At 63.8% G+C, this 110,046-nt stretch carries 114 protein-coding genes (2 of these 114 cut by a window edge); 60 read left to right on the top strand and 54 right to left on the bottom strand.

Annotated elements, in window-relative coordinates; all coding sequences use genetic code 11:
• From ACCO56_RS21565 to ACCO56_RS21580, 4 genes are all read right to left on the bottom strand, one after another.
• A protein-coding gene (locus ACCO56_RS21565; RefSeq protein ID WP_433642912.1) for an adenylate/guanylate cyclase domain-containing protein crosses the window boundary here: on the bottom strand, positions 1-997 show its start. Its footprint begins 2,279 nt before the window's first position; the window shows 997 of its 3,276 coding nt (coding positions 1-997); the start codon lies at positions 995-997; its stop codon lies off the left edge, out of view.
• A 124-nt stretch (positions 998-1,121) separates the two neighbouring features.
• A complete protein-coding gene (locus ACCO56_RS21570; RefSeq protein ID WP_433642913.1) occupies positions 1,122-2,543 on the bottom strand; it encodes an MATE family efflux transporter in 1,422 nt (473 codons plus the stop codon).
• Between the two features lie 274 nt (positions 2,544-2,817).
• Positions 2,818-3,255 (bottom strand): type II toxin-antitoxin system VapC family toxin, encoded by a 438-nt coding sequence (locus ACCO56_RS21575; protein WP_433642914.1) that lies wholly within the window; start codon positions 3,253-3,255, stop codon positions 2,818-2,820.
• A complete protein-coding gene (locus tag ACCO56_RS21580) occupies positions 3,252-3,506 on the bottom strand; it encodes a type II toxin-antitoxin system Phd/YefM family antitoxin (RefSeq protein ID WP_433642915.1) in 255 nt (84 codons plus the stop codon). Before ACCO56_RS21580 ends, ACCO56_RS21575 begins: the two co-directional genes overlap by 4 nt.
• Positions 3,507-3,789: 283 nt before the next feature.
• Here ACCO56_RS21580 and ACCO56_RS21585 point away from each other — a divergent pair, with 283 nt between their 5' ends.
• Positions 3,790-4,893, top strand: coding sequence for a glycosyltransferase family 4 protein (locus ACCO56_RS21585; RefSeq protein WP_433642916.1), 1,104 nt, complete (start codon positions 3,790-3,792; stop codon positions 4,891-4,893).
• A gap of 186 nt (positions 4,894-5,079) precedes the next feature.
• Here the strand turns inward: ACCO56_RS21585 and galE are convergent, their stop codons facing one another.
• Together galE and ACCO56_RS21595 are read right to left on the bottom strand one after the other, a co-directional pair.
• Positions 5,080-6,090: a UDP-glucose 4-epimerase GalE gene (galE, locus tag ACCO56_RS21590; protein WP_433642917.1), complete on the bottom strand. Its 1,011-nt coding sequence runs from the start codon at positions 6,088-6,090 to the stop codon at positions 5,080-5,082.
• Between the two features lie 224 nt (positions 6,091-6,314).
• Positions 6,315-6,500, bottom strand: a complete 186-nt coding sequence (locus ACCO56_RS21595) for a hypothetical protein (protein ID WP_433642918.1) — start codon at positions 6,498-6,500, stop codon at positions 6,315-6,317.
• A gap of 84 nt (positions 6,501-6,584) precedes the next feature.
• Here ACCO56_RS21595 and ACCO56_RS21600 point away from each other — a divergent pair, with 84 nt between their 5' ends.
• On the top strand, positions 6,585-7,025 hold the full coding sequence (locus ACCO56_RS21600) for a hypothetical protein (protein WP_433642919.1): 441 nt from the start codon (positions 6,585-6,587) through the stop codon (positions 7,023-7,025).
• Between the two features lie 210 nt (positions 7,026-7,235).
• Here the strand turns inward: ACCO56_RS21600 and araD1 are convergent, their stop codons facing one another.
• From araD1 to chvE, 4 genes are all read right to left on the bottom strand, one after another.
• A complete protein-coding gene (gene araD1 / locus ACCO56_RS21605) occupies positions 7,236-8,228 on the bottom strand; it encodes an AraD1 family protein (protein WP_433642920.1) in 993 nt (330 codons plus the stop codon).
• 88 nt (positions 8,229-8,316) lie between these two features.
• On the bottom strand, positions 8,317-9,531 hold the full coding sequence (gene mmsB / locus ACCO56_RS21610; protein WP_433642921.1) for a multiple monosaccharide ABC transporter permease: 1,215 nt from the start codon (positions 9,529-9,531) through the stop codon (positions 8,317-8,319).
• Entirely contained in the window at positions 9,528-11,063 is a 1,536-nt protein-coding gene (gene mmsA / locus ACCO56_RS21615; RefSeq protein ID WP_433642922.1) for a multiple monosaccharide ABC transporter ATP-binding protein, read from the bottom strand. Before mmsA ends, mmsB begins: the two co-directional genes overlap by 4 nt.
• A 56-nt stretch (positions 11,064-11,119) precedes the next feature.
• The gene (chvE, locus tag ACCO56_RS21620; RefSeq protein WP_433643039.1) at positions 11,120-12,136 is read right to left on the bottom strand and encodes a multiple monosaccharide ABC transporter substrate-binding protein; all 1,017 of its coding nucleotides are present in this window, start codon (positions 12,134-12,136) and stop codon (positions 11,120-11,122) included.
• 350 nt (positions 12,137-12,486) lie between these two features.
• Here chvE and ACCO56_RS21625 point away from each other — a divergent pair, with 350 nt between their 5' ends.
• Entirely contained in the window at positions 12,487-13,479 is a 993-nt protein-coding gene (locus tag ACCO56_RS21625) for a LysR family transcriptional regulator (RefSeq protein ID WP_433643040.1), read from the top strand.
• A gap of 27 nt (positions 13,480-13,506) precedes the next feature.
• On the opposite strand, the gene purU is transcribed toward ACCO56_RS21625, so the two are convergent.
• A complete protein-coding gene (purU, locus tag ACCO56_RS21630; RefSeq protein ID WP_433642923.1) occupies positions 13,507-14,361 on the bottom strand; it encodes a formyltetrahydrofolate deformylase in 855 nt (284 codons plus the stop codon).
• A gap of 259 nt (positions 14,362-14,620) precedes the next feature.
• Positions 14,621-14,911: a hypothetical protein gene (locus ACCO56_RS21635; RefSeq protein ID WP_433642924.1), complete on the bottom strand. Its 291-nt coding sequence runs from the start codon at positions 14,909-14,911 to the stop codon at positions 14,621-14,623.
• 142 nt (positions 14,912-15,053) lie between these two features.
• On the opposite strand from ACCO56_RS21635, the gene ACCO56_RS21640 reads away from it, so the two are divergent.
• From ACCO56_RS21640 to ACCO56_RS21680, 9 genes are all read left to right on the top strand, one after another.
• The gene (locus tag ACCO56_RS21640) at positions 15,054-15,410 is read left to right on the top strand and encodes a nuclear transport factor 2 family protein (RefSeq protein WP_433642925.1); all 357 of its coding nucleotides are present in this window, start codon (positions 15,054-15,056) and stop codon (positions 15,408-15,410) included.
• A 201-nt stretch (positions 15,411-15,611) separates the two neighbouring features.
• A complete protein-coding gene (locus ACCO56_RS21645) occupies positions 15,612-16,523 on the top strand; it encodes a LysR family transcriptional regulator (protein ID WP_433642926.1) in 912 nt (303 codons plus the stop codon).
• A 122-nt stretch (positions 16,524-16,645) separates the two neighbouring features.
• Complete coding sequence (locus tag ACCO56_RS21650) at positions 16,646-17,518, top strand: shikimate dehydrogenase family protein (protein WP_433642927.1); 873 nt, start codon at positions 16,646-16,648, stop codon at positions 17,516-17,518.
• A gap of 74 nt (positions 17,519-17,592) precedes the next feature.
• Positions 17,593-18,729, top strand: coding sequence for an ABC transporter substrate-binding protein (locus tag ACCO56_RS21655; RefSeq protein ID WP_433642928.1), 1,137 nt, complete (start codon positions 17,593-17,595; stop codon positions 18,727-18,729).
• Positions 18,730-18,785: 56 nt separating this feature from the next.
• Complete coding sequence (locus ACCO56_RS21660) at positions 18,786-19,664, top strand: branched-chain amino acid ABC transporter permease (RefSeq protein WP_433642929.1); 879 nt, start codon at positions 18,786-18,788, stop codon at positions 19,662-19,664.
• Complete coding sequence (locus ACCO56_RS21665; protein WP_433642930.1) at positions 19,664-20,641, top strand: branched-chain amino acid ABC transporter permease; 978 nt, start codon at positions 19,664-19,666, stop codon at positions 20,639-20,641. Before ACCO56_RS21660 ends, ACCO56_RS21665 begins: the two co-directional genes overlap by 1 nt.
• Positions 20,638-21,384, top strand: a complete 747-nt coding sequence (locus ACCO56_RS21670; protein WP_433642931.1) for an ABC transporter ATP-binding protein — start codon at positions 20,638-20,640, stop codon at positions 21,382-21,384. Before ACCO56_RS21665 ends, ACCO56_RS21670 begins: the two co-directional genes overlap by 4 nt.
• 2 nt (positions 21,385-21,386) lie before the next feature.
• Entirely contained in the window at positions 21,387-22,115 is a 729-nt protein-coding gene (locus tag ACCO56_RS21675) for an ABC transporter ATP-binding protein (protein ID WP_433642932.1), read from the top strand.
• A 187-nt stretch (positions 22,116-22,302) separates the two neighbouring features.
• Positions 22,303-24,195, top strand: coding sequence for a bifunctional sugar phosphate isomerase/epimerase/4-hydroxyphenylpyruvate dioxygenase family protein (locus tag ACCO56_RS21680; RefSeq protein ID WP_433642933.1), 1,893 nt, complete (start codon positions 22,303-22,305; stop codon positions 24,193-24,195).
• 190 nt (positions 24,196-24,385) lie between these two features.
• On the opposite strand, the gene ACCO56_RS21685 is transcribed toward ACCO56_RS21680, so the two are convergent.
• From ACCO56_RS21685 to ACCO56_RS21725, 9 genes are all read right to left on the bottom strand, one after another.
• Positions 24,386-24,844 (bottom strand): SRPBCC family protein, encoded by a 459-nt coding sequence (locus ACCO56_RS21685; RefSeq protein ID WP_433642934.1) that lies wholly within the window; start codon positions 24,842-24,844, stop codon positions 24,386-24,388.
• A gap of 114 nt (positions 24,845-24,958) precedes the next feature.
• A complete protein-coding gene (locus tag ACCO56_RS21690) occupies positions 24,959-27,382 on the bottom strand; it encodes a xanthine dehydrogenase family protein molybdopterin-binding subunit (RefSeq protein ID WP_433642935.1) in 2,424 nt (807 codons plus the stop codon).
• Positions 27,379-27,864 carry a (2Fe-2S)-binding protein gene (locus ACCO56_RS21695; RefSeq protein ID WP_433642936.1) on the bottom strand — a complete coding sequence of 162 codons (486 nt, stop codon included), beginning with the start codon at positions 27,862-27,864 and terminating at the stop codon, positions 27,379-27,381. Before ACCO56_RS21695 ends, ACCO56_RS21690 begins: the two co-directional genes overlap by 4 nt.
• Positions 27,861-28,739, bottom strand: a complete 879-nt coding sequence (locus ACCO56_RS21700) for an FAD binding domain-containing protein (protein ID WP_433642937.1) — start codon at positions 28,737-28,739, stop codon at positions 27,861-27,863. The genes ACCO56_RS21695 and ACCO56_RS21700 overlap by 4 nt, the downstream gene beginning before the upstream one ends.
• Positions 28,736-29,302: a cupin domain-containing protein gene (locus ACCO56_RS21705; RefSeq protein ID WP_433642938.1), complete on the bottom strand. Its 567-nt coding sequence runs from the start codon at positions 29,300-29,302 to the stop codon at positions 28,736-28,738. Before ACCO56_RS21705 ends, ACCO56_RS21700 begins: the two co-directional genes overlap by 4 nt.
• Positions 29,303-29,311: 9 nt before the next feature.
• On the bottom strand, positions 29,312-30,124 hold the full coding sequence (locus ACCO56_RS21710) for an acetoacetate decarboxylase family protein (protein WP_433642939.1): 813 nt from the start codon (positions 30,122-30,124) through the stop codon (positions 29,312-29,314).
• Between the two features lie 2 nt (positions 30,125-30,126).
• Entirely contained in the window at positions 30,127-31,158 is a 1,032-nt protein-coding gene (locus tag ACCO56_RS21715) for a fumarylacetoacetate hydrolase family protein (protein ID WP_433642940.1), read from the bottom strand.
• A complete protein-coding gene (locus ACCO56_RS21720) occupies positions 31,155-32,564 on the bottom strand; it encodes an amidohydrolase family protein (protein ID WP_433642941.1) in 1,410 nt (469 codons plus the stop codon). The genes ACCO56_RS21715 and ACCO56_RS21720 overlap by 4 nt, the downstream gene beginning before the upstream one ends.
• 25 nt (positions 32,565-32,589) lie before the next feature.
• Positions 32,590-33,243, bottom strand: a complete 654-nt coding sequence (locus tag ACCO56_RS21725) for a TetR/AcrR family transcriptional regulator (RefSeq protein ID WP_433642942.1) — start codon at positions 33,241-33,243, stop codon at positions 32,590-32,592.
• Positions 33,244-33,352: 109 nt separating this feature from the next.
• On the opposite strand from ACCO56_RS21725, the gene ACCO56_RS21730 reads away from it, so the two are divergent.
• The 5 genes from ACCO56_RS21730 to ACCO56_RS21750 all read left to right on the top strand — a co-directional run bounded on the left by ACCO56_RS21730 (position 33,353) and on the right by ACCO56_RS21750 (position 38,677).
• Positions 33,353-34,471, top strand: coding sequence for an ABC transporter substrate-binding protein (locus ACCO56_RS21730; protein WP_433642943.1), 1,119 nt, complete (start codon positions 33,353-33,355; stop codon positions 34,469-34,471).
• Positions 34,472-34,544: 73 nt separating this feature from the next.
• The gene (locus ACCO56_RS21735) at positions 34,545-35,414 is read left to right on the top strand and encodes a branched-chain amino acid ABC transporter permease (protein ID WP_433642944.1); all 870 of its coding nucleotides are present in this window, start codon (positions 34,545-34,547) and stop codon (positions 35,412-35,414) included.
• The gene (locus tag ACCO56_RS21740) at positions 35,411-37,168 is read left to right on the top strand and encodes a branched-chain amino acid ABC transporter ATP-binding protein/permease (protein WP_433642945.1); all 1,758 of its coding nucleotides are present in this window, start codon (positions 35,411-35,413) and stop codon (positions 37,166-37,168) included. The genes ACCO56_RS21735 and ACCO56_RS21740 overlap by 4 nt, the downstream gene beginning before the upstream one ends.
• Positions 37,161-37,853, top strand: coding sequence for an ABC transporter ATP-binding protein (locus tag ACCO56_RS21745; RefSeq protein ID WP_433642946.1), 693 nt, complete (start codon positions 37,161-37,163; stop codon positions 37,851-37,853). The genes ACCO56_RS21740 and ACCO56_RS21745 overlap by 8 nt, the downstream gene beginning before the upstream one ends.
• Before the next feature lie 41 nt (positions 37,854-37,894).
• On the top strand, positions 37,895-38,677 hold the full coding sequence (locus tag ACCO56_RS21750; protein WP_433642947.1) for a cyclase family protein: 783 nt from the start codon (positions 37,895-37,897) through the stop codon (positions 38,675-38,677).
• Positions 38,678-38,858: 181 nt separating this feature from the next.
• Here ACCO56_RS21750 and ACCO56_RS21755 read toward each other — a convergent pair whose 3' ends face one another.
• From ACCO56_RS21755 to ACCO56_RS21765, 3 genes are read right to left on the bottom strand one after another with little or no spacing between them, the layout of a single operon-like run.
• The gene (locus ACCO56_RS21755) at positions 38,859-39,926 is read right to left on the bottom strand and encodes an HlyD family secretion protein (RefSeq protein ID WP_433642948.1); all 1,068 of its coding nucleotides are present in this window, start codon (positions 39,924-39,926) and stop codon (positions 38,859-38,861) included.
• An 18-nt stretch (positions 39,927-39,944) separates the two neighbouring features.
• Positions 39,945-41,645, bottom strand: coding sequence for an MFS transporter (locus tag ACCO56_RS21760; protein WP_433642949.1), 1,701 nt, complete (start codon positions 41,643-41,645; stop codon positions 39,945-39,947).
• Between the two features lie 29 nt (positions 41,646-41,674).
• On the bottom strand, positions 41,675-42,127 hold the full coding sequence (locus ACCO56_RS21765; RefSeq protein WP_433643041.1) for a MarR family winged helix-turn-helix transcriptional regulator: 453 nt from the start codon (positions 42,125-42,127) through the stop codon (positions 41,675-41,677).
• A 175-nt stretch (positions 42,128-42,302) separates the two neighbouring features.
• Between ACCO56_RS21765 and ACCO56_RS21770 the strand changes: the two genes are divergently transcribed.
• The 7 genes from ACCO56_RS21770 to ACCO56_RS21800 are packed head-to-tail and all read left to right on the top strand — an operon-like array spanning position 42,303 to position 48,784.
• Positions 42,303-43,307: an AAA family ATPase gene (locus ACCO56_RS21770; protein ID WP_433642950.1), complete on the top strand. Its 1,005-nt coding sequence runs from the start codon at positions 42,303-42,305 to the stop codon at positions 43,305-43,307.
• A gap of 8 nt (positions 43,308-43,315) precedes the next feature.
• The gene (locus ACCO56_RS21775) at positions 43,316-44,224 is read left to right on the top strand and encodes a DUF58 domain-containing protein (protein ID WP_433642951.1); all 909 of its coding nucleotides are present in this window, start codon (positions 43,316-43,318) and stop codon (positions 44,222-44,224) included.
• Positions 44,208-44,672 (top strand): DUF4381 family protein, encoded by a 465-nt coding sequence (locus tag ACCO56_RS21780; protein WP_433642952.1) that lies wholly within the window; start codon positions 44,208-44,210, stop codon positions 44,670-44,672. The genes ACCO56_RS21775 and ACCO56_RS21780 overlap by 17 nt, the downstream gene beginning before the upstream one ends.
• Positions 44,669-45,649: a VWA domain-containing protein gene (locus ACCO56_RS21785; protein WP_433642953.1), complete on the top strand. Its 981-nt coding sequence runs from the start codon at positions 44,669-44,671 to the stop codon at positions 45,647-45,649. The genes ACCO56_RS21780 and ACCO56_RS21785 overlap by 4 nt, the downstream gene beginning before the upstream one ends.
• Entirely contained in the window at positions 45,646-46,575 is a 930-nt protein-coding gene (locus tag ACCO56_RS21790; RefSeq protein WP_433642954.1) for a VWA domain-containing protein, read from the top strand. The genes ACCO56_RS21785 and ACCO56_RS21790 overlap by 4 nt, the downstream gene beginning before the upstream one ends.
• Positions 46,572-47,411, top strand: coding sequence for a tetratricopeptide repeat protein (locus tag ACCO56_RS21795; protein WP_433642955.1), 840 nt, complete (start codon positions 46,572-46,574; stop codon positions 47,409-47,411). Before ACCO56_RS21790 ends, ACCO56_RS21795 begins: the two co-directional genes overlap by 4 nt.
• Positions 47,405-48,784, top strand: a complete 1,380-nt coding sequence (locus tag ACCO56_RS21800; RefSeq protein ID WP_433642956.1) for a hypothetical protein — start codon at positions 47,405-47,407, stop codon at positions 48,782-48,784. The genes ACCO56_RS21795 and ACCO56_RS21800 overlap by 7 nt, the downstream gene beginning before the upstream one ends.
• Here the strand turns inward: ACCO56_RS21800 and ACCO56_RS21805 are convergent, their stop codons facing one another.
• Entirely contained in the window at positions 48,785-49,090 is a 306-nt protein-coding gene (locus tag ACCO56_RS21805) for a ribbon-helix-helix domain-containing protein (RefSeq protein WP_433642957.1), read from the bottom strand.
• A 205-nt stretch (positions 49,091-49,295) separates the two neighbouring features.
• On the opposite strand from ACCO56_RS21805, the gene ACCO56_RS21810 reads away from it, so the two are divergent.
• From ACCO56_RS21810 to ACCO56_RS21820, 3 genes are all read left to right on the top strand, one after another.
• On the top strand, positions 49,296-49,691 hold the full coding sequence (locus ACCO56_RS21810) for a VOC family protein (RefSeq protein WP_433642958.1): 396 nt from the start codon (positions 49,296-49,298) through the stop codon (positions 49,689-49,691).
• Between the two features lie 180 nt (positions 49,692-49,871).
• On the top strand, positions 49,872-50,405 hold the full coding sequence (locus ACCO56_RS21815) for a gluconate 2-dehydrogenase subunit 3 family protein (protein WP_433642959.1): 534 nt from the start codon (positions 49,872-49,874) through the stop codon (positions 50,403-50,405).
• 55 nt (positions 50,406-50,460) lie between these two features.
• Complete coding sequence (locus ACCO56_RS21820; protein ID WP_433642960.1) at positions 50,461-52,032, top strand: GMC family oxidoreductase; 1,572 nt, start codon at positions 50,461-50,463, stop codon at positions 52,030-52,032.
• A gap of 88 nt (positions 52,033-52,120) precedes the next feature.
• Here the strand turns inward: ACCO56_RS21820 and ACCO56_RS21825 are convergent, their stop codons facing one another.
• Both ACCO56_RS21825 and ACCO56_RS21830 read right to left on the bottom strand, forming a co-directional pair.
• Entirely contained in the window at positions 52,121-52,996 is an 876-nt protein-coding gene (locus tag ACCO56_RS21825) for a phosphotransferase family protein (RefSeq protein ID WP_433642961.1), read from the bottom strand.
• 44 nt (positions 52,997-53,040) lie between these two features.
• Positions 53,041-53,184: a hypothetical protein gene (locus ACCO56_RS21830; protein WP_433642962.1), complete on the bottom strand. Its 144-nt coding sequence runs from the start codon at positions 53,182-53,184 to the stop codon at positions 53,041-53,043.
• Between the two features lie 81 nt (positions 53,185-53,265).
• Here ACCO56_RS21830 and ACCO56_RS21835 point away from each other — a divergent pair, with 81 nt between their 5' ends.
• The gene (locus tag ACCO56_RS21835) at positions 53,266-55,128 is read left to right on the top strand and encodes an adenine deaminase (protein WP_433642963.1); all 1,863 of its coding nucleotides are present in this window, start codon (positions 53,266-53,268) and stop codon (positions 55,126-55,128) included.
• A gap of 19 nt (positions 55,129-55,147) precedes the next feature.
• On the opposite strand, the gene ACCO56_RS21840 is transcribed toward ACCO56_RS21835, so the two are convergent.
• Both ACCO56_RS21840 and ACCO56_RS21845 read right to left on the bottom strand, forming a co-directional pair.
• Positions 55,148-56,161: an amino acid ABC transporter substrate-binding protein gene (locus ACCO56_RS21840; RefSeq protein WP_433642964.1), complete on the bottom strand. Its 1,014-nt coding sequence runs from the start codon at positions 56,159-56,161 to the stop codon at positions 55,148-55,150.
• 110 nt (positions 56,162-56,271) lie between these two features.
• Positions 56,272-59,325: an aminotransferase class III-fold pyridoxal phosphate-dependent enzyme gene (locus ACCO56_RS21845; protein ID WP_433642965.1), complete on the bottom strand. Its 3,054-nt coding sequence runs from the start codon at positions 59,323-59,325 to the stop codon at positions 56,272-56,274.
• Between the two features lie 167 nt (positions 59,326-59,492).
• Here ACCO56_RS21845 and ACCO56_RS21850 point away from each other — a divergent pair, with 167 nt between their 5' ends.
• From ACCO56_RS21850 to ACCO56_RS21875, 6 genes are all read left to right on the top strand, one after another.
• Positions 59,493-59,933, top strand: a complete 441-nt coding sequence (locus ACCO56_RS21850) for an Lrp/AsnC family transcriptional regulator (protein WP_433642966.1) — start codon at positions 59,493-59,495, stop codon at positions 59,931-59,933.
• A 240-nt stretch (positions 59,934-60,173) separates the two neighbouring features.
• Positions 60,174-60,767, top strand: coding sequence for a L,D-transpeptidase (locus tag ACCO56_RS21855; RefSeq protein WP_433642967.1), 594 nt, complete (start codon positions 60,174-60,176; stop codon positions 60,765-60,767).
• A gap of 340 nt (positions 60,768-61,107) precedes the next feature.
• On the top strand, positions 61,108-61,242 hold the full coding sequence (locus ACCO56_RS21860; RefSeq protein ID WP_433643042.1) for an ABC transporter: 135 nt from the start codon (positions 61,108-61,110) through the stop codon (positions 61,240-61,242).
• A gap of 78 nt (positions 61,243-61,320) precedes the next feature.
• Positions 61,321-61,953: a hypothetical protein gene (locus ACCO56_RS21865; RefSeq protein WP_433642968.1), complete on the top strand. Its 633-nt coding sequence runs from the start codon at positions 61,321-61,323 to the stop codon at positions 61,951-61,953.
• A gap of 185 nt (positions 61,954-62,138) precedes the next feature.
• Positions 62,139-62,567 carry an OsmC family protein gene (locus ACCO56_RS21870; RefSeq protein WP_433642969.1) on the top strand — a complete coding sequence of 143 codons (429 nt, stop codon included), beginning with the start codon at positions 62,139-62,141 and terminating at the stop codon, positions 62,565-62,567.
• A 203-nt stretch (positions 62,568-62,770) separates the two neighbouring features.
• On the top strand, positions 62,771-63,040 hold the full coding sequence (locus tag ACCO56_RS21875) for a hypothetical protein (protein WP_433642970.1): 270 nt from the start codon (positions 62,771-62,773) through the stop codon (positions 63,038-63,040).
• Positions 63,041-63,365: 325 nt separating this feature from the next.
• Here ACCO56_RS21875 and gyrB read toward each other — a convergent pair whose 3' ends face one another.
• The gene (gene gyrB / locus ACCO56_RS21880; protein ID WP_433642971.1) at positions 63,366-65,813 is read right to left on the bottom strand and encodes a DNA topoisomerase (ATP-hydrolyzing) subunit B; all 2,448 of its coding nucleotides are present in this window, start codon (positions 65,811-65,813) and stop codon (positions 63,366-63,368) included.
• A gap of 138 nt (positions 65,814-65,951) precedes the next feature.
• A complete protein-coding gene (locus ACCO56_RS21885; RefSeq protein WP_433642972.1) occupies positions 65,952-66,938 on the bottom strand; it encodes a LysR substrate-binding domain-containing protein in 987 nt (328 codons plus the stop codon).
• Between the two features lie 46 nt (positions 66,939-66,984).
• On the opposite strand from ACCO56_RS21885, the gene ACCO56_RS21890 reads away from it, so the two are divergent.
• The 3 genes from ACCO56_RS21890 (at position 66,985) to ACCO56_RS21900 (ending at position 70,758) form a co-directional block, all read left to right on the top strand.
• A complete protein-coding gene (locus ACCO56_RS21890; RefSeq protein WP_433642973.1) occupies positions 66,985-67,470 on the top strand; it encodes a (2Fe-2S)-binding protein in 486 nt (161 codons plus the stop codon).
• A 2-nt stretch (positions 67,471-67,472) separates the two neighbouring features.
• Complete coding sequence (locus tag ACCO56_RS21895) at positions 67,473-69,671, top strand: molybdopterin cofactor-binding domain-containing protein (RefSeq protein ID WP_433642974.1); 2,199 nt, start codon at positions 67,473-67,475, stop codon at positions 69,669-69,671.
• Positions 69,672-69,732: 61 nt separating this feature from the next.
• Complete coding sequence (locus tag ACCO56_RS21900; protein ID WP_433642975.1) at positions 69,733-70,758, top strand: Gfo/Idh/MocA family protein; 1,026 nt, start codon at positions 69,733-69,735, stop codon at positions 70,756-70,758.
• 4 nt (positions 70,759-70,762) lie between these two features.
• Here the strand turns inward: ACCO56_RS21900 and ACCO56_RS21905 are convergent, their stop codons facing one another.
• Positions 70,763-71,329: an NADPH-dependent FMN reductase gene (locus ACCO56_RS21905; protein ID WP_433642976.1), complete on the bottom strand. Its 567-nt coding sequence runs from the start codon at positions 71,327-71,329 to the stop codon at positions 70,763-70,765.
• A gap of 170 nt (positions 71,330-71,499) precedes the next feature.
• Here ACCO56_RS21905 and ACCO56_RS21910 point away from each other — a divergent pair, with 170 nt between their 5' ends.
• Complete coding sequence (locus tag ACCO56_RS21910) at positions 71,500-72,870, top strand: cytochrome P450 (protein WP_433643043.1); 1,371 nt, start codon at positions 71,500-71,502, stop codon at positions 72,868-72,870.
• A 7-nt stretch (positions 72,871-72,877) separates the two neighbouring features.
• Here the strand turns inward: ACCO56_RS21910 and ACCO56_RS21915 are convergent, their stop codons facing one another.
• The 3 genes from ACCO56_RS21915 to rsmI all read right to left on the bottom strand — a co-directional run bounded on the left by ACCO56_RS21915 (position 72,878) and on the right by rsmI (position 75,034).
• The gene (locus ACCO56_RS21915; protein WP_433642977.1) at positions 72,878-73,696 is read right to left on the bottom strand and encodes a cyclase family protein; all 819 of its coding nucleotides are present in this window, start codon (positions 73,694-73,696) and stop codon (positions 72,878-72,880) included.
• 77 nt (positions 73,697-73,773) lie between these two features.
• Positions 73,774-74,136, bottom strand: coding sequence for a YraN family protein (locus tag ACCO56_RS21920; protein WP_433642978.1), 363 nt, complete (start codon positions 74,134-74,136; stop codon positions 73,774-73,776).
• The gene (gene rsmI / locus ACCO56_RS21925) at positions 74,129-75,034 is read right to left on the bottom strand and encodes a 16S rRNA (cytidine(1402)-2'-O)-methyltransferase (RefSeq protein ID WP_433642979.1); all 906 of its coding nucleotides are present in this window, start codon (positions 75,032-75,034) and stop codon (positions 74,129-74,131) included. Before rsmI ends, ACCO56_RS21920 begins: the two co-directional genes overlap by 8 nt.
• Positions 75,035-75,129: 95 nt before the next feature.
• Here rsmI and ACCO56_RS21930 point away from each other — a divergent pair, with 95 nt between their 5' ends.
• A complete protein-coding gene (locus ACCO56_RS21930; protein WP_433642980.1) occupies positions 75,130-75,306 on the top strand; it encodes a hypothetical protein in 177 nt (58 codons plus the stop codon).
• A gap of 235 nt (positions 75,307-75,541) precedes the next feature.
• Here the strand turns inward: ACCO56_RS21930 and hemW are convergent, their stop codons facing one another.
• The 4 genes from hemW to rph are packed head-to-tail and all read right to left on the bottom strand — an operon-like array spanning position 75,542 to position 78,517.
• Positions 75,542-76,705 carry a radical SAM family heme chaperone HemW gene (gene hemW, locus ACCO56_RS21935; protein WP_433642981.1) on the bottom strand — a complete coding sequence of 388 codons (1,164 nt, stop codon included), beginning with the start codon at positions 76,703-76,705 and terminating at the stop codon, positions 75,542-75,544.
• Positions 76,702-77,349: an RdgB/HAM1 family non-canonical purine NTP pyrophosphatase gene (gene rdgB, locus ACCO56_RS21940; RefSeq protein WP_433642982.1), complete on the bottom strand. Its 648-nt coding sequence runs from the start codon at positions 77,347-77,349 to the stop codon at positions 76,702-76,704. The genes hemW and rdgB overlap by 4 nt, the downstream gene beginning before the upstream one ends.
• On the bottom strand, positions 77,349-77,777 hold the full coding sequence (locus ACCO56_RS21945; protein WP_433642983.1) for a VOC family protein: 429 nt from the start codon (positions 77,775-77,777) through the stop codon (positions 77,349-77,351). The genes rdgB and ACCO56_RS21945 overlap by 1 nt, the downstream gene beginning before the upstream one ends.
• A 23-nt stretch (positions 77,778-77,800) precedes the next feature.
• Positions 77,801-78,517: a ribonuclease PH gene (rph, locus tag ACCO56_RS21950; RefSeq protein WP_433642984.1), complete on the bottom strand. Its 717-nt coding sequence runs from the start codon at positions 78,515-78,517 to the stop codon at positions 77,801-77,803.
• Positions 78,518-78,657: 140 nt separating this feature from the next.
• Here rph and hrcA point away from each other — a divergent pair, with 140 nt between their 5' ends.
• The 4 genes from hrcA (at position 78,658) to ACCO56_RS21970 (ending at position 81,656) form a co-directional block, all read left to right on the top strand.
• The gene (hrcA, locus tag ACCO56_RS21955; protein ID WP_433642985.1) at positions 78,658-79,728 is read left to right on the top strand and encodes a heat-inducible transcriptional repressor HrcA; all 1,071 of its coding nucleotides are present in this window, start codon (positions 78,658-78,660) and stop codon (positions 79,726-79,728) included.
• A gap of 10 nt (positions 79,729-79,738) precedes the next feature.
• Complete coding sequence (locus tag ACCO56_RS21960; protein ID WP_433642986.1) at positions 79,739-80,032, top strand: putative quinol monooxygenase; 294 nt, start codon at positions 79,739-79,741, stop codon at positions 80,030-80,032.
• A gap of 127 nt (positions 80,033-80,159) precedes the next feature.
• Complete coding sequence (gene grpE / locus ACCO56_RS21965) at positions 80,160-80,798, top strand: nucleotide exchange factor GrpE (protein WP_433642987.1); 639 nt, start codon at positions 80,160-80,162, stop codon at positions 80,796-80,798.
• 222 nt (positions 80,799-81,020) lie between these two features.
• A complete protein-coding gene (locus ACCO56_RS21970) occupies positions 81,021-81,656 on the top strand; it encodes a trimeric intracellular cation channel family protein (protein ID WP_433642988.1) in 636 nt (211 codons plus the stop codon).
• A gap of 9 nt (positions 81,657-81,665) precedes the next feature.
• On the opposite strand, the gene ACCO56_RS21975 is transcribed toward ACCO56_RS21970, so the two are convergent.
• Positions 81,666-82,658, bottom strand: coding sequence for an adenosine kinase (locus tag ACCO56_RS21975; protein WP_433642989.1), 993 nt, complete (start codon positions 82,656-82,658; stop codon positions 81,666-81,668).
• A gap of 292 nt (positions 82,659-82,950) precedes the next feature.
• Here ACCO56_RS21975 and ACCO56_RS21980 point away from each other — a divergent pair, with 292 nt between their 5' ends.
• Positions 82,951-83,691 carry a sulfate transporter family protein gene (locus ACCO56_RS21980; protein WP_433643044.1) on the top strand — a complete coding sequence of 247 codons (741 nt, stop codon included), beginning with the start codon at positions 82,951-82,953 and terminating at the stop codon, positions 83,689-83,691.
• A gap of 10 nt (positions 83,692-83,701) precedes the next feature.
• On the opposite strand, the gene ACCO56_RS21985 is transcribed toward ACCO56_RS21980, so the two are convergent.
• Positions 83,702-83,935 (bottom strand): YdeI/OmpD-associated family protein, encoded by a 234-nt coding sequence (locus ACCO56_RS21985; RefSeq protein WP_433642990.1) that lies wholly within the window; start codon positions 83,933-83,935, stop codon positions 83,702-83,704.
• Positions 83,936-84,082: 147 nt separating this feature from the next.
• On the opposite strand from ACCO56_RS21985, the gene ACCO56_RS21990 reads away from it, so the two are divergent.
• Positions 84,083-84,538, top strand: a complete 456-nt coding sequence (locus ACCO56_RS21990; RefSeq protein ID WP_433642991.1) for a DUF2214 family protein — start codon at positions 84,083-84,085, stop codon at positions 84,536-84,538.
• On the opposite strand, the gene nth is transcribed toward ACCO56_RS21990, so the two are convergent.
• Positions 84,532-85,302, bottom strand: a complete 771-nt coding sequence (nth, locus tag ACCO56_RS21995; RefSeq protein ID WP_433643045.1) for an endonuclease III — start codon at positions 85,300-85,302, stop codon at positions 84,532-84,534. The genes ACCO56_RS21990 and nth overlap by 7 nt on opposite strands.
• 21 nt (positions 85,303-85,323) lie before the next feature.
• Here nth and ACCO56_RS22000 point away from each other — a divergent pair, with 21 nt between their 5' ends.
• The 5 genes from ACCO56_RS22000 to ACCO56_RS22020 all read left to right on the top strand — a co-directional run bounded on the left by ACCO56_RS22000 (position 85,324) and on the right by ACCO56_RS22020 (position 90,230).
• Positions 85,324-85,818 (top strand): DUF2244 domain-containing protein, encoded by a 495-nt coding sequence (locus ACCO56_RS22000; RefSeq protein ID WP_433642992.1) that lies wholly within the window; start codon positions 85,324-85,326, stop codon positions 85,816-85,818.
• An 88-nt stretch (positions 85,819-85,906) separates the two neighbouring features.
• Positions 85,907-86,785 (top strand): methylated-DNA--[protein]-cysteine S-methyltransferase, encoded by an 879-nt coding sequence (locus ACCO56_RS22005; protein WP_433642993.1) that lies wholly within the window; start codon positions 85,907-85,909, stop codon positions 86,783-86,785.
• A gap of 373 nt (positions 86,786-87,158) precedes the next feature.
• Entirely contained in the window at positions 87,159-88,067 is a 909-nt protein-coding gene (locus tag ACCO56_RS22010) for a ribokinase (protein ID WP_433642994.1), read from the top strand.
• 15 nt (positions 88,068-88,082) lie between these two features.
• On the top strand, positions 88,083-89,537 hold the full coding sequence (locus ACCO56_RS22015) for an amidase (RefSeq protein ID WP_433643046.1): 1,455 nt from the start codon (positions 88,083-88,085) through the stop codon (positions 89,535-89,537).
• Between the two features lie 78 nt (positions 89,538-89,615).
• Entirely contained in the window at positions 89,616-90,230 is a 615-nt protein-coding gene (locus tag ACCO56_RS22020) for a LysE family translocator (protein ID WP_433642995.1), read from the top strand.
• Positions 90,231-90,254: 24 nt separating this feature from the next.
• Here ACCO56_RS22020 and ACCO56_RS22025 read toward each other — a convergent pair whose 3' ends face one another.
• Positions 90,255-91,196: a nucleoside hydrolase gene (locus ACCO56_RS22025; protein WP_433642996.1), complete on the bottom strand. Its 942-nt coding sequence runs from the start codon at positions 91,194-91,196 to the stop codon at positions 90,255-90,257.
• Between the two features lie 126 nt (positions 91,197-91,322).
• On the opposite strand from ACCO56_RS22025, the gene ACCO56_RS22030 reads away from it, so the two are divergent.
• Both ACCO56_RS22030 and ACCO56_RS22035 read left to right on the top strand, forming a co-directional pair.
• On the top strand, positions 91,323-91,751 hold the full coding sequence (locus ACCO56_RS22030) for an Hsp20 family protein (RefSeq protein ID WP_433642997.1): 429 nt from the start codon (positions 91,323-91,325) through the stop codon (positions 91,749-91,751).
• Between the two features lie 75 nt (positions 91,752-91,826).
• Complete coding sequence (locus tag ACCO56_RS22035; RefSeq protein WP_433642998.1) at positions 91,827-92,084, top strand: DUF1150 family protein; 258 nt, start codon at positions 91,827-91,829, stop codon at positions 92,082-92,084.
• 165 nt (positions 92,085-92,249) lie between these two features.
• On the opposite strand, the gene ptsN is transcribed toward ACCO56_RS22035, so the two are convergent.
• The 6 genes from ptsN to lptC all read right to left on the bottom strand — a co-directional run bounded on the left by ptsN (position 92,250) and on the right by lptC (position 97,631).
• Positions 92,250-92,714 (bottom strand): PTS IIA-like nitrogen regulatory protein PtsN, encoded by a 465-nt coding sequence (gene ptsN, locus ACCO56_RS22040; RefSeq protein WP_325607776.1) that lies wholly within the window; start codon positions 92,712-92,714, stop codon positions 92,250-92,252.
• 134 nt (positions 92,715-92,848) lie between these two features.
• Positions 92,849-93,475, bottom strand: coding sequence for a ribosome hibernation-promoting factor, HPF/YfiA family (hpf, locus tag ACCO56_RS22045; RefSeq protein WP_433642999.1), 627 nt, complete (start codon positions 93,473-93,475; stop codon positions 92,849-92,851).
• A gap of 394 nt (positions 93,476-93,869) precedes the next feature.
• Positions 93,870-95,387, bottom strand: a complete 1,518-nt coding sequence (gene rpoN, locus ACCO56_RS22050; RefSeq protein ID WP_433643047.1) for an RNA polymerase factor sigma-54 — start codon at positions 95,385-95,387, stop codon at positions 93,870-93,872.
• A gap of 167 nt (positions 95,388-95,554) precedes the next feature.
• Positions 95,555-96,370, bottom strand: coding sequence for an LPS export ABC transporter ATP-binding protein (gene lptB, locus ACCO56_RS22055; RefSeq protein ID WP_433643000.1), 816 nt, complete (start codon positions 96,368-96,370; stop codon positions 95,555-95,557).
• Positions 96,371-96,967 (bottom strand): LptA/OstA family protein, encoded by a 597-nt coding sequence (locus tag ACCO56_RS22060; protein ID WP_433643001.1) that lies wholly within the window; start codon positions 96,965-96,967, stop codon positions 96,371-96,373.
• Entirely contained in the window at positions 96,957-97,631 is a 675-nt protein-coding gene (gene lptC, locus ACCO56_RS22065; RefSeq protein ID WP_433643002.1) for an LPS export ABC transporter periplasmic protein LptC, read from the bottom strand. Before lptC ends, ACCO56_RS22060 begins: the two co-directional genes overlap by 11 nt.
• A 398-nt stretch (positions 97,632-98,029) precedes the next feature.
• Here lptC and sppA point away from each other — a divergent pair, with 398 nt between their 5' ends.
• The 6 genes from sppA to ACCO56_RS22095 all read left to right on the top strand — a co-directional run bounded on the left by sppA (position 98,030) and on the right by ACCO56_RS22095 (position 102,596).
• Complete coding sequence (gene sppA, locus ACCO56_RS22070; RefSeq protein WP_433643003.1) at positions 98,030-98,998, top strand: signal peptide peptidase SppA; 969 nt, start codon at positions 98,030-98,032, stop codon at positions 98,996-98,998.
• A 67-nt stretch (positions 98,999-99,065) separates the two neighbouring features.
• On the top strand, positions 99,066-99,344 hold the full coding sequence (locus ACCO56_RS22075) for an integration host factor subunit beta (RefSeq protein WP_433643004.1): 279 nt from the start codon (positions 99,066-99,068) through the stop codon (positions 99,342-99,344).
• Positions 99,345-99,433: 89 nt separating this feature from the next.
• A complete protein-coding gene (locus ACCO56_RS22080) occupies positions 99,434-99,769 on the top strand; it encodes a LapA family protein (RefSeq protein ID WP_433643005.1) in 336 nt (111 codons plus the stop codon).
• A gap of 90 nt (positions 99,770-99,859) precedes the next feature.
• Positions 99,860-100,825 carry an ornithine cyclodeaminase family protein gene (locus tag ACCO56_RS22085; protein ID WP_433643048.1) on the top strand — a complete coding sequence of 322 codons (966 nt, stop codon included), beginning with the start codon at positions 99,860-99,862 and terminating at the stop codon, positions 100,823-100,825.
• 135 nt (positions 100,826-100,960) lie between these two features.
• Complete coding sequence (locus ACCO56_RS22090) at positions 100,961-102,067, top strand: metallophosphoesterase (RefSeq protein ID WP_433643006.1); 1,107 nt, start codon at positions 100,961-100,963, stop codon at positions 102,065-102,067.
• Between the two features lie 37 nt (positions 102,068-102,104).
• Positions 102,105-102,596, top strand: coding sequence for a DUF1772 domain-containing protein (locus ACCO56_RS22095; protein ID WP_433643007.1), 492 nt, complete (start codon positions 102,105-102,107; stop codon positions 102,594-102,596).
• 15 nt (positions 102,597-102,611) lie between these two features.
• On the opposite strand, the gene ACCO56_RS22100 is transcribed toward ACCO56_RS22095, so the two are convergent.
• The 5 genes from ACCO56_RS22100 to ACCO56_RS22120 all read right to left on the bottom strand — a co-directional run bounded on the left by ACCO56_RS22100 (position 102,612) and on the right by ACCO56_RS22120 (position 107,926).
• Positions 102,612-103,439: an ABC transporter ATP-binding protein gene (locus tag ACCO56_RS22100; protein ID WP_433643008.1), complete on the bottom strand. Its 828-nt coding sequence runs from the start codon at positions 103,437-103,439 to the stop codon at positions 102,612-102,614.
• Positions 103,436-104,272 carry an ABC transporter ATP-binding protein gene (locus ACCO56_RS22105; RefSeq protein ID WP_433643009.1) on the bottom strand — a complete coding sequence of 279 codons (837 nt, stop codon included), beginning with the start codon at positions 104,270-104,272 and terminating at the stop codon, positions 103,436-103,438. The genes ACCO56_RS22100 and ACCO56_RS22105 overlap by 4 nt, the downstream gene beginning before the upstream one ends.
• Positions 104,269-105,213 carry a nickel transporter permease gene (gene nikC, locus ACCO56_RS22110; RefSeq protein WP_433643010.1) on the bottom strand — a complete coding sequence of 315 codons (945 nt, stop codon included), beginning with the start codon at positions 105,211-105,213 and terminating at the stop codon, positions 104,269-104,271. The genes ACCO56_RS22105 and nikC overlap by 4 nt, the downstream gene beginning before the upstream one ends.
• Positions 105,214-105,215: 2 nt before the next feature.
• On the bottom strand, positions 105,216-106,292 hold the full coding sequence (locus ACCO56_RS22115) for an ABC transporter permease (protein WP_433643011.1): 1,077 nt from the start codon (positions 106,290-106,292) through the stop codon (positions 105,216-105,218).
• Positions 106,293-106,387: 95 nt separating this feature from the next.
• A complete protein-coding gene (locus ACCO56_RS22120; RefSeq protein WP_433643012.1) occupies positions 106,388-107,926 on the bottom strand; it encodes an ABC transporter substrate-binding protein in 1,539 nt (512 codons plus the stop codon).
• A 252-nt stretch (positions 107,927-108,178) separates the two neighbouring features.
• On the opposite strand from ACCO56_RS22120, the gene ACCO56_RS22125 reads away from it, so the two are divergent.
• Together ACCO56_RS22125 and ACCO56_RS22130 are read left to right on the top strand one after the other, a co-directional pair.
• Complete coding sequence (locus ACCO56_RS22125; RefSeq protein WP_433643013.1) at positions 108,179-109,255, top strand: RsmD family RNA methyltransferase; 1,077 nt, start codon at positions 108,179-108,181, stop codon at positions 109,253-109,255.
• Positions 109,252-110,046: the 5' portion of a TrmH family RNA methyltransferase gene (locus tag ACCO56_RS22130; RefSeq protein WP_433643014.1), read on the top strand. The gene runs 57 nt beyond the window's last position; 795 of the gene's 852 nt are visible here — the first part of the coding sequence; its start codon is at positions 109,252-109,254; its stop codon lies beyond the right edge, outside the window. Before ACCO56_RS22125 ends, ACCO56_RS22130 begins: the two co-directional genes overlap by 4 nt.

Consider the following 110,046-nt stretch of genomic DNA (forward strand, 5'->3'; position numbering starts at 1 on the left):
CTCGGATGCGCGCGATGAATTCCTCCACCAGCCGCGTCTTTCCAATGCCGGCCTCTCCTGTCAGATGCACGAGTTGCGCGGCGCCGCTGCAGGCGAGATCGAGCAGGCCCAACAGCCGCCCAAGCTCTTCGTCGCGGCCGACGATCCTGGCGGCGAGGCCAAGCGTCTCCAGGCCCCGAGCGGCGCGGGGCACGTCGAGCGGTCCCGCCAGGCGATGAACGAGGACGGTCCCGGATTTGCCGCGCAGGGCGATCTCCCCCAGCGTCTCATAGGAGAAGGCGTGGCGCGTCAGGCGCTGCGTCAGCGGCCCTACCAAAATCTCGCCGGGCGCGGCGGTTGCCTGGAGCCGTTGCGCGATGTTCACCGTGTCGCCGGTCACGGAATAGGATTTGGCCGTGCTGGCACCCACGCCGCCCGCGACGACCTGGCCCGTATTGATGCCGACATGAAGCAGAAGGGAAGTTCCGGCCAAGGTCTTCGCGCTCTTGGCCAGCCGTTCGGCCCGCTCCACCATGTCGAGAGCGGCCCGCAACGCGCGTTCGGGATCGTCCTCATGGGCGACCGGTGCGCCGAACAGCGCCAGCAACGCATCGCCGATGAACTTGTCGACGAAGCCACCGACTTTCTGCACCGCGGCGGTCAGCTCCTCGAAAAGCTCGTTCTGGAGCTCCCGCATGACTTCGGGGTCAAGACGTTCGCTGAGCTCGGTGAAGCCGCTGAGATCGGCGAAGAGCACGGTGATCGTGCGGCGGTCACCATCGGCGCTCGGGGAGGAAGCATCAGCGACGCCAGGCTGGTGGTCGGACGAGACCTTTCCGGCGACGTTCCGGGGAGCGGTCGCGGAATGGCCGATCGGTGAGCCGCATTTCGGGCAGAAGGCGAAATCGGTAGCGCAGGGATAGCCACAGGACTCGCACAGACGGGGTTGCCGCTGCCCGCATCTGGGGCAGAAGGCAAAGCCGCTTTCGACTTCCAAACCGCAGCCCGCGCAGTTCATCCGCGCACCCTTGCAAATGTGCGGCGCCCATCCGCTACCGGATATTAGGCCGGTGGTGCTTGCTTGAACAGCTACGTCAAAAGGGGGGCCTCCCAACCGCCCGACAACGGAAATGCGGTTCCGCTCAATGCATCTGCAGTGCCGGCCTAAGATCGCTTGCCCTTGCCAGGATGCGATCCCTGCGCAGCCAGCGCAGGAGGAGCAGCAGCGCCACCACCGTGAGGCCGGCCGACAAGCCGATCCAGATGCCGTTGCCGCGCAGGCCGTAATGGAAGGCGAGCAGCGCGCCGAGCGGCATGCCGACGCCCCAATAGCCGATCGCGGCGTAGAGCATCGGGACGGTCGTGTCATGCAGGCCGCGCAGCATGCCGGCCGCCACGGCCTGCGCGCCGTCGACGACCTGGAACAGAGCGGCAAAGGCCAGGAAGGTGACGGCGATGCCCACCACAGTCGCATTGGCGGGATCGGTCGTGTCGATGAAGGCGCCGATCAGCGCCGTCGGCCAGGTGATCATCACCAGGGCCGTCATCGCCATGAAGCCGACCCCCAGCGCATAGGCCGTCCAGCCGGCGCGGAAAATGCCGTCGCGGTCCCTGGCGCCGTGGGCGAGGCCGACCCGCACGGTCACGGCCTGGTTGAGGCCGAGCGGCACCATGAAGCTGATCGAGGCGATCTGGATCGCGATGGCGTGGGCGGCGAGCGACGCCGCATCGATCAGGCCCATGAGCAATGCGGCCGCGTTGAATACCATCACCTCGAAAGCCAGGATGCCGCTGATGGGAAGACCGAGCTTGAGCAAGGCGACGAAACGCGGCCAGTCGGCGCGCCAGAAACGGCCGAACACACGGTAGCGGCGGAAACGTCGCTCGGTGAGCACTACCGTCGTCAGGCCGGCGAACATCAGGCCACTCGACAAGAAAGTCGCGAGGCCGGCGCCGGGTACGCCCATGGCAGGCATGCCGAATTCGCCCAGCACCAGCCCCCAGGTGGTGATAGCATTGAACGCCACCGCGCAGAAGGCTACCGCCAGCGCCCAGCCGGGTCGCTCCAGGGCCGAGATGAAGGAACGCAGCACGATGTAGCCGTAATAGGGCAGCAGCCCCCACTGCAGCCAGCGCACATAGCTGCCGGCCTTCGCAGCGAGCTCGGGATCCTGCCCCATGGCCTTCAGGATCGTCTCGGCCTGCCACAGCAAGAGCCAGAGCGGCACCGCGATACAGACGGCGAGCCACAGCCCCTGGCGGACGGTCCTCCTGACGTCGCGCACGGAATGGCGCTTGCGCCCGAGTTCCGAGGCGATCATCGGCGAGGTGGCGAGCATCAGACCGAGCCCGAAGATCATCGGCCCGAAATAAAGATTCGAGCCAAGCGCGCCCGCCGCGAGCGCTTCCGGTCCGAGCCGTCCCATGATGAGGACGTCGGTCGCGGTCATGGCCGTCTGGGCTAGGTTGGTCAAAACCATCGGCCAGGCCAGAAGAAGCATCGCGCGCAACTCGTCGCGCCAAGGTTTCGCCGGCGCTTGCGCGCTGGTGTCGAGCGAAGACATGTCTGGTCTTTCCCAGGGCGAAGCGGCCGTGACGGCTCACGCTTCGCAGGTTTTCCGGCGCTGAATCCGTAAATCAGCGCAACGGACAGCTCTTTTGATGGAGTTCCACGGCAAAAACAAGCCTCGGTTGATTAGGCCAGCCGAGCGGACCGGCTCAATGTGTACTCCAGGGGGCGCGCGGCAGAGCTGCATCCCGACGAACCGCATCGGTCTTCTTTCGTCGGCGATTACCGTCAATGACAATGCTGTTCGAAGCCATAACCCGGCGGTCTCGCTAGAGAGTCTGCGGCGGAATCTTCCAGGGGTTTATGATCGTGACACCCATCGGGGCGAAATCGGCCGCGTTGCGCGTCACAATCGTCATTCCGTGAACAAGCGCGCTCGCTGCAATGAACGCATCGCGCTCGGGGCGTGGATCAGGAACATGAAGCCGGGCGCAACGACACGCGACAGCCGCATCCACCGGCACCGTTCGCTCGGAGAATTCGGGCAGAATGTGGTTGTTCATCCAGGCCCGGAGGCGTGCGCCCTGCGCCGAGTCGCGCCTTTCGATCAATAGAATCCCAAGGTCCAGCTCCATGAGCGTGACAGCAGAGATGTAGAAGGCCGTGGCGTCCTGGGCGGACAGCCAGAAGACGACATTAGGGTCTGCTTTTCCGCCGCCGGCCTTGCGCAGTTCGGAAATGACGTTTGTATCGAGCAGAAACATCAAGAAAGATCAGCCGGGCGTGGCAACCCCCGCGGGCGGGGAATATCGAATTCGATATCCTCGAGCCCAGGCATGGATAGGGCAGCTACGATGTTCCGTCGTTTACCTGTAATACGTTGATATTCCTGGTAGCTAAGCAGCACATGCGCTGGCTGGCCTCGGTTGGTGATGAACACGGGGCCGGTGCGTGCAGCCTTCTGCGCTCGGTTGGCGTTCTGCTGGAACTCGCGACTGGACAGGGTTGTGATCGTCATTGCGGCGCCTCGTCGATCGATAAATTGTTGATACATTAGAACATAGGTGTCGCCTATGCAATTGCAATCGTTGCCCGTGGGCTTGTAGTTGTCGGCTCGGCCCGAGCATCGCCTAAGAACAGTAAGATACGCTCACGGCCGCCTTCCCGGTCAACAGGATCTCCCTTGACCAAACAGCGCTCTGACGATCCGTGATTCCGTCTGGCCGGCTGGTCTTTTGAATCGTCGCGTGTCATTTGCGAACCGAGTGCGGCGAAATCCAAGAGGAAGCAGGCTCGGTATTATGAGCTCCGGTCGAATCATGTTCCTGTCCTGGGGCCGCAAGGGCGGCGCCACGCCATTGGCGCGCGCTGTCGGGCGCGAGGCGCTGGCCATGCCCGATATCCAGCCCACCATCTCGGTTTCGCGCCAAAACGAGGAATTTGCTTCCTTCGCGTCGTTCGGTGATGCCTTGTTTCCCGTCGACACATTCGGGTCGTCTTACGGTGCGTTGACCGGCTTCTGGCGCATCCCCGGGCTTCGGCGTCAACTCGCCGGCAGGATCGCTCGCGATCGAATCCAGGCCGTGGTCACGATCATGCCCCACGTCTGGACGCCCTTCATGGTCGGTGCAATTCGCCGAGCCGATGCGCGCTACGTGACGATCATCCACGACGCCAAGGCACATCCCGGCGATCCCACGGCGATCGTCAACCGGCTGCTGCTCACCGAAGCGAGGCACGCTGACCGTGTGGTGACACTGAGCCAGTCCGTTCGGGATGGGCTGGTCAGCGCCGGCGTGGCGCAGGCGGAGCGGATCACTCCGCTATTCCTTCCCGACCTCGCTGTCGATGCTTCCGACGCGCCGCGACGGCGCGTCCAAGGCAGCCCGTTTCGCCTGCTCTTTCTCGGGCGTATCCTTCGATACAAGGGCCTCGGCCTTTTCGTCGACGCGGCGGAATTGTTGCGTCGGCGGGGCATTCCCGTCGAGATCGGCATTTTCGGTGAAGGATCACTGTCGCCTTTCGAGGACAGGCTTGCCGCGCTCGGTGCCGAAGTCGTCAACCGGTGGCTTTCGGAGGACGAAATCGCCGATGCCCTCGCCAGATATGACGCCATGGCGCTCAGCTATGTCGAGGCAAGCCAATCGGGCGTGGCCGCGGCAGCACTTGGCTCTGGCCTTCCTGTCGTCGCGACGCCGGTCGGAGGACTGAAGGAACAGATCCGCGATGGCCGGACCGGTCTTCTGGCGCGAGATATGACGGCTGCAGCCTTTGCCGAGGCGGTCGAGCGGCTGGCCGGCGACGCCCGGCTTTATGACGACATCGCAGTCGCGTTGAAGGAAACGGCGAGCGAGCGCTCGGTCAGGCGCTTCACGGAGGCGCTCATCGCGGTGGCGCTGGGTTAGCGTCTGCGAGGTTTCGGTTGGCTCGTGCGTCCTTCGAGGCCCGCTTCGCGAGCACCTCAGAATGAAGACCGTGGAGAGTCCGCCTCGCGGCGCTTCAGCCCTTCGGACGCGCTTCAGGATGAAACGGGGCGCCGACCTCCCTCATCCTGAGGTGCGAGCGAAGCGAGCCTCTAAGGACGCACCCCGTCACCCCTCGTAGCCGTTGGGGTTTTTCGCCTGCCAGTTCCACATGTCGGCGCACATGTCCCGAAGGGTCTTTTCGGCCTTCCAGTCGAGCAACTCGTTGGCATGGGTGGGGTCGGCATAGGTGGAAGCGACGTCACCCGGCCGGCGCTCGGCAACGACGTAATCGATCTTGCGATTGGAGGCATGTTCGAAAGCCTTGATGACTTCGAGCACGCTGTAGCCTCTGCCGGTGCCGAGATTGACGGCGAAGCAGCGCGGCGTGTCGAGCTGTTCCAGCGCCTTCAAGTGGCCCTTGGCCAGGTCCACGACATGGATATAGTCGCGCACGCCGGTGCCGTCGGGGGTCGGATAGTCGTTCCCCCACACATTCAGCCTCTCGCGCCGGCCCGAGGCGACCTGCGCGATAAGGGGCATGAGATTATTCGGAATGCCCTTCGGATCCTCGCCGATCAGCCCGCTTTCATGTGCTCCGACAGGATTGAAGTACCGCAATATGCCGATGCCCCAGCTCGGGTCCGAGGCATGGAGGTCGCGCAGCATCTCCTCGATGATGAGCTTGGTGCGCCCGTAAGGGTTGGTCGCGGATAGCGGATGATCCTCCTGCAGCGGCAGGCGTCGGGGATCGCCATAGACGGTGGCGGACGAGGAGAAGACCAGACGTTTGACACCGGTCGCATTCATCGCCTCGAGCAGCCTGAGGGTGCCGTTCACATTGTGGTCGTAATAGGCGAGCGGCTTCTCGGTGGACTCGCCCACCGCCTTGAGGCCGGCGAAATGGATCACGGCAGTGCAGCCGTGCCGCTTCAGCACACCCTCGAGAAAGGCGCGGTCGCGGATGTCGCCGGCTTCACTGGCCGGCTGCCGGCCGGTAATGCGCGCGATACGAGCGAGTGCTTCCGGGTGGCTGTTGTCGAAATTGTCGACCACGACAATGTCGTGTCCGGCGCCGAGAAGTTCCACCGCGGTATGCGAGCCGATGTAACCGGCGCCGCCGGTGACGAGAATGGACATCCGTTCTGATCCGTTCGTGACCTCGTGTTTGAGCAATTGGCTATACGACCGGCCTGCCGCTTTCAATGCCGGGGCGAGGCGCCTTCTTGCCAAACCGACCGGCTTGCGCATTCAATTCCGTAGCCGAAACGGTCACCAAAATTGTCCGGCTCCCGGCCTTGCCTGGCCGGACTTAGCGACTCGTTAACCAATATGCCCCGACAAGAGCCCACATGGGCACCATTTCACAACTCCCGTTCCCCCGGGCTTGCCATGACGCCCCACGCGAGCAGCGTGCAGGCGAACTGGTTGCCATGCGTCACCTTGACCTGGAGACCGTCATCGAGACGGTCCGGGTCCTGCGGACGCTGGAGGATCAGTCCGTTCTCGATTGTTTCAACCGCGCCGAGCGGATGGAGGCTCCGGAACACCGACCTCATCAATTCGGTTGAGCCACTTGTTTAATCCGTCGCGGTTTGTATGGTTAATCAATTACCAACAACCACGACTGATTCATGACCGCCCGCATCCTGAGCTTTCCGGGGGTACACCGGGAGAATCCGGCCTCGAAGCTCCAAATCGTCGAAGATGATTTTGCCGCCAAAGTGACAGCCGAGACGGACCGCCGTTTCTGGATTCGGGTCGAAAAGGATCCCGGGGAGACGATCGTGGTCAGCGACTTCGTGCCTGGCAGCCTTGCCGAACATGGGCTCGTCGCGGGCCTCCGCCTCGCGCTTCGAACACTCGAGATGCAGGACCGCAAGGAGATACTGTTCAAGGATCTCATTCCCGATGGAACAGGTCGACCGCTCTTCGGGCTTCGGCTCGAGCAGATGGCGGAGCGGGTTAAACGCGCGGCCGGCGTGGTCGCGGCCGACATGGGGCGCGAGGTCACGGCTTTCAGCATCCGCACGCGAGGCGACAAGATGGACGCTCTCGCCCGCTTCTCGGGCTGAACCCTCCGTCGACCGCTTCGCCCACGCCCATTCGGACAGCCCCTCATCTGCCTGCCGGCATCTTCTCCCCGTTAAGAGACGGGGAGAAGGACGCTGTCATCTCGACTTTCGCCAATCATCGGCATTGGCGATTGGCGAAACCCAAGCGGCCGTCGTCTCTCTCCCCGTTTGTTTACGGGGAGAGATGTCCGGCAGGACAGTGAGGGGCAATCAGAGAGCTTTCACGCGGACCGGCACGGCCTCTGCGATCTTGAGCGGGTTACGCAGCGGCAGGCCGAATTCCGGCGCGGAGATTTCAAATACGTCGCCCTCCTCGGTTCGGACACCGTCGGCAAAGGACAGCGTGGCCGTTCCGAACATGTGGACGTGCACATCCCCCGGCTGGCGGAACAGCGCATATTTGAAATGATGATGCTCCAGATTGGCGATGCTGTGCGACATGTTCGCTTCGCCTGAAAGGAAAGGCTTCTCCCACAAGGGCCTGCCGCCGCGCAGGATGCGCGACGTTCCCCTGATATCTTCCGGCAGCGCGCCGACCAGGATTTCCGGCCCGAAAGAGGCGTTTCTCAGTTTCGAGTGCGCCAGATAGAGGTAGTTGACGCGTTCCGTCACGTGATCGGAGAACTCGTTGGAAAGGGCGAATCCAACGCGGAACGGGGTGCCGTCGTCGCCGATCACATAGATGCCGGCGATCTCCGGTTCCTCGCCGCCGTCCTTGGCGAAGTCGGGGGAGATCAGCGGCGCACCGGGCGCGACGGCAAAGGCGCCGTTGCCCTTGTAGAACCATTCGGGCTGCACGCCGACCGAGCCTGCCGCGGGTTTGCCGCCTTCGAGGCCCATGCGGAACATTTTCATGGAATCGGTAAGCTGCTCCTCGCCGTCGTCGGCGAGTTTTTTGTGCATGGCGTCGCGCGTCGCGGCCGAGCCGAGATGGGTGAGCCCGGTGCCGGTCAAATGAAGATGCGCCGGGTCTGGATGGCTGATCGGCGAGCGCAGCCGGCCGTCGCGATCGGCAGCCTCGAGATCCACCGCGTCGCCGAGGCCCTTGCGGTCGATGAGAGCCGCAAGGTTTTCTCCGGAACGGGCGGCTTCCATTGCCAGCGCATACACGCTCGGCGCTTCCTTTACGATCCGGGCGGCGTCTCCGCTGCGCATGACCACACGCACGGTTCCGTCGGCATCGACAATCTCCGAAATCAGCATTCGTTGCTCCCAAAACCGGCGTAGCGCTCCGCCGGACCTAACGAAAAATGGAAGAGACAAGCCGGTGCCGGCCGCTCCCCCGAACCGCTCAGGTCTTGTTCTTGTTGTACACGTCGAAGACCACGGCTCCGAGCAGCACCAGGCCCTTGATGACCTGTTGCCAGTCGATGTTGACGCCCATGATCGACATGCCGTTGTTCATGACGCCCATGATGAAGGCGCCGATCACCGCGCCCGCCACCTGGCCGACGCCGCCCATCGCCGAGGCGCCGCCGATGAATACGGCCGCGATGACGTCGAGCTCGAAGCCCAGGCCGGCTTTCGGCGTGGCGGTGTTGAGCCGCGCGGCGAAGATGAGGCCGGCGAGCGCGGAGAGGACGCCCATGATCACGAAGATCGAGAAGGTGAGCCGTTCCGTCTTGATCCCGGAGAGAGCCGCCGCCTTGACGTTGCCGCCCATCGCGTAGACGCGCCGGCCGAACGTCATGCGCTTGGTGACGAAGACGAAGAGCGCGATGAGCACGCCCATGACGATCAGCACGTTGGGCAGGCCCTTGTAGGACGCCATCATGTAGACCAGGAACAGCACGATGGCCGAGATCAGGGTATTCTTGACGACGAACAGGGCGAAGGGTTCCGCCTCGTACCCGTGCTTCTCGCGGTTGCGGCGGCTTTTCAGGCTGAAATAGAGCATCGCCGCCACGATCGCGATGCCGATGACCAGCGTCGTCGAATGCAGCGTCACGCTGCCGATGGTGATCGGGCCGATCACGTCGGGGATGAAGCCGGCGCTGAGCAACTGGAACTCGCGCGGAAAAGGCCCGACCGATTGGCCGCCGAGCAGCGCCAGCGACAGACCCTTGAAGACGAGCATCCCCGCCAGCGTCACGATAAAGGAGGGGATCTTCATATAGGCGATCCAGTAGCCTTGGGACGCGCCGATCAGCCCGCCGACGATCAGGCAGATGAGCCCCGCCAGGATGGGATTGAACCCATACCGCACCATCAGCACCGCCGCGACAGCGCCGACGAAACCGGAAACGGATCCGACCGACAGGTCGATATGGCCGGCGACGATGACCAGCAGCATGCCGAGGGCCATGATGATGATGTAGGAGTTCTGCAGCACCAGGTTGGTGAGGTTCACCGGCTTGAACAACGTGCCGTTGGTGGTGAACTGGAAGAACACCATGATGGCGATGAGCGCCAGCACCAGGCCGTAGTCGCGCAAATTCTCCTTCAGCGCGGCCTGCGCCGAGGCTTTCGCCGGGCTCGCCGTGGTACCAGCTGTTTCCGTGCTCATGATGCGGCTCTTCCTTCCCCGCGAACGATGGCGCGCATGATCTTCTCCTGCGAGGCTTCGCTGCCGGCCATCTCGCCGACGATGCGCCCTTCGTTCATCACATAGATGCGATCGCAGATGCCCAGCAGTTCCGGCATCTCCGACGAGATCACCAGAATGGCTTTGCCCTCCTCGGCAAGCCGGTTGATGATCGTGTAGATCTCGTATTTGGCGCCGACATCGATGCCGCGTGTCGGCTCGTCGAGGATCAGCACTTCCGGATTGGCGAACAGCCACTTCGAAAGCACCACCTTCTGCTGATTGCCGCCTGAAAGGTTGCCGGTGATCTGGTAGACGCTGGACGACCGGATGTTGGTCTTCCTGCGATAGTCGTTGGCGGCGTTGAGTTCCTTGATGTCGTCGATGACGCCGTTATCCGAAATGCCCCTGAGATTGGCGATCGAGATATTGTGCTTGATGTGGTCGATCAGGTTCAGGCCATAGGTCTTGCGGTCTTCCGTGGCGTAGGCGATGCCTTGGGCCACGGCCCTGCCGACGCTGGAGACGTCGATTTTCCTGCCGTGCAGATAGACCTCGCCGCTGATCTTCGTGCCGTAGCTCCTGCCGAACAGGCTCATGGCGAATTCGGTGCGCCCGGCGCCCATCAGCCCGGCTATGCCGGCCACCTCGCCCTTGCGAAGGCTGATATCGACGCCCTTGATGATCTGCCGCTCCTGATGCAGGGGATGATGAACCACCCAGTTCTTCACCTCGAAGATGGTCTCGCCAATGCGTGGCGTGCGGGTTGGATAACGATCCTCGAGGGGGCGGCCGACCATCGAGGTGATGATGCGGTCCTCGTCGATATCGGTCTTGTCGAGCGTCTCGATGGTCCGGCCGTCGCGCAGGATGGTGATGCGGTCGGCCACCTTGCCGACCTCGTTCAGCTTATGCGAGATCAGGATCGAGGCGATGCCGTGATCCTTGAATTCGATCAGAAGCTTGAGCAGCGCGTCGCTGTCCCTCTCGCTGAGGCTCGCCGTGGGTTCGTCGAGGATGAGCAGCTTGACCTCTTTCGACAGCGCCTTGGCGATCTCGACGAGCTGCTGCTTGCCCACGCCGATATTGGTGATCAGCGTATCTGGGTCTTCGCGCAGACCGACCTTGCGCAACAGGGCGGCTGCCTTGCCCCGCACCGCGTCCCAGTCGATGACGCCGTAGCGAGCCTGCTCGTTGCCGAGGAAGATGTTCTCGGCGATGGACAGCAGCGGCACCAATGCCAGCTCCTGATGGATGATGACGATGCCCCGCCTTTCGCTGTCATGGATGCCGTGGAACCGGCATTCCTCGCCCATGAAGCGGATGTTGCCGGAATAGGCGCCGAACGGATAGACGCCGCTCAGCACCTTCATCAGAGTCGATTTGCCCGCCCCGTTCTCGCCCACGATGGCGTGGATCTCGCCGGCGCGCACCTCGAGATTGACCTCCTGGAGCGCCTTCACGCCGGGGAAGGTCTTGGTGATGCCGCGCATCTCCAGAATTGTCTGGTCCATCACAGTACTCGCGCATCGGCTGGGGCCGCGATCCCGGGCCCCAGCCGATGTCTTGCCTATTTCAGCTCGTCGGCCTTGATGTAGCCGGAGCCGACCACGATCTCCTCGTAGTTCGACTTGTCGACGGATACGGGAACGAGCAGGTAGGAAGGAACGACCTTGACCCCGTTATTATAGGTCTTGGTGTCGTTGATCTCCGGCTCCTTGCCCGACAGCACGGCATCGACGAGGTTGGCCGTGACCTTGGCCAGTTCGCGCGTGTCCTTGAAGACCGTGGAATATTGCTCGCCGGCGATGATCGCCTTGACCGAGGGCACCTCGGCGTCCTGGCCCGTCACGATCGGCCATGGCTGGTCGGCGCTGCCGTAGCCGACGCCGCGCAGCGAGGAGATGATACCGCGCGACAGGCCGTCATAGGGTGCGAGCACGCCGTCGACCCTGCTGCCGTCGGAGTAGTTGGCCGACAGGATGTTGTCCATGCGAGCCTGCGCGACCGCGCCGTCCCAGCGCAGGGTGCCGACCTTCTCCATGCCCATCTGCCCGGACTTCACCACGAGCACGCCCTTGTCGATCAGTGGCTGCAGCACCGACATGGCGCCATCATAGAAGAAGAACGCATTGTTGTCGTCCGGCGAGCCGCCGAACAGCTCGATATTGAACGGCCCCTGCTTCTCCGGGTAGCCGAGGCCCTTCAGCAGCGACTCCGCTTGGAGCACGCCGACCTTGAAGTTGTCGAAAGTGGTGTAATAGTCGACATTCGGGCTGTCCCGGATGAGGCGATCATAGGCCACCACCTTCACGCCCTTGTCGGCCGCCTGTTGCAATACGGCGGAAAGCGTCGTGCCGTCGATCGACGCGATGACCAGCGCCTTGACGTCCTTGGTCACCATGTTCTCGATCTGGGCGAGCTGGTTGGGAATGTCGTCTTCTGCATATTGCAGGTCCGCCGAGTAGCCTTTTGCCTCCAGCGCCTTGACGAGCTCATTGCCGTCGCTGATCCAGCGGAGCGACGACTTGGTTGGCATGGCGATCCCGACGGTGCCCTTGTCCTGGGCCGATGCGGAAAATGTCATGGCGGCGATGCCGACCGCCAGCGCCGCGACGAACGTCTTGATGATTTTCACTTTTCTCTCTCCCGATTTTTGATGGTTCGCGGCATGCGATCCACTCGCTGCCACGGAAGAAAAAGGCGCCGGGTTCGGCGTCAGAGAAATCCTCCCCAAACTTGCTCCGGTCGTCCTCTCGGACCGGCGCGCAAGAAACCTTCCCGCGGCCAAGCCGGGCCGCAGCCAAAGGACGTTGGATTCGTTTCATATAACTGTCAAATGCAAACTATGATGGTTCCTATATCGCTTTTGGTATGTCTCGATAGCTGCCGCATCGGGAGATTTTGTCGGAGGGGAGGATGGAAACAGGGACATCGATGCCGATCGATTATTCAGGAGCATCGCCGAAACTGCCCGACACGGAAAGCCTGCTGCGCAGCGCGCTGAAATTCGGCCATATGCGCATGATCGTCGCCCTCGAGGATCAGGGACGGGTGAGCGCGGCGGCGCAGGTCCTCAATATTTCGCAGCCCGCCGCCTCGCGCATGATCGCGGAAATGGAGGCCATGCTCGAGGTGAAGTTGTGTGAGCGCCTGCCACGCGGTATCGCGCTCACACCCTATGGCAGGGCGCTGGCCCGCCGGGCGCGCACCATCCTCCTGGAGATGAGCGAGGCGGATCGCGAGATCGCAGACCTGAAGAGCGGCAAGGGCGGGTCGGTTTTCGTCGGCGCCGTGACGGCACCTGCCATGGACCTCGCAATGCGGGCGATCCGCGAAGTGCGCAGGCGTTATCCGCGTATGGAGATCACCATCCAGAACGAGACTAGCAATGTTCTTGCCCGCGAGCTGCTCGCTTCCCGGCACGACTTCATCATTGCCCGCATTCCGGAAGACCTCAATCCGCGCCTGTTCGAAAGCAGGGTTCTCGGCATCGAAAGGGCTTGCCTGATCGTGCGCCGCGGCCACCCGCTGCTGCGGCGCGAGCCTGTGGCGTTCGAAAGGCTGACGGGTTACGACTGGGTTCTCCAGCCTGGCGGCTCGCTGCTGCGCAGAACTCTGGAGAGCCTGTTCATCGCCCGCAGCGTGCCTCTTCCGGACAGGGTCATCAACACCAGCTCGCTGCTGCTCACGATCGTGATGGTCGCGCAGTCCGACGCAATCGCGCCGGTCGCCACGGAGGTCGCGACCTTCTTCGGCGCCGAGGGCGGCCTTGCCGGTGCAGTCGAGATCCTGCCCGTCGAGGCCGAGATCGAGGTCCAGCCCTACAGCATGATCAAGGTCCGCAACCGGGCGCTCTCGCCCGCCGCGCAATTGCTGCACGATTTCATCATCGAGAGGGCGGAGGACGGTCCGGCTGACGGCTCATGAGGGCGACCGACACGCCCCACCCGCTTCTCAGAAAACGACCGTCTTGTGGCCGTTGAGCATGACGCGCGCCTCCAGATGCGATTTAACCGCGCGGGCGAGCACGCGGCTTTCGATGTCGCGGCCGACCGCGACGAAATCCTCCGCGCTCATGGCATGGGTGACGCGCTCGGTCTCCTGATCGATGATCGGCCCCTCGTCGAGGTCCGGCGTTACATAATGGGCGGTCGCGCCGATCAGCTTCACGCCGCGCTCATGCGCCTGGTGGTAGGGCTTGGCGCCCTTGAAGCTCGGCAGGAAGGAATGATGGATGTTGATCACCTTGCCGTAGAGCCTCCTCGACAGGCTGTCGGACAGGACCTGCATGTAGCGGGCGAGGATGACGAGGTCGGCACCGGTCTCGCGCACGAGCGAGAGCAGCTTCTCCTCCTGCTCGGCCTTGTTGTCCCGCGTTACCTTCCAGCAATGATAGGGAATGCCCTCCTGTTCGGCGGTGGCCCGGCTGTCCTCGTGGTTTGAGACGATCGCCGCGACCTCCGCGTCCAGCCAGCCGGCCTTGATTTGATAGAGCAGGTGGAGCATCGCATGGTCGAACTTCGACACCATGATGACGATCTTCGGCTTGCTAGCTTGGTCGAAAAGATCGGTCTTCATGCCGAACCGCTCGATGGCCGGTTTCAGCGCCCGCAATATGTCGTCCTTGCCTGTGCTCGCGCCGATCGTGAAGGCGATGCGCATGAAGAAGCGGCCGGTCTGCCGGTCCCAGAACTGGTTGCTTTCGGCGATGTTGCCGCCGATCGCGGCAAGTTCCGTCGTCACGGCGGCGACGATGCCCGGCTTGTCCTCGCAGGAAAGGGTCAGAACGAATGTGTGGTCTGTGCTCATGGGTTTGTTTCCATCGGCGGTGGTGGCGCGAGCTCGAGGCAGAGCGCGCGCTTCCCTCTATACGCTGGCGCCACCGATGGATAGTTGCGCAGCCACGACGCCCGGGACAAAGCCTGCGTCACGTCAGCCCATCGAGGAGAACTCCGCGTCGATCGCCGACACGATCATCGCTACGTGCACGTTTGATCGAAGAGTTGCTGAAGGCGACGGCGAAGCTGACGTTGGTGATCTGGCCGGTCCAGCCCGGCTCGCGCTTTGATTACGCGCCAGGACGGCTCAGCTCCTTGGTCTTTTCTGCCGCATCCGCGGCGAGTTCTGCGAAAAGATCCTCCAGCCGTTCTGCTGCCAGGATCACGTCGGGATCGAAACTGTTCTCTTCGAGCTTGCGGACAAACAGCTCCATAAAAGCCGCTTGCTTCTCCAACGCCTTGTAGAGCTTGGCCGCCTGGTCGAGGGTCAGGCCCGGCGTGGTCAGCGTGCGCGGGATTTCTTCGGCAAACTGGTCGCCCAGCTTGCGCTGCTCGTTCAGCATCGCCATCCAGTCGGTCATGAGTTCTCCTTTTTGACGAATGGTCGGCAAGTGGGGCCCCGAAGTCAACCGCCGGGCCCGATCCTATTACCTGGAGCGTAATCGACCCGCGGCGAGGGCCCGGCGATAACCAATGCGTTCACTCGAAAAACAGGAGACCACGATGAACGCAGAAACGCTGGCCGCCGCCTATATCGCCGCTTGGAACGAGCCCGATCCCGCGCTTCGCCGTGCGCTGATCGAGGAGACCTTCGCCGGCAACATTACTTATGTCGATCCTGTCATGGCCGGAGAGGGCCACGACGGCCTGGATTCCCTGATCGCCAGCGTACATCAACGTTTCCCCGGCTTCCGTTTCACCCTGCTCGACGGGGCAAATGGCTACGGCACCCATATCCGCTTTTCCTGGGAACTCGGGCCAGATGGCGCCGAAGCGCCGATCCAGGGCACCGACGTTGCGGTGATCGAAAGCGGCCGCATCGCCAAGGTGATCGGCTTCCTCGACCGGGTACCCGCATAGGCTCTCGGTTCGCGCTCGCCCCGTGGCGAGCGTGAACGGTTCTGCTATAAGCCTCGCCACGCGAATCGTGATCGCAGTGCCGAGGGAGGGGCCGTGTGATCAACTCGTCCCCATGCTTGTTGCTGCCTCGAAGCCGACCGTCGGCGGTCGGTCCCGTGCCATGACAGCGCCGGAAAGCCAGCACGGTCAGTGGAACGATCGATGCTGACGCTCCGCCAGATCGAAGTCGTGCGCGCCATCATGGTGACGGGGACGATCGCGGGCGCTGCCAAGCTCCTCAACGTCTCGGCGCCGGGCATAAGCCGGCTCATGAAATACACCGAAGACAGCCTCGGTGTCCGCCTCTTCGATCGCCGTGCCGGACGCTACGTGCCGACGCCCGAGGCTCGCACCATCTTCGACCTGCTCGACACGGTCTATCGCAAGGTCGAGGACCTTCAATATGCCGTCGGGGCGCTGGGCAAGGGCGCCGGCCAGGAACTGCGCTTCGCTTCGGTGCCCTCGATCGCCAATGTCATGATGCCGCGTGCCGTCGAGCGGCTGCGCCGGCGCTTTCCCGATCTCGCGCTCGACATCAACATCCTCAAGATCGAGGAAGCGATCGACTACCTGCTGCTCGGGCGCGGCGAGGTGGTCGCCATCTCTTCGCGCTTCGATCATTCCATCATCGACTTCGCGCCGCTTGCCACGGGCCGGCTGCTCTGCATCGCGCCGGCTTCAGGGGAACTCGCCGGCCGCAGGTCGATCACTCCCGAAGAGATGGCAAGATATCCGCTCATAGGCATTGATCCCAACGATCCCTATGGCGCGATCATGGCCGGAATCTTCAAACAGCGTGGCCTTTCCTACTCGATGAACATCAGGGCGCGCTTCGGCACCACGGTCTGCAGCCTCGTCGCGGCGGGCTTGGGCATCGCGATCATCGACGAATTCACTGTAGCCTACGGTCGGGTGCCGGGTGTCGTGACCTTGGAGATCGAGGCGGAGAGTACCTTCCACACCTACGTGGCCCACCGCAATGACCGGCCGTTATCGGTGTATGCCGAGGCCTTCCTCGAACTCCTGAGAGCGGAAATGGCGGCCGTCGGCTCGGCTGCAGGAGCCTTTACATAGAAGCGATGTGCAGCCGCGCCGTCCTAACATGATGTTATGGGAATCGCAAAAAATGGTAAGCGATATTATGGCCGCACTTCGTTACTGTTTGATGTGACTGGTTGAAGCGCTGGCGGAGGATCATGCAAGTCGGTTCGGTGCCTGAAAGCGGTGTGATGACGGGGTTCGTCCCGTCAGGCAATACCAAGCTTTTCCCCGTGGTCGGCGATCCGATCGCCCAGGTGCGATCACCTGGCGCGATCACGCGCATCCTCGCTGGCCGGTCGCTCGACGCCGCCGTCGTGCCGATGCATGTGGAGGCGGCAGGCCTTGGCGAATTGATGAACGCGCTGCTGCTGGTTCGCAATATCGGAGGGGTGCTTGTGACCGTCCCCCACAAGCCCGCCGCCTTGGCGTTCTGCGAGCGTGCGACCAAGCGCGCTGTTTTCGCCCGGTCCGTGAACGTCGTCCGCCGCACGGCATCGGGATGGCAAGGCGACAATACCGATGGCCAGGGCTGTCTCGACGGCATTCGGCATGCGGGTTTTGACGTGAGCGGTAAGACGGCGATGCTCGTGGGTTGCGGCGGCGCGGGTGCGGCGATCGCGATGGAGATACTGGAGCGAGGCGCCACGCTGCTGGCCGTGCACGATATCGACCTGGGCCGCCGCGACGGGTTCATCGCCAGGCTCGTGGAGCGGTTTCCCGGAAGAGTGACCGCCGGCAGCCACGATCCGTCCGGCTACGATCTTGTGATCAATGCGACTCCGGCCGGTATGTCGTCTGGGGATCCGCTGCCGATCGATGTGTCGAAGCTGCAACCCCGGCAGTTCGTGGCATGCGTGATCACCAAGCCGGACGCAACCCCTCTCATTGCGGAAGCGAGGCGGATCGGCTGTCGCACCATGAGCGGGGACGGCATGTTCGATGCCCAGGCCGAAACGCTGGCCGGATTCCTTCTGGAGGAGCGGCACGATGCCTTGCTGCATGAGAAAGATGTGAGTTTCGTCTCCTGAAGAATTGACCCGGTGGGTGGCACTTGGTGGAGACGGTGCCGTAAAACCCCAACTGTGATTATGGGAGGATATCGATGAATCGCAAAACCTGGTTGGCATTGTCGGCTGCACTGCTCGTCACTGTCGGAGCCGCGCAGGCGCAGGAAGCTGTGAAGGTGGGCGTCGTCGCCGAGCTTTCGGGTGCCGGCGCTCCGGCGGGCACGAACTGGCGCGACGGCATCAAGGTGGCCGTCGAGGAGATCAATGCCGAGGGTGGCATCCTCGGCAAGAAGGTCGAGATCACGGAATACGACACGCAGACCGATCCTCAGGTGTCGCGCGCGCTGGTGCAGAAGGCGATCGACGAAGGCGCCTACGCGATCCTAGGCACCATCTATTCGGGCTCGACCATGGTCAACATGCTTGTCGCCCAGCAGAACAGCATACCGCAATTCGTCGGCTCGGAAGCTCCGAGCATCGTTGAAAAGGGCAATCCGTTCGTCTTCAGGACCTCTTCGGGCGCGCAAAAGGGCGTTCCCGCGCTGACCGCCTATTTCACCGACACTCTGAAGGCGAAGAAGGTCGCGGTCGCGTGGGTCAACAACGAATTCGGGAAGGGCGGCCATGACGTCTTCGTGGCCGAGATGCAGAAGGCCGGCATCGAGGTCATCGCCGATGTGCCGTCCGAGCAGGCCCAGACCGACTATGCGGCCGACGTGTCGAAGCTCAAGGAGGCCAATCCGGACGCCGTGTTCGTCTACATGAACCAGGAGGAATCCGCGCGCTTCCTGATCGAGGCCAAGAAGCAGGGGCTCGCCATGCCGCTGGTCGGCGAGGTGACGCTGACCGAAGCCAAGGTGATCGAGCTTGCCGGCGGCGCCGCGGAAGGCGCAATCGCGCATGTCGGCGTTACGGCGACCGCGACGGATGTGCCCGGGATCGGCGCCTTCGCCAAGAGGTTCGAGGAGACTTTCAAGCGCAAGCCGACGCATGACGCGATCAAGGGTTATGTCGGCGCCTGGACGACGAAATACGTCACCGACATGGTCGGCGAATTCGATGGCGAGAAGTTCGCCGAGAAGATGCACGGCCTGTGCCTCAAGGTCGCGGATCATCCGAAGATCCTGCTGGACACCTGCTGGGATGATACCGGCGAGATGTCTCGCCCGAGCTTCATGGTTCAGGTCAAGGACGGCGCGCCCGTCGTGATCGGCACCGTGCCGGCGAACTGACAGGTTCCAAATCAGCGGCGGCGCTTGCCGCCGCTGCCGACAAGCGAAAGACGCCCATGTCCCAATTCCTGCAAGTCCTGCTGTCCGGTCTTGCGACCGGCTCCATCTACGCGCTCGTAGCGATCGGCTTCACGCTTGTCTGGCAGGCGGCCCAGACAGTGAACTTCGCCCAGGGCGAGTTCGTCATGGTTCCCGCCTTCTTCGTGCTCATCGGCACCGGCTATTTCGGCATGCCGCTTTGGAGTGCGCTGCTTTTCAGCCTCGTGCTGTCGATCCTGGTCCTCGGCGTCCTGTTCAAGAAACTGATCGTCGAACCGATCCTGCCGCATGGCGGTATCACGCTGATCATCGCTACCATGGCGCTCGGCATTCTCCTCAAAGAGAGCGTCAAGGAATTCTACGCGGCCGAGGCGCAACCGTTCCCCGCGCTTTTCCCGAGCGATCCGATCGACGTCTTCGGCGCCGTCGTGTCGCTCCAGGATATTTTGAACCTGGCGATCTCGCTCGGCATCGTCGTGCTGCTTACGCTCTTCCTCAACCGCACCCGCACCGGGCGCTGCATGCAGGCGACCGCCCAGAACCCGGCGGTGGCGGAAATCCTCGGCGTGAACGTCAAGCGGATGGTGCTCTATACCTTCCTTATCAACGCCGCGCTCGCCGCGCTGGCATCGTTTCTCATCACGCCGGTGTATCTGGCGAAATTCTCCAACGGCGAGACGCTCGGACTCATCGCCTTCATCGCCGCCATCGTGGGCGGCTTCAACCAGATCCGCGGTGCTCTGGTGGGCGGACTGCTGATCGGCGTGCTCGACAATCTGACCGCAACCTACGTCACCGCCCAATACCGTGCGGCCTTGCCGCTGGTTCTCCTGATCGTCATCATCCTGGTGCGCCCGCAGGGCATCATGGGAACGTCTGAAGGGAGAGCGGTCTGATGCGTGGACGCTGGCAGGCCCTCGCCATTCTTCTTTTGGCCGCGCTGGCGATCGTGGCGCCGCTCGGCCAGGGCAACTACATCATCTATGTGCTCACCTCATGGCTGGTGTTTTCGATCGCGGCCATGGGGCTCAACCTGACGCTCGGCTACGCGGGCCAGATCTCGCTCGCGCAAGCCTCGTTCATGGCGATCGGCGCCTATGTCACGGCACTTCTCACGCTGGCGGGCTGGCATTGGGTGCTCGCCATGCCGCTCGGCCTCGTCCTTTGCTTCGTCGTTGGCCTGCTGCTCGGCTATCCGGCGTTGCGCGTGAAGGGGCACTTTCTCGCCTTCGTCACGCTGGCCTTCAACACGCTGGTGTTCCTCGTGCTGCGCAACGAGGATTGGCTGACCGGCGGCACCTATGGTCTCGTAGGGATGCCGCGTCCGGACTTCGGCCTGTTCTCGACGATGAAGCAGTTGCACTTCTACTATTTCACGCTGGCGATCACGGCCCTGGCGGCGCTGTTGATGTGGGGGATCGTGCGTTCGCCCTGGGGCCGCGCGTTCAAGGCGTTGCGCGAGAACCCGATCCGAGCCGAGAGCCTCGGCGTCGACACGCGTCGCATCACGCTGCTGGCCTTCGCCATCGGCTCCGCTTATGGCGGCCTTGCCGGCGCCCTGGTGACCCCGCTCGTGCAATTCATAGAGCCCGGTTCCTTCGGAGTGGCGCATTCGCTGCGCATCCTGCTGATGGTGGTCGTCGGCGGTGCCGGCTATTTCTTCGGACCGTTCGTCGGGGCGGGCGTGGTGATCCTGCTGCCGGAGATGCTGCGCTTCACCGAAGGTTATTACCTCATCATCTATTCGGCGCTCGTCATCGTCATGCTGGTCTTCGTGCCGTCCGGCCTGATCGGCATCTGGGGACGCGTGCGCGAGAAATTCTGGCCCCGGCAACAACTGCGGGGCGATATCAAGGAGGGAGCCCAGCTATGAGCACCCCCGTCCTTTCTGTCCGAAACATAGAGAGGAGCTTTGGCGGCATCCGCGCGGTGCGCGGAGTCTCCTTCGACGTACACAAAGGTGAGATCCTCGGTCTGATCGGGCCGAACGGCTCCGGCAAGTCGACGCTGTTCAATTGCATCCTCGGCCAGCTTCCGCCCGACGCGGGGGAGGTGTCGGTCAATGGCCGCAGCGTTTCGGGTATGCGCGCCTCCGACCTCAACAGGCTGGGCGTCGGCCGCACCTTCCAGCAGCTCTCGGTGTTCCCGAAGATGTCGGTGATCGACAACATCATCCTCGCAGGGCAGGAACACCACGGCACGATGCTGTCGCGCCTGTTCGGTCCATCGGACGCAGGCCTGACGGACGCAGCCGAGAAGATGATCGCGTTCTTCCGCCTGACACATCTGCGCGACCAGCTTGCAGGCTCTCTCTCCTACGGTCAGCAGAAGCTGGTCGATGCAGCGATGGCGTTCATGGCCGGACCGAGCCTGGTGCTGCTGGATGAGCCCGCCGGAGGCGTCAATCTCACCATGCTTGCCAACCTCAAGGAGCGGCTCGTCGCCTACAACGCCGAACACGGAACGACCTTTGTGGTGATCGAGCACAATATGGAGTTCGTGATGAGCCTGTGTACCCGCATCATTGTGCTCGCCGAGGGCGCCGTCATCGCGGAAGGCTCGCCCGACGAGATCAGGTCGAACCAGACCGTGATCGACGCCTATCTCGGAGGCTGACCGTGCTGGAACTGAAGGATATCCGCGGCGGCTACGGCAAGATCACTATTCTCAACGGCGTCTCGTTCGCTATTCCGAAGGCCTCGATCACCACGGTGATCGGACCGAACGGCGCCGGCAAGTCGACTGTCTTCAAGGCCATCTTCGGACTGCTCAACATCCATTCCGGCCAAATCCTGCTCGATGGGAGGGAGGTGACGCGGCAGACGCCGCGCCAGATGATCGGGCATGGGGTGACCTATGTGCCGCAGGGGCGCAACGTGGTGCCGCAGCTTTCCGTCTATCACAATCTCGAGCTCGGCGGCATCACCGCGCCCGATCAGGCGCGCGTGCGCCAACGCATCGAGACGGTGATGGACCAGTTCCCGATGCTGCGCGAGTTTCGCGACCGGAAGGCGATCGAGCTTTCGGGTGGCCAGCAGAAACAGCTCGAGGTGGCCCGTGCCCTGCTGCTCGATCCCAAGCTGATCCTCATCGATGAACCTTCTATCGGCCTGTCGCCCAACCTCGTCCAGGAGGTGTTCCGCACGCTGACGCGGCTGCGCGATCAGGGCGTGACGATCCTGATGGTGGAGCAGAACGCGAAAGCGGCCCTCGCCATGTCCGATTACGGGCTCGTGCTGGAACTCGGCCAGACCCGCATGCACGACAGTGCCTCGAAGCTGCTCGCCGATCCGCGCGTCGGCCAACTCTTTCTAGGAGGACATGTCGAGGATGTCTCCGCCCATTGACGCGGTGCCACTGCCCGCCCGGCTGAATCGGCTCGGCGAATGCCCCGGTCTGGTGCGACCGAGCCTGTGGTGGGTGGACATGTTCGCACCTTCTCTTGGAGCTATGGGCGCGCTCTCGCCGTCGAGCCGGGCGTTACGGTAGGCTGGAGTTTCGGGCTGGTTTCTAGCTAATCCTGGAGTGCGAATCATGAAGACCTCCATCGCAACGGTTTCGATCAGCGGCGAATTCACGGAGAAGCTCGAAGCGATCGCGGCTGCGGGCTTCGACGGGGTCGAGATCTTCGAGAACGATTTCCTGGCCTTCGACGCGTCACCCCGGGAGGTCGGCAAAATGGTGCGCGATGTCGGTCTGGAGATCACGCTTTTCCAGCCTTTCCGCGACTTCGAAGGGCTGCCCGAACCGCAGCGCTCACGCGCCTTCGATCGCGCCGAGCGCAAGTTCGACCTGATGGCCGAACTCGGCACCGACCTGATGCTGGTCTGCTCGTCGGTCTCCCAGGCGTCGCTGGGCGGCATCGATCGCGCGGCCGCCGACTTCCGCGAGTTGGGCGAGCGCGCCGCAAAGCGTGGTCTGCGCGTGGGTTACGAGGCATTGGCCTGGGGGCGCCATGTCAAAGATCACCGCGACGCCTGGGAGGTAGTGCGCCGCGCCGACCATCCCAATGTCGGGCTGATCCTCGACTCCTTCCACACGCTGGCGCGCAAGATCGACGTCGAGACCATCCGTGCGATACCGGGCGACAGGATCTTCATCGTTCAGTTGGCGGATGCGCCGATGATCGACATGGACCTGCTCTACTGGAGCCGCCATTTCCGCAACATGCCGGGCGAAGGCGATTTGCCGGTGAAGGCCTTCGCTCGCGCGGTCGCCGCCACCGGCTATGACGGCTATCTTTCACTGGAGATCTTCAACGACCAGTTCCGCGGCGGCTCGGCGCGCTCCATCGCGGCGGACGGTCGGCGCTCGTTGATCTACTTGATGGATCAGGTCCGGCGGGAGGAGCCGGACATACGCATACCGGTTCCCAAAATGCCGGATCGCATCGCCGTCGAAGGCGTGGAATTCGTGGAATTCGCAACCGACGATAACGGCGCTGCCGAGCTCGGCGCGCTCTTCCACAGCTTCGGCTTCGAGAGGGCCGGGCGCCATGTGACGAAGGACGTGACCCTCTACCGCCAGGGCAGGATCAAACTGGTAGTCAACGAGGAGCGCGAGGGCTTCGCCCATTCCTCCTATCTCGTCCACGGCACCTCGATCTACGCGATTGGCTTGAGGGTCGCCGACGCGGCGGCAACCGTCGCGCGTGCCCGGGCGCTGGGCGCCGAGCCGTTCGAACAGGCGCCGGGACCTGGCGAACTCGTCATCCCGGCGATCCGGGGCGTTGGTGGCGGGGTGGTCTACTTCATCGACGGCAAGTCCGAGCTCTCCGAGGTCTGGGAGAGGGAGTTCGTCCCCGTCGTCGATGACCAGGCTCCCCGCGCGGCCGGCCTCAGCCGTATCGACCATGTCGGCCAGACCATGGATTACGGGGAGATGCTGACCTGGCTTCTTTTCTATACGGCGATCTTCCGCACCAGCAAGACGCCGATGGTGGACGTCATCGACCCCGGCGGGGTCGTTCGCAGCCAGGCGATCGAGAGTGCGGATGGTGGGCTGAGGCTCACTCTCAATGGTGCGGAAAATCGCAAGACGCTGGCCGGCCATTTCATAGCGGAGAGCTTCGGCTCGAGCGTGCAGCACCTCGCCTTCGCGACGGAAGACATCTTCGTTGCGGCGGAGACGCTTCACGCCAACGGGTTCCAAGCCTTGCCGATCTCGCCCAACTACTATGACGATGTGGAAGCGCGCTTCGGACTGGAACCCGAATTCGCCGACCGGCTGCGGGCCGCGAACATCCTTTATGACCGCGACAATGACGGAGAGTATTTTCAGCTCTATGCGCCCACCTGGGGCGAGGGCTTCATCTTCGAAATCGTCGAGCGCCGCGGCGGCTACAAGGGCTATGGCGCGCCGAACGCCCCGTTCCGCATAGCGTCGCAGAAGAGATACCTTCGGCCGAAAGGGATGCCAAAAGGTTAGGCGGCACTTACGAAATCGGAACGCCTGGTTGGCTGAAACGTTAAAGTGGCAGGATGGGCCACTCCTGCCCCACCCCCCATCGGCCCATCCCTTGCCTGCCGGCCGCTCCAGGCCGGCCTTTTTGCGTCGTGTCCAGCCAAGTGGTAGCTTAGCGGCGACCTGAGGGTTTTTGTCGTACTGTCTTGATGCCTCAGCCTCCCGCCGCGCTCACGGCCTTGCCGAAGGAGGCGAAGAACTCAGCCGCCAGTTTCTTCGCCGTGGATGTGACCAGGCGGCTGCCGAGCTGGGCGATCTTGCCGCCCACCTCGGCGGTGGCCGCATAGCGAAGCACGGTCTCATCCTCACCATCGGGCGTGAGGCTGACGTCTGCGCCCCCCTTGGCGAATCCGGCAATTCCGCCCTTGCCCTCCCCCTGGATCGTGTAGCCACGGGGTGGGTTCAGGTTCGAGAGCGTGACGGCCCCGGCGAAGGTGGCTTTGATCGGTCCGATCTTCAGGACGACCGTGGCTTCCATGTCGCCGGTTTCCGCCATCGTGAGGGACTGGCATCCCGGAATGCACTGGCGCAGGATGTCCGGATCGTTCAGCGCCGCCCAGACGGTCGCTATCGGCGCGGAAATTCTCTCTTCGCCTTCGATCACCAAAGCCATCGAACTACCTCTCAATCCTCGTGAATGATGGGCGGCGGCCGATCACTGGGCCCGCTCCGGATGCCTCAGAACAGCGGGTCCGTGCCCCGGCACGGCCGCGCCAAAGATGCCATTTCAGCGTGTCGAACCGGCCGCCGCGCGCCGCATTTCGTGGAGGGCCGACGGCGTTACCGGCAGCGTTGCTACGAACAGCTTTTCGTCGCGGAACGCATCGTCGATCGCGGCCGCCACGGCTGGCATGCAGGCCAGCCGACCGCCCTCGCCACACCCTTTGATCCCGAATTCGGTGAAGGGCGACGGCGTTTCGACATGATCGACCACGATGTCGGGCACCTCGTGCGCCGTAGGGACCGCATAGTCGGCCAGCGATGCCGTCAGCAGTTGGCCCTCCGGGTCGTAGCGATAGATCTCATAGAGCGCCGTGCCTATGCCCTGTGCGATGCCGCCGCGGATCTGACCCTCGACGATGCGTGGGTTAACGATAGTACCTGCGTCATGGACGGCGACATATTTGAGGATCCGCGTCTGGTTCGTGCGCTCGTCGATCTCGACCGCGACGATGTGACAGGCATGGCCGACGATCGGATAGAAGACGCCGAGGTCCGATTTGTCGGCCTTCGGCATCGTCGTATAAGGGTGATCGTAAGTGTATTCGGCCGACAGCCCGCTGCTAAAGTCGCCTCCCTCCGGGAAGGAAAGGCGGAAGCTGTGCGCGGCACGCGCAATATCGGCAAATGAAACGGCGCGTGACGGACCCGCGACGAGCGCGACATGCTCGTCGCGGATCTCGATTTCCACCTCCGGAACACCCAGCATATGGGCGCCGAAGCGCAGGATCTTGGCGCGCAACTGTTCCGCGGCGCCGGCGATCGCGCCGGCCAGCATGACCGTGTAGCGGCTGCCGACCGGCCCCTTGGAGATCAAACCGCTTTCGGTCGAGGCATAGTTGACGGCGATCCGATCCGGATCGATTTGGAGATATTCGGCCGTCAGTTGCTTGGCTGTCGTCTCGGGGCTGTTTCCCCAATGCGGCGCAAAGATCGTGACCACGGCAACGCCGTCGGGATTGATCCGGATGCGCGCGCTCTCCGGGCTGCTCGTCTGGGGGAATCCCGGCTTCTCATCCAGGAACCAGAGCTCGGTGACAGACAGCACACTGCGCTCGTTGACTGTGGCGATGCCGACGCCGATCCGCTTACCCTCGGCCCGCGCCTGTTCCTTGCGCTGCTCCCAGTCGCGAAGATCGATGTGCGACAGCGCCTTGTCCAGAACTTGCTGATAATCGCCGCTGTCGTAGATGTTTCCGTTGGGGATTCGGTACGGGAACTCATGGCACCCGATGAAATTCTGCTGGCGCAGTGCGATCCGGTCGCGCCCCGTTTCCTCGGCCGCCGCATCCACGAGCCGTTCCAGGACGAAATTGCCGACCTCGCCGCCGAAGCCACGATAGGGTGCCTGTTGCGTCTTGTTCGTGAGGACCGCCGTCACTTCGTATTCGAGCGCCGGAATCCGGTAGGGGCCTGTCGCCTGGGCAAGCGCATTGCCATGCGAACCCATGTTCATCATGAAATAGGCGCCGTAATCGTCGATGACCCGCAGCCGCAGGCCGGTGAAGGTGCCGTCGGCCGCGACCGCCAGCTCCGCGTCATAGACGCGATCGGAGGCATGCTGGTTGCCGTTGGCCATGTGCTCGAGCCGATCCTCTAGATATTTGACCGGCCGTCCGGAGAGTCGGGCGAGACCGGCCGCGATCAGCGGCACGTGGTAGAGCGAGGATTTCCCGCCGAAACTGCCTCCGACGTCGCTGATATGGAAGTTCATCTGGAAAGGCTCGACGCCAAGCGCCCGCGCCAGCCGAGCACCGATCACGCTCTGCTGCGACATGTTCGAATGGACGGTGAATTTCCGCTCCGCCCGGTCGTAGTCGACGACGGCCCCCGATGTCTCGATCGGCTGGGGTGAGACGCGGGGCCAGCGGAGCCGGCGGCGAACCACATGGGACGCCTCGTCGAATGCGCGATCCACCGGGCCCCAGACATTGCGGCTGTGGTGGACGACGTTGCTGCCCCGTTCGGGATGCAGCAGCGCATCGCCGGTCGCATGCACGGCCTGCTCCGGGTCCACCACCGGGGGCAACAGCTCGTATTCCACTTCGATCAGGGCGAGTGCATCCTCGGCGACATAGCGGGACGAGGCGACCACTGCTGCGACCGGCTCGCCGACATGACGCACTGTCTCGACGGCGATGCAATGCTGCACGACCGGTGGCGATGACAGCGTCGGCATCGGCCCCACGCTCTCGGCGAATTCCCTGCCCGAGACCGCGAGGTAGACGCCCGGCAGAGCACGGGCCGCATCCAGATTGATCGACACGATCCGTGCATGCGCATGCGGGCTGGCAAGCACCGCGGCATGTGCCATGCGCGGCAGTTTCACGTCATCGATGAAACGACCGCGTCCCGAAAGAAGCCTCAAATCTTCGGGACGCTTCAGATTCTGGCCGATCCAGCGGAAATTGCGTCGATCGCCGGCCATCATGCGTCCTCCCTGCGCTGTACGCGATCGGCCGCCAGAATCGCGTCGACGATCGTCTCGTAGCCGGTGCAGCGGCACAGATTGCCGGAGATCGCCTCCCGGACATCTTCCCGCTCGAGCGGACTCCCGTGGCTCAGCAATTCGGTCGCGGTCATCAGCATGCCCGGCGTGCAGAAGCCGCACTGCAGGCCATGGCTGTCGCGAAACGATGATTGCAGCGGCGACAGTTCGCCGTCCGCGAGAAGCAGACCTTCGACGGTCCTCACCTCCGCTCCGTCGAGCTGGGCTGCGAACATGAGGCAGGCTCTCACCGTGCGTCCGTCGACCAGGATGGTGCAGGCTCCGCACACGCCGTGTTCGCAGCCGACATGGGTGCCTGTCAGTCCGAGGCGGTCGCGCAGGAAGTCCGACACCAGCAGGCGGGATTCCACCTCCTCCTCGATGCGTTCGCCATTGACCGTCAGTGCGATTGAAATCGCGTTCATGCCTGCGTTCCTTCGCTTCGCGCCGCCGCAGCAATGATGTTGCGCTCGAGCAGTGCCCGTGCGGCCTCCCTTCGATAGTCGGCCGAGATCCCAGGGGCGTCGAGGAACTCGATCGCATCGATCTGCGCCGAGACCGCGTCCTGGACGGTCTTTCCGACAAGCGGTGCCCCCGCGAGGATAGCCTCCGCCGTAGAGGCGCGCTCCGCCCGGTCCGCCACGCCGCCGATCGCGATACGCGCCAATTCGATGGTTCCTTCATTCGCGACCACTTCCGCCGCGACGGACACGATCGCGAAATCCCCCTTGCGCAGGCTCACCTCCTCGAACGCGGAACCCGCACGCGGATCAGGACGCGCGACACGGATCTCCACGAGCAGTTCGTCTGCCTCCAGTGCCGTCGTGAAGACGCCAAGAAAGAAATCTTCGGCACTGACGTTGCGGGTGGCTTTCTTGCTTTCGATGACGAATTCCGCATCCAGCGCGGTAAGCACCACGGGCACTTCCGAGGCCGCGTCGGCGTGAGCGACATTGCCGCCGATCGTGCCGCGATTACGGATCGTGTGATGCGCGACGTTCTCATAGGCCATCGCCAAGAGCGACAGATGTTTACGCACCAGCGGATGTCGCATGACGTCGTTATGCCTTGTCAGCGCACCGATGGCGATGCAGTCCGTTCTTTCCTCGACGAAGGCGAGTTCGGAGAGCCGGTTGATGTCGATCAGCACAGAGGGTTGTGCCATGCGGAAATTCATCATCGGCACCAGGCTCTGACCGCCGGCGAGGATCTTGGCGTCACCATCGCGATGGGTATCGAGCAACTGGAGCGCCTCGACCTTGGTCGCCGGTCGTAGATAGTCGAATGGTGCGGGCTTCATGACCGTTCGCTTTGTCCGGGAGCAGCCGCGTCCATGAGCACCCCCATCATCAGCGCGGGCTCGTCGCCGAGATTGACCCATGCGTGGTTCGTCCCGCGCTGGATCACCACGTCGAATGGTTTCAGTTCCGTCTCCTCCTGATCGAGGATGAGGAGGACCCTTCCTTTGAGAAGCATGATGTAGTCGAGCGTGTGCGACTTGTGCATCGAAGGATGTCGAGTCGTATCGACGCGCAGATGCGCCGCGCCCATTCGCTCGAAAGCCGTTGCGGCCGCACGATTTGCCGCTTCCGCATCGTCACCGGTGCCGGATCTTGGACCCAACTGGAAGAACCGGAAAACCGTACCGCCCTCCGGCGGCTCGAGCCTGACCGGCAAGGCAGCGCCATCGGCGACGGCCAGCGCGGGCGGCATTCCATCGGTGGCCCACAGATTGATCAGGCCGCGACCTGGCCCCGATTGCAGGACGTGCGGAACAGGAGCGTCAGACAGTATGCGCGAGCGTCCTGCCGCGGTATTTTCGGTCACGATCCGCCGGAAGGGCGGCAACGGGTCATCGGTCATCGAATATCCTCAATACAGGCGGCGCTGGTCGGCGAGATCCTTGCCGCCGCGCGTCTCGCTGATCGTCGCGCCGCGCGCTTCGAGAATCGGCAAAGCGGCAAGCCCTTGGACGATGTGGAACTGCGTCGGCATCTCTTCCCATCCGGTCGGGTGGAAGGTGACGGTTCCCAGGGCACGAAGGAAGCGAGTGGTCCGCTGCTGGCTACCGCCCGGTGGGGTGTGGCAGGCATAGGCGATGTCGGTCCCACCCCAATTGCCAGTCGAGGGCACGTATTTGTAGTGCAACGTCCCGCCCGTGGCTGGGCCGACCGGAACCGGCGGCTCTGCCTCCCGGGCGTCGTGGAGTTCGATGTCGATGAACCGGTGTCCGAGCCAGGAGGCGCCATGACATTCCTTGCCCCGCAAGATCCGCGGCTCGGGGATTTCCGCATACAACTTCGAGAAACCGAGTTCGTCGCGTCCGGTGAGGATCGGGTCGGCAAGGTTCTCCCACAGGACGGCGAGGAACATGCCGGTCACCTCGTCCGATGCACCGCGGAAGGTTGCTGGGAACTTGACGCCCAGCGTGTTGTAGCCTCGGCCGGCCAGCCACTCCAGTTCGGTGAAGTACTGGACCTCAACCGTCACCACCGGCTCTCCCGCCAGCGAAAAGCCCGGTGGGAGGAGGCGGCCGAGCAAGGCAGCGTCGGTCAGGTAGCTTGTGGTGACCGCGCGCCGGCGTGGTGTATCCGACCAGTCGAAGGGTTGGCCGTCTGGGCCTTGGCGCGGTCCGGCGCTGGGGCCGAAACCGTAGGGCATGCGATGGACGAGACTTGACGGCATGGTCACGCCGCCCACGCGGTGTCGCTGCCGACCGGAAAGTAAATCTGCTCGATCGCGCCGAATAGCGAATCGCCCTCGTGTCCGAACATCTCGATGCGAACGGTGTCGCCGGGCTGCATGAAGGGGGTCGTGGGCCGGCCGGCAGTGATGGTCTCGATCATCCGCAATTCGGCGATGCATGAATAGCCGACGCCGCCCTCGTCGACCCTGCGGCCGGGGCCTCCGTCCTCGCTGCGGTTGGAGACCGTGCCGGAGCCGACGATGGTCCCTGCCGAAAGCCGCCGCGAGCGGGCCGCATGGGCAATCAGCGTGCCGAAGTCGAACGTCATGTCGATACCTGCGTCGGGCCTGCCGAACGCGCTGCCATTGAACCAGCTGTGGAGTGGCAGGTGCAGGCGCCCCTCTCTCCACGCGTCACCCAAGGCGTCGGGAGTTACGGCGACCGGCGAGAACGACGACGCCGGCTTCGATTGGAAGAACCCGAAGCCCTTGCCCAACTCGCCTGGAATGAGGTTGCGCAGCGATACGTCATTGCACAGCATGACCAGCCGGATCGCGGCCAGCGCCTCATCGCGGCTCGCGCCTAGCGGGACGTCGTCGACGACGACGGCGATCTCGCCCTCGAAATCGACACCCCAGCCCGGGTCCGGCAGGTCGATCGGGTCGCGGGGTCCGAGGAACGCGTCGGAGCCGCCCTGGTACATCAGAGGATCGGTCCAGAATGATGCGGGCAGCTCCGCGCCGCGCGCGCGACGCACAAGATCGACATGATTCACATAGGCGGATCCGTCCGCCCACTGGTATGCGCGAGGCAGCGGCGACGCACAGCCGGCCGGGTCGAAGGCGAACCCGGCCTCGTCGCCGCTTTCCAGCCTGCGCTCCAGGTCGCGCAGGCGTGGCTCCACCTCGGCCCAGCGGTCGAGCGCCGACTGCAGGGTCCCAGCAATGGGGCTCGCGTCGGCCGCACGACGCAGATCGGAGGACACGACGACGAGACGCCCGTCGCGTCCGCCCTTCAGGCTGGCGAGCTTCACTTTACATCTCCTCCCGTCGCGCGCGCCAACTCCGAGCCATAACTGGCCCGCGTCGTCGTCTGGCCGGTCTTGTTCATGGCCTCGGCGAAACCCGCGGCCAAATGATCGGCCGATGCCTGCGCGCGCTGCCGCACCGCTTCGATGTCCACGCCGACGAGGCGACCGCCGCTCTTGCGCATCTCGCCGGCTACCAACACGGTGTCGATGTCCGATGGGCGAACCTGAAGCACAAGCGACGCGATCGGATCCGGCGTGCGCGGCGCGTGGTGAATCCCCTCCTGCCGCACGAGGATGATGTCGGCCTGCTTGCCGGTCGCGAGCGAACCGATCTGCGAGTCCAGCCCTATCGCACGGGCGCCATCAATGGTCGCGAAGTCGTAGACGTCCCGCACCTTGAGATCGATGGTGGACGGCATGCGGCCGGCGTCCAAGGTTTTTTGATTGTCGATCGCGCGGGCTGTCTGCAACGCCATGCGCATCTGCGCGAACATGTCGCCGGAATAGTCGGAAACGATGTCTATGCCGAGCGTCGGCCGCAATCCCACGGCGAGTGCACGATTCGTCACCGGAATGCCCATGCCCATCTGCAACTCGGTCTCAGGCGTGATGGACAGTGCGCCACCGCTGTCGGCGATCATCTTCAGTTCGTCGTCGCTCGAGGCATTGCAGTGGACGTGCAGCATGCGCGGGCCGAGCAGGCCGGCCTCGTGGAGGCGGCCGACGCTATCGGGCGTCGACAATGTGCCCATGTGCATCGTGAGCGGGAGATCGAAGTCACGCGCTACGGCGATCTCGTCCGCCGTGTGGGCGACCGGGATCAGATTGAACTCCGTCAGCGCGATCCCCATCGTGACCAGGGCGCCGGCGGGTCGCGACCGGAAGCGCCCGTCGAAGAAATGGCGCGCATGCGCAACCCGCGCGTCGTGGTCTGCAAAGCTGCGCGGCTCCGCCGGCACATCGTAGAAGCCGTAGTAGAATTGCCCGCGGATGCCGGCGCGGTCGAGTCCCTCGACCCCGGCATCGGCGTGTTCCGGCGTCCGCATGATGTGGCAGAAGTCGCAGATCGTCGTGATGCCGGCGTCGAGCGCCTCCAGCGCTCCTGCATAGGTGCTGATCCACACATCCTCGGGGCGGTAGGCGGTGGCATAGCCGAGCCGTATGAAGCGGATGTATTCCACCAGGCTCCAGTCCGCCGCCACGCCACGGATCGATGTCTGCCAGATGTGGCGATGGGTGTCGACGAAGCCCGGAGCGATGAGCATGCCGGCAGCATCGACGACCCTGGCATCTGCCGCGTCGATAGCGGTCCCGATGGCCGCGATGCGGCCGCCCTCGATCAGAAGATCGGCCGGTTCGTGCGGACCGCCGACGATGCGCCCGCCCTTGAGCAAGATCCTTTGGGACAACGGTAGCTACTCCTGGTTTGGATTGTCAGTCGAGCGGCGCGGCCGGCGGGGCCTGCATGCCGACCTTCATGAAGGCGATCGCGTAGCGCAGCGCTCCTTCCGGATCGGAAAGACTGAACTCCTCGCCGAACACCGGCTGGAGACGACCATTGTCGGCGCGGATGTAGAGCATGGCGCCGTAGACGCAGGCGACGCGCCAGAACAACTCTTCGCGCGACAGATGCGGACACGCCCTGGCGACAGCGTCGGCGAAGGCACGGGCCACCGCGTCATAAGCCTGAAACAGGATCCGCTTCACTTCGGGACTGGGATCCGTCGAGGCGCGGCCCGACAACAGACGAAACGCGCGCTCGCCATCGTTGCGCGGCTTGCGCAGTGTCGGCTCGATGAATGCGCGCAGCACGACCTCGACATCCGGCGCTCCTTCGCTGCCGGCGACCGCGGCCTCTATCTTGGCAATACGCTCCCGGTTCAACGGCTCGAGGCGCCGCCGGAAGACCGCTTCGAGCAGGTTCTCCTTCGAACCGAAATGATAGTGGACGGCGGCCGAGTTCGCGTTCGCCTCCTCGGCGATCATACGGGTCGGCACATTGCCGTAGCCGCGCTCCGCGAACAGGCGCTCCGCGACATCCATCAGCCGCTCCCGGGTATCCGAAGCGGCATCCTGTACCTCACTCATTCGCATTCCTCCGTTGCCTCTGCATAATTCAGCCGACTGATTAAAGCAAGCGCTTGACATACGTCCGAAAGTCGGTTTGTTTGCGCCGCCATCCACAGGGAGGACCTTCATGACAATTCTCAAGCGCCATGTGGCGGCGCTGACGCTCGGTGTCGCGCTCGCCATAGCAAACCAGGCCGGAGCCCAAGAGGGCAGCCCGGTGAAGATCGGCCTGATCAACCCGATCAAGACCCTCATCGGCAAGCAGAACGTCGAGGGCGCCGAACTCGCCGTCGCCATGATCAACAAGGAAGGTGGCATCCTCGGGGGCCGCAAGGTCGAGCTGATTACCTACGACACCAACTTTGCGCCGCCGGATGGCGTCGCGGCCGTGCAGCGCCTTCTCACCCAGGACGAGGTGAAAGTGATCGCGGGCGAGATCTCGAGCAGCGTCGCTCTCGCGGCCATCCCCGTGGTCGAGAGTGAGGAGGCGATCTTCGTTGCTTCGGTGCCGAAGCATCCCGACGTGACCAAATCGGGCTACGACCGGGTCTTCCGGATGAACTCGACAACGGCGCTGGACGCGGAGTCCTTCGACAAGTTCCTGGTCGAGACGGTAAATCCGCAGAAGGTCGCCATCCTCGCCGAGAACAGCGACTTCGGCCAGGTAACGATCAGCCACATGAAGGAGCTGTTCGGCGACAAGCTGGTTTATTCCGACACGTTCGGCATGCAGCAGAGCGACTTTGCCGCGATGTCGACCAATGCCCGTTCCTCGGGCGCCGACATGATCTGCATCGTCGGGTCCAACATGGAGCAGTATGGCAACATCCTTCGCGCCCTGTCCGATCTCGGCTTCGACGGACGGCGCTGCCTGATGCCGGGCATCCTGAACACGCAGGGCGTCCAGATCGCCGGTGCAGCGGCCGAGAGCGCCTTCAGCGCCGACATCTACGTCGCCGGCCTCGACAACGAATTCAACAAGCGCTTCGTCGCCGCCTTCGAAGAGAAGTTCGGCCGCAAGCCGGAGAAGATCGAGGTCTTGGGTTTCGAATCGGTCTGGATTGCCGCCAAGGCCATGGACAAGGCCGGAACCGCCGAAGACACCGGCAAGATCGCCGAGACGATCCGCTCGGAAACGTGGGAAACGCCGCGCGGCCAGGTGTCGTTCGATGAGGACGGCCAGGCATCGAGCGGAGAGCTGATCCGGCTGGTCGTCAAGTCGGGCGAGATCGTCGTCGACCGATAGGCGCCCGGAAACCTCCCAGGGGAGGCGGGGGCGGCGCGCCCCGCGCCTCCCCCCGCCGCACGCGGGGCATTCGATGTTTGAACTCCTTCTCCAGCAGGCCGTGAACGGACTGACGCAGGGAATGGCCTACGCGCTCGTGGCGCTAGGCCTGACCATGATCTTCGGCGTCCTTCACGTCATCAATTTCTCCCAGGGCGAACTCTACATGTTCGGCGGGCTTGGCGCGGTCCTTGCGACGACCATGCTCGGACTGCCCTACGGAGCCGCCCTCATCGTCGCCATCCTCGCAGTTGTCGTCGTCGCGGCTGTAGTCGACCGCGTGGCCGTGAGGCCGGTTCTGCCGACGAAGGACGGGCCGTCGACGGTGCTGCTGAGCACATTCGCGATCAGCCTGCTCTTGCACCAGTCGGTCCTGTCGACCTGGGGCCCGAATCCGGCCCGCGTCGACGGGCTGGATGGAAGCCTGTCGCTCGGCCCCGTGGTCATCACCAATCACCGGCTGCTGGTGCTCGCGTCGGGCGTGGCCATTCTGCTCCTGGTCGAATATGTGCTGCGCCGGACCAAGGTCGGCCGCCAGGTGCGGGCGGTGGCGCAGAGCGAGTTCGCCGCCCGCGTCGTCGGGATCGATGTCGCCCGCATCCGCACCCTCACTTTCCTCGGCGCGGCGGCAATCGCCGCCGCGGCTGGCGCGCTGATCGCGCCGGTCAGCCTGTTTACCCCCTCCATGGGCCAGCACGCCATCATCACCGCCTTCGTCGTCGTCGTCATCGGCGGCATGGGCAATGCCACCGGCGCCGTGACCTGCGGCCTGTTGCTAGGCCTGCTTGAGGCCCTCGCCAGCGCGTTCATGCCGCAGGAAATGGGTACCGCCATCATCTACGGACTGCTTCTGGTGTTTCTGCTCGTTCGGCCGAACGGCCTGTTCCCGGGGCGCGCCCGATGAGACGCGGCCTCGTCCTTGTGGTGCTGCTCCTTGCGGTCGCGGCTCCCATCCTCCTTGCCGGCCAAAGCTACTATAGCGGCCTGCTTGCGTATGCCGCGGTGCTCGCGATCTTCGGGCTGTCGATCAACCTTACCGTCGGCTATCTCGGATTGATCTCCTTCGGCCACGCGGCGTTCTTCGGTCTCGGCGCCTATGTGGCGGGGCTCACGATCATCAATCTTGGCGTCAACTATTGGGTTATGCTGCTTATCGCGCCCATTCCGGCCGCGCTGCTCGGCGCTCTGGTCGGGGTGGCCTCGGTGCGTCTGGGAGGCGCCTATTTCGCGATCGCCACGCTCACGACCGCTGAGATCCTGAGGCTCGTCGTCTCCAACTGGATCGACCTGACGCGCGGCCCGCTCGGGCTGATCGTGCGCAGGCCCCGCGTCGAAAAGATAGAATCGCTTGGTCTCGTCTTTCACCAGTACTATCTGCTTGCCGCGCTCGCCGGTCTTGCCGTGGCCGTCTTCGTCGTGCACCGGTTGCTGAACAGCCCGACCGGCCGCTCGTGGATGGTCATTCGCGAGTCCAACGATCTGGCCGAGAGCATCGGCATTCGCACGATGCGCCAGCGGGTCGTCGCGATTGCCATCTCGGGGGGCCTTGCCGGGTTCGCGGGCGTGCTCTTCATCCCGCGCACGCTGGTCCTGACGCCGGACCTGTTCAACCCGATGTTCTCTGCAACCGGCCTCCTGATCGCCATTCTCGGGGGCAAGGGGACGCTGATCGGTCCGCTCCTCGGCGGAGCGATTTTCGCGGCCCTTCCGGAAACGCTGCGCTTCGTCGACGAATACCGCATCGCCATCTTCGCGATCATCCTGCTCGCGGTCATCCGCATACAACCCGGCGGGCTCGCCAGGCTGTTCCGGCTTTCCACTCCCTTCCGGTTGCCAACTGCCCCCGCGCCGCGCGGCGACCTCGCCTTCGAACCCTCGCCGGTACTCTCGGTCAAGGGGCTGACGAAGCGCTTCGGCGGCCTGACCGCAGTTGAGGACGTCTCGATGACGATCGAGCCGGGCGAGCTTGTGGGGATTATCGGCCCGAACGGCGCCGGAAAGACGACCTGCCTGTCCCTCATCAGTGGCTTCACTCCGCCCACCGGCGGCGAGGTGCGCTATGGCGAACGACGGATCACGGGCAATGCGCCGAGCATGCTTGTGGCCGAGGGCCTGGCACGCACCTTTCAGCAGGCGGCGCTCTGCGGCAGCCAGACGGTATTCGAGAACGTGCTGGCGGCGGCCTCGTCGTTCGAGCGCGAGACGGCGCTGGCCTCGGTGCTGCGGGGAGCCGGCTGGCGGGAGCGGGAGGCGCGGCGCGTCCAGCGCGCCTGGGATTGCCTGCGGTTCGTGGGCCTCGACGACAAGGCTTCCGTGGAGGCGGGTTCGCTGCCCTATGGCGAGCAGAAGATGCTGGCCATCGCCGTTTCACTGGCAACCAGCCCACGCCTGTTGATGTTGGACGAACCCGCGGCCGGGCTCAACCACACCGAGGCCAACAGGCTGGCCGAGCTCCTGCGCGAATTACGCCGGCGCGGGCTGACCATCGTGCTCGTCGACCACAATTTGCGCATGATGATGTCGCTGTGCGACCGCATCATCGTCCTCGATCGCGGTCGACTGATCGCGCAAGGCACGCCTGCCGAGGTCCAGGCCGACAAAGCGGTCATCGACGCCTATCTGGGCGGCGGCAAGCCCCAGGAGGCGCAGGATGCTTGAATTGTCCGGAGTGTCGGTCACTTATGAGAAGGTCCGTGCGGTCGAGAACATTGCAATCACGGTCGCGCCCGGTGAAGCCGTCGCGCTGATCGGCGCCAACGGGGCCGGCAAGTCGTCGATCCTGAAGGCCATCCTCGGTCTCGCCGCCTCATCGGGCTCGATCCGCGTCGACGGCCACGAACTGGCCGGCATTCCGAGCCATCTTCGCGTCGCGCGCGGTGTGGCACTGTCGCCCGAGGGGCGCCACGTCTTCCCACAGATGACGGTGCTGGAGAATCTGGAGATGGGGCTCGCCAGTGGCGGCGATTTTCGGTCGCTCACCGACGACATGTTCGGCCTGTTCCCGCGCCTGCGCGAACGCAGCGACCAGCTCGCGGGCAGCATGTCGGGTGGCGAGCAGCAGATGCTCGCGATCGGACGTGCCCTGATGTCGCGTCCGAAGGTGCTGATGCTCGACGAACCAACGCTTGGGCTCGCCCCTATCGTTGTCGACCAGCTGCGCGAGCTCATCGGTATCCTCAAGGCGAGAGGCATGACGATCCTGCTTGCTGAGCAGAATGCCGAGATGGCGCTCGCCGCCACCGACCGGGCCTATGTCCTCGAAACGGGCAGGCTCACCAAGTCGGGCCCGTCGGCCAGCCTGGCGGCGGATCCGGCGATCCGCAGCGCCTATCTCGGGCTGTGAACTCAACCAGCCTTCGATCAGCAAGACGGACGCCATTCCCGATGCCGCGCATCATAGACCTGTCCATACCCATCGAGAACGATGTCGTCAGCGACCCGGAGTTCTCCCGGCCGGAAATCAGCTATCTCTCCCACGACATGACGTTGGACCGGATGCGCGTGTCTTTCCCGGACCTCCAAAGCCATCATCTGCCGGAGGGGGCGGCCTGGGCGATCGAGAAGCTGGTGGTGACCACCCATCATGGCACGCATCTCGACGCGCCCTATCATTTCCATCCCACCACAAATCATGATCTGGTGTCGGGCGGGGAACCTTCGCCCACGATCGATGAAATCCCGCTCGACTGGTGCTTCCGTCCCGGCGTCAAGCTGGATTTCCGCCATTTCCCCGACGGCTATGTCGCCACGCCCGATGATGTCCGCGCCGAGCTCGACCGGATCGGTCATGTGCTGCAGCCGCTCGACATCGTCGTCGTCAATACGCGCGCCGGATCGTGCTACGCGCAGGAGGGCTATGTGACGGCGGGTTGCGGCATTGGCCGGGAGGCGACTCTTTTTCTTCTGCGCCAAGGCGTGCGGATCACGGGAACGGATGCCTGGAGCTGGGACGCACCGTTCAACTACACCCGCGAACGAGTAGAGGAGACCGGTGATTACGGGCTGGTCTGGGAAGGCCACAAAGCCGGACGTCAGCGACTCTACTGCCATCTGGAGAAGCTTCACCAGCTTGAATTGCTGCCGCCGACCGGCTTTACCGTCGCCTGTTTCCCGGTCAAGATCCGCAAGGCATCGGCCGGCTGGACGCGGGCGGTGGCGTTGCTTTGACCGCGATGTTTTTGGTGGTGACCATCAACGAAGCATCCGCAGCTCGGGTCGATCGCAAGGCTTTATTGCGCGACAACGGGATGGTTGAAGCGGAAGGTCCGCAGCGGTCTATGGCCGCCCTGACCTGCCGGCCCCTCCAGGCCGGCCGTTTTGACCACCGCCGACCGAAACGCCCGGCCGTTTATTGCGCCGCCAGCCTTGGGTTTTCGGAAACAGCGCTGGTATCGATGCTGACGATCACGGACATTCCCGGAGCCAGGCGATCCGCGAGAGCCTCTCCGCTGTCGATCTCGATGCTGACGGGGATGCGCTGCGCCACCTTGGTGAAATTCCCGCTTGCATTGTCGGCCTTGATTACGGCGAATTCCGAGCCGGTGGCTGGCGAGAAGCGGACGATGTGTCCGCCCACCCTCGCGTGATTGAGCGCATCGACACTGAAGGTCGCGGGCTGGCCGGCTCTCATGCCGGCCACCTGTGTTTCCTTGAAATTGGCGACCACCCACTTGCGGTCCGGCACCAGGCTTGTCAGTTGCGAGCCGGCCGTCACATAGGCACCGACGCCGATGCCCACGGTCCCTAACACTCCGTCTTCCGGCGCCGTTATGCGAGTGTTGTCCAGATCGATCTTGGCGAGTTTCACCGCGGCCCCGGCCTGGGCCACATCGGCCTGCAACGCCTGGCGACCCACCAGGACCTGGGCGAGAGCCTGCCTCGCCACCTCGAGTCGCGCCCGAGCTTCGCCCATCGCTGCTTCCGCCTGTCTTGCGGCGTTTCGGGCTACGTCGACTTCGCTCTGTGTCGCGAAGCCTTTGCCGACGAGCGCTTCGCTGCGTTTCAGATTCGCTTCCGCCAATTCCGCCGCAGCCTGTGCACTGGCCACGCCGGCTTCGGCGAGTGCGATCTGCGCCCGCCCGCTCGCCTCCTGCTGGCTCGAAGCGGCAAGCGCTGCCTTCTTGCCGGCGAGCGTCGCCTGTGCCTGCTGAAGCTTCTGCGCATAGATGCGATCGTCGATGCGCATGATGAGATCGCCCTTCTTGACGTGAACATAGTCAGTCACCGGAACTTCCGCGACATAGCCGGGAAGCTGCGGGCTGAGGATCGTCACATTGCCGCGGACATACGCGTCGTCGGTCCGTTCGATCGTCGTCTGGAACGGTGGCAGGCTGAACGCGCGCAGGATCAGGAGCGCGCCGATCGCGCCGACAAGGAGCGCGACATAGGTGGGGAAGTGCTTGAACAATCTGGACATCGTTTTTGTAAGCTACGGCTATGCTTGTTGTGAGAGGGCAGGCGCTTTGGAATAGACGCGGCCGAAATGCTGCCAGCCCATTTTCAGGACGAGGACGCCTGCGGCCAGAGCCGACGCCACGGAGATGACGAAGAAGGCGTCGGCGTAGGCAAGCGCGTAGGCTTGTTGTGTCGCTTGCTGGGCCAGCAGTGCGGTACCCTCTGCCTTTGTGAGGATTGGATCGGTGAGCACCTTGCCATAGGCCCCGCCGAGTTGCGCGATGCGTTGCGCCACCAGCGGATTGGTCGAGACCAGATGCTCGACGATGGCTGCTGAATGAAATTTTTCCCGGATGACGACGAAGGTTCCGAACAGCGCCGATCCGATCTGCCCTCCGATGCTCTGCGTGAACAGGAATACGACCAGGAAACTCAGGATGTAGTTCATGCCCTTCTTGAGGGCGTTGACGAAGCCCATCGCCATGGCGGGCGCGAGGAAGAGCGAGCTTGCAACCGATATCATTGCCTGACTGGCATACATCTGCTCGGGACGTGTTAGTACGGTCACTCGCGAATCCATATATGCGCCGACAGCTAGCAGCGTGAGTGATACGGCATGAATCGCGGGTTCCCGGCCAGGCTTCAGCACGGCCGCGCAGATGAGACCCCCAACGACCGTGGCGCCGAGGATCACGGCATAGAGACCCCTCTGTTGGTCGTTGACCAGGCCGAGCTGCTGGAAGAAGCCGCTGATGCCGCTCGATTGTTCCGACATCAGTATCCGGAAGAGCATCAGCACGCCGGCGAAATGCAATACCCCGGGTGACAGCAGCCATTTTATGTCCAGTAAGGGATATTTGCGATTGATCTCTATCGCGACGACCGTGGCGAGGCTGCCGATCGAAGCCAGTCCCAGCCATCCCAGCCACGGCGCTTCGGTCCACCAATAATAGCGCCCCATTACGAGCACGACGGACAGGGTGCCGAAGCCGACGGCAAGAAACAGATAGCTCACCACATCCATGACGCCGAGCACCTTGACCTTCGGCGGCGAGTTGAGCGGCAGCTTGTAGATCAGCGCAAAGCTGATCAGCGCCAAGCCGACCTCCAGGAGATAGACCGGTTGCCAACCGCCGAGATCGAACAGCGTCGGCGAGATGAGGCGCGCGATCGGCATTCCGAGCGCCGTGTTGACCATCGCGAGTGGCATGCCGATCGTCATCTTCTTGTCGGGTGGGAAACACTCCAACAGATAGAGGAAACTCAACGTCGACATCGGCGCCGCCACTATGCCGGCGAAAAAGCGCGCCACGATGGCGGTTTCTAGTCCACTGGCAACCAGATGCAGCGCGTTGACTGCGATGAAGAGGATGATTGCCAGTTCCGCGAAACGCCTCAATCCGAATTGCGCCCTGATCTTGACGAGCAACAGGGAAAGGCTCGCATTGGGCGCCATGTAAGCCGCCGTCAGCCACAATGCCTCGTTGATCGATGCCGAGAACTCGCCCGAGACCTGATAGAGATTGGCGTTCACGAAGTTGAGACCCAGGCCGTAGGTGACGGCGATCAACACCGATGTCGCGGCGTATCCGGCTGCGACCAACGGATGCCGCGAAACGTATGGCGCAGGTGCAGGCAGCGACGGCGGCGGCTCGGGCGGCCCTTCGAACAGGCGGCTCGCCCGATAAAGGAGCGGCCTGCGGTCGCGCCCTTTCGTCCCTCTTTCGGGAGCATCGCCCATGGCGGGGCTTCTCACTGCGGATCCCAACATTACCCGCCAAACCGCGAAGCCAAAGCATCGGTATTCGATACCATTCTGCGGAGGGTTCCGAGAGCCGCTCGAAGGTCGGGCTTGTCGATGCCCGCAAGGACCTCGCCTTCGATCTGCTGGGCAAGTTCGTCCACCAGTTCGGAGAGCCGAAGACCCTCCTTTGTCAGCACCACCTGCTTGGCCCGTCGATCGCCTTGCACTTCCTTGCGCTGGATCAATCCCTGAGCCTCCAGACCATCGATGATACGGACCAGGGTCGCGGTCTCGATTTCGAGCTCCTCGGCGAGCGCCTTCTGGTTGGACGCCTCGCAGCGCGCGATGCGCAGCAGGGTTCGGGCACGAGCCAGCGTCAGTCCTTTCGCGCGCACCCGCGCATCGAACAGGGTGCGGATCTTGCGGCTGACCTTCGCAACTTCCTCGAGGATCCCGAATCGTTCTGTCTTCGGCCGCATCATTAGCTCACACATGAATAGGAAGCTATTAATTTATAGCCTATATATCCCTTTCGCAAGGGGCGGTGCTCCGAATCTCGGGAAGGCCTTTGATCATGGATCGCGTGCGCTGACCGGATCGAACGTTGACTCGCCGAGCACAGACACCGTAGGTTCGATCTCAAGGCACCGGTTCATGAGCGTGGAGGCGTCCATGAAGGCGGGTGCGGCTGTTTCCAATTCAAGTGACGGCGACGTCTGGCGTAATCTTGAGCGCCACCTGCGATCATCCGTGGTTGGAAACGAGAAGCTGATCGAGCGCCTGTTGATCGCGCTCATCGTCGGCGGCCATGTTTTGATCGAGGGCGCGCCAGGCCTTGCCAAAACGCGCGCCGTCAAGAAGCTGGCCGGAGGCATGGACGTCAGCTTCGGGCGCATACAGTGCACGCCGGACCTTATGCCGGCGGACCTGACCGGCACGCCGGTATGGCGGCCGGACCAGGGCGAGTTCGAATTCGTCGCCGGGCCGCTTTTCCATTCGCTCGTCCTGGTGGACGAGATCAACCGCGCCCCACCCAAGGTGCAATCCGCGCTCCTGGAGGCGATGGCGGAGCATCAGGTCACGGCGGGCGGGCAGACGCATCCGCTGCCCGACCCGTTCATGGTCGTCGCGACGCAAAACCCGATCGAACAGGAAGGCACCTTCCCGCTACCCGAGGCGCAGCTCGACCGCTTTCTGTTTCACGTTCTCCTGGCTGCGCCCGGCAAGGAGGCGGAACGCCAGATCCTCGACCTCGTCGAGAACGAGCAGTTCGGCCAACAGATCGCGGAAACCGATTTCAGGATCGAAAAGAATGCGATCGTGGAAACGCGGGCGGCGGCCGCCAATATCCATCTCGCCCCAGCGCTGAAGGATTACATCGTGCGGCTGGTCATGGCCACGCGCGACCGATCGGGCGGCGAGGATGTGGGTTCGAAGATCGAGTACCCGGTCTCGCCGCGTGGCACGCTCTCTTTGGCAGCGGCGGCGCGAACGCGGGCCCTGCTGCACGGACGCGACTATGCGACGCCGGACGATGTCCAGGACCTGGCGTCCGACATTCTCGCCCATAGGCTGGGCCTGACGTGGCAAGCCGTGACCGAAGGCTTCACCAACCGCAGCGTCGTGAATCTCATTCTCGATCGCATCGCCCCTTTGTGAGGCCCGCCATGCAACTGCAATCTCCCAGCGGCCTGTCGATCGATATCTCCGCGCTGCTCAGACTGCGCCATTTGTGCACGGCGCGGGCGCATGCATCCCATCTCAGGGTCGGCGCGATGCCCGGCCCGATCACGACGCGGCGGCAAGGCCGGGGCAGCGAGATCGATGACGTCCGGCCGTGGCATTTCGGCGACGACCTTCGCCATATCGACCGCAACTCGACGGCGCGGACCGGCATGCCGCATGCGAAGACCTTTCGCGAGGAGCGGGAGCAGACGATCGTCCTTGCAGCGGACTTCAGAAGACCGATGCTGTTCGGCACCCGGCGTGCCTTGATGTCGGTTGCCGCCGCCGAGATCCTGTCGCTCTACGGATGGCTTTCCGTCGAAGGAGGCGCCCGCGTCGGCCTCTTCGCTTTCGGCGATGGCGAGCCGGTCTATGTCAAGCCGGCGTCGGGCAACCGAGGCATGATGGCGGTGATTGGCGGCTTGGCCAGAGCCCACCCACGCCTCGACGGGCGGGGACAGGAGGGGTGCGCTCAGCTCGACGCCTGCCTGAACCTGGCGGCTGGGCTGCTGCCCCACAACGCAACGTTGGTGCTGGCAAGTTCACTGGACGCGCCCGGGCGATTCCTAGACGATGCCTTGCACGGACTGCTGCATCGCGGCCGGATCAATGTCGCCTTGATCGATGACGCCTTTAGCCGGCAGGCGCCGAAGGGACGCTATCCATTCGTAACCATGCGCGGGCTTTCCGGCGTTCGCATATGGGCCGACAAATCGTCCGTCGAAAGCAAGAATGGGAACGACGCGTCATGGTTGCGAGGACTCGGCATCGGCGTGGCGACCTTTCTGGCAAGCACGGAGCCGTGCGATCAACTCGATCCGGTCAGGCGGTTTCATGACGGACGCTGGTGATCCCCTCGCCGCCTTGCGGCCAATCCGAATGCCGGTGCTGGACCTCGCCGTCGGCGAACAGCTGCTGGTTGCCGCCTTGCTCGGGCTTGCCTCCGCCATCGTGCTGAGCTTGTTCCTGGCGCTGAAACGCCGGCGCGTCAGCGCGCGCGGGCCGGAGGCGGAGTTGCTGGCCGCGCTCCGCGCCCCCAAGCCAGCCGACGCAGCCGAAAGCCTGGCCGAGCTGGCAGCCGCCCTGCGCAGCTACGTGGCGCGCCGGGAGAACGCCGAGATCGCGAGCGCCCAGGGCGAGCACTGGCTGGCATGCCTCGATTGCGTGCTCGACACGGACTTCTTCAGCAAGGGCGAAGGGGCGGTCTTCGGCGGCGGTCTTTACACGCCGCGGATCGAGGTCGACCCGAAACGCATCGGGGTCATGCTTCAGAGGCTGGTGCGGGAGCGGTGGCGATGATCGGCCAGCCGATCCTTTGGGCCACGCCCTGGGCTTTCGCGCTGCTGCCCATACCGTTGCTGGCCCGCTGGTTGCTGCGTATGCCGGCGCAGACGGAAGCGCGGCTGGTCGTGCCGGATTCACTGGTCATGTCCACGCTGGCCGGTGAGCACGAGACGGCACGGGGCAGGCGGGCGCTGGCGGTAAGCCTGGTCGGCTGGGCGGCCTGGCTGCTACTTGTCGCGGCGCTTGCCGGTCCCCAGAACCTGCAGCCGGCCAGCGGCTTGCCGCTTTCGGGCCGAGACATCGTCCTTGCGATCGATTTCTCCGGCAGCATGGAGCGCAAGGACTTCTTTCTCGACAACAAGGAGGCAAGACGCCTGGATGCGGTCAAGCAGGTGGGGGCAGAATTGCTCCAGCAGCGGCGCGGCGACCGCATCGGACTAGTGGTCTTCGCGGACTCGCCGTTCATCGTGGCGATGCCGACCTTCGATCTCGATGCTGTCGCCACGGCCCTGCGCGATGTCGATATCGGCATGGTCGGCCGCTCGACGGCGATCGGCGAAGGGCTGGGATTGTCGATCAAGCTGCTCAACCGATCGCAAGCCAAGAGCCGGCTGGTGATCCTACTTTCCGACGGCACCAACACGGCAGGGTCCGTCACGGCGGAATCTGCAGCGGGGATGGCGAGCCGGATGGGGGTCAAGGTGCATACGATCTCGCTCGGCACCGATCTGGACGAACGGTCGAGTTCCGGGCAGGGCGGGCCAAAAACGGCAAGCGCGCTCCTGCGGGAAATCGCTAGCGCCGGAGGCGGCGAAGCCTTTCGTGTGCGATCGGTCGAGGACCTGCGTGCGGTCGTCGGCTCGCTGAACAAGCTCGAGCCCAACGAGGTCGGCAACGCTGCCGTGACCGTGCCGCGGGATCTGTGGCATTTTCCAGCTACGCTCGCCGTTTTGATGAGCGTCCTCGGCCATGGCTTGGGACGCCGGCTGTGATCGCGTTCGGCGAAACAGCGATTCTTCGGCCCTACTGGCTCGCTGCCGCCGTGCTGGCGGCGGCGCTGATCTTCTTGTGGCGAGACCGGGGCGGTATCGGCGATTGGGCGAAAGCCATCGATCCGCATCTGCTCGCCTGGCTGCAGCGGCACGGCTATTTCCGCGAGCCGGCATCGAAGGGCGTTGCGCTGTTGTCGCCTTGGCTTTTGGCGGCCTGCATCGTCTGCGCGGCGCTTTCCGGTCCTGCCGTGCGCAAGCCCGCGGCCGACAGTTTCAGGAACCTGGAAGGCGTGATCTTCGCCCTCGACGTATCGCGCTCGATGACGCAAGGGCGGGCCATCGGCCAGGCCGCGGCGGCCGCGCTTCAGGTGGCGGAAGAGATCGATCCGTCGCGTCAGATCTCGATCGTCCTTTATGCGGGCGATGCCTATGCGGCGACGGTTCTGAGCTCCGACCGCTCCTTCCTGCAGCCAGTGCTGACCGGAAATCTGGCGGGAATTGTGGTCGAAGGCGGCAGCAGGCCCGCGAGGGCCTTCGATGAAATCGGGAAGATCTTTGCCGACAGTGCCATGATTGCCGGTGACGTCGTCTTCTTCACAGACGGTGGCGGTGTGGATGACGATACTTTGGCGGCAGCAACCGCCCTTCAAGCGGCGGGCCATCGCGTCCATGCCGTTCTCGTCGACGCCCCGGCTGACGGCGCGCCTGGAGCTGATGGCGACGTCACACGGCGCCTTGCCTTCGCCGGCGGTGGCGTCTTTGCTGAAAATTCCGAGCTGGAAGGCCTTATCCGCACGCTGAACTCGGCCCTGCCGTTGCGTTTGGAGCGGGCAGGCTACGGCGCCCTGATCTGGGAGGATCTTGGACGCTACATGCTTTTGCTGGCGGCCCTTCCGATGCTTCGATTATTCGGACGGCGCGCATGAGGATATTGCTCACAGGCCTTTCATTGGCGCTCGCCGTAGTCGTGCTGGTGCTTGCGACGAACGACCGTTTGGGCCGCCTGCTGCTCCATGCCGGCCATCCCGCCCTGGCCGCAAGACTGCTGCACGATCCCGCCTGGCGCGGCGTCGCCCATTATCAAACCGGCTCTTATGACACGGCGATCCGGGACTGGAAGCAATCCAACGACAACAACAACGCTTACAATCTCGGCAACGCGCTTGCTCGCGACGGCAAGCTGCAGTCGGCGCTGAAGGCTTATGACATCGCTTTGAAGCGAAACCCCGAGGATCAGGACGCCTTGGCGAACCGAAAGCTCGTCCTTGCCGCGCTCGCTGCGCAAAGGAGCGCTGGGAGCCAACCAGTTGGATCGGCGAACGCTTCCGGCGGTCGTGAATCGAGCGCGGCGCGAAGCCAGACGGACCAGGGCGGGGACGATGCCAGTAGCCAGGGCGACGGTATGGCGGGCGACCGACAAGCGTCGGGCGAGGCCGCGCGCGGCGGACGCAACAAGGCCGAGCGGCGCGGCGAGGCGAGCACCAGAACGGCGGAGCAAGGACAGGGTTCCGCGTCTGGATCGGCCAGCGATACGATGGGGCGCGCCGGCGAGGGGGGCGGAACAACGAGCAGGGCCGAAACCGATCTGTCGCAACCAGGCAATGTGCAATCGGGCGAGCAGGAACTCGCCCAAGCAACCAGTCAGTGGTTTGCTTCTATTCCTGACGAGCCCTTGCACTTCGTTCGCCTGCGCATCCAGGCCGAGCGCGGCAAACGGCTTGCGGCCGGCACGGCGCTCCAGGCGGGAGGCGGCCAATGGTGAAGCTCCCTCTGTTCGTCTTTTTCCTAGCTTGTCTGTTCGTTTCGCAGGCTTTTGCCCAGGATACCCGGCCCCCGGCGTCGTTCTGGATCGAGATCGAACCGAAGCAGGGGCCGCGTTTCGTCAAGGAAATGATCGTCGCGCGACTGCATGTTCGCTATGTCCGTCCCGTCGCCCTGGTCAGGATCAAGCCATACGAGACGCCCGACTTCGAGCTTCTGAAGCTCGGCCACGGCAAGGTCTACACGGCTACCGACGACGGCTTCCGCACGCCCGCAGTCGAGGAAACGATCGCTCTCTTCCCGAAAAGAAGTGGCGTATTGACCTTGCCGGCCTTCGAGCAGGAGCTGACCTATATCGACCGTGCGGGAAAGCGCGTCAAAATCGCGCTGAAGACGGAGCCGGTCGAACTCGAGATAGACCCAGCGCCGGTCGCTGACGGGGTCTGGTGGCTGCCGGCGCGGGCGGTCACCGTTCGGGACGAGTGGAGCGCGGATCCGGCTGATCTTCCGCCGGGCGAGCCGGTGCGCCGGACGATCACCGTCACAGCGGCAGCGCAACTGCCGACGAGCCTGCCTCCCGCGCCCGGACTGACGACGCAAGGCTTGATCGTGTCGGCGGCCTCGCCGCGACGCAGCATGGCCATTGGTTTGCCTCTCGAGGACAAGCAAAGGCAGCGGCCAAACGTGAAAGGCCGTCCGATGGATTACGTCGAGAGCGACCGGCCACAGCCAATCTCGTCCGTCAGCTATTCGTGGCTTATTCGCCCCACGACCGGCGATCCCGTCACCATGCCTGAACTCACTTTGCATTGGTTCGACATCGACAAAGGCCAACCGCAAGCCATCGTCCTGCCGGCCCGCAGCGTGGCGTTTCGCGACCCCGGACCTTCGCTGGAGGAAATGGAAGCGGCGCTGGACCTCCAGCCGGCTCAGACAGTCGGAACCGATCGATTGTCGATCACCGATACAATTTTGGCGGGGCTCTTGTTCCTGGCGACATTTGCGGCAACGGCAACCCTTTTCTCTCCCGACTTCCGAACCGCGGCGTTGCAAGCGATCCGCTGGATGCGACTGCGGATTGCGCGGCAGCGCATGATGAATGCTGCGGCGCGCGGCGACGCGCCAGGCATCTGGAAACAATACTCCACCGTGATCAAATCCGGACTGGCTGATGAGCCGGGCGACACCCACCGGGCACCCCTTCGGCGCCTTGAGGGGGTTGTGTTCGGCGGGCATACGTTGCCCAAGGCTCAACTCAGGAGGATCGCCCTCGACTTGGCCAACTGCATCCGGGTGGCGTCTATAACTGACGCAGGATCACCTCGGGGAAAACAACGGCAACGGGCGTTGGTGGAGCGACAGCAGCATGGATGACTACGCGGCACGACGCTGGCATGCCGCGATGTCGGCGGCCGCCGGCCGCGCTCCACGCAGATAGAGCGCGCAAGTGGTGCGCAGCATCGAAGCGAAGTTCGGAATGGCCCCGTTGATCTCGAGCGCCTCTTCATAGAGCGTCGAGATGAACTTCGGCGTCGTCAGCCCTTGGCCGGCCGCGATCTCGTCGAGCAGCGCCCAAAACGTCGCTTCGAGCTGGATGCTGGTCGAATGGCCACCAATGCGGATCGAGCGATTGATCTGGCGATAGCCCTCGGGATCCTGCCCCGCGAACACCCTGCACATCGTCTCCTCCCTTGTTCTTGTCATTTGGCTGCAGTGTGGCTGCCTTTAGTTGCGACATTCGGCCTAAACAGCAGGCCGCGCAATCGGACTTTGGGCCGAAAATTCGCACCTCGCAAACGTGGTAGCGGGCTGCCACCACTGGCACGACGGGTGGCGCATAATCGTATCATCTTTTCATCCGGCACAGACCAAGGCGGAGGAGCGATTGGCAAAGGCCATCCATTCAATGATCCGTGTCTTCGACGAAGATCGTTCAGTCGATTTCTACAGGCAGGCCTTCGGGCTCGATGTCGCCGACCGGCTCGATTTCGAGACTTTCACCCTTGTCTATCTGCGCAATGCGGAAGCGGATTTCGAGGTCGAGTTGACCATCAACAAGGATCGGACCGAACCCTACGCGCTGGGCGATGGCTACGGCCACATAGCCTTTTGCGTCGGTGATCTCGACGCCGAGCATGCTCGCTTCGAAGAGGCCGGCTTCAATCCGCGCAAGATCGTCGAGTTCAACCGCGATGGGGCGCTGCTTGCCCGCTTCTTCTTCGTCGAGGATCCGGACGGCTACAAGATCGAGGTGCTGCAGAGGCACGGGCGCTACCAGTAGAGCATTTTGCAGCCAGGTGGAATCATCTGGCGTCGCACAAATGCGGCTAAAACAAAGAGATAGAGCGCCGCGTCGTGTCCGATAGGACACAATGGCGCTCTATCGGGAGCTGGCGTGAGGAGGCGCCGGCGGATCAGCCAGCCATCCGCAACGGCGTGATGGCAAGCCAGGGAGGAAAAGATGGTCACTGTCTACAACCGAATGCCGGGCATCTCGCGCCGCGAGCTTCTGCGGCGCGGGTCGGCGGCGGGTGCGTTGCTGGTCGTCAGCGGCTCTGCGGTTCTGAGCACCAGCGAAGCCTGGGGCGTCGAGACCAAGGGCTTGAAACCCGAGACGATGGCGACGCTGATCCAGGTCGCGCGCGACATCTACCCGCACGACCAGGTGCCGGACAAATACTATGCGATCGCTGTGAAATCCCATGATGAGAACGCTGCCAAGGATACCGCCCACAAGGACCTGATCGAGGTCGGCGTCGCCGAACTCGACAAGCGTGCCGGCGAGGGCGGCTATCTCGGCCTAGCTTGGGAAGCCGAGCGCGTAAAAGTCCTGCAGCAGGTCGAGGACACGCCGTTCTTCCAGGCGGTGCGCGGTGGGCTGGTGGTCGGTCTCTACAACCAGAAGGAGATTTGGCCGATCTTCGGTTACGAGGGCGAGTCCTATTCCAAGGGCGGCTATATCGACCGAGGCTTCGACGACATCGAGTGGCTTTGAGGACTGTACCGGCGCTGCCGGTAACTTCGCCACATCCTGAATCGGGAGGGAATCCATGGCTGCACAATACGATCTCAACGACAATGGCGTCGTTGTCATCATCGGGTCCGGCGCCGGCGGCGGCACGCTCGGCAACGAACTTGCCCAGAAAGGGATCGACGTCGTCATTCTCGAAGCCGGTCCGCGCGTCGAATACGAAGATTTCATCAACGACGAATGGGACTCCTTCGCGCAGCTTGCCTGGCTGGACAATCGCACGACGTCCGGCGGATGGCGCGTATCGAAGGATTTTCCGAACCTGCCTGCCTGGATCGTCAAGGCGGTTGGCGGCACGACCACCCATTGGGCCGGCGCCTCGCTGCGCTTCCAGGAGCACGAATTCAAAGCCCTGACCCATTACGGCAAGGTCGAGGGCGCCAATCTGCTGGACTGGCCGCTGACATTGCGGGACCTCGAACCCTACTACGCCAAGGCCGAAGACAAGATGGGCGTGACCCGCACCAACGGGATCGAGGGCCTGCCCGGCAGCAATAATTTCAAGGTGTTCAAAGCCGGCGCGGACAAGCTGGGCTACAAGGAGTGCCACACCGGCCGCATGGCGATCAATTCGGCCGAGCGCGACGGCCGCATGGCCTGCCAGCAGACAGGCTTCTGCTTCCAGGGCTGCAAATGGGGCGCCAAATGGTCCACGCTCTACACCGAGATCCCGAAGGGCGAGGCGACGGGCAAGCTGGAGGTGCGACCGAACGCCTTCGCCTTGAAGATCGAGCATGACGACAGCGGCAAGGTGACCGGGGTGGTCTATGCCGACAAGGACGGCAAGCAGCAGCGCCAGAAGGCGCGTCTCGTGTGCGTTGCCTGCAATTCGATCGAGAGCCCGCGTCTTCTGCTCAACTCGGCCTCCAACAAGTTCCCGGATGGCCTTGCCAATTCGTCGGGTCAAGTCGGCAGAAACTACATGCGTCACACGACCGGGTCGGTCTATGCGATCTTCGACAAGAAAGTTCACATGCATCGCGGCACCACGATGGCCGGCATCATCAGCGACGAGGCGCGCCACGATCCCTCGCGCGGATTCGTCGGGGGCTACGAGATGGAAACCCTGTCGCTCGGTCTGCCCTTCATGGCGGCCTTCCTCGATCCGGGCGCCTGGGGCCGCAGCTTCACCACCGCGCTCGACCATTACGACCAGATGGCCGGCTTGTGGATCGTCGGCGAAGACATGCCGCAAGAGAAGAACCGCGTGGCGCTGCACAACGAACTGAAAGACAAGCATGGGCTGCCGGTGCCGGATGTCGCCTTCACCGACCATCCAAACGACGTCGCCATGCGCAACCACGCCTACAAGCAAGGCATGGCGCTCTACGATGCAGTGGGCGCCACCCGCACCTTCCCGACGCCGCCCTACCCGTCGACCCACAATCTCGGCGCCAACCGCATGAGCGAGAAGGCCTCCGACGGCGTGGTGAATGGTTTCGGCCAGGCGCACGACGTCAAGAACTTGTTCGTGTCGGACGGCAGTCAGTTTACCACCGGCGGAGCGGAGAATCCGACGTTGACCATCGTGACGCTGGCCATCCGCCAGGCCGAGTACATCGCGAAGGAGATGGGCGCGAACAACATCTGAGCCGCGAGCGCACTGGCAGGCGCGGAACGTTCATGTTTGAGGGCATGCGTGGGGGCCGAGAAAGACAGCCTCCGGCCAGGCAAAAACGTTATCGATACGCTGCGACCCAGTCGGCGACATGTTTGATCATAGCCGGGCGATGTCCGGGATCGTCGGCGAGTTCGGCCAGTTCCGACAGGCGGTGCGCGCCGGTGAGGATCTCGATGCGGCGGCGGTCGAGGGCGCGCGCCGTCAGGCTCTCATAGGAGGTGACGATCCGCTCCGTCAGATCGGCGGAGATCAGGTTCGAGTAGATGAATTCCTGATGCAAAGAGCCAAAGCCGGAATCGGCGAAGTCGTAGATCCCGGCGAGCGTGTTGCTGTCGTGGTCGAAAGCCATGTTCCAGCCATGGCCGTCGAAGAAGCCGTAGGTCGTGCCATGGGCATCCGGCGGCAGGTCGCGCCAGGCGGAGATTGTGTGCTCGGCATAGGAGCGAAGCCCATCGTCGAGTACCGGAAGGGCCTTGGCGAGGATCTCGTCAGGCGAAAGCCATGGCAGGATCGGTTTCGCCCCTGCTGCCGTCATGGCCGCTTGGTCGAGCGCGTGCAATTCGGCATAGAACCGGGCCATCCGGGCGGCCAGCCTGTCCCTTGCTTCCGCCGGAAGGCGCTCATATTGCTCCGTGACGAGGTGCTCGCCCCGGAGCTTGTGATGCCGCGAAAAGAGCGGTGGCCCGGCATGGAGGGTGATGTCGGGGACCGGCATGGTGACCGCCGGCCGCACCGCGGCGAGGATCGCGGCCTCCCGCTCGAGAGCCTCCCGGGCGATATCGTTGCGCGGAAACTTGAAGATCAGGCGACCGTCCACGTCGATGGCCACGGAATGCCATCCCATCGTCAACGGAGTGAAGGTGCTGTTCGAGAGTTCGGGGAACGATCTGGTGATCGCCGCGCGGTATTCGTCGAGATCCGATTCTGCAACCATGTCTTGCGCTGTAGCGGCGATCGCCGCCCCGGGCAAGACAGCGATCAGCCGGCCACCCATTCTCCCAGGCGGGCGAGCACTTCTTCGCGCGCGCTCAGCCCGGCGATCTGTCGGACGGCGCCGTCGCCGCGCGCAATGGTGCGGAAGGCAGTGACATGCTCCCCTTCTCCGCCATGCCGACGAACCATCCTTGCGGCCGGTCCCGGTCGGCCACTTCCATCCGACGACAGAGCCGGATATCGAGGGGACGGCAAAGCGAGTACCCATCGATGACCACGCCCGACGATCTCGAAATCACCGCCGACGCCGAGGTCCGCATCCGCCAGGATCTGGCGCTCGTGGCGCTCGGCCGCCGGCCCGCCGATCGCGCCTTGCGGGTCGGCAGGCTGTTCGACGTCCATACCCGCACCTGGCGGGACGATCAGGAGATCGTCGTCAAAGGCAGGCGCATCGCCTGGGTCGGGCCGGCCGGCGTCTATCCCGGAGCCGTCGCCGAACGTTTTCACGAGCCGGAGCTGCTGGCTATCCCGGGCCTTGGTGAGGTCCACAAGCATATCGAGAGCTCGCATCTCACGCCCGAATGGGAGGCTGCGCTGGTCGTGCCGCGCGGCAATACCTGGACCTGCGAGGCCAGTCACGAATTCTCCAATGTGGACGGGGCCAACAATCTCGCCTTCTGGATGGAGGCGCGCCGGCGGGGATCGCCCATGAAGATCTTCCCGCTGCCGGGTTCCGCGGTTCCGCCGACGGCTTACGAGCATGGCGGCGGCTGGTACGGCCATGACGAGCAGAAGGCGTTCCTGTCGCAGAGCCTGATGGTCGCCGGGCTCGACGAGGTGATGGACTGGCCGGCGGTCTGGAATCCGGAGAACCCATCCTACGACCGGCTGTGGGGCATGATCCGCGCGACCTTCGAGCAGCGCGGCGTGGTCGAAGGGCACGCGGCCGGCCTACGCGACATCGATTCCATCTCCGCCTTCGCGGCAGCCGGCCTTGCTTCCGACCATGAGGCATGGGCGCTCGAGGAGTTCTGGGAAAAGCTCTCCCGCGGTCTTTTCATGGAGCTGCGCATCCACAGCCTGCCCGAGGTGATCCGCGGCCTTCTGGAGAAGGGCCTTTCCGACTGGTCGCAGGTGGCCTTCGCGACCGACGACCGCAGCGCTTCCGACACGCTACGGCTCGGTGCGACCGACTATAATGTCCGCCTTGCCATCGAAGCCGGTCTGGCGCCGGAAATCGCGATCCAGGCCGTCACCATCAACCCGGCGCGGCACATGCGGCTCACTCCCTGGGTCGGCAGCATCGCGCCGGGCCGCTACGCCGATATCGTGCTGCTTTCCGACCTGAACAGCTTCTCGATCGCCAAGGTCTGGGCCGACGGCTGTCAGGTCTCGGAGGGAACGGCCTATGTTGCACAAGTGCCGGAGATCGATTGGCCGGACTGGGCGACCGATACGATCCATATCGGCCGGGATCTCGTGGCGGCGGATTTGGTGATACCGGCGGAACCGGGTCGCGGCACTATGAATGCAGCGCTCCTGAGGCCCTTCCATTGGGCCGACGATTTTATCACGCGCGAGCTTCCCGTGCGCGACGGGCAGGTCCAACGCGATCCCGACGCTAACGTCACGAAATTCGCGATCGTCGACCGCTTCTCCGGCGCGGCCGGCGTGTCGCGCATGTTCTGGCTCGGTTGCGGACCGCGCACGCCCGACACGGCGCTTGCCTGCTCCGTCGCGCACGACAAGCACAATGTCTGGGTCGTCGGCTCGTCCGACGAGGCGATGGCGCTGGCCGTCAACGCGCTTGCCCGCAACAAGGGCGGCTGGGCGCTGGTCCGCGAGGGGAAGGTCGTCGCTACGGTGCGTTACGAGGTCGGTGGGCTGATGTCCTGCCGCTCCGCCGAGGATCTCCACGCGGAGATGGAGGAACTCTACGCCGAGGGTTCGAAGATCGACTGGCTCTATGAGCCGAGCTTCCATCCGCGCTGGGGCCCTGGTTTCCCCGAGCGCCTCGCCTTTGCGACGCTGACCTGCGCGCCCTGGCGCTGGGTGCTCGTCGCTCCCAGTCCCAAGGCGCCGCAGGGTTTCGTCAACGTGCAGACGGGCGCGACCCATCCGGTGGTGTGGTAATGAAGTTCGGCCGCCTTTTTCAACGCGCCGGAGCGGCGTACATCAGTCCGCCGGCGTTCCACAGCCTGTTGAGGCCGCGGTCGATCTTCAGATCGCTCTCCTGCCCCAGATTGCGTTCGAACATTTCGCCGTAATTCCCGACGGCCGAGACGACATTGTAGGCCCAGCGCGGGTCCAGGCCGAGTTGCTGGCCGTTGTCGCCCTCGGCACCCAGAAAGCGCCTGACCGCGGGATTGGCCGACTGTAAGCCGGCTTCGATCGTTGCTTGCGTCAGGCCAAGTTCCTCGGCCTCGACTAGCGCGAACAGGGTCCAGCGCACGATGGCGAACCAGTTGTCGTCGCCCTGACGCACGGCCGGCCCGAGCGGCTCCTTGGAGATGATCTCCGGCAGCACGGTGAAGGCGTCGGGATCGGCAAGCTTGAGGCGCTGGGCGTAAAGTGCCGAGGCATCGGTCGTGTAGACGTCGCAGCGGCCGGTCTCGAACGCCTTGATGATCCCCTCGGCGGAGTCGATGACGACGGGTTCGTATTCCATTTTGTTTGCGCTGAAATAGTCGGCGACGTTCTGCTCGGTGGTCGTGCCCTGTTCGGCGCAGACCGTCGCGCCGGAAAGCTTGAGCGCGCTATCGACGCCCAGATCCCGGCGTATCATGAAGCCCTGCCCGTCATAATAGGCGGTGCCCGCGAAGAGCATGCCCTGGCCGGCGTCGCGCGACAGGGTCCAGGTGGTCTGCCGTGACAGGAGATCGACGGCCCCCGACTGCAGCGCGGTGAAACGCTCCTTCGTCGAAAGGGGCACAAAGCTCACCTTGTCGGGGTCACCGAGCGTGGCGGCTGCCACGGCACGGCAGAAATCGACATCGAAACCTGCCCAGTTGCCGCTGTTGTCGGGCGCGGAGAAACCAGCGACTCCCTGGCTGACGCCGCAGGCGACCTTGCCTCGCTCCTTGACGGTGGCGAGCGTGCCGGCTTCCGCCGGTCCGGTCAGCGCTGTTCCGGCAAGCAGCAATGCGATGATGAAAGCACCTTTCATAATTCCCTCCCTGATCGAGGCAAAGCCTCTTTTGCCGCCGACGCGGGCGCGCCGGGCGTTCGTGAATTTCTCTGCGTGAGCTCCGTCCCGCCACTCCCGTCCGGCGGCGTCTACATTGTCCCTGTCACCGCGGCCAAGGTTTCGTCCAGCGCGCCGACCAGATGGTCGGCATTCGCCCGGCTGAAGATCATCGGCGGCCGCATCTTGAGCACATTGTCATGCGGGCCTTCCGTGCCGATCAGCACGCCCCGCGCCCGCATCCCGTCATTGACGCGGCGCGCCAGCGCTGTCGCCGGCTCCTTGGTTTTTCGATCGGTCACCAGCTCGATGCCGAGGAACAGGCCCTTGCCGCGGACGTCGCCGATGGCCTCGTAGCGGGCCTGCAGTTCCTTGAATCGCTCGATGAGATAGGAGCCGATCATCGCCGCGTTCTCGCGCAGCCGATCGCGCTCGATCACATCGAGCACGGCAAGGCCCACCGCGCAGGACACGGGATTGCCGCCGAACGTGTTGAAATATTCCATGCCGTTGTTGAAAGAGGCAGCGATCTCCCTGGTCGTGACCACCGCCGCCATGGGGTGCCCGTTGCCGATCGGCTTGCCCATGGTGACGATGTCGGGAACGACGCCCTGCATCTCGAAGGCCCACCAGTGGCTGCCGATCCGGCCGAAGCCAACCTGCACTTCGTCGGCCACGCAGACGCCCCCGGCGGCGCGCACCATGGCGTAGACCTCCCGGAGGTAGCCGTCCGGCAGGAACACCTGGCCGGCGACGCTGGGGATGGATTCTGCGATGAAGAGGCCAGGCGTCCGCCCCTGACGCGCCATGGATTCGATCTGCTCGGTGACGCTTTCGGCGAAGCGCTTCGCATGTTCCGCGAACGGCCATTCGGCGGGCGCCCGATAGCTGTCGGGAATGGCCGCCTCGAAGACATGGGCAGGCCGGCCCTTGCCGCCCTTGCGCTTGTATTTGTAGGGGCTGAGGTTGATGAGTTCCTGGGTGGTGCCGTGATAGGCCCAATCGAGAACGATCGCCTCGTTGCGGCCCGTATGGGCGCGCGCCATGCGAAGCGCGTGGCTGTTGGCTTCGCTCCCCGAGCAGGAGAAGGAGGCGATCGCCAGGCCTTTCGGCAACGTCGCGGTCAGCCGCTCGGCATAAGTGACGATCGCATCATGCAAGTAGCGCGTGTTGGTGTTGAGCTTCCAGGCCTGTTTCGCCATCGCCTCGACCACGTCGGGATGGACATGGCCGAGATGGCAGACATTGTTGAAGCAGTCGAGATAGGCCCGGCCGCGGTCGTCGATCAGCCACACGCCTTCGCCGCGCACGAATTTGATCGGCTCGGAATAGGAGATGGAGAGATTGGGCAGCAGCGAGGCTTTGCGTGCGGCAAGAATCTCGGCCCGTGTCCGTCCGCTTCGATGGAAAGCTTCCGGCGGAATGCCGGCGAGCTCCGCGGCGTCCGGGAAGAGCTCCTTCCAGACAGGCAGGTAGCGAGCCTCGCCCACGCCGAGTATGTCGCGCGCCGGCAGGGTTGAGTCGATCGAGATCTGGAGATGGAGATGCGGCGCCCAGCCGCCGTTTTCGGAAGGTGGCCCCATCTCGCCGACGATGGCGCCCCCCTCCAGCACGTCGCCCGGATTCAGGCGTCGTGTCGCTTCATGAGCGAGATGCCCCCATAGCGTCACGAAGGGCGGGCAGCCGTCCGGCTCGTGCAGCAGCGCCACGATGCAGCCGTAACCGAGCGGATCCTCCTCGATCTCCACGCTTTTCACCGTCGCGGCGAGCGGCGTGTGGACCTTGGTGCCGGCCGGCATGAACAGGTCGAGGCCGAGATGGTGGATGCGGCGCTCGCCTTCGATGAAGCGGGAACGGAAGATGTCGCTGGTGTAGACGGTGCGCGCCTCGCCCCAGGGACCGATGCCGAGCGGTATTTCGTGCTCGGCGCAAAAGGCATCCCACCATGCGGACGCCTTCTCCGGCTCGCGGCCGGCAGAGGCGACTGTCATCGGATTGGCCGCGTCGCCATAGGGCACGAGCGCCTTGGCGAGCGTCGCCGGATGGGGCAGGAGGACGGGCGCGAGCCTCGTTCGGTTCGCTGCGATCCAGCGGGCGACCGCCCTCGCGCCGGGGGCGGCGTCGAAGCCGCAGCCATGGCGCAGGATCGCTGTCGCGAAGCGCGGGTTGATGGCGCCGAGGCGTCGCAGCAGTCGCCAGGCCGGCGCTTCACTGATGGAGAGGTATGGGTTGTCGCCGGTCCGATCCCTGCGGCTGGCCGCGATGGTCACTGAGGTGACGAGCCGCATGGCGATGAGGTCGAAAAGCAGATCGATCTCTTCTTCCTGAAGCGGATACTCGGCGTGAAAACCGGCGGCGAGGCGCGCTGCTCCGCCGATCGGGTCCTCCATGTCGAGGACGCCGTAGGCACAGGCCACCGCGACCTCGGCGATCAGCACGGAATGGAGGGCATCGCCGAAATCGATCAGTCCGCAGACGCGCTCCGACGCGCCGGGGTCGATGAGCACGTTCCAGTCGTTTGCGTCGTTATGGATGACCTGGGCTCTAAGCGACGGCAGGCGCGGTGCGACCTCGGCGTCGAAGCGGTCGAGGAGACGTGTCAGGAGCGCGCGGTCTTCGTCGTCATGGATATGGTGGAGCCGGTCGCGCGCCGCGCCGGCCCGGCGGATGTCCCAATCGAAGGAGCGCAATGCGCCTGGATGAATGAAACCTTGAAGGGCACGGTCGAGCCGGCCGAGCGCGCCGCCGAGGCTTTCCAAAAGTTCCGGCGTTCGCGCCGTCACTGCGAGGGGCTGCCCTGGAACCCAGGAGACCAGGCGTAGCGCATGGCTTTCGCCTGCCGAAGAGCTGGCGAAAGCGAGCGGCGTCCGGTCGACGGTCCTGCGCAAACGAGGTACGGCGAGACCTGGATTGGTATGCTCGAGATGTTCGAGAAGAGCCGTCTGGAAGGCGCTTTCGCTGCCGGGCTCGCTGGCATTCACGATCTTCAGCGTCCATTGGGAGCCGTCACGGGCGGTCAACTTGAAATTCTGGTCGCGTTCGCTGTCGAGCGGGACAACGCTTCCGGATATGCCGAAATGGCGGTCGGCGAGATGGGCAGCCTCCACAGTCGAGAACTGCGGCGCGGGATGGGAAACATCTGTCATCGGATTTTCCGGATTCCTTTTCCGCTGGAGCTTGGCACGCTCGCGAAAATCAGGCATCCGGCAAGGCGACGGTTGCGCCGACACAATGACGGTCCAACCCGTCATATTGTCGGCCAAGGCATTTTTGCGGCAGGTGAAACTGCCTGGCTCAGTACAAGAGGCAGGCCATGCGCGAACTGGACGCGAAGGACAGGGACATATTGAGCATCCTGTCGAAGGAGGCGCGGATCCCGCTGAAGACGCTCGCCGGACGCATCGGCCTGTCTCGCAGCGCCACCAGCGAACGCGTCGCTCTCCTGGAGAAAAGCGGTATCATCCGCGGCTATCGCGCCGATATCGGCCAGATCGACAAAGGACTGGTCTCCGCCTACCTGCTCGTCACGCTCGTGCGAACACCCTCGCTCGGCGTTCTCGACCAACTCGCCCGCTTCGCCGAGGTGCGGCGGGTCTCGTCGGTCAGCGGTCAGCTCGACCTGATCGTCGAAGTGGAGACATCGTCCATCGACCGCCTCAACACGCTGCGCGACGCGATTGCGAGCCATGAGAGCGTCGAGGATCTCACGACTTCCATCATCCTGCGCCGCGACATCGAGAGGACGCCGGGCTGAGCCGAGCCCTCCGACCAGCGCGACTGGAAAGCTGAGATGAAGCAACTTCGCCGTTGCTGGGGGGCTGAGCCGACGAATTGCTGAATTGAGCGAAAGCTGTTGCCGAAAGGATACTTTCCGCGGGAACGAGTCGACCGGGCCCAAAGAGATGAGAACTTCCAACGGCTTCCAAGTCTTGGCCGGATGATTTTGGAATGTTATGGAGATGACGGATTCTGGCTGATTTGCGGGTGGACGCACATGGACGGTGGTAGGATCTCTCGGCGAGCGGTCATTCTTGGAGGGCTGGCGCTGCTGGCATCGGGGTGTTCCCCGACGATGCAATACGGTCAGCCGCTATTGTCGGCTTTCTCCGGCCAGAAGGGGCCCGCACCCCGGTACAAACGCAAGCGCGTGCGTTATTCCGGCAGCGAAAGTCCCGGGACGATCGTCGTCGATACAAGCGAGCACTATCTTTATTCCGTCGAAGAGGACGGATGGGCGACGCGTTACGGTGTCGGCGTCGGCGAACAGGGGCTCACGCTGAAGGGCACCGCCAGCGTGGGGCGCAAGGCGGAATGGCCCTCCTGGACGCCGACCGCCAGTATGATGCGGCGCAAGCCGCGGCTGGTGAAATATGCGGGCGGGGTGCCCGGTGGCTTGAACAATCCGCTGGGTGCTTCGGCGCTCTATCTCTATCGTGGCGGACGTGACACCATGTTTCGGATCCACGGCACCAACGAACCATGGACGATCGGTCAGAATGTCTCCAGCGGCTGCATCCGCATGACGAATGACGATATCGTCCATCTTTATGAGCGTGTTCCCGTCGGGACTTCTGTTCTGATCATATAAATCACATCGATCGCCAGTATCCCGTGAACGGGAACATCCTGCCAAAGGGCGGATCCCATCGGATTTTGGACGCTCGCAACACTTGTGTTTGCCGGCTACCGTCTTGGCGCGTCTTCCTCCCCGGGGGGGTGGACAACCGTCGGTAATCTCATGATCGGCACCGGCCGGTGCGGCGGCACCGTCGTTGCGCTTTGGGATTGCGGCTCGGTGGGGAAAACAGGTCATTACAATTCATATGTTAATTGTGTCTTTTGTGCACTTGTCTTGCGTTTTCAAGGCGCTATCTTCGCGATGCAGCTTCGATAATCTATTCCACACGTGGGGAAAGGATTGCGTGATGATGAAAATTTCACTTGCTGTATTTGCTGCCCTGATTGCCGTTGCCAGCCTTAGTGGTTGCGCGAACGGGATCGGCAAAGGGAAGGGGAAGGCCCCGCCGCCTGTCGTCGAGCCGGCCGAGCCTGTGTATAAGTAAAAGATACCCCGGCAGTTTGGTTGAAGGGCCGTAGCGTGCGCGGCGAGAGAAGGTCGCGCACGCTCGGTTGCGGAAGACATGAAACGCTTCAGCGGATGTTTATTGTTCGTGGCGTCGCTTCTTCTGGTGTTGGGCACCTTTGAGATGCCTGCGTCGGCAGCCCCCGCCGATAAGTCAAAAGCAACATCGGAAGCACGGCAGCGACCCGCGAAGGTCAAGGTAAAGTCATCCAAGTCGAAGGGCGGCTACTTCATCGAGTTCCGTTCCCGCTACGCCCTCAGCTACGGGCATTCCTTCGTCATCTTCGGCCGGATGAGTCCATCGGGAAAGATGATCAATCCCGAAGTCGCCGGCCTCCACCCGAAATCGGACAGTGTCGTTCCCTATATGTTGGGGCACATTTTTCCTGTTCCGGCCGAGACGGGCTGGAGCGACGGAGATCTCGAAGATCAATACAAGTCGGCTAACTGGCGCGTCATGGTGAGCAAGCCGGAATACGATAAGGTCGTTGCCTATATCCGCAAGAAACAAGCCAGTTCGCCTGTCTGGCACGCCGCCTTGTACAACTGCAACGCCTTCGCCGCCGATATTGCTCGCTTCATGGGTTACAAGACACCCAATCACTTGCTCATGCCGCAGGATTTCATGACGAAGCTCAGGGAATGGAACGGCGGTCCGAACGCCATAGGCAGCACTGGTCCCCGCGGTTAGAACTTTTTTTGCGGCCGAGTGTCATCGCTTGACGTGGCGCGAACGCGCCGCCGCGGTCGGACGTGTCGCCGATCGTGACGCTGAAGCGGGGCATGGACAACGCTTCGGCGATATGATGGGAACGTTTGAACGAAGCGGCGGCCCGGGGGGCCGGCGGTTCACCATCGTCATCGCTGGAGGCATTCATGAAAGCACGCATCAAATGGGTCGAAGACCGGACCTTCGTCGGCGAATCCGGAACTGGCCACAAGCTGGTGCTCGGCACTTCCCATGGCGAGGGTGGCAAGACCCCGGGACCGAGCCCGATGGAGCTGGTGCTGATCGGCACGGGCGGCTGCTCGGCTTATGACGTCGTCCATATCCTCGAGAAAGGCCGCGAGGCGGTCGAGGATTGCGTGGTCGAACTGGAGGCGGAGCGTGCGGAAACCGAGCCCAAAGTGTTCACCCGCATCCACATGCATTTCGTCGTCAAGGGGCGTGGTCTGTCTCCGGCGAAGGTCCAGCGCGCGATAGAGCTCTCCATCGGAAAATACTGCTCGGCATCCGCAATGATGGCCAAGACGGCCACCGTCACCCACGATTTCAAGGTCGTGGATACGACGATCGGGCAATAGCGGCGTTATTTATTTTCCGCTGAAATCAAGCATCGGCATCGAGGCGGGCCACATGTCCGCCTCGATGCATATTGAAACATAAGAACCAGCTTGAAACAGAAAGATACACTTCTGATTCGGACAGGAAAAACTCCCGAGACACGATTGCGATATATGTTCGCCTCAGCCGAAATCGCTCGGCAACATTCGACCAGGAGTTAGAAATGTCAAAGATTGTTATGTCTGTTCTGGTTATACTTGCTTCGGTTGGTACAAGTTCGGCGCAGAATGCGCCTTATCCCGGCACGCTTGCCTCGGATCTGCGGCTGGCTTCTCAGAGCGACAGGAACGACAGAGGCGTTGTTGCGAAGCGGGTGAAGGCGTTTTCCCTGGCGCGGCAGCCGGTAATGATCCCGAACGGCTATGGCCTGTCGCTGGGGCGCATCAAGCCGATCATCGACGTGCGCAACGATCGGTTGCACTATGGGCGATAGTCGAATCGAGGGGGGCCCGGCTGGCTCGATCCCCAGAGGGCGTAAACTCTTCCGGGTTCTCGCTCCCATCGGCCGTCTGGCGCCGGGAGCGTTACCACAAACAGTGCGGATACCGCGACAGCTATAGCGGTAGAACCTCCCCCAGCGGCGCGGGCTGCCGTGCGAGCCTCCTGGAAGAGGTCTTCAGAAAATGAACCCGCGCAAGAGGCGAGTCCAGCTGAGCGGACTGCCCTACAGCGCATCGCGTAAAAAATTCGCGCGACGCGCTGTAGGTTCTTGATTGCGCATGTCTCCCGAAACCGCTGCACACTTTCGGGAGAGAGCTTCAAACGTCCAGATTGGCAACGCTGAGCGCGTTTTCCTGGATGAAGTCCCGACGGGGCTCGACCTCGTCGCCCATCAGCCGGGCGAACAGGTCGCCGGCTTCCGCCGCGTCGCTGACGTTCACCTTCAGCAAGGAACGTACGTTGGGATCGAGCGTGGTTTCCCAAAGCTGCTCGGCGTTCATCTCGCCCAAGCCTTTGTAGCGCTGGATCGAGAGACCCTTGCGCCCGCTGGCGAAAATGGCGTCGAGCAGGGCGAGCGGGCCCGGAAGCGTTTCCGAACTTTCCTTTCGACGCAATACGGGAGGAGCCGCGTAAATCTCGCCGAGACGTGGAGCGTAGCGATCGAGAGCGCGGGCATCGGCCGAGTTGAGCAGCGCCATGTCGAGCACCGCCGTCTCCTTCACGCCCCGCACAGTCCGCTCGAAGACATAACCGCCCGGACCCTCATTGGAGGGGTTGGTGCGGCCCTGCCAGCCGCGCTCGGTGTCCTCGGCAATGGCGTCGAGGCGCCGGGCGATAATTTCGGCCATGGCCGTGGCGCGCGCCGGATCGGAAGCAATGTCCGGATTGAGCCCGCCGGCGATCGCAGCCTGCTCGACGACGGAGCGATTGTAACGCGAATGGAGGCCGTTGACGAGGCTGCGCACACCGAGCGCGTCCTGCACGGCGGCGCGAAGGTCCTGGCCGGCGCGGACCTCGCCGGACGGCAGCGACAGTATCGCGTCCTCCAGTCCAGTGTCGATGAGGAAGTCCTCGAAGGCGGCTTCGTCCTTCAGATATTGCGCACTCTTGCCCTTTGTCACCTTATAGAGCGGCGGCTGGGCGATGAAGAGATGCCCACGCTCGATCAATTCCGGCATCTGCCGGAAGAAGAAGGTGAGCAGAAGCGTACGGATGTGAGCGCCGTCGACGTCGGCGTCCGTCATGATGATGATCTTGTGATAGCGCAGCTTGTCGGCGTTGAACTCGTCCTTGCCGATACCCGTGCCGAGCGCCGTGATCATCGTGCCGATCATATCGGAAGAAAGCATGCGGTCGAAACGCACGCGCTCGACATTCAGGATCTTGCCGCGGAGCGGCAGGATGGCCTGGTTCTGGCGTGACCGGCCGCTCTTGGCCGAGCCGCCGGCCGAGTCGCCCTCGACGATGAACAGTTCCGACTTGGCGGGATCGCGCTCCTGACAGTCCGCGAGCTTGCCGGGCAAGGAGGCGACATTGTTGAGGGACGACTTCCGCGTCATCTCGCGCGCCTTGCGCGCGGCCTCGCGCGCTGCAGCGGCCTGGATGACCTTGTCGACCACGACCTTGCCTTCGCTGGGATGTTCTTCGAGCCAGGTGCCCAGCGCCTCGTTGACGAGGTTCTCGACGACCGGGCGAACCTCGGACGAGACCAGCTTGTCCTTGGTCTGCGAAGAGAATTTCGGATCCGGAACCTTGACCGAGAGAACCGCCGTCAAACCTTCACGGCAGTCGTCACCGGTCAGTGACACTTTCTCTTTCTTCGTGGTTCCAGAGGAATCGGCATAACCCGTAACCTGGCGAGTCAGGGCCCCGCGGAAGCCCGCGAGATGGGTGCCGCCGTCGCGCTGCGGAATGTTGTTGGTGAAGCAGAGCACGTTCTCGTGGTAGGAATCGTTCCACCACATGGCAACTTCGACGGTGATCCCGTCGCGCTCCGCGCGGATCGCAATGGGGTTGTCGATCAGCGGTTTCCTGGCGCGATCGAGATAGCGCACGAAGGCTTCCAGCCCGCCGTCATAGAGCAGCTCCTGGCTTTTCACATCGGCGTGGCGCTTGTCGGTGAGCAGGATACGCACCCCCGAATTCAGGAAGGCGAGCTCGCGCAGGCGGTGCTCCAGCGTGTTGTAGTCGAACTCGACCATGCTGAAGGTGTCCGGAGAAGGCAGGAAGGTGACCTCGGTGCCCGTCTCCTCGCCGGCATCGCCGGTTTCACGGAGCGGCGCATCGGCCGCGCCGTGGGTGAAGCTCATCTCGTGGATACGTCCCTTGCGGCGGATCTTGAGCCTGAGCCAGACCGACAGGGCGTTGACCACCGATACGCCCACGCCGTGCAGGCCACCGGAGACCTTGTAGGAATTCTGGTTGAACTTCCCGCCGGCGTGGAGCTGCGTCATAATGACCTCAGCGGCCGAAACGCCCTCGCTCGGATGAAGATCGGTCGGAATGCCGCGGCCATTGTCGGTGACAGTGCAGGATCCGTCGGGGTTGAGCGTCACGGTGACCAGCGTCGCATAGCCCGCCAGAGCCTCGTCGATGGCGTTGTCCACCACTTCGTAAACCATGTGGTGGAGGCCCGACCCGTCGTCAGTGTCGCCGATATACATGCCCGGCCGCTTGCGAACGGCTTCCAAGCCCTTCAAAACCTGGATGGAATCGGCATCGTACTTGGCTGCTTCGAGGGGCGTGTTCTCGGACTGATCGCTCATGAACTGCTTTCGTTGATATATCGCGAAAAAAGACGCGTCGAATCCTTTCCGAATCGCGCGTCTCCCAACGATCAAGATATAGGCTTTCCCAGGCCTTTTTCCAAGTTTTTCCAGGCTTTTCGTGGTGAAAGCAAGGCGTTAGGCACCGAATTCCGAGATCCGTGAGGACGCCGTCTTTTTCTGCGTCTCGGGAGGCTGCGAGCGCATGTATTCAGCGAGCGCCTGGCGCATATGGGCAACGAAGGCGCGCAGCTTCGGCAGGGCCTGGGAACGACTGGGGTAGTAGAGGAACATGCCCGGCGTCTCGGGCAGATATTCCCGCAGAACCAGCTCCACCCGACCGTCCCTCGCCATCTCTTCCACCAGCGGCTCGGCCACATAGCTCAGCCCGATGCCATCCAGCGTCGCGGCAATCATGACCGCCGTATCGTTGACGATGAGCGGTCCCTGGACGGCGATCTCGAAGCCCTGCCCGTCCTTCTCCAACTCCCAACGGTAGATGCCGTTGGAACTCGTCTGGCGAAAACGGATACAGGCATGGTGCTTCAGGTCCTCGGGGGTACACGGCCGGCCCCGGCGTCGGAAATAGTCGGGCGAACCGGCGATCGCGAAACGGAAAGGCGTGCTAACACGCAACGCCACCATGTCGGCCTGAAGGGATTCGCCCAGTCGGAAGCCGACGTCGAAGCCTTGTTCGACGATGTCGACGAAGCCGTCATTGGCATAGACTTCAACCTCCACGCCGGGATAGGCGGCCAGGAAGGACGGCAGAACCGGACCGACAAGGCTCGCGATGACGCCGCGGGAGGCGTTGATGCGCAAGAGGCCGGACGGCCGCTCGGACAGCGAGCGTGCCGCGTCGAGAGCCTCGCGGAAGCCCGCCATGGCCGGCCGGGCGCGCTCGAGGAAACGCTCGCCTGCTTCCGTCAGGCCGACGCTGCGGGTGGTACGGTGAAACAGCGCGATGCCGAGCCGGGCTTCCAGCGCCTTGATGGTTTGGCTCAGCGCCGAAGGCGAAACGCCGAGTTCAGCCGCGGCGGCGCGAAAGCTGCGCCTTTCCGCCACCAGCAGGAAGGCCGGTATGCCGTCCAGGTCTCGGTCGCCGATTGTGAAATCCGACTTCATGGTTCGTACAGATTATGACAGATTATCGGAACGTTGAAGAGGCGCGATGCTGGGCGCAGCAATCGCAGGAGCGCCCATGCCGATCCACCTCTCCATCAATGGCAAGCCCTTCGACTTCGACGGCGATCCGGACAAGCCCTTGCTCTGGGTGCTGCGCGAGGAGGCGAGGCTGACCGGCACCAAATATGGCTGCGGCGTTGCCGCCTGCGGCGCCTGCACCGTGCATCTCGACGGCGTGGCGACCCGCTCCTGCTCGGTTCCGGTCGAGGCGGCCGCAGGCGCCGAGATCGTCACCATAGAGGGGCTGTCGGCCGGCGGCGCGCGGCACCCCGTCCAGCAGGCCTGGGAAGAGCTTCAGGTTCCGCAATGCGGATACTGCCAGTCCGGCATGATCATGGCGGCATCGGCCCTCCTTTTGGAGAACCCGCATCCGACCGACGCCGACATCGACGCGGCCATGACCAATCTTTGCCGCTGCGGCACCTATCCCAGGATCCGCAAGGCGCTTCGATCCCTGGCAGCCGGAGCCTGACAATGCGGCGCAGGGCTTTCCTACTTGGCTCGGCGGCGATCGCCGGAGGTCTCGTCCTCGGCTACCGCGCCTGGGCGAGGAGCTATGACCGCGCGGCGATCGGCCAGGTGCAGGGCGAGGGCGAACACCTTCTTGCCGGCTGGCTGAAGATTGCCGCCGACGATACGGTCACCGTCTATATCCCGCATATCGACATGGGGCAGGGCACGCATACCGCGCTCGCCATGCTCGCGGCCGAGGAGCTCGACGCGGACTGGTCGAAAGTGAGGACCGAGCGCGCGCCCGGCGAAAAGACATTCGCCAACCAATTCCTGGCGCGAGGCTGGATCATCCAGGACCGGAAATTCCCGCTGGTCGACAGTGCAGTCGACATGGCCTTCGAGGAGATTTCGCGCATCATCAACCTGCAGATCACCGGCGGTTCGACGGCGGTGCGCATGACAGGCCGTTACGGCATGCGGCAGGTGGGCGCTGCGGCGCGCGCCATGCTCGTCGACGCGGCCGCGGCACGCTGGAACGTGCCCCCCGCCCGGCTCGTCGTTCGCGACGGGATCGTTTCCGACGCGGTTTCGGGGAGGACGGCGCGTTTCGGCGAGCTGGCTGAGGACGCGGCGCGACTGCGCGTGCCGGACGATGTCGCGTTGAAGCCGGCGAGCGCATGGCGCATTGCCGGCACATCGCCCGGCCGGCTGGATATTCCTCCCAAGACCGATGGCAGCTTCCGCTATGGGATCGACCTCGAACTCCCGGACATGCTGTATGCCGCCTTGCGGGCTGCTCCGGTCCACGGCGGAACGTTGGTCGAAGTCGACCTCGCGCCGGCGCGTTCCATGCCAAGCGTCATCGAGGCGTTGCGGACGGAACGGGCGGTTGCCGTGCTCGCGTCGAGTTGGTGGCAGGCCAGGCGTGCCGTCGACGCGCTCGAACCGCGCTTTTCCGATGGCGGAGCAACGATCCGCGACAGCGGTGCTCTCCATGCCGAGCAGGAGCGGCTACTCGCCGCCGGAGATGCAACGGCCATGGTCACGCTTGGCGACGCCGCGAAGATCCTGCGCCAGGCACCGGACGCCAGACGCATTGCCGCAGGCTATCGTGTTCCCTACCTGCATCATGCGGCGATGGAGCCTATCAATCTCACTGCGCAGCTTGATGGCGGCCGACTGACCGTGTGGGGCGGCGAGCAGGATGCGCTGGGCGCCAAGGCCCGACTCGTGGCGCTTTCCGGCTTGCCGGCGCAAAAGGTGACCTTCCACGGGCTTGCCGCGGGGGGCTCGTTCGGGCGGCGCATTCCGGACGCGGCCGACTATCTCGACTATGTCATGCCGTTGGCGCTTGCGGCTTCGCCGCGCCCGGTGAAGCTCATCCTGTCGCGGGAGGAGGAGTTCACCCATGGCGCCTATCGGCCCGCGCTGGCGACCCGGATGGAGGCCGCGTTGGGCGGCGACGGCTTGCCGGTCGCCTGGTCGCAGACCTTCCTTGCCGGCCCGACGCGCAACGAGGGCTTCGGTCTTGCCTATGCCATTCCCCACCAGTCGATCCGCGCAGTCGAGTTCGCCACCCATGTTCGAACCGGCACATGGCGCTCGGTGGCGCATACGCAGCACGCCTTCTGGACCGAGAGCTTCATCGACGAACTGGCACATGCCGCCGAGCGGGATCCCTACGAATACCGCCATGCGTTGCTGCCTGCGGGTTCCCGTGAAAGGAAGGTGTTGGAAACGGTAGCGGAAAAGTCCGGCTGGGGCACGCCTTTGCCCGCCGGGCGAGGCCGAGGCATAGCCATCGCCGAAAGCTACGGCACGATCGCGGCCCACGTCGTTGAAGTCTCGCTGGGGGAAGGTGGGCTGCCACGCGTCGACCGTGTCGTGGCCGCCATCGATTGCGGCACCGTCATCCATCCGGACACGGCACGCGCCCAGGTTGAAGGCGCTGTCGTCATGGGGCTGAGCGCAGCGCTCTTCGAGGAGATCACAATCGACGGCGGCGCTGTCCAGCAGGCGAACTTCCACGATTATCCGATCATGACGATCACCGACCTGCCCGAGATCGAGGTGATCTTTCTTTCAAGCGACGCGCCCTGGGGCGGGCTCGGCGAACCTGGCCTGCCGCCCGTTGCGCCGGCGCTCTGCAACGCGATCTTCGCTGCTGGAGGGCAGAGAATACGTTCGTTGCCGATCCGCAAGGCGCTGCGGCAGGCGTAGCTGTTCAGGCGGCGGGACGGCGGCTACAGTCCTGCTCCGAACTTCTATGGGGGATCGTGGAATGAGCAAACGCATCGGCATCGTGGGGCTCGGCATGGCGGTCACGCCACATGCCAGAGGCCTGCTCGACCTGGCCGATCGCGTGGAGGTGGCCTACGCTTTCAGTCCGAGCGCCCAGCGGAGACGGGATTTCGCCGACCGTTTCCCGTTTCCGCTCTGCGATAAGCTGGAAACGATCCTCGACGATCCCTCGGTCGATGCGGTGCTCGTGCTAACTCCGCCCAACACCCATCTCGACGTCGCCGGCCGATGCGCGGCGGCGGGCAAACATGTTCTCTTGGAAAAGCCCGTAGAGACCACCACGGCACGAGCCGGGCAACTTATCGGCGCCTGCCGGAGGGCGGGCGTGACGCTCGGTATCGTCCTGCAGCACAGGTTCCGTCCGGCAGCCATGCAACTGGCCGGTTTGCTGAGGGACGGCGAGCTTGGCGCGATCGTCGGCTGCTCGGCGGTCATCCGCCTGTGGCGCCCGCAAAGCTACTATGACGAGCCTGGACGAGGCACCCTGGCGCGCGATGGCGGCGGCGTGCTGATGTCACAAGGTATCCACACGCTCGACCTGATGCTGAGCCTGGCGGGCCAAATCGCGGAGGTGACCGGCTTCAGCAGCACCACGCCGGTCCATCGCATGGAGACCGAGGACATGGTTTGCGCGGCCGCGCGCTTCGCCAACGGCGCCATCGGCACGATCGACGCGACGACGGCCGCCTATCCCGGCTTTTCCGAACGCATCGATCTGACCTGCGAGAAGGGCACGGCCAGCTTCGCCGGCACCGCGTTGAACGTGGCGTTCCGGGACGGGCGCGTGATCGAGGCCCGTCCCGATGGCAGCGCGGGTGGCACCGGCGCGGATCCGATGGCCTTCCCGCCTGATTACCATCGCGCCGTCATCGCCGATTTCATCGACGCCATCGCGTCCGGCCGGCCGCCGAAGGTGACCGGCGACGAGGCGCTCGAGGTCCATCGCCTGATCGACGCGCTCATCGAGACCGGCCGCAGCGGAAAACCGGCGGTCGTGGCCGTCTAAGCCCTCAGCCGCGCAGCGGCTTCAAGGCCTCGCTCCAGCGATGGAGTTCGTCCAGCATGGCGCGTGCGCCGGTGTTGACGATGTCGGTCGGCGTGAAGGCGCCGTCCTCGGTGAGGAATTGCGGGAAATTGGGGAGCGGCACCCCTTCCGGAATGGAGACCACCTTCAGCGTGGACAGGATCTGCTTTTCTGTCTGCACCGCGCGCAAGCCGCCGGATATGCCGCCATAGCTCAGAAAACCGGCCGGCTTGTATTGCCATTCGCGCGACAGGTAGCTGATGGCGTTCACCAGTGCCGGCGGGGCGAAATAATTGTATTCCGGCGTGACGAAGACGAAGGCGTCGCCGGCATCGACCGAGGCCGACCAAGCCTTGGTATGTGCGTTCTCGTATTCGCCGAGACGCGGATGCTTCGGTTCGTCGAAGATCGGAAGCTTGAAATCGGCAAGATCGACAAGGACCGGCTCGAACTTGCCGTGCTCGCGGGCGAAGTCGGCCAGCCAGCGGGCGAAAACCGGTCCGACGCGGCCCGGCCGTGTGCTGGCGATGATGATGTTCAGTTGGTGTGGCAATTCAGTTTACCTTAGGTTGTCAGTATACAAAGGTGACCGAGTGCTCTTAAGCGCCCCAACGGCTTCCGCGCAAGAGGGCACTTCGATGTGACCGAGTGTGCCGCGGGTGACTGGCGCGTCAGCCATGGACGGGCAGGGAGCCCATCCCTACATTCACAAGCGAGCCGATGATGGATACGAAACCAGCCCCCTTTGTCCCGCCTGCGCCGAAGCCCCGCTCGAAGCCGCCCTCGACGCTCGAGATGATGCGCATCGTCTATCGCAACCCGCTCGAGCTTTGGGGCGAGCCTTCCTATAACGAGCCTTGGATTTCCGTTTCAGGCATCGGCGGGCCGCTGGTGATCGCCAACGATCCCGGGCTCATCAGGCATGTCCTGGTCGACAACGCCAGGAACTACAAGATGGCGACGGTGCGCCAGAAGATCCTGCGGCCGATCCTGCGCGACGGGTTGCTGACGGCCGAAGGCGAGGTCTGGAAACGGTCGCGCAAGGCCATGGCGCCCGTCTTCACGCCGCGCCACATCTTCGGCTTTGCTCCGCCCATGCTACGCTGCGCGGAGGCGTTCGCGGCGCGCTATGAAAATCTCGACGGGCCGACCGATCTTGCCCGGGACATGACGGAGCTGACCTACGAGATTCTCGCCGAGACACTGTTTTCGGGCGAAATCGCCGGCGAGCCCGGCAGCTTTTCCCGTCAGATCGACCATCTTTTCGAGACCATGGGGCGCGTCGATCCGCTCGACCTCCTGCGCGCGCCGGACTGGCTGCCGCGCATCACCCGGCTGCGCGGCCGCAAGACCATGGCCTATTTCCGCCAGATCGTCGCCGACACGGTGGCGATGCGCGAGGAGCGCGTGCGTCGGGATCCCGATGCCGCGCCGCAGGATTTCCTGACGCTTCTCCTGCGCGCCGAAGGGCCCGACGGGCTGACCAGGGCGGAGATCGAGGACAATATCATCACCTTCATCGGCGCAGGCCATGAGACGACGGCGCGCGCGCTTGGCTGGACCATCTATTGCCTGGCCGAGGCGCCGTGGGAGCGTGAACGCATCGAGGCGGAGATCGATCGAGTCACGGCCAGCGAACCGGATCCCGTCAGATGGCTCGACGCCATGCCCTTGACCAGGGCAGCCTTCGAAGAAGCGCTCCGGCTCTATCCGCCGGCACCGTCGATCAACCGGGAGCCGATCGAGACCGATCGCTACCGCGACCTCGTGCTGCCCAAGGGCGCCCAGGTCCTTGTGATGCCCTGGACGGTGCACCGTCACCGCAAGAACTGGATCGATCCCGACGCGTTCCTTCCGGAGCGTTTCCATCCCGGCAATCGCGAGAAGATCGACCGCTTCCAGTACCTGCCCTTCGGCGCGGGCCCTCGGGTCTGCATCGGCGCGAGCTTCGCCATGCAGGAAGCGGTGATCGCGCTCGCCGTGCTGCTCAAGCGTTATCGTTTCGATGCCGTCGAAGCGACCAAACCTTGGCCGGTGCAGAAACTGACGACGCAGCCCCAGGGCGGCCTTCCGATGGCGGTGTCGAGGCGGTAAGTCCTGATCAGACGAGGGCAAACACCCGTGCCGGCCCGCCCGTGCCGCCACGGACCTTCGGCGCGCCGACGACGATGGTCGCACCCGTGGCCGGCAGCTTCTCCAGATTGGCTACGCCCTCGATGCCGTAGCGTCCGGCCGGCAGCCAGGTGTTGTGAACGATGAAGTCGGGCGAGGCGCCGAAATCCAGCGACAGCGTGTCGACAACGATCGCCTTCGTCGAGGTTTCCAGCAACTGCTTGGCCGCTTCGACGTGGAAGCCCGGGAAGTGCATCGTCTTTCCGTCCGCGCCGACATTGCGGAACTTGTCCGAACCGACATGGGCGCCCCAGCCAGACAGCATGGCAACCACCGCGCCTTCGGGCAACTCGCCGTTGGCGGAGGTCCAGGCCTTGATGTCGTCGGGCGTCACCTGCGCGTCCGGGGTGTCCGTCGCCTTGGCGCGGATATCGATGACGACCAGCGGCGCGACGAGGTCTTCGACGGCGAGTTCGGCAACCGACTTGCCGTCGGCTGAAAAATGTAGCGGCGCGTCGATATGCGTGCCGGTATGCTCGTTGATGCGCCATTCGTTCAGGTTGAACGTATGGTCCTTGAAGTTGAACTTCTGCTCGATGAAGAGTTGCTGGTCGCCGAAATAGGTCGGGAACTTGTCATAGAGTTCGTGCGTCAGGTCTTCCGCCTTGCTCGGCGCGGCTTTTTGGGCAAACAGCGGTGTCGGCTCGGCAGTCGCCGCAACAACGGCAGCCCCCGCCGCGGCGGCAAAGAAGCTGCGACGGCTCAGCATGTTGGACTTCACGTTTTCGATTACGCAATGGTGGCACATATCGTCTCTCCCAGGTGATGTTCCCGGAGGAAGAGTGTGCCGGAAGTGACGCTAGGGCAAGGGCCGGATTTCCAGCCTCACCGCCGCCCCTGAAAGATGTTTTCGACATGGACCGGCCAGCGGCGCGGCAGCACCGCCACCATGTCGAACCGCATGGACAGCCGGGCATGGTCAGGCTGCCGGGCGAGCCAGAGATCGGCGGCGCCCTCGATCCGCCATGCCGATTCCCTTCCGACAGCGTCCATGGCTTGGGCCAATGTCGGCCGTGCCTTGACCTCGACGATGACCACGAGGTCGCCGCGCCGGGCGATGAGATCGATCTCACCGAGCTTGGTCCGGTAGCGGCGCGCGACGATGCGATAGCCCTTGAGCATTAACGCGAGAGCGGCGAACCATTCGCTGCGGTGGCCACGGCGGTAGGCCCGCAGCCGGTCAGCCACGTGCCGTGCCTTTCAATTCGAGCAGCCGGCGGTAGAGGTCGCCTTTCCTGGCACCTGTCATGTGCGCCGCCTCCGCAGCCGCCTTGGAAGCCGGCATCTCGTCGGCGAGCGAAAGCAGCAACCGGTCGATGTCCTCTGGCCGGCTTTCTTCCGCCGCCAGGGGCGGGGCGACACAGATGACGATCTCGCCCTTGGGCGTTTCCGCAGTGGCGTAGCCGGCCGACAGCGTGGCGAGCGTGCCGGTGCGGATCTCCTCGAAGGTCTTGGTCAACTCGCGCCCGACTGCGGCAGCGCGCGACCCGCCGAGCACGTCAGCCATGGCGGCCAGCGTGTCCGCGAGCCGGCGCGGCGATTCGAAGAAGACCAACGTTGCCGGCACTGCCTTCAGCTCTTCCAGGCGCGTCCGGCGCTGGCCGTCTTTTACCGGCAGAAAGCCGGCGAACAGGAAAGCGTCCGAAGGCAGGCCCGAAGCAGTGAGAGCGGCGAGAACGGCCGATGCACCGGGGATCGGGATAACTCGAAAGCCGGCGACGAGCGCCTGCGCGACCAGGCGGTAACCGGGATCGGAAACGAGCGGCGTGCCCGCATCCGAGACGAGGGCGACGCTTCGCCCCTCCGCCAGCGCCGCGATCAGCCGTGGGCCGGCTTCCGCGGCATTGTGCTCGTGGTAAGGGATAGACCTCTGTCGGATACCGTAACGGTCGAGCAGCACGCGGGTAACCCGCGTGTCTTCGCAGGCGAGCACATCCGCGCCGGCCAAGGTCTCAAGCGCCCGCAAGGTGATGTCGGCGAGGTTTCCGATTGGGGTCGCGACGAGATACAGCGCCGGTTCGAGCGGCCGAGCGATGATCGCCGTCCCGCCAACCATATAGGACCGTTTGGTGTCCGCCTCGCTCATGCCCTCGGTCTTTCCTCGTCAGGCCGCGTTTTTCTGTACAGCCAGGAACAAATCGCATTTTTCGCGTGTTCTAGTCCGCATGCGGGAGGAAGACCATGGATAGCCTCCAGATCCAGGACGTATTCGATCCCTATTATGTCGGGCGCAAGCCGTTCCTACCAAAAACGCTTCAACCTCCTACGGCGGTGAAGACGCGCAAGAACGCCGGTGAAAAAAAGCCGAGGGATGGCAAGGACAAGGATGAGACGACCGCGAACCGTGGTTCACTCTAGACATTTCTCAGCCAGGTAGAATCGCTTTGCGTCGCACAATGCGGCAAGAACAAAGAGCGCTGTCCTGCGTCCTAAAAGGACGCAGAACGCCTAAGAGACCGTCTGAGAATTCTACTCCGGCGGACATCTGCCGCGGTTTTTTGCGCTTCCGGTGCTCAGGTACCTCACCTACGCTCCGCTCCGGTTCTCGAAAACCACGCCATCTGCCCCGCCGGAGCGAATTCTCAAAGGGTCTCTAACGGGCGAGATCGGCTACGACCGCGTCGAGCACAATCATGCCCGCAGGCGTCGCCTTCAGTCGCGAATTGCCGATCGGCGCCACCAGACCCTCTTCCTGCAGGATGGCGATCCGGGCCGAAGAAAGGGTTTTTCCGGACAGCATCTCGTACCGGGCAAGGTCGATTCCCTCCCCAAGCCGCAACCCCATCAGGAGGAACTCGTCGGCTTCCTCGGTCCGGTTGAGCACCTCGCCGCCGGTGATGCCGTGCCCGCTGGTCTCTACCAGGCCGAGCCAGGTTTCCGGCATGCGCTCGGCCACCGTGACGACCCGGCGGCCGTCCTCGACAAAACGGCCATGCGCGCCCGGTCCCACCCCGACATATTCTCCATAGCGCCAATAGGTGAGATTGTGCCGGCTTTCCGCACCGGGCCGGGCGTGGTTCGAAATCTCATAAGCCGGGAGGCCGTGCGCGGCGGTGACGGCCTGGGTCACCGCATAAAGTTCGGCGGCGTGCTCGCCATCGGGAATGGTGAACTTCCGCGCGGCGTGCAGCGCGTGAAAAGGTGTCCCTTCCTCGATGGTGAGCTGATATAGCGACAGATGGTCGGCGGCGTGGCCGATCGCCTCGACCAGTTCCGCTTCCCAGGCCTGCGGCGTCTGCCCGGGCCGGGCGTAGATCAGGTCGAAGGACAGGCGGGGAAATATCTCACGAGCCAGGCCGATCGCGTGCAGCGCCTCCGCGACGTTGTGGAGCCTGCCCAGGAATTTGAGATCGCGATCGTTCAATGCCTGTACGCCGAGCGACACGCGGTTGACGCCGGCCGCGCGATAGCCGCGGAAGCGTTCGGCCTCGACCGAGGACGGGTTGGCCTCCAGCGTGATCTCGGCGCCCGGCGCGAGCGTCCAGTTGGCTTCTACGGCCCCGAGCACGGTGGCGACGGTCTCGGGCTTCATCAACGACGGCGTGCCGCCGCCGAGAAAGATGCTGGTCACCGTGCGGGGTCCGGTGCGCGCGCGCATCGTCGCGATTTCCACGGCGAAGGCACGGGCGAACCGCTCCTGATCCACCGCCTTGTGGCGGACATGCGAGTTGAAGTCGCAATAGGGGCACTTTGCCGCGCAAAACGGCCAATGAATATAGACGCCGAAGCCCGGCGCCCTGGGTTCGCTGTCTGTCATGGGGAGCCGAGGCGGGCCCTGGCGAATTTCTGGAACGCGCGGGCCCGGTGTGACAGCGCCGTCGGCTGACCCGGTTTCCAGCCGTGCTTCTCCGTTGCCGTCATTTCGCCGAAGGTCCGCTCGTGGCCGTCCGGAACGAAGACGGGGTCGTAACCGAAGCCCAGTTCGCCGCGCGGTGGCCAGACCAGCGTACCTTCTGCCTCGCCGCGGAAATATTCGGCATGCCCGTCGGGCCAGGCCAGGCAGATGACGGCGACAAAGCGACCGGTGCGGCCGGCCGGCTGAGTGGCGCCGGCCTCCTGCAGCAAGTCCTCGGTCTTGCGCATCGCCATGGCGAAGTCGCGGGTGCCGTCGGGTTTCTCGGCCCAATTGGCGGTATAGACCCCGGGCTGGCCACCGAGAGCGTCGACGACGAGGCCGGAATCGTCGGAGAGCGCGGGCAGGCCGGTCGCCTCGGCTGCGGCGAGCGCCTTGATATAGGCGTTCTCTTCGAAGGTCGTGCCGGTTTCGTCGGGTTCCGCGAGACCATAATGTTTCGCCGATTTTGCCTCGAAGCCGAACGGCTCCATCAACTCGGCGAATTCGCGCAGCTTGCCGTCGTTATGGCTGGCGACGACGATCTTCCGGCCATTCAGATGATGCATCAAAAACCCCAGATTCGTGGTTCGGCGAATTCGATGGAATTGCCGGACGGATCGCGGAAATAGATGGAGCGGCCGCCTTTCGGCCATTCGAAATCGGCCTCTATGGCAATCCCACGGCCCTCGAGATGGGCCTTCCATCGCCCGATTTCATCGGCTGTCGCGGAAAAGCAGGCATGTCCTTGCCCGGTCATGCCGTGTGGCGGCACCGGGAGACGGGCATCGGGCGGCGGCGGGACCTTCGTGGCCTCGGCGTTGAACAGCAGGAGCACGGCATTGCCGCAACGAAAGAAGACGTGTCGGCCCTCGACCTTGACGATGACCGGCAGGCCCAGCGTTTCGGTGTAGAAACGTTCCGCGGCGGCGAGATCGCTCACATAGAGCGCCGTCTCGAGGATGGCGGAGGGGCCGGGCGGGGGAGCTTCGGTCATGGCGACTCCGACTTGTGCCCTGTTCAGGCAACCGCCATCTGTTGAAGGCTGACCAGTCGGGCGATTCCCTTCTTGGCCAGGCCCAGCAAAGCGGCGAACTGTTCCTCGGTGAAGGGCTCGCCCTCCGCGGTGCCTTGGATCTCGACGATGCCGCCCTTGCCTGTCATCACGAAATTGGCGTCTGTCCCGGCTGCCGAATCCTCGAGATAGTCGAGGTCGATCACCGGCTGGCCCTCATGGATACCGCAGGAGATGGCGGCGACATGGTCCTTCAGGACCTTGGCAACGTTGACCATGCTGCGCGCCTCCATCCAGCGCAGGCAGTCGTGCAGGGCCACCCAGCCGCCGGTGATCGCCGCAGTACGCGTTCCGCCGTCGGCCTGCAGCACGTCGCAGTCGACGGTGATCTGCTGCTCGCCCAGCGCCTGCAGGTCAACCACGGCGCGCAGCGAGCGGCCGATAAGGCGCTGGATCTCCAGGGTCCGTCCGCCCTGCTTGCCAGCGGAAGCCTCGCGGCGCATGCGCTCGCCGGTCGAGCGCGGCAGCATTCCGTATTCGGCGGTCACCCAGCCCTTGCCGGAATTGCGCATCCAGCCCGGCACCTTTTCCTCTAGGCTCGCCGTGCACAGGACATGCGTGTCGCCGAATTTCACCAGGCACGAGCCTTCAGCGTGTTTCGACACGCCGCGCTCGAAGGTGATGGCGCGCATTTCGTCGAATTGGCGTTTGGAGGGGCGCATCGGCTCTTTCTCTGGACTTGAATCGTGGGCGGTTCTTAGCCCCCTACCGGCATCAGCGCAAAGGAAAACCGGACGCCACGGGCAGTTGTGTTCCGCTCCCGCCTGTCTATATCATCTTCCGGCAGGAGGTTTCATCGACAATGACGAAGCCCGTCACGGACCAGACCCTTCAATCGCTCGACACGCGCTCGCGCGACATCTTCCGGCAGATCGTCGAAACCTATCTGAGGGACGGCGAGCCGCTGGGCTCGCGCAATCTGTCGCGCATGCTGCCTCAATCGCTTTCGCCGGCGACCGTGCGCAACGTGATGAGCGATCTCGAGCAGCTCGGCCTCATCTACGCGCCACATATATCGGCTGGCCGGCTTCCGACGCAGCGCGGCCTGCGCTTCTTCGTCGACGCCTTCATGGAACTCGGCGATCTCTCCGACGAGGAGCGCCGCGTCATCGAAGCCCAGGTGAAGGCATCCGGCAGCGGCGCGACGCTGGAACACATGCTGATCGAGGCCAGCCAGATGCTGTCCGGCATGTCCCGTGGGGCAGGACTCGTCCTGGCCGCCAAGAACGAAGTGCCGCTGAAGCATATCGAATTCATCCAGCTCGAGCCTTCGCGCGCGCTGGCCGTGCTGGTTTCGCAGAGCGGCGATGTCGAGAACCGTGTGATCGACCTTCCGGCCGGCGTCACCGCCTCGCAGCTCCATGAAGCCTCGAACTTCCTCAACGCCCATATTCGGGGCCGCACGCTCGCCGAGGCGCGCAGCGACATCGCCAGCATCAAGGAGGAGACCAAGGCCGCGCTCGATACGCTGTCCCAGGATCTGGTGGAGCGCGGGTTGGCTGTATGGGCCGGCGCGGAGAGCGGATTGCCGGCGCGGCTCATCGTGCGCGGCCGCGCCAACCTGCTCGAGAATGTCACCGCGCAGGCGGACCTCGACCTCATCAGGCACCTGTTCGAGGATCTGGAGACGCAGGACGGCCTCATGCAATTGCTCGACCTCGCCGAGCAGGGTTCCGGTGTGCGCATTTTCATCGGCTCGGAGAACAAGCTGTTTTCGCTTTCGGGCTCCTCGTTGGTAGTGGCGCCCTATCGCGATAAGGATTCGCGTGTCATCGGCGCATTGGGGGTCATCGGTCCGACCCGACTCAACTATGCCAGGATCGTACCGATGGTCGATTATACCGCGCAGGTCATCAGCCGGATGATGCGCTAGGGAGGAGAGCATGTTCGGTCTGATCGTCAAGATGCGTTCCCAGCCCGGCAAACGCGATGAGTTGATCGCGCTGCTCCTAAGGAGCACCGATGCCATGCCGGGTTGCCTGAACTACGTTGTGGCGAGGGACCTGGCCGATCTCGACGCGATCTGGATTAGCGAGGTATGGGACGGCGAGGCGAGCCACAAGGCCTCGCTGTCCCTGCCGGAAGTCCAGGCTACGATCGCCGAGGCGCGTCCACTCATTGCCGGCTTCGATTCCAGCGTGCGGACCGAACCCGTCGGCGGTGTGGGGATTTCCTGACAAGAGCAGATGAAGCGGGGTCGAGCCACGCAAGACCGCTTAGGAATGGAATCCCTTCCGCCCCTTGATTTTTATACGCTGAACCTCGATATCGGGCGCGACTTCAGGAACCATTTCGAGGACGGTGATGAGCGATCAGGCAAAAGACGAACGCACGCCCGAGGAAATCGCACAAAACGAGACGGCTGGCGAAGCTGCAGCCGGAGCAGAGATCGGCGGCGATTACGAGGTTGTCGTCAAGCTGATCAAGGAGAATGAGGAGCTGAAGGACCGCGCGTTGCGCGCCGCGGCCGACATGGAGAATCTGCGCCGCCGCACTGCGCGCGAACTCCAAGACGCCCGTACCTACGCGATCGCCAATTTCGCCCGCGAGATGCTGTCGGTGTCCGACAACCTGCAGCGCGCGCTCGACGCGATTCCCGCGGAGGCGAAAGCTGCCGGTGATGCCGGCTTCAAGGCGCTGATCGAAGGTGTCGAACTCACCGAACGCGCGATGCTGTCGTCGCTCGAACGCCACGGCGTGAAGAAACTCTCTCCGCAGGGCGAGAAGTTCGACCCGAACTTCCATCAGGCCATGTTCGAGGTTCCGAACCCCACGGTACCTGCCAATACGGTGGTCGAGGTCGTGCAGCCCGGCTATTCGATCGGCGACCGCGTTCTCAGGCCTGCGATGGTCGGTGTTTCCAAGGGCGGACCGAAGCAGGCTCCGGCCGAGGCACCCGCAGAGCCCGGCCCGGTCAACGAGCAGGCCGAAAAGGACGCCTGAGCGAGCCTCGAAGGCCGCACTTCGCTAGCGCTCGGATCCATGCGGAATTGAGCTCTGCGCCCGGAGGCGGAGTGCGGATCAGGGTGCCGCAAATCCGCCCTCCGTGTCCGTAGCTAAGACGCTGGGAAGCTCTCCAGGCCGTCGCCTCGCGGCGGCGGTTGATTTCGGCCTGTTTTGCTGCCCTCTTTCGAGAGAGCAGGCTTTGCGCGCAAGAGAGGCCGAATGAACCCGATTCTCTATCTCGACTATGCGGGCGTTGCCGTCTTTGCCGCCACCGGGGCGCTCGCTGCTTCGCGCAAGCAGCTCGACATCATCGGCTTCCTTTTCCTGGCGAGCGTGACGGGCATGGGCGGTGGCACGCTGCGCGACCTGATCCTTGATGTGCCGGTATTCTGGACGGTGAATCATGGCTATGTGCTGGTCTGCGCCGCGGCGGCAATCGTCGTGTTCTTCACCGCCCATCTCGTGGAATCCCGCTACAGGCTTCTGCTCTGGCTCGATGCGCTCGGCCTGTCGGCCTATGCGGTTCTCGGCGCGGACAAAGGATTGGACGCGACCGGCTCTCCCGTGATTGCGCTGGTCATGGGCATGTTGACGGCAACCTTCGGCGGTATTGCGCGCGACGTGCTTGCCGGCGAGCCATCCGTGCTGTTGAGGCCCGAAATCTACGTAACAGCCGCCGTGGTCGGCGCGGCGACCTATACGCTGCTGGTCCATTTCTTCGGCGTTGCCGAGATGGCCGCGGCGCTGACGGCCTTCGCCGCAGCCTTCGTCGTGCGCGGCGGCGCGCTCAGATTCGGATGGACCTTCCCTGCCTATCGCAGCCGGCCGGGACGGCGGCCGGAGGATATCAAGTAACAGGGGCTATCAGAGGAGCCCGACCTGCTCGGCTTCGTGCTTGAGATTCTTGTGGGGGCGCGGGCCGATATGCTGGATGACCAGCCCCGCGGCGAGCGAGCCGAGATCGCCGCATTCCCTGAGGCTGCGGCCTTGGGTATACCCATGGAGGAAGCCGGCCGCGTAGAGGTCCCCGGCGCCGGTGGTGTCGACGAGTTCCCTGATCGTCGTTGCCTGGATGGGCACCGTCTGGTCGCCGCGCACGATGATCGAGCCTTTCTCAGAACGCGTGACGGCTGCGATCTTGCAGTCCTTGCGGATGGCGGCCAGTGCCTCGTCGAAGGAAGCGGTCTGGTAAAGCGACTTGATCTCGTGGCTGTTGGCGAAAACGATATCCACCGTGCCGGAACGCATCAGGTCGAGAAATTCGCCGCGATAGCGGTCGACGCAGAAGGAATCGGAGAGCGTCATCGACACTTCCCTTCCGGCGGCATGGGCGTATTGCGCCGTGAGCCGGATAGCCTCCTTGGCCCGAGGCGGATCCCACAGGTAACCTTCGAAATAGGTGACCTTGGCGCCGCTTGCCTTTTCCGCCTCGACGTCCTCCGGTCCGAGCTCGACGCAGGCGCCGAGATAGGTGTTCATCGAGCGTTCCCCGTCCGGAGTCACGAAGATCATGGAACGGGCCGTTGGCGGCCGGCCGGAAAGAGGCATGGTGTCGAAGGCGACGCCCTGGGCGCGGATGTCATGGGTATAGATTTCGCCGAGCGGATCCTGCGAGACCTTGCCGAAGAAGGCCGCGCGTCCGCCGAAGCTTGCCACGCCGGCGGCCGTGTTGCCGGCGCTGCCGCCCGAGGCTTCGATGGCCGGACCCATCCGGCTATAGAGCAGTTCGGCGCGATCGGCGTCGATGAGGTTCATGGCCCCCTTGATGATGCCGTTCTCGACGAGGAAGCTTTCCTCGCATTGGGCAATGATGTCGACAATGGCATTGCCGATGCAAAGAACGTCGTAATCGGCCATCAACTTCTCCGAAAAACCATTGGTTCCTACAACGACGCGCGCCCGTTCGGACGCGCGGCTCTGTCACTTCGATCTACGCATCGCTTTCCCAAAAATCTCGAACGGGTCCGATGCGATAGGCCTTCTGCCATGCCGGCCGGGCGCGGGTCTACAGCATCGTGCCCGAAAATGGAAACCGACCTTTTTTACAAAAGTGCAGTCGGCCCGTGCCGCGGCGGCGGAGAGAATGCGTCGGTCCCTTGCGATGCCTCGACAAGCCGCCTATCTCGGCCGGGATGGAAGGGTTCGCAACATGATCGTCGAGGCAGCGCGCGCCGCGTTTTTCCGCCTGTTCACGCCGGAGTTCCGGACCGTTTTCCTGAAGTCGCTCGGCCTGACGCTCCTGGCGCTGGTCGGCCTCTGGTTCGGACTCAAGGAAATTTTCGACTGGCTGGCGCTGCCGTGGATCGACGTGCTTTTGCCGGGGTTCCCGTCCTGGGCCGGGTGGCTGGCCTTCGTCGCCGCCCTGCTGGCAGGCATAGGTCTCGCGCTGGGGCTCGCCCTGCTGATCGCGCCCGTGACGGCCGTCATAGCCGGCCTGTTCCTTGATGATGTCGCCGAAGTCGTCGAGCGGACCGATTATCCAGGAGAGGCGCCCGGCAAGCCGGTGCCGATCCTGACCGGACTGATCCTCTCTATGAAGTTCTTCGGCGTCGTCGTTCTCGGCAATATCGTGGCGCTTTTCCTGCTGCTCATCCCAGGCATCAACATAGCCGCCTTTTTCCTCGTCAACGGCTATCTGCTCGGACGCGAGTTCTTCGAGTTCGCCGCCATGCGGTTCCGGTCGGAAGCGGAAGCGAAGGCGATGCGGCGCAAGCATTCAGGTACGATCTTCCTGGCCGGCCTGGTGATCGCGGGATTTCTGGCCGTTCCCCTTCTGAATCTCCTGACCCCGCTCTTCGCGGCCGCCATGATGGTTCATCTGCACAAGATGTTGTCCACAGGGGATCCGGAATTCTCGGCATCGGGGGTTACGCTGCGCCGAGCGGCGTGAGCCGGCCAGCTCAGCGGCCGCCCCGCCAGGCCATTCGCATATAGACGTCGCCGCGCTTCAGCTCGTCGACCATCTGGGCGAGGCGCTTCCGGCGCGTCTCCTCGCGTTTCGGACTGGCAATCCACCAGAGATAGTCGTTCTGTTGATAGTCCGGTCGCGCCTCGTAGGCAGCCATCAGTTCTTCCTCCACGAGGGCATCGCGGACGAAGCCGGGCATGGGGTTGCGGTCACGTTTCAGGGCCATGGCGCAGCGTCGGCCGTCAGCTGCGTGATGTCAATCGATGCCCTCTCCGCCCTGACAGAGGTGCGGCCGGTGCGCGGAGCGATGAATTTGACAGTGTCAAGATAATCCGATATCTGGACTTTACATTGTCAAATTGAGGGACCCGGCATGGAACTGATCGATCTGGCTCTGGCCGTTTTGCATCATTTCGCTGTCTTCCTGCTGGCCGGCGTTCTGGCGGCGGAGCTGGTGCTGATCCGTCAGGGATTGGCGGTCAAAGGCCTGGTACTGCTCGGGCGTCTCGATGGCGCCTACGGGACGCTTGCCGGTCTGGTCATCCTGATCGGCGCCGGGCGTGTCGTCTTCGGCGCCAAGGGATGGGAATATTATGTCTACTACTGGGCCTTTTGGGCGAAGATGGTGGCCTTCGTCGGGGTCGGTCTTCTGTCTCTGCAGCCGACCGCGCGTATCCAGCGATGGCGCAAGCAGGCGGCCGGGGTTGCCGGCTATGTCGTGCCGGATGCCGAGATTTCCGCCCTGCGTGGTTTCCTGCAGGCCGAAGTCGCGGTGTTTGCCTTTGTCCTGCTCTTCGCCGCCGTCATGGCCAGAGGCATCGGTTACTGAGCGGCTTCGACCAGCGAAGCAACCGGCACCAGGGGAGCCGGAACGGAATTGGTCTTCTCCGGCCACTTGCAGAGATCGGCGATCACACAGAGCTGGCAGTCCGGCTTGCGCGCCTTGCAGACATAGCGGCCGTGCAGGATCAACCAATGATGTGCGTGGCGCATGTATTCGTCAGGGATGATCCGGATCAGTTCCTGCTCGACCGCCTCCGGCGTCTTGCCCGGCGCAAGCCCGATCCGGTTGCCGATCCGGAAAATATGGGTGTCGACCGCCATGGTCTTGTGGCCGAAAGCCATGTTGAGCACGACATTGGCTGTCTTGCGCCCCACGCCCGGCAGTTCGACCAACGCTTCGAGGTCACCCGGAACTTCACCGCCATGATCGCGGATCAGCGCCTGGGAAAGCGCGATCACGTTCTTGGCCTTGTTGCGCCAGAGCCCGATCGTTCGGATATAGCGGCCGAGCCGTTCCTCGCCGAGCTCCACCATCTTCTCGGGCGTATCCGCCACCGCGAAGAGCGGCCGGGTCGCCTTGTTCACGCCGGCATCCGTCGCCTGCGCGGAAAGCACGACCGCGACCAGCAGAGTGAAAGCATTGACGTGCTCCAGCTCCCCCTTCGGCTCCGGCCGCTGGATGGAAAAGCGGCGGAAGATCTCATGGATCTCGGCGGGCGTGTAGAGGGTCTTGCCGCGGCGGCCCGGCTTCGGGACCTTTCGCCGTGACGTGGCGTCGCTGGGCTTTTTTTGGGTTTTCGCCTGTCGCATCATGCCTCTATAATCGGTCGCATGAGCGAGACAACCGCCTCTTTCGCCGCGGACGAACCATTTTTTCGGGCGCTGCTGATGCCGCACCGCTCGCTTGGCCGTACCGGCTTCATGATCCTCATGGGTTCGCTGCTTTTCGGCTGGATGATCACGGGAGCAATATTCCTTTCCCACGGCGCTTGGCCGATCTTCGGCTTCTTCGGTCTGGACGTCCTGCTGGTCTATATCGCTTTTCGCGTGAATTACCGGGCTGCTCGGGCCCGAGAGCTGATATCGGTGTCGCGGACCAGCCTCGACATTACCAAGATCGCTCCTTCCGGCCGCGCCGAGGCTCACCGGTTCAATCCGTTCTGGGCGCGTTTTTCGATCGCGCGGCATGACGAGATCGGCATCACCGGCATGGCGGTCCAGGGACAGGGGAAAAACGTGTCGATCGGCTCTTTTCTCAACCCCGACGACCGAGAGAGCTTCGCCGCCGCTTTCTCCGGCGCCCTGGCCAAGGCCAAGCGTGGGTAGAGCCTGGGCGAAGCAATCCTGAAGTTGCAGGAAACGGGTGGAGAAGCGGGCCGTCCGGGGCGATATTCGCGGTCAAGGAGTTATCGACATGAACGCACCGACCGCAATTCTCAAGAACGATGTCACGCCGCAGGGCAGCGACTATGAGGTCGTTCGCCGTATTGTCGAGAAGATCAGCCTCGACTACCGCAACCAACCTTCCCTGGAGGCGCTTGCCGCCGAAGTCGGCGAGACCCCGACCGGGCTGCAAAAGCTCTTCACGCGCTGGGCCGGCCTCTCGCCGAAGGGTTTCCTGCAGGCCGTCACCCTCGATCATGCAAGACGCCTGCTGGATGCCGGCATGCCCCTGCTCGAAGCCTCGTTGGAAGTCGGCATGTCGGGCCCGGGGCGGCTGCACGATCTCTTCGTCACCCACGAGGCGATGTCGCCCGGCGACTACAAGACGCGCGGCGCCGGCCTCACCATCCGCTACGGCTTTCATCTCTCGCCTTTCGGCGTGGCCCTTATCATGGTCACCGATCGCGGTCTCGCCGGGCTGTCCTTCAATGACGCCGGCGACGAACGTGTCGCCTTCGCGGATATGAGCGGACGCTGGCCGAACGCCACCTATGTCGAGGACATGTCGGCGACTGCGCCCTACGCGGCGCGCATCTTCGACCCGAAGCTGTGGCGCGCCGACCAACCTTTGCGGGTGGTGATGATCGGCACCGATTTCCAGGTCCGGGTCTGGGAGGCGTTGCTGAAGATCCCGATGGGCAGGGCGCGCACCTATGCCTCGATCGCCGCCGAGATCGGCGCGCCCAAGGCGAGCCGGGCGGTTGGCGCGGCCATCGGCGCAAATCCGATCTCCTTCGTCGTGCCGTGCCACAGGGCGCTCGGCAAGACCGGAGCGCTGACCGGCTATCACTGGGGCCTCACCCGCAAGCGCGCAATCCTCGGTTGGGAAGCGGGGCAGGTGGGGGGCTGATACCATGGGCGTCGATCTTTGACCGGTCGCAAGTGGCCCCTCACTGTCCTGCCGGACATCTCTCCCCGTGAAGAACGGGGAGAGAGACGCCGGCCGCTTGGGTTCGCCAGTCGCCAACGGCGGGCGATTGGCGAAAGTGGAGACGACATCGGTCTTCTCCCCGTCCTGACGGGGAGAAGTGGCCGGCAGGCCGATGAGGGGCTTGCCCAAAGGTCAATCCTTATTGCCGCCGGTATGGTAAAGGGCGGGCGGAACCACGCAAACCTGCTCGGCAGCCGGCCAGGCGTTCGCGCTAGCCGGAGGTGATCGAACGGACTTTCCAAGCTGGCGTCCGCAAGCTAGCCTCCCCGGCCAAACCACCGGGGAGACAGACGTGATCACCATCATCGGGTCCATCAATCTCGACCTCATCGCCACGGTCGGCCGGTTGCCAGGACCTGGCGAGACGGTGCTCGGCAATGGATTCGGCACCGCACCCGGCGGGAAGGGTGCCAATCAGGCCCTGGCGGCGGCGCGTGCGGGTGGAGCCGTGCGCATGATCGGAGCGACCGGGCGTGACAGCTTTGCCATCGAAGCTCTTGCGCTCCTGAAGGAGGGCGGCGTCGACCTCTCCAAAGTGCGCGAAACGGCGGAACCGACGGGCACAGCGCTGATCCTGGTCGGCGGCGACGGCGAGAACATGATCGCCGTGGTGCCCGGGGCCAATGCCACGGTGGAGGTGGCCGATGTTGCGGCCGCCGGCCTGGCCGAGGGTGAGCACATTCTCCTTCAGCACGAGATCCCCCTCGAGGCTGTCGAGGCGACCCTTGCCGCTGCCCGCGAAGCCGGTGCGGTGACGCTGCTCAACACCGCGCCTTTCCGCGCCGAGGCTTTGGATTTTCTTGCCAAGGCCGACTATGTGATCGCTAACGAGACCGAGTTCGACCTCTACGCCCGGGAGCTTGCGTTGCGCGGCAACTCGCGCGAGGAGCGCATGCTGGATTTCGCGGCGAGGACCGGGCACGCCATCGTTGTCACGCTGGGCGGGGACGGGGCGCTGGCCGCTACCCCGGCCGGACTCATACGGGTCGATTCCTTGGAGATCATTCCGGTTGATACGGTCGGCGCCGGCGATACGTTCTGCGGTTATCTCGCGGCCGGGATGGCCGCCGGCCTTTCCCTCGAGGAAGCCTTGCGCCGCGCCGCGGCGGCGGGCTCGCTCGCTTGCCTGAAACCCGGCGCGCAGCCGTCCATTCCACTGAAGGCGGAGGTCGACGCCGCTCTCGCTCGCAGGGAGGACTGAGCCATGGTTTCCGAGATGACGCGGCCCGCCACCAAGCACGACCTGCCGCCGGCCGGCGACATCTGCCGTCTTCCGGCTGTAGATCTCGCCGATGGCATAAGGCGCCGGAAATTCTCGGCGCGAGAAGTGGCCTCGGCGTTTCTTGACCGCATCGAGGCGGTGAACCCGCATGTCAACGCCATCGTTTCGCTGCGCGACAGGACGGCGATCCTCGAAGAAGCCGAAGCCGCGGACCAGGCGCTGGCCGAGGACGCTTCTGCCGGCCCGCTGTTAGGCCTGCCGGTGGCCATCAAGGACCTGGCGCTGACCAAGGGCTTGAGGACGACTTTCGGCTCGCCGATCTTCGCGGAATTCGTGCCCGAGGAGGACGAATTCTTCGTCGCGCGCATGCGCAAGGCGGGGGCCATCATCATCGGCAAGACCAATGTCCCGGAGTTCGGCCTGGGATCGAACACCTACAACAACGTTTTCGGTCCGACTCTCAATGCTTTCGATCCGGCGCTGACGGCGGGCGGCTCGAGCGGCGGCGCGGCCGTCGCGCTGGCGTTGGACATGGTTCCGGTCGCGGACGGCAGCGATTTCGGCGGTTCGTTGCGCAACCCGGCCGCCTACAACAACGTCTATGGGTTCAGGCCGTCGCAAGGTCTCGTGCCGGCCGGACCTATGAACGAGATATTCCTGTCGCAGATCGGCGTCGAGGGGCCGATGGCGCGCAATGTGCGCGACATGGCGCTGCTGCTCGGAGTGCAGGCCGGCTATCACCCAGGCGCACCGCTGTCGCATGACGGGGAGGGATCCTATCTCGATGGACTGGAACGCGACGCGACCGGCGGACGGATCGCCTGGTTCGGCGATCTCGGCGGCCGGCTTCCGTTCGAGGCAGGCATCCTGGATCTCTGCGAGGCCGCCCTGCGTCGGTTCGAGACGGCAGGCTTTCGTTCCGACACGCTGGTCCCCGGATTCGATTTCGAGGCTCTGTGGACCGCTTTCAAGGTACTGCGCCAGGCTACCAGCGGCTGCAGTCTCAAGCTTCACTACGACGATCCTGAGAGGCGCCCGCTCCTGAAGCCCGAAGCCGTCTGGGAAGCGGAAGGCGTGGCGCGATTGACCGCGCCGGAGATCTATGCGGCCTCCATCACCCGCTCGGCCTGGCACGGCGCCGTGCTGGAGCTCTTCGACCGTTACGATCTTCTTGCCCTGCCGACCGCGCAGGTCTTTCCCTTCGCCGTAGGAACCCACTGGCCGAGGGAAGTCGCGGGCCGCGCGATGGACAGCTACCATCGCTGGATGGAGGTCTCGGCATTCGCTTCGCTTGCGGGCTGTCCGGCCGTCAACGTTCCCGTGGGGTTCGACGCTCTCGGCCGCCCGATGGGCATGCAACTGATCGGCCGGCCGCGGGGCGATCTCGGCGTGCTCCGGGCGGCGGCCGCCTACGAGGCGACGCTGCCCTGGCCGGCCGGGGCGGCGTAGCTCCGCAGCGAGATTGCGTCGATCCGCGGGCTGTGTATTGATCTCGAGTGCCGCGTCTCGCGGTCGCGGGAGAGAGACATGTCGCTTGAGCTTTACGCCGCCTATGTGATCGCTTGTATCGTCATCGTGCTTGTGCCGGGCCCTACGGTGACCCTCATCGTCGCGTCGAGCATCCGGCATGGCACGCGGGCTGGCCTCCTGAACGTGGCGGGAACGCAACTCGGCGTCGCCATGATGATCGCGGTCGTCGGCATCGGCCTGACTTCGATGATCGAGGCTGCCGGCCATTGGTTCGAATGGATTCGCCTGATCGGCGCCGGCTATCTGATCTGGCTGGGCATCCAGATGTTCCGCTCGAGCGGCAGGCTCGATGCCGAGGGCGCGCCCGTGGCGCCGCGCGGCGGATTTTTCCTGCAGGGCTTCCTCGTCGCCGCCAGCAATCCGAAAACGCTGGTATTCTTCGGGGCCTTCTTCCCGCAATTCATCGACCCGGCCGCAAGCCACGCCTTCCAGATCGTTCTGATGGGCCTTACCGCCATGCTTTTCGCTGCCGTATCCGATAGCGCTTTCGCGCTGGTCGCCGGCCGCGCCGGCAAGGCGCTGACCGCCAGCCGCGTCAGGCTTTTGTCGCGTATCAGCGGCAGCTTTCTGATCGGCGGCGGTGTGTGGCTGGCCTTCTCTCGGGCGAAATGAAAAGCGGCTTGGCGGGGGCAGGTGTCAAAGCCTGCCCAGCCGCTCCACCAGAAGTTCGAAGAAACCGTCATGGTCGATGTCGCGCATCACCATGGCATTCCTGGGCCGCTTGGTGACGCCCCACCAGTCGATCACGGTCATGCCCATGGTCAGCTCGGATGCCGTCTCGACCACGACGTTGCACTCGCGGCCCTTGAAAAGCTGAGGTTTCAGCAGATAGGCGATCACGCAAGGGTCGTGGAGCGGCCCGCCGTCGGTGCCGTATTTCGATTCGTCGAAACGTTCGAAGAACTCGAGCATCTCCGCCGTCGCGATGCCGACACGCGTGCCCAGCTCACGGAAGGCTGCGACCCGCCTGGCGGTGGTGAGCGCCTTGTGGGTGACGTCGAGCGGCATAACGACCGTCGGAATGCCGGCCTTCAGCACGACATCGGCGGCGTGCGGATCGACATAGATGTTGAATTCGGCGGCCGGCGTGACATTGCCGCCCTCGAAGAAGCCACCGCCCATGAGGACGATCTGCTTGACGCGAGGCGCGATCCTAGGCTCCCGGATCAGCGCCAGGGCGATGTTGGTGAGTGGGCCGAGCGGACAGAGTGTCACCGTGCCCGGCTCTTCGGTCATCAGCGTCTCGATGATGAAATCGACCGCATGCTGCGTTTGCAGCGGCATGGTCGGCTCGGGAAGGTTTGGGCCGTCGAGACCCGTCTTGCCATGCACCTCCTCGGCGGTGACGAGCGGCCGCACCAGCGGCCGGGCCGCGCCGGAGAACACTTTCGTTTCGGGCTTCCCGGCGAGCTCGCAGATCTTGCGGGCATTCTTTTCGGTAAGCCTCAGCGGCACGTTGCCGGCGACGGCGGTAATGCCGAGCACATCGAGTTCCGGGCTCGCCAGCGCGAGCAGGATGGCGACGGCGTCGTCCTGCCCAGGGTCGGTGTCGATGATGACCTTCTGTCTTCCGGACATGCGTTCCTCTCTGGCGGCGTCTTATGCGACGCACTTGAACTTCGAAATCGGCCGGACCATATCAGGGACATCGGGAGAAATGCCATCCGGGTTTTTCCCTTTTCGTCGCTCTTTGGAGGACAGAAAATGTCGCGAATGACTCCATTTTCGAGCCCGTTGCTTCTGGGCTTCGATACGATGGAAAAAACTCTTGAGCGCCTGGCCAAAACGGGCGACACCTACCCGCCCTACAACATCGAGCGGCTTCGCTCCGTGGAAGGCAAGGGCGAGAGACTTCGAATAACGCTGGCCGTCGCCGGCTTCTGCGAGAGCGATCTCGACGTCACTACCGAGGAAAATCAGCTCGTGGTGCGCGGCCGCCAAGGCGATGACGATACGGAGCGCGAATATCTGCATCGCGGCATTGCCTCGCGACAGTTCCAGCGAACTTTCGTGCTAGCAGACGGCATGCGGGTGATCGCTGCCGAGTTGAAGAACGGTCTTCTGTCGATCGACCTCGATCGGCCCGAGCCGGAGCGGCTGGTACGGAAAATAAACATATCGGTGAAAGATTGATCCGGTCCTTCGACCGGAACCAAATAGCTCTATCGCGGGTTGGTCGGAAGGACGCCCCGCAAGAAGGAGGCTGAAATGACTGGCAACGAAACAAGACTGACGCTGACCGAGGCGCAACTGGCTCATCTCGGTGAGGGTCAGGTCGCTTACCTCCGCAAGGTTTCCAGCGACGAGTTGCGTGGGCGCTTCCCCGGGCTGACGGACATAGCGCCGGGGCTCGAACTCTGGGCTCTTTTCGCCGCGAACGGGCAGCCCATCCTGCTCTCCGACGCCCGAGACCGGGCGCTCGCCGGCGCTCTCGAGAATGAACTTACGCCCGTCAGCATCCATTGAGGGCAGTAGAAAGGGCGGCACCGCCGCCGCCCCCAAATATCGTTTCTCCGCAAATTTAACGCAAAGCCTTCGCAGCCAAGTGGAATCACTCGGCAAGGCGTAAATGCGGCTGAAACAAAGAGCTAGAGCGCGCCGTTTCTCGAGCCCGAAACCGAGCCGCGCGCTCTACGCGGCGTGGGAGGCCGGAGTTTCCGAAAGCAGCGCGTGAATGGCGGCGGCATCCCGGGTGCCGCGGACCTTGGCTACCGTGTCGGTATCGCGCAGGACGCGCGCGATGCGGGACAGCGCCTTCAGGTGGTCGGCGCCCGCTCCCTCGGGAGCGAGCAGCAGGAAAACGAGATCGACGGGCTGATCATCCAGCGCCTCGAAGTCGACAGGCGATTCCAAGCGCGCGAAGACGCCGGTGATGCGTTTCACCCCGGGCAACTTGCCGTGGGGAATGGCAATGCCGTTGCCGACGCCGGTGGAGCCCAGCCGCTCGCGCTGCAGGATCGTGTCGAACACTTCGCGCTCGGGAATGCCGGTAATTCCGGCGGCTTTTTCCGAGAGCAATTGCAGGAGCTGCTTCTTGGAATTGGCTTTCAAGGCCGGCATGATTGCCGAGACCTCGATCAGGTCGCTGAGATCCATATTTGGCATCCTCTGGTTTCCCGTTTACCGCCAGACCCCTCGCCAGCGGCCGGGATTGTTCTTGTTATCCGTTGACGCTCATAAGACGCCCCGCGTCCGCTCGGACGCGCAAAGGCCGCTCTGACACACCGAATCTACGCATCGTGCTTTCCTTGGGCCGGCCGCGCTTTCGAGGCCGATACCGTCGTCGATGATGGATCGATCCAGCCGATATTGCCGTCGGCGCGTCGGTAAACGATGTTGACCTGATCGTTGCCGGCGTTTCGGAACACGAAGACCGGGCTGTCCTTGGTATCGAGTTCGATCACCGCATCGGCGACAGACATGGTCTTCAGCGCCACCGTCGATTCAGCGATAATGGCTGGAGCATAGTCCTCCGGCACCTCGTCGTCCTCGTCGGCCACGGGCGCGACCACGAGATAGGCTATGTCGGTGGCCTCGCCCAGAATACCGGAGTTGCTGCCATTGGGATGTGCCTTCAACCGCCGCTTGTAGCGCCTGAGGCGCTTCTCGAACCGGTCGGCAGCTGCGTCGAAGGCGAGCATCGGTTCCTGTGCGGCGCCCGTCGTCTGCAGCTCCATTCCGGTGTCCAGGTGGATCATGCAATCGGCGGAGAAACGCGAGCCGGATTTCTCGACGGTGACGCGGCCGGAATAGCCGCCATCGAAATATTTGGTCATGAGCTCGGCGATCCGCCCCTCGATACGGCCGCGAAAGGCGTCACCGATCTCCATGTGCTTTCCGGATATACGCAGGCTCATCTGAAAACTGACCTTCCTTGCTCAGACTTCAAACTGTTTCGAGTTTATACCTGTGGCCGAAGCGCACAAGGTTTGCGGCGTCGTCGTCGCCGATTCAAGTCCGAACGATCTGGTTGATCACAACCCTTTGCGAGCGGATATCGTTCCGCATGGGCTCTATCGCCCCTCTCTCATGCGGCCGGGCTTCTAGTCACTTCATAACCAATTGTCAACGAAACCCGGCTTCCGCAGGGGGAAGGAGAGCTGTCCAGGCTTTTCCTCGACCGCTCCGTTCGTGCGCGGGCGGGCTCTTGGCGAAGCATCGATGGCCAGCATACGGATATCCACCGTTGGTCCACAGGCCGCAGCGAAGCCCTGACATGCCATCGGGCTGCGCCCGGCGATTTCGAATGGGTTACACGCCCACGCCAGCCAAGGCCCGTTTTTCACGGCGGCGTTGGACGGAAGAGGGGATATTCATGCTTTCGCGGTATTTGGCGACCGTGCGGCGCGCAATGTCGATGCCGCTCTTTTTCAAGATGTCGACGATGCTGTCGTCGGACAGCACGTCCACCTTTTCCTCGTCGATGAGCTGGCGGATACGGTCGCGCACGGCTTCGGAGGAATGCGCGTCGCCACCCTCGGCCGAGGCGATCGCCGCGGTGAAGAAATAGCGTAGCTCGAAGACCCCGCGCGGGGTCAGCATGTATTTGTTGCTCGTGACCCGGCTCACGGTCGATTCGTGCATGCCGATGGCTTCGGCCACGTTGCGTAGGTTGAGTGGCCGCAAGTGCCGCACGCCATGGGCGAGGAACGCATCCTGCTGGCGTACGATCTCGGCCGCGACCTTCAGGATCGTTTTGGCGCGCTGGTCGAGGCTGCGTGTCAGCCAGTTGGCGTTCTGCATGCACTCGCCGAGGAAATCCTTTTCGGCCTGATCTCTCACTTGCGACGCGACCTGCGCGAAATAGGCCTGATGGACGAGGACACGCGGCAGGGTGTCGGCATTGAGCTCGATCGCCCAGGACCCGTCATTTGCCTGCCGTACCAGGACGTCGGGGACGATCGCGTCGGCTGTGCCCCCGGCGAAGGCGAGACCGGGTCGGGGGTCGAGAGCCCGGATCTCGTTCATCATGTCGACGAGATCCTCCTCGTCGACGCCGCAGATCCGTTTCAGGGCCTGAAAGTCGCGGCGCGCGAGCAGTTCGAGATTGCCGAGCATCGCCTTCATGGCCGGATCGAGCCGGTTGCGGCAGGCAAGCTGCAGCGCCAGGCATTCGGCGAGGTCGCACGCGAAGATACCGGGAGGGTCGAAGGTCCGGCAGGTGGCGAGCACTTCGCCGACGAAGGCCGGATCGGCGCCGAGCCTTTCGGCGGTCTCGGTCGGATCCGTCCGAAGATATCCCGCATCGTCCAGCCCGTCGGCCAGCTCGGCCGCCACAAGACGTGCCGCCGGGTCGGCGAAGGCGAATGCGACCTGCTCTGCGACATGACCGCGCAAGGTGATGGCGGCCGCGGCAAGGTCTTCCGGATTCAGGCCTTCGGACGCCGTTCCGCCGCCCGCCAGCGACTTCCATTGGGCCGACAGGTCGGGGCCGAGCCGGTCGACGGTGCCGGGGTCGTCGGGGAAGATGTTCTCCAGCGATGTGTCGAGCTTGTCGGCCATGGCTTCCGCGCTCCAGGCGGCTCCCTCGTCGGAGAACCAGTCGGCTTCGGAAGAGGCGGTCTCGGGGGGCGTTTCGGGATATGGTTCGACCGGAGCTTCCGCGCCGGGATCGATGCGCTCCAACAGCGGATTGCGTTCGATTTCCTCATCGACGAAACGTTCGAGTTCGAGATGGGTAAGCTGCAGAAGCCGGATCGATTGCATCAGTTGCGGCGTCATCACCAGCGACTGCGACTGGCGAAGCTGCAGCTTGGCCGCAAGCGAAATCATCTCGGCTCGTTTCTCCCCGGATAGCCCTAGGCATCCGCAACAGCGGTTGTGGTTGCAGGATTTCCCCTGGCGGAATGAAACTGGCCCAGCTTTTGCTTGTCAAGAAGATTGCGGTCGAAATTTGCCTTAGCGCGCTATGTCGCGGTTGCGGAAAAGCGCTCGTCCTACAGCGTGAAGGCTTCGCCGAGATAGAGCCGGCGCACGTCGGCGTTCGACACGATGTCCGAGGGATGGCCGTGCGTCAGGACCTCGCCGGCGTGGATGATATAGGCGCGGTCGATCAGGCCGAGCGTCTCGCGCACATTATGGTCGGTGATCAGGACGCCGATGCCGCGCTGCGTGAGGTGCCGCACGAGCTGCTGGATGTCGGCCACCGCGATAGGGTCGATGCCGGCGAACGGCTCGTCGAGCAGCATGTAATGGGGCTTGCTGGCGAGCGCGCGGGCGATCTCCAGCCGCCGCCTTTCGCCGCCTGAAAGAGCGATCGCGGGAGACTTCCTGAGATGCGAGATGTGGAACTCCTCGAGCAGTGCGTCGAGGTCGCGATCGCGTTCCTTGCGGCTCTTGTGGGTGACTTCGAGCACGGCACGGATGTTGTTCTCGACCGTCAAGCCACGGAAGATGGACGCCTCCTGCGGAAGATAACCGATGCCCAGGCGCGCCCGCCGGTACATGGCCATGGAGGTGACGTCGAAGCCGTCGATCTCGATCGTGCCCTGGTCGACGGGCACCAGGCCCGTGACCATGTAGAAGCATGTCGTCTTGCCGGCACCGTTCGGGCCAAGCAGCCCGACCGCCTCGCCGGCGCGGACGCCGAGCGACACGCCGCGAACCACCTCGCGGCCCTTGTAGGCCTTGGTCAAGCCGCGCGCGATCAGCGTGCCCTTGAGCTGGTCGGCATTCTTGTTGATTGCCGGCGCGGCACGCATCTTCGCGAACCGGCTCTTCAGTCGGGCTAGAAACGAAGGCGATTCGGCCATTTACTGGCTCTGCGCAGGGGGACGATTGGTACCGGGCTGGTTGGCGGAACCAGGCGTAAGCGACATGATCACGCGGCCGCTCGCGTCGCCGCCGCCTTCGCAGCCGACGAATTGCGCCTCGCCGGACTGCATCTGCACCGTCAATTTGCAGCCGACCAGCACGTTCGGCCCATCGGTAAGCACGACCTTCTTGCCGGTCAGGACCAGGACTTCCTTCTTCATATCAAAGGTGCCGCGGTCCCCGGTCGCCACCTGGGTTTCCGACTTTACATACACCTTGTCCTCGACCTCGAGCTTGTCGATGTTGGCGGAACCCGTTGTCGCCGACCCGCTGCCCTTGGCATAGAAGACCGTCATCTTGCCGGATTTAAGCAAGGTCTTGCCCTGAACGACCGTGACGTTGCCGCTGAAGATGGCGATGTTCTCGTTCTGCCGCACTTCGAGCTTGTCGCTTTCGATCTGGATAGGCTCGTTGCCGGACAGTTGCAGGCCCGGCATTTGCGTCTGGCTCGTCTGGGCGAACGCCGTACCGGCGGCGAAGATCACGAGTGCCAGCCCGGCACCGGCGCACAGCCGGGATAATGTCCTAACCGCCATTGGTCTCTCCGGTCGTTTCCCCGCCTGTGTGTAGCTGGTCGGGCGCGATTTCCATGCGTACCCGCTTCTCGAATATCAAAACCTTGCCATTTTCAAGCACCATCATCGAATCGGCCGCGATCTGCGTCCCGCCCGTATCGATATCGACGGGCTCGCTGGTCTTGAGATCGCCTTTGCCGATATCGAAGAAAGCCTTGCTGAACTTGGCCCTCATGCCGTCCGTCGTGGTGATGAGCACATCGCCCGTGAAGTCGATCGTGTTGTTGTCGCGATCATAGATCCCGCGTGGAGACTGGACCGTGGCCCAGCTATCGGCGTCGATCGGCAGCTTGGCGTCGATGGCCTCGAGCTCGAATATGCCCGAAGCCTCCATGTTCTGGACGGCCTGCATGGCGGTCATCGAATAGGGCAGATTGTTCTTGGAGAACCCTTCCAGCTTGGGATTGGCCATCACGAGCTTGCCGTCGGCATAGGAAGTCTTGGTGATGTCGAACGAGATCTCGGCGGGCGTCGAGAGCCAGGAATAGCCGGCGAACCCGACTGCCATGGCCAACGCCAGCACCGGCAGAACGACCTTGAGCAGCCGCACACGCCGGGAATGATGCGTCGCCTGCCGGAACGCGTCTCGGCGCGCTGCAGTGGCCTTGCCGTCGCGCGGATGCATTCTGCTTCCTACAGGTGTGTCGGTTCGTGCCGTCATCGCCAAAAGATCATCCGGCCCGCGTGCGGTCACCGCCGCTGCCATGCTTCAAGTCCATAAGTATCCTGCGAGGCTGTCGCCTGAAAATGCTTGCCTCGGCCGCCCGCGAATCCGTCCCCCTTATGCCATGTCCAAAAAAATCGCCAGACAAGCATGGGACCGATGGTCATTCGTCATCGGCGACTGACATTCCAATATGGTTATTTTGCGAAGGATTGTAAGGCCCCGCCCGCTAAACATGACGATTTCTACCGTAGGGGCAATACGGCTAAATGCAGACTCCGCAAACGGAATTGCTTCCATCTCCACCGGAACCGCTCTAAAACGCCAGCTCCTTACCGGAGCTGGATAGCGAGGCATTCATGGCCATACGCGCCGACGAAATGATCGATCGCCGCCGCTTGCGGCGCAAGCTCACCTTCTGGCGGGCCGCAGCCCTCCTCGTGGCCGCGCTGGCGATCGGCGCCGGTGCCTTGTGGCTCAGCGGGGAGAACCTCGCCGGGGCCGCAGGCGACCACATTGCCAAGGTCAAGATCGAAGGCACCATCACCGAGGACGAAGACCTACTCGAGCGGCTGGAGAAGATCCGCAAGTCGCCGGCAGTGAAGGGGGTCATCCTGTCGATCGATTCGCCCGGCGGCACCACCGCCGGTGGCGAGGCGATCTTCGACGGGGTACGCAGGCTTGCGGCCGACAAGCCGGTCGTTGCCCAGGTTGGTACGCTCGCCGCTTCGGCCGGCTATATGATTGCCAGCGCTTCCGACCACATCGTGGCCCGCAAGTCTTCCATTGTGGGCTCGATCGGCGTTCTCGTGCAGTTTCCCAATTTCACCGGCCTGATGGACAAGATCGGCATCCAGCTCGACGAGATCAAATCCTCGCCGCTCAAGGCCGAACCTTCGCCTTTCAATCCAACCACCGAGCCGGAGCGAGCCATGATCCGCTCCATGATCCTCGACAGCTACGACTGGTTCGTCGGCCTAGTCCAGCAACGCCGGCCGTTGACGCGCGAACAGGTTCTGGCGGTCGCCGACGGCTCCGTCTTCACCGGACGTCAGGCGCTGGAGAAGAAGCTCGTCGATTCGCTGGGTGGAGAACAGGAGGCGATCGGCTGGCTGGCGACCAGAGGGGTGGACGCCGAGCTCAGGGTCATAGAATGGAAGCCGAAGTCCGGCGGCGCGAGCTTCTTGCTCTCGGAGGCAGCAGCGCGCCAGCTCGGCCGCCTCTTCGGCCTGCCTGATTATGGCTCCGACCTTATCCGTCAGATCGGTGGAGAGCGCATCTTCCTTGACGGCCTCTTGTCGGTCTGGCACGCTGAAAAGCCCCTTTAGGGCGACCGAAAAGCCAGTAAAATCATTCCCATACCATGACTTTACACGATCGGAGGGGACCCCGCGCATGATCAAGTCAGAACTCGTGCAAATCATTGCGAACCGCAATCCGCATTTGTTTCTACGTGATGTCGAAAACATCGTGAATGCGATCTTCGAGGAAATCACCGAAGCGCTGGCCGAAGGGAACCGGGTGGAGTTGCGCGGCTTCGGTGCCTTTTCCGTCAAGAATCGGCCGGCCCGAACCGGCCGCAACCCGCGGACCGGGGAGGCCGTGGAGGTCGAGGAGAAATGGGTGCCGTTCTTCAAGACGGGCAAGGAATTGCGCGAAAGGCTGAACGCCTGATGCGGCGGATAGCGCGCAAATCGTCCCCGATGACGGGCGGGATCCCCATGAAGCCTGCCCGGCAGGGCTGAACGCCCGGACTTCACGCCATGCTCAATCGCCTTATCCTCATCGTCGTGCTCGTGCCGCTGGCCATCGTGCTCATCGCGCTGGCGGTTGCCAACCGGGGCGTCACGGCCTTCACGCTCGATCCTTTCAATCCCGGCAATCCGGCACTGACGGTTCAACTTCCTTTGTTCGTCCTTCTCTTTGCCGCCGTCGCGCTGGGCCTGCTTGTCGGCGGCGCCGTGACCTGGTGGAAACAGGGACGCTACCGTCGGCTGGCGCGTCAGCGGGAGCAGGAGCTGCATGGCTTGCGGGCGGCCACGCCCAAGACGCCGGCGCAGCAAGCCGTCCCGCCGGCTCTGCCGGGCCCAGGGGGCTAAAGCATGGCGCGCGAATTGGCATGAGCCGTCCTGTTGCGCTCGCAACAGGACGGCTCCACCATTCAGGCGATCATATTCGTGGAGACGGGCATGCTGATGATTTCGGCCGACGGGGTCGATCGCGCGCTGAGCTTCGAAGGGCTTGTCGAGGCGCTCCGGCGGATTTTCCGCGACGGAGCGGTCCAGCCGGTGCGCCACCACCATACGATCGAGCGGCCGGACGGCGCTGCCTCCACCCTGCTGCTGATGCCGGCCTGGACCGATTTTAATGCCGTCGGCACGTCGGCCGGTGGCCACATCGGCGTCAAGGTGGTGACGGTGTCGCCGGACAACAACGCGGTTGCGAAACCGGCCGTCATGGGGCTCTACCTGCTGCTCGACGGCAAGACCGGGGAGCCCCAGGCGCTCATCGACGGCCAGCGCCTGACGCAGTGGCGCACGGCCTGCGCCTCCGCGCTCGCGGCGACCTATCTGGCACGGGAAGACGCTGCGAAACTCCTCGTCGTCGGAGCCGGTGCGCTTTGCCCGTTTCTTGCCAAGGCGCATTCGGCGGTCCGTTCGATCGATGAGGTCAGGATTTGGAACCGCACGGACGCCAATGCTGAAAAGGCGGCCGAAGCCCTGCGCGCCGACGGCCTCAACGCGACCGCCACGACCGATCTCGACGCCGCGCTGGGTTGGGCCGACATCGTATCCTGCGCCACGATTTCGACCGACCCACTGGTCAGAGGTGCCCGGTTGAAGCCAGGCGCGCATGTCGATCTGGTCGGCGGCTTCACGCCCTCCATGCGCGAGGCCGACGACGAGACGATCCGCAGGGCGAGGGTCCATGTCGATACCCGTGCCGGAGCCACCAAAGAAGCCGGCGACATCGTCCAGCCGCTGGCGTCGGGCGTTCTCAGCGAGGCGGCTATTCTTGCCGATCTGTTCGAACTGACCCGCGGGGAGAAGCCGGGGCGGCAGTCACCGAACGACATCACGCTGTTCAAGTCGGTGGGCGCCGCGCTCGAAGACCTTGCCGCGGGCATTGCAGTCTACGAGACTTCGCGGGCATAGTCTTCCCCGGGGGATCGTCCAGTTGATGCATCACCGGGAACCGGGGACGATTTGAAAGGATGATGCGGGGGATTCCAACTGACGGAGCATTGCCCGCGCCTCTGAAAGGCGTGCGGCGTTCCAGGAGGTTCGGGGATGACTGCATCGACGCCGGCAAATGCCCTTGCCGCCTTGCTCGCCCTAGCCGTTATGGCTGCCACGCCGGCGCTTGCCCAGAGCGGTCCGGCGAGCATCGATGCAACCTTCATCTTCACCAACGATATCCACGCCTGCCGCATGGAAACCGGCCTCAGCCTGAATTGCGCGGCGGAGGGCAAGACAGACGCCAATCTGCTGCGGCACATCAATGCGATCAACCGCATAGCCGAAACTGTCTGGCCGGCCGACATAGGCGGCATGCCGACCGGCCTGGAACGGGCAGGGCAGAAGATCGAGACGCCGCTCGGCGTCGTCATGGGCGGTGATCTAACCGACGACGGCGGCGGACAGATCGCCTTGCCTGGCGAGGGCACGCAGCTCCTGCAATTCAGCCATCGCTATCAACAAGGCGTCGGGCCGGACCGGATCCATTTCCCGGTTTATCTCGGGCTCGGCAACCACGATCTCGACCAGGACGGGCCGGCCCAGCACGGAGACTGGTACCGCCGCGAATTGCGGGACTATGTCGAGATCAACCATCGGCCCGGAGTCTTCTTCAAGCCTCCCGTTCCCGCCTCCAACTATCACGTCGAATCCGACAGCTACTCCTGGAACTGGGGAGGCCTGCATCTCGTCCAACTGCATCGTTTCGGTGGGGACACACGCAAGAGGGCGATCAGTGCTCTCGACTGGCTGAAGAACGATCTCGCGGACAGCGCGTCGGACGGCAGGCCCGTCATCCTCTTCCAACATTATGGCTGGGACGGTTTTTCGACGGAGCGCTGGGACCCGGCGGCCAGGACTTTCGACGATCAGGGGGAAGGCGACGACCATTGGTGGAGCGAGACCGAGAGGCAGGCGCTGCTGGACGTCCTGGCTGGATTCAATGTCATCGGCCTCTTCCATGGCCATCAGCACGAAACGGCTATGATCTACCAACATGGGAAGCTCGACCTCTTCAAACCCAAGGCCGCCTATATGGGTGGCTTCGCGGTGGTCCGGGTGACTGAAAACAGGCTCGAGGTCGTTCTCGCGGAGACATCGGAAACAGGCGGTCTGCGCTTTACGAATGCTTTCACGAAACCCGTAGACACAGGGCGCTGACCGGAACGAATCGCTTTCCCGGCCGTTTGCCGCCGACATGAGGACAAGCGGAGCAGTGATCGTCCTGGCAGCCCTGGCCGCAATCGTGGGGGCGCTCAGCCTCGGCCCCTCCTTCGCGCATGTCCTCGAATCCGTTCCGCGACTGACGCTCTGGCCTCCGGATCTCTGGCGGGAGACGACGGTCTTCAATCAGCAATTTCGCATGTTTGCCATTGCCGGTGCCGTGCTCGACATCGCCGCCATCATGTGTCCGATCGCCCTTGCCTATGTCCTATGGGGTGACCGGCCGGCATCGGCCTATGCGCTGAGCGCGGCCGTCCTCTATGCGGTCGCACTGATGACGTGGTTCCTATGGGTCCGCCCCGCGAACAATGTGCTGGCCACCTGGACGCCGGGCCCGATCCCTGTGGATTTCGAGCAGATCCGACTGCGATGGGAGACGGGACACATGGCCGTCGCCGCCATCAAGCTCGGCGGTTTCGTTGCACTGGTGCTTTCGCTCCTGTCGGCAGGCCGCACGTCGGTCTGAGCCGAATCCCCTGCCTTAGCCTCGTGGCCGGAAGGCGATGCTCGAGGTTACCGCCGCGCGGTCGTAACCTTCGCTCGCGGCCAGCAATCGGCGGGTGTAGTCGGTCTTTACCTGCTGGCCGGCGAGGGCTGCCGCCTCGAGATGTTCGATCGCCTCGCCGCTCTGCATGACGAGTAGCCTCTCGCACATATGGTCCACGACGGCGAGATTATGGCTGACGAGAACGTAGGTGAGATTCTTCTCGGCCCGAAGACGGCTCAGCAGGTTCAGAACCTCCGCCTGCACCGAAGCGTCGAGCGCCGAGGTTGGCTCGTCGAGCAACAGAATCTGCGGTTCGAGAATAAGCGCCCGGGCAATGGCGACACGCTGTCGCTGTCCGCCCGACAGCTGGTGCGGCATGCGGAAGCGGAAGGCGGGTCCCAGGCCGACATCTTTGAGTGCCTGAACCACGCGCTCTTGACGGTCGGAAATGCCATGGATCGCCAGAGGTTCGGAGAGCACCCGATCCACGGTGTGGCGCGGATGAAGCGACCCGTACGGATCCTGGAATACCATTTGGAGGCGTCGGGCAAAGGTCCGATCACGGGGCTCGGGCACAATCTCGCCAGCAATGCGGATCACTCCCGCGGACTTCGTCGCAAGGCCGCAGATCGCCCGCAAGACCGTCGACTTGCCCGACCCCGACTCTCCGACGAGCCCAAAGGACTCGGTCGCCGCGACGCTGAAGCTGACGCCGCGCACGGCACGTACTTCGGAGCGGCCGTACCCGAACACGACCTGGAGATCCTCGATTTCGAGCATCGGCACGACCGGGGCTCGCTCGTGGGACGGCTGAGCTTTCATCGCGCCCAGGCCGCCTCGCGCTGCAGCACGGGGAGCGGCTCCTTTCCGCCGCCGATCTTCGGAAGGCAATTGAGCAGGCCTCGCGTATAGGGATGCCTGGCCTCTTCCAGCCGATTCGCCTGAAGCTCCTCGACGATGCGACCGGCATACATGACGAGGACCCGATCGCAAAAAGTCGCAACCAGGCGCAAATCGTGGCTGATGAAGACGAGCCCCATGCCGCGCTCGCGCACCAGGGCATCCATGATCCCGAGCACCTGGAGCTGGACCGTGACATCGAGCGCCGATGTGGGCTCGTCGGCGATCAGAAGATCGGGGCCGGGAATCAGCATCATGGCGATCATGACGCGCTGGCCCATGCCGCCGGAGAGCTCGTGCGGATAGGCGTTGAACACACGCTGGGGATCGCGGATATGGACAGCCGCGAGCATTTCGAGCGCTCGTTCCCGTGCCTCGGAAGCGGATACGCGCGCGTGAACCTTCAATGCTTCCATGAGCTGGCGCCCGATACGCATTACCGGGTTCAGGGAGAATTTCGGATCTTGCATGACCATGGCGATGCGCGAGCCACGGACCGCCCGCATCTGCCGCTCGGAAAGACCAAGAAGGTCGGTATCCTCGAGCATCATCCGCCTTGCTTCGACCACGCCCGGTGGACGAATGAGGCGCAGCACGGCGCGGCCGGTCATCGTCTTCCCGGAGCCGGACTCGCCGACAATGCCGAGCCGCTCGCGGCCAACCTCGAAGCTGATGCCGCGAACCGCCTCGATAATACCCGTGCGGGTGCGGAACCTGACCCACAGGTCCTCGAGCTTCAGAAGCGCCGCCGTCATCGCTGGGCGCTCCTTGGATCGAGAACATCCCTCAGCCCGTCGCCGAGAAGATTGAAGCCAAGGCTGACGATGAAAATTGCGAGCCCTGGCACTGTGGCGACCCACCATTGGTCGAGCAGGTACTGACGGCCCGACGAGATCATCGCGCCCCATTCGGCAAGAGGAGGTTGCGCGCCGAGCCCGAGAAAGCCCAGGCCGGCTGCGGTCAGGATGATGCCGGCCATGTCGAGCGTGACGCGCACGATCACCGAAGACACGCACATCGGCATGATGTGGCCCAGGATGATCCTTCCCGGTCCCGCGCCTTGGAGGCGCGCCGCGGCGATGTAGTCGGAGTGCCGTACCGTCAATGTCTCGGCGCGAGCCACCCGCGCATACGGCGGCCAGGCCGTGAGCGCGATCGCAAGCACCGCGTTTTCCACACCCGGCCCGAGCGCCGCGACGAAGGCGAGCGCGAGGATGAGGCGGGGAAATGCAAGGAAGATGTCGGTCAGCCGCATCAGGATGCGCTCGGTCCAGCCGCCGAGATATCCGGCGACCGTCCCTACGACGAGGCCGAAGACAGGTGCCGTGACCGTCACCAGGACGACGATGTAGAGGGTCGTGCGGGCGCCGTAGACGATGCGGCTCCAGATATCGCGGCCGAGTTCGTCTGTGCCGAGGAGATGGCCTTGCCAGCCAGGCTCGCGCAGCCTGTCGGCGAGGTTCTGGGCGTTCGGGTCGTCGGTGGCGATGAGCGGGGCGAAGGCCGCCATCATCAAAAGGAGCAGGATGATGACGAGGCCGAGCACGGCGAGCGGATTGCGTACGAAGCCGAGCCAGGCAAGATAGATCTCGACGGCACGTGCCTGAAAGCGCGAGCCTGGCGTATCGGTGGTAAGCCAGGCTGCAGGGCCCTTCGGATTATTGGTTGTCGTCGCCAAGTCGCCCCTCACGCGCATTCTCATCGGGCTCTTGGATCGACAAGGGTATAGAGCAGGTCCGACAAGATATTGAGGCCGATGAACACGATTCCGACCACCACGGTACCGCCGAGCACGGCATTCATGTCGGCCGCGAACAGGGCATTGGTGATATAAAGCCCGAGGCCCGGCCAGGCGAAGACCGTTTCGGTCAGCACCGACCCCTCCAGCAGGTAGGCGTAGGATAGCGCTATGACCGTGATCAGCGGCACGAGAGCGTTGCCAAGGGCATGCACCCATATGACCCGCCGTTCCGGCACCCCCTTGACGCGCGCCGTCGTCACATATTCCTGGCTCAGCTGCTCGAGCATGAAGCTGCGGGTCATGCGCGCTATGTAGGCGAGCGAAAAGTAGCCCAGCACGCCGGCCGGCAGGATGATGTGGCCCAGTGCGTTGAAGAAGACATCCCATGCGCCCGAGAGAGCCGAATCGATGAGGATAGAGCCAGTCACGTGGGTGACATCGAACTCGAAGTCGAGCTCGTAGGCCACGTCGAGACGACCTGGGCCGCTCACCCAACCGAGATTGCCGTAAAATACCAGAAGCGCAATCAGCCCTAGCCAGAATACCGGCATCGAATAGCCGAGGAGCCCGACGAAGCGGATCGCCTGATCGGGCCAGCGACCTTGGTTGACCGCTGCCGTGACGCCGGCGGGAACGCCGATCAGGACACCGATGAGCGTCGCCAGCGTCGCGAGCTCCAGGGTCGCGGGGAACACATTGGCGATGTCCTCGATCACGGGGCGTGCCGTCAGGAGCGACATGCCGAAATCGCCTCTCAGCACGTCGCCGACATAGATGGCGAACTGCTCGAGAAGAGGTCTGTCGAGGCCGAGCGCCTGCCGGGCCGCCTCATATTGCTCCTGCGTCGCCCGGTCACCGAGAGTGGCAAGAACGGGATCGATCGGGATGATCCGTCCTATGAAAAAGGTCACGAAGAGCAGGCCCAGGAACGTCACCGCCAGGCTGAGCGCGGTCTGGGCGAGACGCGCCACGGCGCGCCGCAGGCCGATGCCGCCAAAACCGCGCCTGTTCAGGCTGTTGTCCTCGGCGGCCATAGCATCCTTCGTCGCGTTGGGGGGCAAGCCTCACAAGCGCTAAGTCTGCGGAGCCTTCCTTGAACGGAAAGCTCCGGAGCCACGCGATGGCGAGGTCAATTCTTCACCACCGGCCAATAATAAGCCGAGCTCAAGGCCTTGCCGGTCGAAAAGCCGTCGACACCCCTGCGCATCGCGTTTTGCTCGACTTCCTGGAAGAGCCACATGAAGGGTGAATCCTTTTGCAGGATCCGCTGCATCTCCTCATACATGGCGCGGCGCTTTTCGGTATCCTTCTCGACCACCGCGGCATCGACCATCGGTGTCGTTGCTTTCGCCGGGAATGCGGTGCGCCACGCCAGGACGCCCGTGAGTTTCGCCTCGTCGGAATTGTCAGGATTTCTGGCGAAAGTGTCGGCGTTGGTCTGCGGGTCGGGATAATCCGGCCCCCATACTTCCAGGATCAACTCATGCTTGCGCGCCCGGTAGTCGCCGAGGATCTCGGCGCCGGTGCCGCTTCGGATATTCACCTTGATGCCGCCCTGGCCAAGCGTGTTCTGGATCGACTGAGCCATGTCGAGCCGCTTCTGCTCGTTGCGGACCCAAAGCGTGGCCTCGAAGCCGTTTTCGTAGCCGGCCTCCTTGAGAAGGGCCTTCGCCTTTTCGACGTCGAGCGTGTAGGGGCGGTCATCGATGGCTCCCAGGAAGCCCTTCGGGAGGAACGCCTGATGGGGGACGACCTGACCCTTGAGGAAGGAATTCGCCATCCCTTCATAGTCGATGAGGTATTTGATCGCCTCGATCACCTTGGGGTTGGCAAGCGTTTCGACCTTCTGGTTGGCGGCAATGTAGAAGATGCGCCCGCGCTGTTCTTCCTGGATCTTGATGTCGGGATTTGCCGAGACCGCCTGGATGTCGCCGGGCGTGAGCTTGCGGGCCATGTCGATGTCGCCCTTCTCGATGAGCAGGCGCTGGGCCGAAGGCTCGGCGACGTGGCGGACATAGATCCGCTTCATCGCCACCTTGCCGCCCCAGTAGTCGCCGTCCGGAGCCTCGAGAACGACCGAGTCGTTCGGCTTCCAGGAGCGCAGCATGAACGGACCGGATGCCGCCGAATGCGTCTTGAGCCATTCGTAGCCCATGTCGCCGTTCTGCTCGTGGGCGAGCGCTTCCTGCTTGTCGACGACGGAAGAAACGACAGATGTCAGGATATTGTAGAAGAAGGACGGTGCGTAGACCTTGTCGGTGGTGATCTGCAGTTCGTGTTCACCCGTCGCCTTGATCAGCCCGTCGACATTCTCCGGTGTAAAGCCGAACTGGGTGAGAATGAAGGACGGGGTCTTGTCCAGCTTGACGGCCCGCTGCAGAGACCACGCGGCATCTTCGGCGGTCAAGGGATTGCCCGAGTGGAACTTGAGGCCTTCCCGGATCTTGAAGACATAGGTCTTGCCGTCTTCTATGGCTTCCCAACGCTCCGCGAGCCCCGGCACGAGTTGTTCGCTGACCGGGTCTATCTTGATCAGTGTGTCATAGACGTTGTTGAGCGCGTCGTTCCCCGAGAATTCGAAGCTCTCGGCGGGGTCCAGCGAGACGATGTCGTCGATCTTGTCTGCGATGACAAGCGTGTCGGGCGGCGTGTCCGCACGACCAGGCATGGCGGCTGCAAACGTCACAGCCGCTGCGAAAGCTAGAGTTCTGAAGTGTCCCATGACTGCTCCCATTCCCTCGTTGCCCTTCGCTTGGCCCCAGATGACTTCTTGTTATCTTTTGTCCCCGTTCGAGGCGATCTCATCATCTTCACCCAGGCTTGTCCAGCCGCCTTGCCGGCAGGTGGCCGCTCGTCCCATCGGTTGCGAAGCGCAAGCCCCTGTGCCACAAGCGCCCGATGTTCCGGAGGCTTTGCTGTCTTGAAACCATCGCGTGACAAGCGTCGCGACAACCGCCCGCCTCGGCCGGGTCCACGAGGCGCGGAGCAGCGCGCCTCTCGGGACGAGAGGCTGGACGCGACGCGGCCGGCCGAACGGATCGCCGCGCGCGAGCCGCGGCAACCCGAAACGCCACGCGTCACAGGTCGGCGCGAAGGCGAGTTGCCGGCGGAAAATCTGCCCTTGATCCTGGAGGTCGCACCCAACGAGAACTATGCGCTCCTCGACAGCGGCGGCGGCGAGAAGCTCGAGCAGTACGGTCCCTATCGCATCGTGCGCCCGGAAGGCCAGGCGATCTGGCAGAGGGCGCTGCCGGCGCGCGAATGGGAGCGCGCGGATGCGATCTTCACAGGCGACACGGACGAGGAAGGCATCGGGCGCTGGCGTTTCCCGAGGGTGCCGCTCGGCGAAACCTGGCCGATGCGCCATGACGGCATCGATTACCTGGGGCGCTTCACCTCGTTCCGTCATGTCGGGATCTTTCCCGAGCAGGCATCGCATTGGGATCACATGGCGGGCCTGATCGCGGCGGCCAAGCGTCCCGTGAGGGTGCTCAACCTCTTCGGTTACACCGGGCTCGCGTCGCTGGTCGCCGCCAAGGCCGGCGCCGAGGTCACCCACGTCGACGCATCCAAGAAAGCGATCGGCTGGGCGCGGGAGAACCAGGAGAAGGCGCGGCTGACCGACAAGCCGATCCGCTGGATCGTCGAGGACGCCATGAAGTTCGCCGAACGCGAGGAACGGCGCGGCAGCCGCTACGATATCATCCTGTTCGATCCGCCGGCCTACGGACGCGGGCCGAAGGGCGAGGTGTGGCAATTGTTCGATGACCTGCCCGCCATGGCCGATCTCTGCCGTTCGATCCTTTCGCCGCGGCCGCTCGCCGTTGTGCTGACCGCCTATTCCATCCGCGCTTCCTTCTTCGCCATCCATGCCCTCATGCGCGACACCTTTGCCGGCATGGGCGGCAAGGTCGAATCCGGCGAACTGGTAATCCGTGAGGAATCCGCCGGCCGGGCGCTTTCGACATCGCTTTTCTCGCGCTGGGTGGGGCAATGAACGAAGGACATCGTGCGGTGGGCCAGGTCAAGGAGATCACCAGCCTCTCCAACCCGATCGTCAAGGACATCAAGGCGCTGGCGCTCAAGAAGTTCCGGGACCAGCAGAACGCCTTCCTGGCCGAGGGCCTGAAGCTGGTGATCGACGCCCTCGACCTCGGCTGGACGATCAGGACGCTGATCTTCGCCAAGTCCGGCCGGGGCAACGCGGCAGTCGAGAAGGTGGCCGCGCGCACGGTGGCCGCCGGCGGCCTGGTGTTGGAGGTGAGCGAGAAGGTCCTTGCGGCCATCACCCGTCGCGACAATCCGCAGATGGTGGTCGGGGTGTTCACCCAGCGCTATCTGCCCCTCAAGGATATACGCCCGAGCGGCGAAGAGGTTTGGGTCGCGCTCGACCGCGTGCGTGATCCCGGCAATCTCGGTACGGTGATCCGCACCGCCGATGCAGTCGGAGCGAGCGGCGTCATCCTTGTCGGGGAGACGACCGACCCGTTTTCGATCGAAACGGTGCGTGCCACGATGGGATCGATTTTCGCCGTCCCTGTCGCCAAGACTAGCGTCGAATCCTTCCTCGCCTGGCGCAAGGGCTTCGCCGGCCTCGTTGCCGGAACGCATCTCAAAGGGGCGGTCGACTACCGCTCGGTGGACTACGCCGGCAAGCCGGTGCTGCTGATGATGGGCAACGAGCAGCAGGGATTGCCCGACAATCTGGCCGACGCCTGCGATCGCCTCGTGCGCATCCCGCAGGCGGGCCGCGCCGATTCGCTCAACCTGGCCGTGGCGACCGGAGTG

It is taken from the genome of Mesorhizobium sp. 1B3 (assembly GCF_050958605.1).
In the GTDB taxonomy this organism is placed as follows: domain Bacteria; phylum Pseudomonadota; class Alphaproteobacteria; order Rhizobiales; family Rhizobiaceae.

What these genes read in the sequence shown, in the direction of transcription:
- ACCO56_RS21915 (WP_433642977.1), bottom strand. Translation starts at nt 73,696, where the DNA reads ATGTGCCACCATTGCGTAATCGAAAACGTGAAGTCCAACATGCTGAGC.
- lptC (WP_433643002.1), bottom strand. Translation starts at nt 97,631, where the DNA reads ATGCATCCGCGCGACGGCAAGGCCACTGCAGCGCGCCGAGACGCGTTC.
- ACCO56_RS21805 (WP_433642957.1), bottom strand. Translation starts at nt 49,090, where the DNA reads ATGTGCAGGGTGTTCGCGGGGCAGGATCCCGAGGGCTATCGCCAGATC.
- gyrB (WP_433642971.1), bottom strand. Translation starts at nt 65,813, where the DNA reads ATGAGCGATCAGTCCGAGAACACGCCCCTCGAAGCAGCCAAGTACGAT.
- ACCO56_RS21650 (WP_433642927.1), top strand. Translation starts at nt 16,646, where the DNA reads ATGCAAGTCGGTTCGGTGCCTGAAAGCGGTGTGATGACGGGGTTCGTC.
- ACCO56_RS22100 (WP_433643008.1), bottom strand. Translation starts at nt 103,439, where the DNA reads ATGAAAGCTCAGCCGTCCCACGAGCGAGCCCCGGTCGTGCCGATGCTC.
- ACCO56_RS21685 (WP_433642934.1), bottom strand. Translation starts at nt 24,844, where the DNA reads ATGGCTTTGGTGATCGAAGGCGAAGAGAGAATTTCCGCGCCGATAGCG.
- ACCO56_RS21980 (WP_433643044.1), top strand. Translation starts at nt 82,951, where the DNA reads ATGATCGTCGAGGCAGCGCGCGCCGCGTTTTTCCGCCTGTTCACGCCG.
- ACCO56_RS21730 (WP_433642943.1), top strand. Translation starts at nt 33,353, where the DNA reads ATGACAATTCTCAAGCGCCATGTGGCGGCGCTGACGCTCGGTGTCGCG.
- ACCO56_RS21970 (WP_433642988.1), top strand. Translation starts at nt 81,021, where the DNA reads ATGAACCCGATTCTCTATCTCGACTATGCGGGCGTTGCCGTCTTTGCC.
- hpf (WP_433642999.1), bottom strand. Translation starts at nt 93,475, where the DNA reads ATGAGCCTGCGTATATCCGGAAAGCACATGGAGATCGGTGACGCCTTT.
- grpE (WP_433642987.1), top strand. Translation starts at nt 80,160, where the DNA reads ATGAGCGATCAGGCAAAAGACGAACGCACGCCCGAGGAAATCGCACAA.
- ACCO56_RS21665 (WP_433642930.1), top strand. Translation starts at nt 19,664, where the DNA reads ATGCGTGGACGCTGGCAGGCCCTCGCCATTCTTCTTTTGGCCGCGCTG.
- ACCO56_RS21850 (WP_433642966.1), top strand. Translation starts at nt 59,493, where the DNA reads ATGCGCGAACTGGACGCGAAGGACAGGGACATATTGAGCATCCTGTCG.
- ACCO56_RS21815 (WP_433642959.1), top strand. Translation starts at nt 49,872, where the DNA reads ATGGTCACTGTCTACAACCGAATGCCGGGCATCTCGCGCCGCGAGCTT.
- ACCO56_RS21825 (WP_433642961.1), bottom strand. Translation starts at nt 52,996, where the DNA reads ATGGTTGCAGAATCGGATCTCGACGAATACCGCGCGGCGATCACCAGA.
- ACCO56_RS21765 (WP_433643041.1), bottom strand. Translation starts at nt 42,127, where the DNA reads ATGCGGCCGAAGACAGAACGATTCGGGATCCTCGAGGAAGTTGCGAAG.
- ACCO56_RS21855 (WP_433642967.1), top strand. Translation starts at nt 60,174, where the DNA reads ATGGACGGTGGTAGGATCTCTCGGCGAGCGGTCATTCTTGGAGGGCTG.
- ACCO56_RS21975 (WP_433642989.1), bottom strand. Translation starts at nt 82,658, where the DNA reads ATGGCCGATTACGACGTTCTTTGCATCGGCAATGCCATTGTCGACATC.
- ACCO56_RS22075 (WP_433643004.1), top strand. Translation starts at nt 99,066, where the DNA reads ATGATCAAGTCAGAACTCGTGCAAATCATTGCGAACCGCAATCCGCAT.
- rsmI (WP_433642979.1), bottom strand. Translation starts at nt 75,034, where the DNA reads ATGAGCGAGGCGGACACCAAACGGTCCTATATGGTTGGCGGGACGGCG.
- ACCO56_RS21705 (WP_433642938.1), bottom strand. Translation starts at nt 29,302, where the DNA reads ATGACCGATGACCCGTTGCCGCCCTTCCGGCGGATCGTGACCGAAAAT.
- ACCO56_RS21740 (WP_433642945.1), top strand. Translation starts at nt 35,411, where the DNA reads ATGAGACGCGGCCTCGTCCTTGTGGTGCTGCTCCTTGCGGTCGCGGCT.
- ACCO56_RS21680 (WP_433642933.1), top strand. Translation starts at nt 22,303, where the DNA reads ATGAAGACCTCCATCGCAACGGTTTCGATCAGCGGCGAATTCACGGAG.
- ACCO56_RS21660 (WP_433642929.1), top strand. Translation starts at nt 18,786, where the DNA reads ATGTCCCAATTCCTGCAAGTCCTGCTGTCCGGTCTTGCGACCGGCTCC.
- ACCO56_RS21690 (WP_433642935.1), bottom strand. Translation starts at nt 27,382, where the DNA reads ATGATGGCCGGCGATCGACGCAATTTCCGCTGGATCGGCCAGAATCTG.
- ACCO56_RS21830 (WP_433642962.1), bottom strand. Translation starts at nt 53,184, where the DNA reads ATGGTTCGTCGGCATGGCGGAGAAGGGGAGCATGTCACTGCCTTCCGC.
- ACCO56_RS21635 (WP_433642924.1), bottom strand. Translation starts at nt 14,911, where the DNA reads ATGACCGACTGGATGGCGATGCTGAACGAGCAGCGCAAGCTGGGCGAC.
- ACCO56_RS22030 (WP_433642997.1), top strand. Translation starts at nt 91,323, where the DNA reads ATGTCGCGAATGACTCCATTTTCGAGCCCGTTGCTTCTGGGCTTCGAT.
- ACCO56_RS21580 (WP_433642915.1), bottom strand. Translation starts at nt 3,506, where the DNA reads ATGACGATCACAACCCTGTCCAGTCGCGAGTTCCAGCAGAACGCCAAC.
- sppA (WP_433643003.1), top strand. Translation starts at nt 98,030, where the DNA reads ATGGCCATACGCGCCGACGAAATGATCGATCGCCGCCGCTTGCGGCGC.
- ACCO56_RS21845 (WP_433642965.1), bottom strand. Translation starts at nt 59,325, where the DNA reads ATGACAGATGTTTCCCATCCCGCGCCGCAGTTCTCGACTGTGGAGGCT.
- ACCO56_RS21640 (WP_433642925.1), top strand. Translation starts at nt 15,054, where the DNA reads ATGAACGCAGAAACGCTGGCCGCCGCCTATATCGCCGCTTGGAACGAG.
- ACCO56_RS22060 (WP_433643001.1), bottom strand. Translation starts at nt 96,967, where the DNA reads ATGGCGGTTAGGACATTATCCCGGCTGTGCGCCGGTGCCGGGCTGGCA.
- hrcA (WP_433642985.1), top strand. Translation starts at nt 78,658, where the DNA reads ATGACGAAGCCCGTCACGGACCAGACCCTTCAATCGCTCGACACGCGC.
- ACCO56_RS21645 (WP_433642926.1), top strand. Translation starts at nt 15,612, where the DNA reads ATGCTGACGCTCCGCCAGATCGAAGTCGTGCGCGCCATCATGGTGACG.
- ACCO56_RS22000 (WP_433642992.1), top strand. Translation starts at nt 85,324, where the DNA reads ATGAGCGAGACAACCGCCTCTTTCGCCGCGGACGAACCATTTTTTCGG.
- ACCO56_RS21755 (WP_433642948.1), bottom strand. Translation starts at nt 39,926, where the DNA reads ATGTCCAGATTGTTCAAGCACTTCCCCACCTATGTCGCGCTCCTTGTC.
- ACCO56_RS21900 (WP_433642975.1), top strand. Translation starts at nt 69,733, where the DNA reads ATGAGCAAACGCATCGGCATCGTGGGGCTCGGCATGGCGGTCACGCCA.
- ACCO56_RS21835 (WP_433642963.1), top strand. Translation starts at nt 53,266, where the DNA reads ATGACCACGCCCGACGATCTCGAAATCACCGCCGACGCCGAGGTCCGC.
- ACCO56_RS21735 (WP_433642944.1), top strand. Translation starts at nt 34,545, where the DNA reads ATGTTTGAACTCCTTCTCCAGCAGGCCGTGAACGGACTGACGCAGGGA.
- rph (WP_433642984.1), bottom strand. Translation starts at nt 78,517, where the DNA reads ATGCGCCCCTCCAAACGCCAATTCGACGAAATGCGCGCCATCACCTTC.
- ACCO56_RS21945 (WP_433642983.1), bottom strand. Translation starts at nt 77,777, where the DNA reads ATGACCGAAGCTCCCCCGCCCGGCCCCTCCGCCATCCTCGAGACGGCG.
- ACCO56_RS22115 (WP_433643011.1), bottom strand. Translation starts at nt 106,292, where the DNA reads ATGGCCGCCGAGGACAACAGCCTGAACAGGCGCGGTTTTGGCGGCATC.
- ACCO56_RS21800 (WP_433642956.1), top strand. Translation starts at nt 47,405, where the DNA reads ATGGTGAAGCTCCCTCTGTTCGTCTTTTTCCTAGCTTGTCTGTTCGTT.
- ACCO56_RS22095 (WP_433643007.1), top strand. Translation starts at nt 102,105, where the DNA reads ATGAGGACAAGCGGAGCAGTGATCGTCCTGGCAGCCCTGGCCGCAATC.
- nth (WP_433643045.1), bottom strand. Translation starts at nt 85,302, where the DNA reads ATGCGACAGGCGAAAACCCAAAAAAAGCCCAGCGACGCCACGTCACGG.
- ACCO56_RS21885 (WP_433642972.1), bottom strand. Translation starts at nt 66,938, where the DNA reads ATGAAGTCGGATTTCACAATCGGCGACCGAGACCTGGACGGCATACCG.
- ACCO56_RS21870 (WP_433642969.1), top strand. Translation starts at nt 62,139, where the DNA reads ATGAAAGCACGCATCAAATGGGTCGAAGACCGGACCTTCGTCGGCGAA.
- ACCO56_RS22105 (WP_433643009.1), bottom strand. Translation starts at nt 104,272, where the DNA reads ATGACGGCGGCGCTTCTGAAGCTCGAGGACCTGTGGGTCAGGTTCCGC.
- mmsA (WP_433642922.1), bottom strand. Translation starts at nt 11,063, where the DNA reads ATGGACCAGACAATTCTGGAGATGCGCGGCATCACCAAGACCTTCCCC.
- ACCO56_RS21725 (WP_433642942.1), bottom strand. Translation starts at nt 33,243, where the DNA reads ATGAGTGAGGTACAGGATGCCGCTTCGGATACCCGGGAGCGGCTGATG.
- purU (WP_433642923.1), bottom strand. Translation starts at nt 14,361, where the DNA reads ATGAGCACAGACCACACATTCGTTCTGACCCTTTCCTGCGAGGACAAG.
- ACCO56_RS22015 (WP_433643046.1), top strand. Translation starts at nt 88,083, where the DNA reads ATGACGCGGCCCGCCACCAAGCACGACCTGCCGCCGGCCGGCGACATC.
- nikC (WP_433643010.1), bottom strand. Translation starts at nt 105,213, where the DNA reads ATGCGCGTGAGGGGCGACTTGGCGACGACAACCAATAATCCGAAGGGC.
- ACCO56_RS21865 (WP_433642968.1), top strand. Translation starts at nt 61,321, where the DNA reads ATGAAACGCTTCAGCGGATGTTTATTGTTCGTGGCGTCGCTTCTTCTG.
- galE (WP_433642917.1), bottom strand. Translation starts at nt 6,090, where the DNA reads ATGTCCATTCTCGTCACCGGCGGCGCCGGTTACATCGGCTCGCATACC.
- ACCO56_RS21910 (WP_433643043.1), top strand. Translation starts at nt 71,500, where the DNA reads ATGGATACGAAACCAGCCCCCTTTGTCCCGCCTGCGCCGAAGCCCCGC.
- ACCO56_RS22090 (WP_433643006.1), top strand. Translation starts at nt 100,961, where the DNA reads ATGACTGCATCGACGCCGGCAAATGCCCTTGCCGCCTTGCTCGCCCTA.
- ACCO56_RS22085 (WP_433643048.1), top strand. Translation starts at nt 99,860, where the DNA reads ATGCTGATGATTTCGGCCGACGGGGTCGATCGCGCGCTGAGCTTCGAA.
- ACCO56_RS21960 (WP_433642986.1), top strand. Translation starts at nt 79,739, where the DNA reads ATGTTCGGTCTGATCGTCAAGATGCGTTCCCAGCCCGGCAAACGCGAT.
- ACCO56_RS21600 (WP_433642919.1), top strand. Translation starts at nt 6,585, where the DNA reads ATGACCGCCCGCATCCTGAGCTTTCCGGGGGTACACCGGGAGAATCCG.
- ACCO56_RS21890 (WP_433642973.1), top strand. Translation starts at nt 66,985, where the DNA reads ATGCTGGGCGCAGCAATCGCAGGAGCGCCCATGCCGATCCACCTCTCC.
- mmsB (WP_433642921.1), bottom strand. Translation starts at nt 9,531, where the DNA reads ATGAGCACGGAAACAGCTGGTACCACGGCGAGCCCGGCGAAAGCCTCG.
- ACCO56_RS21570 (WP_433642913.1), bottom strand. Translation starts at nt 2,543, where the DNA reads ATGTCTTCGCTCGACACCAGCGCGCAAGCGCCGGCGAAACCTTGGCGC.
- ACCO56_RS21745 (WP_433642946.1), top strand. Translation starts at nt 37,161, where the DNA reads ATGCTTGAATTGTCCGGAGTGTCGGTCACTTATGAGAAGGTCCGTGCG.
- ACCO56_RS21770 (WP_433642950.1), top strand. Translation starts at nt 42,303, where the DNA reads ATGAGCGTGGAGGCGTCCATGAAGGCGGGTGCGGCTGTTTCCAATTCA.
- ACCO56_RS21895 (WP_433642974.1), top strand. Translation starts at nt 67,473, where the DNA reads ATGCGGCGCAGGGCTTTCCTACTTGGCTCGGCGGCGATCGCCGGAGGT.
- ACCO56_RS21875 (WP_433642970.1), top strand. Translation starts at nt 62,771, where the DNA reads ATGTCAAAGATTGTTATGTCTGTTCTGGTTATACTTGCTTCGGTTGGT.
- ACCO56_RS21990 (WP_433642991.1), top strand. Translation starts at nt 84,083, where the DNA reads ATGGAACTGATCGATCTGGCTCTGGCCGTTTTGCATCATTTCGCTGTC.
- ACCO56_RS21750 (WP_433642947.1), top strand. Translation starts at nt 37,895, where the DNA reads ATGCCGCGCATCATAGACCTGTCCATACCCATCGAGAACGATGTCGTC.
- ACCO56_RS21625 (WP_433643040.1), top strand. Translation starts at nt 12,487, where the DNA reads ATGCCGATCGATTATTCAGGAGCATCGCCGAAACTGCCCGACACGGAA.
- ACCO56_RS21670 (WP_433642931.1), top strand. Translation starts at nt 20,638, where the DNA reads ATGAGCACCCCCGTCCTTTCTGTCCGAAACATAGAGAGGAGCTTTGGC.
- ACCO56_RS22080 (WP_433643005.1), top strand. Translation starts at nt 99,434, where the DNA reads ATGCTCAATCGCCTTATCCTCATCGTCGTGCTCGTGCCGCTGGCCATC.
- ACCO56_RS21710 (WP_433642939.1), bottom strand. Translation starts at nt 30,124, where the DNA reads ATGCCGTCAAGTCTCGTCCATCGCATGCCCTACGGTTTCGGCCCCAGC.
- ACCO56_RS21695 (WP_433642936.1), bottom strand. Translation starts at nt 27,864, where the DNA reads ATGAACGCGATTTCAATCGCACTGACGGTCAATGGCGAACGCATCGAG.
- ACCO56_RS21700 (WP_433642937.1), bottom strand. Translation starts at nt 28,739, where the DNA reads ATGAAGCCCGCACCATTCGACTATCTACGACCGGCGACCAAGGTCGAG.
- ACCO56_RS21760 (WP_433642949.1), bottom strand. Translation starts at nt 41,645, where the DNA reads ATGGGCGATGCTCCCGAAAGAGGGACGAAAGGGCGCGACCGCAGGCCG.
- ACCO56_RS21795 (WP_433642955.1), top strand. Translation starts at nt 46,572, where the DNA reads ATGAGGATATTGCTCACAGGCCTTTCATTGGCGCTCGCCGTAGTCGTG.
- ACCO56_RS22035 (WP_433642998.1), top strand. Translation starts at nt 91,827, where the DNA reads ATGACTGGCAACGAAACAAGACTGACGCTGACCGAGGCGCAACTGGCT.
- ACCO56_RS21860 (WP_433643042.1), top strand. Translation starts at nt 61,108, where the DNA reads ATGAAAATTTCACTTGCTGTATTTGCTGCCCTGATTGCCGTTGCCAGC.
- ACCO56_RS21985 (WP_433642990.1), bottom strand. Translation starts at nt 83,935, where the DNA reads ATGGCCCTGAAACGTGACCGCAACCCCATGCCCGGCTTCGTCCGCGAT.
- ACCO56_RS21785 (WP_433642953.1), top strand. Translation starts at nt 44,669, where the DNA reads ATGATCGGCCAGCCGATCCTTTGGGCCACGCCCTGGGCTTTCGCGCTG.
- ACCO56_RS21655 (WP_433642928.1), top strand. Translation starts at nt 17,593, where the DNA reads ATGAATCGCAAAACCTGGTTGGCATTGTCGGCTGCACTGCTCGTCACT.
- ACCO56_RS21585 (WP_433642916.1), top strand. Translation starts at nt 3,790, where the DNA reads ATGAGCTCCGGTCGAATCATGTTCCTGTCCTGGGGCCGCAAGGGCGGC.
- rdgB (WP_433642982.1), bottom strand. Translation starts at nt 77,349, where the DNA reads ATGCATCATCTGAATGGCCGGAAGATCGTCGTCGCCAGCCATAACGAC.
- araD1 (WP_433642920.1), bottom strand. Translation starts at nt 8,228, where the DNA reads ATGCTGATTTCGGAGATTGTCGATGCCGACGGAACCGTGCGTGTGGTC.
- lptB (WP_433643000.1), bottom strand. Translation starts at nt 96,370, where the DNA reads ATGGCCGAATCGCCTTCGTTTCTAGCCCGACTGAAGAGCCGGTTCGCG.
- ACCO56_RS21775 (WP_433642951.1), top strand. Translation starts at nt 43,316, where the DNA reads ATGCAACTGCAATCTCCCAGCGGCCTGTCGATCGATATCTCCGCGCTG.
- ACCO56_RS22005 (WP_433642993.1), top strand. Translation starts at nt 85,907, where the DNA reads ATGAACGCACCGACCGCAATTCTCAAGAACGATGTCACGCCGCAGGGC.
- ACCO56_RS22025 (WP_433642996.1), bottom strand. Translation starts at nt 91,196, where the DNA reads ATGTCCGGAAGACAGAAGGTCATCATCGACACCGACCCTGGGCAGGAC.
- ACCO56_RS22020 (WP_433642995.1), top strand. Translation starts at nt 89,616, where the DNA reads ATGTCGCTTGAGCTTTACGCCGCCTATGTGATCGCTTGTATCGTCATC.
- ACCO56_RS21820 (WP_433642960.1), top strand. Translation starts at nt 50,461, where the DNA reads ATGGCTGCACAATACGATCTCAACGACAATGGCGTCGTTGTCATCATC.
- ACCO56_RS21780 (WP_433642952.1), top strand. Translation starts at nt 44,208, where the DNA reads ATGACGGACGCTGGTGATCCCCTCGCCGCCTTGCGGCCAATCCGAATG.
- chvE (WP_433643039.1), bottom strand. Translation starts at nt 12,136, where the DNA reads ATGACATTTTCCGCATCGGCCCAGGACAAGGGCACCGTCGGGATCGCC.
- ptsN (WP_325607776.1), bottom strand. Translation starts at nt 92,714, where the DNA reads ATGGATCTCAGCGACCTGATCGAGGTCTCGGCAATCATGCCGGCCTTG.
- ACCO56_RS21840 (WP_433642964.1), bottom strand. Translation starts at nt 56,161, where the DNA reads ATGAAAGGTGCTTTCATCATCGCATTGCTGCTTGCCGGAACAGCGCTG.
- hemW (WP_433642981.1), bottom strand. Translation starts at nt 76,705, where the DNA reads ATGACAGACAGCGAACCCAGGGCGCCGGGCTTCGGCGTCTATATTCAT.
- ACCO56_RS21930 (WP_433642980.1), top strand. Translation starts at nt 75,130, where the DNA reads ATGGATAGCCTCCAGATCCAGGACGTATTCGATCCCTATTATGTCGGG.
- ACCO56_RS22120 (WP_433643012.1), bottom strand. Translation starts at nt 107,926, where the DNA reads ATGCCTGGTCGTGCGGACACGCCGCCCGACACGCTTGTCATCGCAGAC.